At 66.0% G+C, this 115,343-nt stretch carries 85 protein-coding genes and 1 riboswitch (1 of these 86 running past the window's edge); of the genes, 57 read left to right on the top strand and 28 right to left on the bottom strand.

Annotated features, from left to right (window positions below):
* A protein-coding gene (locus U1737_RS08830; protein ID WP_332796476.1) for a glycoside hydrolase family 95 protein crosses the window boundary here: on the bottom strand, window positions 1-2,029 show its 5' portion. The gene continues 320 nt to the left of window position 1, outside the view; the window shows 2,029 of its 2,349 coding nt (coding positions 1-2,029); it begins with the start codon at window positions 2,027-2,029; its stop codon lies off the left edge, out of view.
* A gap of 447 nt (window positions 2,030-2,476) precedes the next feature.
* Between U1737_RS08830 and U1737_RS08825 the strand changes: the two genes are divergently transcribed.
* Window positions 2,477-5,047, top strand: a complete 2,571-nt coding sequence (locus U1737_RS08825) for a glycoside hydrolase family 9 protein (protein ID WP_332796475.1) — start codon at window positions 2,477-2,479, stop codon at window positions 5,045-5,047.
* 8 nt (window positions 5,048-5,055) lie between these two features.
* Window positions 5,056-6,702, top strand: a complete 1,647-nt coding sequence (locus U1737_RS08820; protein WP_332796474.1) for a glycoside hydrolase family 43 protein — start codon at window positions 5,056-5,058, stop codon at window positions 6,700-6,702.
* Window positions 6,703-6,758: 56 nt separating this feature from the next.
* Here U1737_RS08820 and U1737_RS08815 read toward each other — a convergent pair whose 3' ends face one another.
* From U1737_RS08815 to U1737_RS08790, 6 genes are all read right to left on the bottom strand, one after another.
* Window positions 6,759-7,499 (bottom strand): fatty acid desaturase, encoded by a 741-nt coding sequence (locus tag U1737_RS08815; RefSeq protein WP_332796473.1) that lies wholly within the window; start codon window positions 7,497-7,499, stop codon window positions 6,759-6,761.
* A gap of 41 nt (window positions 7,500-7,540) precedes the next feature.
* A complete protein-coding gene (locus U1737_RS08810; protein WP_332796472.1) occupies window positions 7,541-8,068 on the bottom strand; it encodes a sterol desaturase family protein in 528 nt (175 codons plus the stop codon).
* 227 nt (window positions 8,069-8,295) lie between these two features.
* A complete protein-coding gene (locus U1737_RS08805) occupies window positions 8,296-9,651 on the bottom strand; it encodes a voltage-gated chloride channel family protein (RefSeq protein ID WP_332796471.1) in 1,356 nt (451 codons plus the stop codon).
* A gap of 23 nt (window positions 9,652-9,674) precedes the next feature.
* Window positions 9,675-9,751, bottom strand: a riboswitch (Fluoride riboswitch).
* Window positions 9,752-9,836: 85 nt separating this feature from the next.
* Entirely contained in the window at window positions 9,837-11,099 is a 1,263-nt protein-coding gene (locus tag U1737_RS08800) for a DUF3526 domain-containing protein (protein ID WP_332796675.1), read from the bottom strand.
* On the bottom strand, window positions 11,099-12,535 hold the full coding sequence (locus U1737_RS08795) for an ABC transporter permease (RefSeq protein ID WP_332796470.1): 1,437 nt from the start codon (window positions 12,533-12,535) through the stop codon (window positions 11,099-11,101). The genes U1737_RS08800 and U1737_RS08795 overlap by 1 nt, the downstream gene beginning before the upstream one ends.
* On the bottom strand, window positions 12,532-13,260 hold the full coding sequence (locus tag U1737_RS08790) for an ABC transporter ATP-binding protein (protein WP_332796469.1): 729 nt from the start codon (window positions 13,258-13,260) through the stop codon (window positions 12,532-12,534). Before U1737_RS08790 ends, U1737_RS08795 begins: the two co-directional genes overlap by 4 nt.
* Before the next feature lie 172 nt (window positions 13,261-13,432).
* Here U1737_RS08790 and U1737_RS08785 point away from each other — a divergent pair, with 172 nt between their 5' ends.
* Together U1737_RS08785 and U1737_RS08780 are read left to right on the top strand one after the other, a co-directional pair.
* The gene (locus U1737_RS08785; protein WP_332796674.1) at window positions 13,433-15,592 is read left to right on the top strand and encodes a TonB-dependent siderophore receptor; all 2,160 of its coding nucleotides are present in this window, start codon (window positions 13,433-13,435) and stop codon (window positions 15,590-15,592) included.
* Window positions 15,593-15,604: 12 nt separating this feature from the next.
* Window positions 15,605-17,392, top strand: a complete 1,788-nt coding sequence (locus U1737_RS08780; RefSeq protein WP_443027104.1) for a M14 family metallopeptidase — start codon at window positions 15,605-15,607, stop codon at window positions 17,390-17,392.
* 139 nt (window positions 17,393-17,531) lie between these two features.
* Here U1737_RS08780 and U1737_RS08775 read toward each other — a convergent pair whose 3' ends face one another.
* Window positions 17,532-18,455: a 3-keto-disaccharide hydrolase gene (locus U1737_RS08775; protein ID WP_332796467.1), complete on the bottom strand. Its 924-nt coding sequence runs from the start codon at window positions 18,453-18,455 to the stop codon at window positions 17,532-17,534.
* 228 nt (window positions 18,456-18,683) lie between these two features.
* Between U1737_RS08775 and U1737_RS08770 the strand changes: the two genes are divergently transcribed.
* From U1737_RS08770 to U1737_RS08750, 5 genes are all read left to right on the top strand, one after another.
* Window positions 18,684-19,478 carry a ThuA domain-containing protein gene (locus U1737_RS08770; protein ID WP_332796466.1) on the top strand — a complete coding sequence of 265 codons (795 nt, stop codon included), beginning with the start codon at window positions 18,684-18,686 and terminating at the stop codon, window positions 19,476-19,478.
* 587 nt (window positions 19,479-20,065) lie between these two features.
* Window positions 20,066-23,221, top strand: a complete 3,156-nt coding sequence (locus U1737_RS08765) for a TonB-dependent receptor (RefSeq protein ID WP_332796673.1) — start codon at window positions 20,066-20,068, stop codon at window positions 23,219-23,221.
* A gap of 131 nt (window positions 23,222-23,352) precedes the next feature.
* On the top strand, window positions 23,353-24,108 hold the full coding sequence (locus U1737_RS08760; protein WP_332796465.1) for a SapC family protein: 756 nt from the start codon (window positions 23,353-23,355) through the stop codon (window positions 24,106-24,108).
* 5 nt (window positions 24,109-24,113) lie between these two features.
* Complete coding sequence (locus U1737_RS08755) at window positions 24,114-25,145, top strand: cupin-like domain-containing protein (protein ID WP_248520560.1); 1,032 nt, start codon at window positions 24,114-24,116, stop codon at window positions 25,143-25,145.
* Window positions 25,146-25,154: 9 nt separating this feature from the next.
* A complete protein-coding gene (locus U1737_RS08750; protein ID WP_332796464.1) occupies window positions 25,155-26,660 on the top strand; it encodes a tryptophan halogenase family protein in 1,506 nt (501 codons plus the stop codon).
* A gap of 87 nt (window positions 26,661-26,747) precedes the next feature.
* Here the strand turns inward: U1737_RS08750 and U1737_RS08745 are convergent, their stop codons facing one another.
* Complete coding sequence (locus U1737_RS08745) at window positions 26,748-27,893, bottom strand: aldo/keto reductase (RefSeq protein ID WP_332796463.1); 1,146 nt, start codon at window positions 27,891-27,893, stop codon at window positions 26,748-26,750.
* A 98-nt stretch (window positions 27,894-27,991) separates the two neighbouring features.
* Between U1737_RS08745 and U1737_RS08740 the strand changes: the two genes are divergently transcribed.
* Complete coding sequence (locus U1737_RS08740) at window positions 27,992-28,891, top strand: LysR family transcriptional regulator (protein WP_332796462.1); 900 nt, start codon at window positions 27,992-27,994, stop codon at window positions 28,889-28,891.
* A 156-nt stretch (window positions 28,892-29,047) separates the two neighbouring features.
* Here U1737_RS08740 and U1737_RS08735 read toward each other — a convergent pair whose 3' ends face one another.
* Window positions 29,048-29,602, bottom strand: coding sequence for a fasciclin domain-containing protein (locus U1737_RS08735; protein ID WP_248520556.1), 555 nt, complete (start codon window positions 29,600-29,602; stop codon window positions 29,048-29,050).
* A gap of 569 nt (window positions 29,603-30,171) precedes the next feature.
* Here U1737_RS08735 and crtI point away from each other — a divergent pair.
* A complete protein-coding gene (crtI, locus tag U1737_RS08730) occupies window positions 30,172-31,836 on the top strand; it encodes a phytoene desaturase family protein (protein WP_332796461.1) in 1,665 nt (554 codons plus the stop codon).
* A 16-nt stretch (window positions 31,837-31,852) separates the two neighbouring features.
* Here crtI and U1737_RS08725 read toward each other — a convergent pair whose 3' ends face one another.
* Window positions 31,853-32,560 carry a hypothetical protein gene (locus U1737_RS08725; protein ID WP_332796460.1) on the bottom strand — a complete coding sequence of 236 codons (708 nt, stop codon included), beginning with the start codon at window positions 32,558-32,560 and terminating at the stop codon, window positions 31,853-31,855.
* Between the two features lie 262 nt (window positions 32,561-32,822).
* On the opposite strand from U1737_RS08725, the gene U1737_RS08720 reads away from it, so the two are divergent.
* Genes U1737_RS08720 through U1737_RS08695 form a run of 6 tightly spaced genes read left to right on the top strand, consistent with a single transcriptional unit; the run spans window position 32,823 to window position 38,706 of the window.
* Window positions 32,823-35,666 (top strand): monovalent cation/H+ antiporter subunit A, encoded by a 2,844-nt coding sequence (locus U1737_RS08720; RefSeq protein ID WP_332796459.1) that lies wholly within the window; start codon window positions 32,823-32,825, stop codon window positions 35,664-35,666.
* Window positions 35,663-36,019 (top strand): Na+/H+ antiporter subunit C, encoded by a 357-nt coding sequence (locus U1737_RS08715; RefSeq protein ID WP_332796458.1) that lies wholly within the window; start codon window positions 35,663-35,665, stop codon window positions 36,017-36,019. The genes U1737_RS08720 and U1737_RS08715 overlap by 4 nt, the downstream gene beginning before the upstream one ends.
* A complete protein-coding gene (locus tag U1737_RS08710; RefSeq protein WP_332796457.1) occupies window positions 36,016-37,542 on the top strand; it encodes a monovalent cation/H+ antiporter subunit D in 1,527 nt (508 codons plus the stop codon). Before U1737_RS08715 ends, U1737_RS08710 begins: the two co-directional genes overlap by 4 nt.
* Window positions 37,539-38,030 (top strand): Na+/H+ antiporter subunit E, encoded by a 492-nt coding sequence (locus U1737_RS08705; RefSeq protein WP_332796456.1) that lies wholly within the window; start codon window positions 37,539-37,541, stop codon window positions 38,028-38,030. The genes U1737_RS08710 and U1737_RS08705 overlap by 4 nt, the downstream gene beginning before the upstream one ends.
* Complete coding sequence (locus U1737_RS08700; RefSeq protein ID WP_332796455.1) at window positions 38,027-38,296, top strand: K+/H+ antiporter subunit F; 270 nt, start codon at window positions 38,027-38,029, stop codon at window positions 38,294-38,296. The genes U1737_RS08705 and U1737_RS08700 overlap by 4 nt, the downstream gene beginning before the upstream one ends.
* Complete coding sequence (locus U1737_RS08695; RefSeq protein ID WP_332796454.1) at window positions 38,293-38,706, top strand: Na+/H+ antiporter subunit G; 414 nt, start codon at window positions 38,293-38,295, stop codon at window positions 38,704-38,706. The genes U1737_RS08700 and U1737_RS08695 overlap by 4 nt, the downstream gene beginning before the upstream one ends.
* Before the next feature lie 102 nt (window positions 38,707-38,808).
* Here the strand turns inward: U1737_RS08695 and U1737_RS08690 are convergent, their stop codons facing one another.
* Complete coding sequence (locus U1737_RS08690; protein ID WP_332796453.1) at window positions 38,809-39,105, bottom strand: GCG_CRPN prefix-to-repeats domain-containing protein; 297 nt, start codon at window positions 39,103-39,105, stop codon at window positions 38,809-38,811.
* A 138-nt stretch (window positions 39,106-39,243) separates the two neighbouring features.
* On the opposite strand from U1737_RS08690, the gene mepK reads away from it, so the two are divergent.
* Window positions 39,244-39,879 carry a peptidoglycan L,D-endopeptidase MepK gene (mepK, locus tag U1737_RS08685; protein ID WP_248520546.1) on the top strand — a complete coding sequence of 212 codons (636 nt, stop codon included), beginning with the start codon at window positions 39,244-39,246 and terminating at the stop codon, window positions 39,877-39,879.
* A 331-nt stretch (window positions 39,880-40,210) separates the two neighbouring features.
* Here the strand turns inward: mepK and U1737_RS08680 are convergent, their stop codons facing one another.
* Together U1737_RS08680 and U1737_RS08675 are read right to left on the bottom strand one after the other, a co-directional pair.
* On the bottom strand, window positions 40,211-40,696 hold the full coding sequence (locus U1737_RS08680) for a MarR family transcriptional regulator (RefSeq protein WP_332796452.1): 486 nt from the start codon (window positions 40,694-40,696) through the stop codon (window positions 40,211-40,213).
* Entirely contained in the window at window positions 40,689-41,975 is a 1,287-nt protein-coding gene (locus U1737_RS08675) for a S41 family peptidase (protein ID WP_332796451.1), read from the bottom strand. Before U1737_RS08675 ends, U1737_RS08680 begins: the two co-directional genes overlap by 8 nt.
* Before the next feature lie 295 nt (window positions 41,976-42,270).
* Here U1737_RS08675 and U1737_RS08670 point away from each other — a divergent pair, with 295 nt between their 5' ends.
* The 3 genes from U1737_RS08670 to U1737_RS08660 all read left to right on the top strand — a co-directional run bounded on the left by U1737_RS08670 (window position 42,271) and on the right by U1737_RS08660 (window position 47,192).
* Complete coding sequence (locus tag U1737_RS08670) at window positions 42,271-44,727, top strand: TonB-dependent receptor plug domain-containing protein (protein WP_332796450.1); 2,457 nt, start codon at window positions 42,271-42,273, stop codon at window positions 44,725-44,727.
* Window positions 44,727-45,995 carry an aminotransferase class V-fold PLP-dependent enzyme gene (locus U1737_RS08665; protein ID WP_248520542.1) on the top strand — a complete coding sequence of 423 codons (1,269 nt, stop codon included), beginning with the start codon at window positions 44,727-44,729 and terminating at the stop codon, window positions 45,993-45,995. The genes U1737_RS08670 and U1737_RS08665 overlap by 1 nt, the downstream gene beginning before the upstream one ends.
* Window positions 45,996-46,172: 177 nt before the next feature.
* The gene (locus U1737_RS08660) at window positions 46,173-47,192 is read left to right on the top strand and encodes a DUF6624 domain-containing protein (RefSeq protein WP_332796449.1); all 1,020 of its coding nucleotides are present in this window, start codon (window positions 46,173-46,175) and stop codon (window positions 47,190-47,192) included.
* A 141-nt stretch (window positions 47,193-47,333) separates the two neighbouring features.
* Here U1737_RS08660 and U1737_RS08655 read toward each other — a convergent pair whose 3' ends face one another.
* Both U1737_RS08655 and U1737_RS08650 read right to left on the bottom strand, forming a co-directional pair.
* A complete protein-coding gene (locus U1737_RS08655; protein WP_332796448.1) occupies window positions 47,334-48,896 on the bottom strand; it encodes a DUF4139 domain-containing protein in 1,563 nt (520 codons plus the stop codon).
* The gene (locus tag U1737_RS08650) at window positions 48,896-50,287 is read right to left on the bottom strand and encodes a DUF4139 domain-containing protein (protein WP_443027114.1); all 1,392 of its coding nucleotides are present in this window, start codon (window positions 50,285-50,287) and stop codon (window positions 48,896-48,898) included. Before U1737_RS08650 ends, U1737_RS08655 begins: the two co-directional genes overlap by 1 nt.
* A gap of 230 nt (window positions 50,288-50,517) precedes the next feature.
* On the opposite strand from U1737_RS08650, the gene U1737_RS08645 reads away from it, so the two are divergent.
* The 7 genes from U1737_RS08645 to cobA all read left to right on the top strand — a co-directional run bounded on the left by U1737_RS08645 (window position 50,518) and on the right by cobA (window position 60,461).
* Window positions 50,518-51,096, top strand: coding sequence for an ANTAR domain-containing response regulator (locus U1737_RS08645; RefSeq protein WP_332796446.1), 579 nt, complete (start codon window positions 50,518-50,520; stop codon window positions 51,094-51,096).
* Complete coding sequence (locus tag U1737_RS08640; protein WP_332796445.1) at window positions 51,096-52,310, top strand: CmpA/NrtA family ABC transporter substrate-binding protein; 1,215 nt, start codon at window positions 51,096-51,098, stop codon at window positions 52,308-52,310. Before U1737_RS08645 ends, U1737_RS08640 begins: the two co-directional genes overlap by 1 nt.
* A gap of 347 nt (window positions 52,311-52,657) precedes the next feature.
* Window positions 52,658-54,040, top strand: a complete 1,383-nt coding sequence (locus tag U1737_RS08635; protein ID WP_332796444.1) for an MFS transporter — start codon at window positions 52,658-52,660, stop codon at window positions 54,038-54,040.
* Between the two features lie 38 nt (window positions 54,041-54,078).
* Complete coding sequence (nirB, locus tag U1737_RS08630) at window positions 54,079-56,577, top strand: nitrite reductase large subunit NirB (RefSeq protein ID WP_332796443.1); 2,499 nt, start codon at window positions 54,079-54,081, stop codon at window positions 56,575-56,577.
* Window positions 56,574-56,912, top strand: coding sequence for a nitrite reductase small subunit NirD (gene nirD, locus U1737_RS08625; protein WP_175518279.1), 339 nt, complete (start codon window positions 56,574-56,576; stop codon window positions 56,910-56,912). The genes nirB and nirD overlap by 4 nt, the downstream gene beginning before the upstream one ends.
* Window positions 56,913-57,010: 98 nt before the next feature.
* Entirely contained in the window at window positions 57,011-59,653 is a 2,643-nt protein-coding gene (locus U1737_RS08620) for a molybdopterin-dependent oxidoreductase (protein ID WP_332796442.1), read from the top strand.
* Window positions 59,643-60,461, top strand: coding sequence for a uroporphyrinogen-III C-methyltransferase (gene cobA / locus U1737_RS08615; RefSeq protein WP_332796441.1), 819 nt, complete (start codon window positions 59,643-59,645; stop codon window positions 60,459-60,461). The genes U1737_RS08620 and cobA overlap by 11 nt, the downstream gene beginning before the upstream one ends.
* Window positions 60,462-60,532: 71 nt before the next feature.
* On the opposite strand, the gene U1737_RS08610 is transcribed toward cobA, so the two are convergent.
* Entirely contained in the window at window positions 60,533-61,765 is a 1,233-nt protein-coding gene (locus U1737_RS08610) for an MFS transporter (protein WP_332796440.1), read from the bottom strand.
* Window positions 61,766-62,342: 577 nt separating this feature from the next.
* Between U1737_RS08610 and U1737_RS08605 the strand changes: the two genes are divergently transcribed.
* From U1737_RS08605 to U1737_RS08580, 6 genes are all read left to right on the top strand, one after another.
* Complete coding sequence (locus tag U1737_RS08605; protein ID WP_248520530.1) at window positions 62,343-65,390, top strand: TonB-dependent receptor; 3,048 nt, start codon at window positions 62,343-62,345, stop codon at window positions 65,388-65,390.
* A gap of 224 nt (window positions 65,391-65,614) precedes the next feature.
* On the top strand, window positions 65,615-67,165 hold the full coding sequence (locus U1737_RS08600) for a tryptophan halogenase family protein (RefSeq protein WP_248520529.1): 1,551 nt from the start codon (window positions 65,615-65,617) through the stop codon (window positions 67,163-67,165).
* Complete coding sequence (locus U1737_RS08595; RefSeq protein WP_248520528.1) at window positions 67,165-67,887, top strand: SapC family protein; 723 nt, start codon at window positions 67,165-67,167, stop codon at window positions 67,885-67,887. The genes U1737_RS08600 and U1737_RS08595 overlap by 1 nt, the downstream gene beginning before the upstream one ends.
* Window positions 67,880-68,911, top strand: coding sequence for a cupin-like domain-containing protein (locus U1737_RS08590; protein ID WP_248520527.1), 1,032 nt, complete (start codon window positions 67,880-67,882; stop codon window positions 68,909-68,911). Before U1737_RS08595 ends, U1737_RS08590 begins: the two co-directional genes overlap by 8 nt.
* A complete protein-coding gene (locus U1737_RS08585) occupies window positions 68,908-70,425 on the top strand; it encodes a tryptophan halogenase family protein (RefSeq protein WP_248520526.1) in 1,518 nt (505 codons plus the stop codon). Before U1737_RS08590 ends, U1737_RS08585 begins: the two co-directional genes overlap by 4 nt.
* A gap of 10 nt (window positions 70,426-70,435) precedes the next feature.
* Window positions 70,436-71,491, top strand: coding sequence for a LacI family DNA-binding transcriptional regulator (locus tag U1737_RS08580; protein ID WP_332796439.1), 1,056 nt, complete (start codon window positions 70,436-70,438; stop codon window positions 71,489-71,491).
* A gap of 195 nt (window positions 71,492-71,686) precedes the next feature.
* Here U1737_RS08580 and phoA read toward each other — a convergent pair whose 3' ends face one another.
* Window positions 71,687-73,093, bottom strand: coding sequence for an alkaline phosphatase (phoA, locus tag U1737_RS08575; protein ID WP_332796438.1), 1,407 nt, complete (start codon window positions 73,091-73,093; stop codon window positions 71,687-71,689).
* Between the two features lie 64 nt (window positions 73,094-73,157).
* Window positions 73,158-75,908 (bottom strand): TonB-dependent receptor, encoded by a 2,751-nt coding sequence (locus U1737_RS08570; RefSeq protein WP_332796437.1) that lies wholly within the window; start codon window positions 75,906-75,908, stop codon window positions 73,158-73,160.
* Between the two features lie 682 nt (window positions 75,909-76,590).
* On the opposite strand from U1737_RS08570, the gene U1737_RS08565 reads away from it, so the two are divergent.
* A complete protein-coding gene (locus U1737_RS08565) occupies window positions 76,591-78,768 on the top strand; it encodes a penicillin acylase family protein (RefSeq protein WP_332796436.1) in 2,178 nt (725 codons plus the stop codon).
* Window positions 78,769-78,927: 159 nt separating this feature from the next.
* Here the strand turns inward: U1737_RS08565 and lysA are convergent, their stop codons facing one another.
* Genes lysA through U1737_RS08545 form a run of 4 tightly spaced genes read right to left on the bottom strand, consistent with a single transcriptional unit; the run spans window position 78,928 to window position 81,233 of the window.
* Complete coding sequence (lysA, locus tag U1737_RS08560; RefSeq protein ID WP_332796435.1) at window positions 78,928-80,160, bottom strand: diaminopimelate decarboxylase; 1,233 nt, start codon at window positions 80,158-80,160, stop codon at window positions 78,928-78,930.
* A 17-nt stretch (window positions 80,161-80,177) separates the two neighbouring features.
* Complete coding sequence (locus U1737_RS08555; protein ID WP_332796434.1) at window positions 80,178-80,444, bottom strand: hypothetical protein; 267 nt, start codon at window positions 80,442-80,444, stop codon at window positions 80,178-80,180.
* On the bottom strand, window positions 80,441-80,956 hold the full coding sequence (locus U1737_RS08550) for a class I SAM-dependent methyltransferase (RefSeq protein WP_332796433.1): 516 nt from the start codon (window positions 80,954-80,956) through the stop codon (window positions 80,441-80,443). Before U1737_RS08550 ends, U1737_RS08555 begins: the two co-directional genes overlap by 4 nt.
* 13 nt (window positions 80,957-80,969) lie before the next feature.
* Window positions 80,970-81,233 (bottom strand): hypothetical protein, encoded by a 264-nt coding sequence (locus tag U1737_RS08545; RefSeq protein WP_332796432.1) that lies wholly within the window; start codon window positions 81,231-81,233, stop codon window positions 80,970-80,972.
* A 401-nt stretch (window positions 81,234-81,634) separates the two neighbouring features.
* Here U1737_RS08545 and U1737_RS08540 point away from each other — a divergent pair, with 401 nt between their 5' ends.
* From U1737_RS08540 to U1737_RS08530, 3 genes are all read left to right on the top strand, one after another.
* Complete coding sequence (locus U1737_RS08540; RefSeq protein WP_332796431.1) at window positions 81,635-83,359, top strand: DUF885 domain-containing protein; 1,725 nt, start codon at window positions 81,635-81,637, stop codon at window positions 83,357-83,359.
* A 611-nt stretch (window positions 83,360-83,970) separates the two neighbouring features.
* A complete protein-coding gene (locus tag U1737_RS08535; protein ID WP_332796430.1) occupies window positions 83,971-84,669 on the top strand; it encodes an OmpW/AlkL family protein in 699 nt (232 codons plus the stop codon).
* A gap of 55 nt (window positions 84,670-84,724) precedes the next feature.
* Entirely contained in the window at window positions 84,725-84,940 is a 216-nt protein-coding gene (locus U1737_RS08530; RefSeq protein ID WP_443027103.1) for a hypothetical protein, read from the top strand.
* On the opposite strand, the gene U1737_RS08525 is transcribed toward U1737_RS08530, so the two are convergent.
* A complete protein-coding gene (locus tag U1737_RS08525) occupies window positions 84,927-86,576 on the bottom strand; it encodes an amino acid ABC transporter ATP-binding/permease protein (RefSeq protein WP_332796429.1) in 1,650 nt (549 codons plus the stop codon). The genes U1737_RS08530 and U1737_RS08525 overlap by 14 nt on opposite strands.
* The gene (gene cydD, locus U1737_RS08520) at window positions 86,573-88,234 is read right to left on the bottom strand and encodes a thiol reductant ABC exporter subunit CydD (RefSeq protein ID WP_332796428.1); all 1,662 of its coding nucleotides are present in this window, start codon (window positions 88,232-88,234) and stop codon (window positions 86,573-86,575) included. Before cydD ends, U1737_RS08525 begins: the two co-directional genes overlap by 4 nt.
* A 121-nt stretch (window positions 88,235-88,355) precedes the next feature.
* On the opposite strand from cydD, the gene U1737_RS08515 reads away from it, so the two are divergent.
* The 4 genes from U1737_RS08515 to U1737_RS08500 are packed head-to-tail and all read left to right on the top strand — an operon-like array spanning window position 88,356 to window position 92,011.
* A complete protein-coding gene (locus tag U1737_RS08515) occupies window positions 88,356-89,942 on the top strand; it encodes a cytochrome ubiquinol oxidase subunit I (protein ID WP_332796427.1) in 1,587 nt (528 codons plus the stop codon).
* 14 nt (window positions 89,943-89,956) lie between these two features.
* Window positions 89,957-91,096 carry a cytochrome d ubiquinol oxidase subunit II gene (cydB, locus tag U1737_RS08510; RefSeq protein ID WP_332796426.1) on the top strand — a complete coding sequence of 380 codons (1,140 nt, stop codon included), beginning with the start codon at window positions 89,957-89,959 and terminating at the stop codon, window positions 91,094-91,096.
* 26 nt (window positions 91,097-91,122) lie between these two features.
* Window positions 91,123-91,245: a cytochrome bd-I oxidase subunit CydX gene (gene cydX, locus U1737_RS08505; RefSeq protein ID WP_248520499.1), complete on the top strand. Its 123-nt coding sequence runs from the start codon at window positions 91,123-91,125 to the stop codon at window positions 91,243-91,245.
* A gap of 55 nt (window positions 91,246-91,300) precedes the next feature.
* Window positions 91,301-92,011, top strand: coding sequence for a Crp/Fnr family transcriptional regulator (locus U1737_RS08500; RefSeq protein ID WP_248520498.1), 711 nt, complete (start codon window positions 91,301-91,303; stop codon window positions 92,009-92,011).
* Here U1737_RS08500 and U1737_RS08495 read toward each other — a convergent pair.
* Window positions 92,008-92,544: a hypothetical protein gene (locus tag U1737_RS08495; RefSeq protein WP_332796425.1), complete on the bottom strand. Its 537-nt coding sequence runs from the start codon at window positions 92,542-92,544 to the stop codon at window positions 92,008-92,010. The genes U1737_RS08500 and U1737_RS08495 overlap by 4 nt on opposite strands.
* A 436-nt stretch (window positions 92,545-92,980) precedes the next feature.
* On the opposite strand from U1737_RS08495, the gene U1737_RS08490 reads away from it, so the two are divergent.
* From U1737_RS08490 to U1737_RS08470, 5 genes are all read left to right on the top strand, one after another.
* A complete protein-coding gene (locus tag U1737_RS08490) occupies window positions 92,981-94,180 on the top strand; it encodes a TetR/AcrR family transcriptional regulator (RefSeq protein WP_332796424.1) in 1,200 nt (399 codons plus the stop codon).
* Window positions 94,181-94,298: 118 nt separating this feature from the next.
* Window positions 94,299-95,594 carry an MFS transporter gene (locus tag U1737_RS08485; RefSeq protein WP_332796423.1) on the top strand — a complete coding sequence of 432 codons (1,296 nt, stop codon included), beginning with the start codon at window positions 94,299-94,301 and terminating at the stop codon, window positions 95,592-95,594.
* Window positions 95,595-95,666: 72 nt separating this feature from the next.
* Window positions 95,667-98,081 carry a TonB-dependent receptor gene (locus U1737_RS08480; RefSeq protein WP_332796422.1) on the top strand — a complete coding sequence of 805 codons (2,415 nt, stop codon included), beginning with the start codon at window positions 95,667-95,669 and terminating at the stop codon, window positions 98,079-98,081.
* Between the two features lie 25 nt (window positions 98,082-98,106).
* Entirely contained in the window at window positions 98,107-99,303 is a 1,197-nt protein-coding gene (locus U1737_RS08475; RefSeq protein ID WP_332796421.1) for a Ca2+-dependent phosphoinositide-specific phospholipase C, read from the top strand.
* 35 nt (window positions 99,304-99,338) lie between these two features.
* Entirely contained in the window at window positions 99,339-100,418 is a 1,080-nt protein-coding gene (locus U1737_RS08470) for a Ca2+-dependent phosphoinositide-specific phospholipase C (RefSeq protein WP_248520492.1), read from the top strand.
* A 328-nt stretch (window positions 100,419-100,746) separates the two neighbouring features.
* Here the strand turns inward: U1737_RS08470 and U1737_RS08465 are convergent, their stop codons facing one another.
* On the bottom strand, window positions 100,747-101,538 hold the full coding sequence (locus tag U1737_RS08465; protein ID WP_332796420.1) for a hypothetical protein: 792 nt from the start codon (window positions 101,536-101,538) through the stop codon (window positions 100,747-100,749).
* 54 nt (window positions 101,539-101,592) lie between these two features.
* Between U1737_RS08465 and U1737_RS08460 the strand changes: the two genes are divergently transcribed.
* From U1737_RS08460 to U1737_RS08450, 3 genes are all read left to right on the top strand, one after another.
* Complete coding sequence (locus U1737_RS08460) at window positions 101,593-102,477, top strand: fatty acid desaturase family protein (RefSeq protein WP_332796419.1); 885 nt, start codon at window positions 101,593-101,595, stop codon at window positions 102,475-102,477.
* A 208-nt stretch (window positions 102,478-102,685) separates the two neighbouring features.
* Window positions 102,686-103,018: a hypothetical protein gene (locus tag U1737_RS08455; protein WP_332796418.1), complete on the top strand. Its 333-nt coding sequence runs from the start codon at window positions 102,686-102,688 to the stop codon at window positions 103,016-103,018.
* Window positions 103,019-103,139: 121 nt separating this feature from the next.
* Complete coding sequence (locus tag U1737_RS08450; protein WP_332796417.1) at window positions 103,140-104,495, top strand: serine hydrolase domain-containing protein; 1,356 nt, start codon at window positions 103,140-103,142, stop codon at window positions 104,493-104,495.
* A 56-nt stretch (window positions 104,496-104,551) separates the two neighbouring features.
* Here U1737_RS08450 and U1737_RS08445 read toward each other — a convergent pair whose 3' ends face one another.
* Window positions 104,552-105,565: an acetamidase/formamidase family protein gene (locus U1737_RS08445; RefSeq protein WP_332796416.1), complete on the bottom strand. Its 1,014-nt coding sequence runs from the start codon at window positions 105,563-105,565 to the stop codon at window positions 104,552-104,554.
* Window positions 105,566-106,060: 495 nt separating this feature from the next.
* Here U1737_RS08445 and U1737_RS08440 point away from each other — a divergent pair, with 495 nt between their 5' ends.
* The 7 genes from U1737_RS08440 to U1737_RS08410 all read left to right on the top strand — a co-directional run bounded on the left by U1737_RS08440 (window position 106,061) and on the right by U1737_RS08410 (window position 115,107).
* Window positions 106,061-106,441, top strand: coding sequence for a hypothetical protein (locus tag U1737_RS08440; protein ID WP_332796415.1), 381 nt, complete (start codon window positions 106,061-106,063; stop codon window positions 106,439-106,441).
* A 544-nt stretch (window positions 106,442-106,985) separates the two neighbouring features.
* Window positions 106,986-107,267, top strand: coding sequence for a hypothetical protein (locus tag U1737_RS08435; RefSeq protein ID WP_332796414.1), 282 nt, complete (start codon window positions 106,986-106,988; stop codon window positions 107,265-107,267).
* A gap of 13 nt (window positions 107,268-107,280) precedes the next feature.
* Entirely contained in the window at window positions 107,281-108,417 is a 1,137-nt protein-coding gene (locus U1737_RS08430) for an efflux RND transporter periplasmic adaptor subunit (RefSeq protein ID WP_332796413.1), read from the top strand.
* Between the two features lies 1 nt (window position 108,418).
* On the top strand, window positions 108,419-111,538 hold the full coding sequence (locus tag U1737_RS08425; RefSeq protein WP_332796412.1) for an efflux RND transporter permease subunit: 3,120 nt from the start codon (window positions 108,419-108,421) through the stop codon (window positions 111,536-111,538).
* A complete protein-coding gene (locus U1737_RS08420) occupies window positions 111,535-112,929 on the top strand; it encodes an efflux transporter outer membrane subunit (protein ID WP_332796411.1) in 1,395 nt (464 codons plus the stop codon). The genes U1737_RS08425 and U1737_RS08420 overlap by 4 nt, the downstream gene beginning before the upstream one ends.
* 100 nt (window positions 112,930-113,029) lie before the next feature.
* Window positions 113,030-113,746 (top strand): response regulator, encoded by a 717-nt coding sequence (locus tag U1737_RS08415; RefSeq protein WP_332796672.1) that lies wholly within the window; start codon window positions 113,030-113,032, stop codon window positions 113,744-113,746.
* The gene (locus U1737_RS08410) at window positions 113,743-115,107 is read left to right on the top strand and encodes an ATP-binding protein (protein ID WP_332796410.1); all 1,365 of its coding nucleotides are present in this window, start codon (window positions 113,743-113,745) and stop codon (window positions 115,105-115,107) included. Before U1737_RS08415 ends, U1737_RS08410 begins: the two co-directional genes overlap by 4 nt.
* Window positions 115,108-115,343 lie beyond the last annotated feature (236 nt).

The following is a 115,343-nucleotide window of genomic DNA, read 5'->3' as shown; positions in this document are numbered from 1 at the left end:
CGTCGAACAAATTGGGATAGGTCCGCTCGGGCCCCAGCAGGAAGGCGAGGATACGGTGCGCGTGGTCGCCGTCGCGCAGCCGCGCCCACAGGTTCGCACGCCACGCCGTCGCCCAGCCGGTCGACTCGTCACCGCGCAGTTCGAGCGAACGCCGCGCCGCCTGAGCCATTGCGGGCGTCCGGTCGAGATCGATCTGGTCGCTCGGGAACAGCCCGTAGAGATGCGATACGTGGCGGTGGTGCGGCTCTGGCGCGGCCCCGTCCCAGTCGCGCTGCCACTCCTGAAGCTGCCCCTGCGCACCGACATGATCGGGTGCGAGGCGCGCCCGTACCGCCGCTACCTGGGCTGCAAACGGGGCATCGATCGCCAGCAAAGCCGCCGCCCGCCCCACCTGATCGAACAGATCGCGGAGGATCTGCATGTCCATCGCCGGCCCCGCGCAGATCGACGCCCCCGCCGGATGGATGTTCTCGGGCGACAGCGATGGGTTGGTCACCAGCGCACCGGTCGCAGGATCGGTCTGGAGCGTATCGAGGAAGAACAACGCCGCCCCGCGCATCAGCGGATAGACCGAGCGCAGATAGGCGAGATCGCGCCCGTAATCGTAGCGATCCCACAGATGCGTGCACAGCCACGCGCCGCCGGTCGGCCACAATCCCCACTCGGCCCCGTCGATCGGCGCGGTCGCACGCCACAGGTCGGTATTATGATGACACACCCAGCCCCGCGCGCCGTACATTTTCTGCGCGGTGCGTTCGCCGGTGATCGCCAGTTCGCGCACCATCCGGACCAGCGGCTCGGTACATTCGGCGAGCGCGGTGACCTCCGCCGGCCAGTAGTTCATCTCGGTATTGATATTGACCGTGTATTTGGACTCCCAGGGCGGCTTGATCTGGTCGTTCCAGATGCCCTGGAGATTGGCGGGCTGGCTGCCGGGCCGCGACGACGCGATCAGCAGATAGCGGCCATAGTCGAAATACAGCGCGGCGAGCGCCGGGTCGGCGGTGGCATCGTTCGCGCGGATACGCTCGTCGGTCGGGCGGTCAGCGATAGCCGTCCGCCCGAGATCCAGCGTTACGCGACGGAACAGCGTTCGATGCGCCGCGATCATCTCGGTGCGGATACGGTCGATCCCGCGAGCTTGCGCCCGATCAAGCGTGGCGAGCGTCGCAGTTTCGGGATCGCCGCTCACGTCATCGAAACGACGATAGCTCGTCGCCATCGCGATCGACACGGTAACCGATCGCGCACCGCGGACGTGCAGACGGTCGCGATCGGCGACGATCGTCCCGCCGGCGGTCGACACCCGCGCGCGGGCCGCGAACCTCAATCGCCCCGCGATACCTGCGCGCTCGCCGTTACGCCCGGTCAGCGTCAACACCGCCCCGCTCGCCGAGACGACCGCGCCGGGATGCGGCGACGTCAGGCCGATGCGGACATCGAAGGGGCGATCCGCGGTGACCTGTACGACGATCACCTGATCGCCCGGTGCGGCGAACACCTCACGGTGGAACCGCGTGCCGCCTGCGATGAAGCTGGTCGTGGCGATCGCCGTGTCGAGATCGAGGTCGCGCCGATACGCCGCGATCGCGCCGATCCCCGGCATGTCGAGCAGCAGGTCGCCGACCGGCTGATACGCCATCTGCGTTCTTGGCACGCCCATCAGCTTGGCGTTCGCCAGAGCCTGCGCCTCGGCGAACTTGCCGGCATCGATCAACCGTCGCACTTCCGGAAGCGTATCCCGCGCCGCCGGGTTGACCGGATCATAGGGCCCGCCCGTCCACAGCGTGTCTTCGTTGAGCTGCAACCGCTCGCGCGTGGTGCCGCCGAACACCATCGCCCCGAGCCGCCCATTGCCCACCGGTAACGCCTCGGTCCAGGCGACGGCCGGTTGGCGATACCACAGCCGCGCGTCCTTCCCCGCCGCCGCCTTCCCTGCTGTCGCCCATGCAGGCGCAGGCAAGACAAGGGCAGCGACGCTCGCCGCGGCACCCTCGATCAGATCGCGCCGCGACGGATCGCTAGGCACAGGTCAGCCCAGACCGAGCATGAAGACGCACGTCGCAGGACGCGCTCCAGGCGGCGGTATGGGGCCGCATGATCGCCGCGTATTCCCGGCATCGCCGTCGGGATGTGCCGATAGGCGCGCGATCGTTTGCGGGCATCATCAACCTCGCTCCGGTGGCGATCGATGCAAGCAGCGTATCACGAAGATCGCCGATCACCCGGTCATCCTCTTCTCCCAGGGACTGCGGATAGGCGGTATTCGGCCTTGCCGACAATCGGCTCCGCCGGCCGCTCTTGCGTCCTTGTCGGAGTGATAATGTGATACCGCTATCAAGTCGAGTAATTCTCCATGCCCGCCTTTTATCGAAGCATTCGATACAGTGACTGGCGCGGCTCGCTGTTAGCGCTATAGTTGGCCAAAATGTGACTCGGATTGACCGTTGCACAACGACTTGGGGAGGATCTGCCAGTGACGGTAAGACCGGCATTCTGCGTATTAGCGACCTTGCTCGCCACCGTGGCACCCGTAATCGCTCAGACAAAGCCGTCGAGCAAAGCACCGGCGCTGACGCTGAATGCGGCCGGCTATTACGAAGCGCCCGCCGCCAACGTGCTCGTCTTTTCCAACTGGTATGACGGGCTGTTCGCCGATTCGAAGATCAGCGGCGTCGAGATCATCCAGCAGGGCGAGCGCATCGCGACCAATGGCGATGTCCGCCTGTCCGCAACCCCCGGCCAGTGGGACGCGATCGGTCGTCTGGTAGACCGCAAGGTCGACGCGGCAACTGGCGCCATCACGGTGACGCTCGAATATCCCGACTATAAATGGCAGTACCGGGTGCGATCGGAAAAGCGCGGCGGGGCGGTCACCGTCTCGGTGATCCTCGACCAGCCGGTACCAGCCGCGCTTGCCGGCAAGGCCGGGTTCAACCTGGAATTCCTCCCCACCGCCTATTTCCATCACAGCTATATGGCAGACGACGCGACCGGCACCTTCCCGATCTATCCCGCCGACGCGATGGTCGCGACGCCGGACCGCAACGCCGCAAGCGGTCGTGCCGAAGGGCCCGGCGCCGAGCCGACCGCGATCGCCAAGGGCACCCGCTTCGTGCTTGCACCGGAGGATCCGGCCCGGCGTGTGACGATCCGCTCCACCGCCGAAGTGCAGCTGTTCGACGGTCGCAATCAAGCGCAGAACGGCTGGTTCGTGCTCCGATCGCTGCTGCCTGCTGGACGCACCGGCACGGTCCTCGAATGGACGATCCAGCCGAACAGCGTACCCGGTTGGCTGCGTCCTCCGGTGATCGCGCATTCGCAGCTCGGCTACACGCCGGATGCGCGGAAAGTCGCGACGATCGAACTCGACCGCAACGATCGTCGAACGCTGCCCGCGCGCCTGCTCCGCGTCGGTTCGGACGGCAGCATGACGCCGATCCGCACCGCGCCGGCCAAGCGCTGGGGCGAGTATCTGCGCTATACCTATTTGCAGCTCGATTTCAGCGCGGTCCGGCAGCCCGGCACCTATGTGCTCGAATATGGAGCGACCCGCACCGCGCCGTTCCGGATCGCCGCCGATGCCTATGCGGGCGCGTGGCATCCGACGCTCGACGTCTATTTTCCGGTCGCGATGGACCATATGTTCGTCAACGAAGGCTACCGGGTCTGGCACGGCGACGCACACCGCGACGATGCGCGCCAGGCACCGGTGAACCACGAGCATATCGATCTCTACGCGCAGGGGCCGACCACCGACACGAAGTTCAAGCCAGGCGAACACATACCGGGCCTCGCGGTCGGCGGATGGTTCGACGCGGGCGACTACGACATCCGCACACAGTCGCAATATCAGGTGATCCGCTCGCTGGCCGACAGCTGGGAACGCTGGCGCCCGACGCGCGACACCACCGCGATCGACTGGACGCGGCGCAAGACCGAGATGCACGTCCCCGACGGCACGCCCGATCTCGTCCAGCAGATCCGCCACGGCGCGCTGCAACTGATCGCCCAGTTCGACGCGGTCGGCCATGCGATCCACGGCATCGTCGAACCCGACGTCGCGCAATACACCCATCTCGGCGACGCATCCACGAAGACCGACGGGCTGGTCTACGATCCGACGCTGAAGCTCGGCGAGGAAAAGGGCGGACGCAGCGGTACGCCCGACGATCGCTGGGCCTTCACGACCAAGGCATCCGCGCTCAACTACGGCTCGATCGCGGGGCTAGCCGCGGCCTCGCGCGCGCTAGCCAACGTCGACCCTGCCCTGTCGAAAAACGCGCTCGATATCGCGACGCGGACCTGGGCCGAGGAACAGTCGCACGCGCCCGATCTGTACCAGCACGGCAACACGACCGGTGGGCCGCTGGAGGCCGAGCAATTCTCCGCCGCCGTCGAACTGCTGCGGTCCACCCGCGACCCGCGCTATGCCGCCGCCGTCCAGTCGCTATGGCCCGCAATGGAGAAGCGCTTCGCCTTCACGCTGCGGGATGCGGTCGCCGCGATCCCGTTCATGCCGCCAACCTACCGCGAAGGCATGGTCCCGGCGGTCCGCGCCTATGCAGCTACAACGGCTGCTGCGGCGAAGGCCAACCCGTTCGGTGTGCCTATCACCACCGGCGGCTGGGCGGGCAGCGGCACCGTGCTGGGAACCGCGCTCAACGTTTATGCGCTGCACACCGCGTTTCCGGAGATCATGCCCGCCGACGCTGTGTTCCGCGGTCTGGAATTCCTGGTCGGGCATCACCCCGCATCCGACATATCGTTCGTATCGGGCGTCGGCACCGTGTCGAAGGAAGTCGCGTACGGCAACAACCGCGCGGACTTCTCGTTCATCGCCGGCGGCGTCGTGCCGGGCGTGCTGATCGTCAAGCCGGACCTGCCCGAGAACCACGAGGATTGGCCGTTCTTCTGGGGCGAGAACGAATACGTCATTCCCGAGGGCGCGATGTGGATCGAACTCGCGCTCGCCGCGCAGGATCTCGCCAATCGCTCCGCCAGCGCAAAGCCGACCGCAACCGTGCGCGGGGGCGCCGTTCGATGAGGACCATCATGAAACTTCAAACGCTTGCCCTGTTGCTCTCGGGCGCTGCCCTCGCATCGCCCGCCATGGCCAGCGATGCGCCGCGGTTCAGCCGCTTCAGCTATGACGGCCACGCCCAGGAAAAGGTGACGGTCGGGCCGAACCAGTACCGCAACCCGATCCTGTCCGGCTATTACCCCGATCCTTCGGTGACGCGGGTCGGCGACGACTATTACCTCGTCCTGTCGTCGTTCGCGCATTATCCGGGCCTGCCGATCTTCCGGTCGAAGGACCTGGTGAACTGGACGCAGATCGGCAATGCGATCGACCGGCCCGAACAGCTCGACTTCACCGGCATGCGAACGTCGCAGGCGGTGTTCGCGCCCGACATCTCGTATCACGACGGGGTGTTCTACATCGTCAACACATGCGTCGAGTGCAAAGGCAATTTCGTGATCACCGCGAAGGACCCGGCGGGGCCGTGGTCCAACCCGATCTGGCTACCCTTCGAAGGCATCGACCCGTCGATCTACTGGGAGGGCGACAAGGCCTATATCGTCAACAACCGCGCGCCCGCCGAGCCGCCGCGCTATGACGGCCACCGCGCGATCTGGATCCAGGAATATGACTGGCGCGCAGGCAAGATGGTCGGCGACAGCACGCAGCTGATCAACGGCGGCGTCGACATCTCCAAGAAGCCGGTCTGGATCGAGGGCCCGCACATTTTCCGCAAGGACGGCTATTATTACCTGACCGCGGCCGAGGGCGGCACGAGCGTCAACCATTCGCAGGTCGTGCTGCGATCCAAGTCTCTACGCGGGCCGTTCGTGCCGTACGCCGACAATCCGATCCTGACCCAGCGCGATCTCGACCCTGCCCGCCCCAATCCGATCACCTCGGCGGGCCACGCCACGCTGGTGCAGACGCAGCATGGCGACTGGTATGCGACCTTCCTGGGCGTCCGTCCGTACGAGGGCGACTATTACAATATCGGCCGCGAGACGTTCCTCCTGCCGGTCACGTGGAAAGACGGATGGCCGATCATCCTGCCCAAGAGACAACCGATACCGTTCGTCGGGACGAAGCCGCGGCTGCCCGCGGGCACACCCGGCCCGCTGCCGACCAGCGGCGACTTCGGCTATGTCGACAACTTCGACGGCAGCACGCTGGCGATGCAGTGGGTCGGCGTACGAACGCCGAAGACGCCGTTCTACCGGCTCGACGGCGGCGATCTCGTGCTGGACCGCGGCGGACGGATTGGCGATCTGTCGCGTGTACCGTCATTCGTCGGACGCCGGCAGCACCATCATGTGGCGACAATGTCGACCACCGTCCGTTTCGCACCCGACACCGACGGCGATCGCGCGGGTCTGGTGGCTATGCAAAGCGATGCGAACTATCTCTTCTTCGGCATAACCCGGATCGCCGGAAAGCCCGTCGTCGCGCTCTACACCGCCGACAAGGGCAAGGAGCTGCTCGTGGCGTCCGCCCCTATTTCCGGTTCGGGCCCGATATCGCTAACGATCCGTGCGGACGGCGGTACGCTGGCGTTCGACTATACAAGTGCCGAGAGCAAACGCACGTCGATGCGCAACGTCGACGCAAAGTTCCTCAGCACCAAGACTGCGGGCGGCTTCGTCGGGACGCTAGTCGGCCCTTACGCCTGGTATCGGTAAACGATCTGGGCGATGCAGGGACCGATACGCCGTTCTGGAGATGAGGGTCGCGAGTATTACGCGCGATCCCCAACCCGCTGGCGATCGGGCGTTCGCGCGGCAACGTCACGCCGTTTCGCGGGAAGACCCCACCACGGGGTTCCCGGAAACAGATGATGCTCGTGATGATAGCCACCAAAATGAAAGCAGGTCAGTAGCGACAGTGCCGGACCGACCTTGACGCTGTGGGCGCGATGAGAATCGACGAAGGGTTCCGTCCGCTCCCGGTGCGGCAGCCAGGTACCGAACACGAACAACTGTGCGACCGCACCCAAGGCCGGCAGTGCCCAGAAGATGACGATGTTACCGAGCGGCGCGCCGAGCAACAGGGTATAGATCAGCGCCATCACGGTTATACGCGCAATCTGTCCGTGAGAATAATAGGTCCGGAAGAACTGCATGAACCAGCCCATGAGGCTGGGGTCCCCGCTGTGAAAATCAGGGTCTCCCGCCGTTCCCGTCTCTTTATGATGCAAGTGATGCTGTGGTAACAACGTCGCATAAGACAGGCATGCATACAGCGTAAGACACGTCGCGCCAATCGCTCGGTTCAGCCTTGGATGACCCGGTGCCAGCGCGCCGTGCATCGAGTCATGGGCGATGATGAACAGCCCCGTGCTCAGCCATGTCTGGGCCAGGACCATCGCGATGGCGATCGGCACCGTGCTCAAGGTCCAGTGCCAGAAAAAGATGCCGGTCACATGAATGCACAGCCACGCCACGACGATCGCGGCGGCCAGCGAGACGCTGATACGCATCTGCCGATTCATTACATCTCGCCGATCACGAGCCGCTGCGCTCACTTGCTTGCGTCTAACGGTTGGGCGTTCGCCGCCCTGTTGAGGGGTGCGGTACGCCGTTGCGGATCGGCATTCGTCCGCAACTGCGCCTTCAGCACCGCAGGCTTGCGTGCAAACAGAAAGCCATGGCTGACCGTACCATCTTTGCCTTCGACGGCGTGATGCAACCGATGAGCCTGCAGGAGACGCTTGAAATACCCCTGCTTGGGCACCCAACGAAAGCCTCCGCGCTGATGGACGAGCATATCATGAACGAAGGCGTAGATCCCGCCATAGACGGTGATGCCCAGGGCCGCCCACCACAAGGGCTCCCACCAAAGCCCAACGATGAACAGGACGATCGGCACGATCGCGAAGACGACCGCATAAAGATCGTTCTTCTCGAACCAGCCTTCATGATCCTCGTGATGCGATTTGTGCCAGCCCCATCCCCAGCCGTGCATGATGTATCGGTGGGCGGCCCATGCGAAGCATTCCATGAAGAACACCATGAAGACGACGATCGCGAGTTTTTCGAACCACGCCATCAGACTGGGCCGGCGGGATTGATGGCGAGCAGGCGGGGCGACTTCAACATGGCCCATATATAACGCCTACGACGAGTCGATGCGAGGGCGCCGGCGGACAATTTCGCTTCGGAGGCGTCCAAGGTTAACCCTGGTTGCGCATTACGGTGTTTAGGCGATGCGGGTCGACTTGGGGCGTGGTCATGGCTCCCGGCGCGTGTTCGAACGGACTCCGCTGACGATAGCGATCAAGGACGTCGGCTGCGGAGGGCACGATGCGCGCGGGCGTCGCGCAGGGTGGCGTTCGCGGCGAGACCGTTGGTCGACACCTTCGGAATGGCAACGCGCTGCGACAGGTAGATGCCGTTATGGCCGGAACACAGATAGGCGACGAAGCACGCGACCGCGATCGGCACGGCATAGGTCGCACCGAACAGCTCGATCCCCATGAAGGTGCAGGCGAGCGGCGTATTCGCCGCGCCTGCGAACACAGCGACGAAGCCGATCGCCGCGAACACGCCCGTCGGGACGCCGAATATCGGCGCGAGCGCGCTGCCGAGCGCCGCGCCGATGAAGAACAGCGGCGTCACCTCGCCGCCCTTGAAGCCGGCGCTGAGCGTCACGACGGTGAACAGAAGCTTTAGCGCCCAGCTCCAGGGATGCGTGTCCGGCCCGAAAAAGCTGGCGATGGTGATGCTGTCGGGTGATGCCGCGAGCGTGCCAAGCCCGAGATAGTCGCGCGTTCCGAAAAGATGGACGAGCAGAATGACCGCAATCCCGCCGATGACCGGGCGAAGCGGGCCATAGGATACGACCCGCTTGAGCCAACCGCCCAGGGCGTGATTGCATTCCGCAAAGACGAGGCCGACCAGCCCGAACGCCACGCCGGCGATACCCGCCTTGGCGACGAGCAGGGCATCGACCGGCACGAGCGTATCGATACGATAGACGCCGTGGTGGATACCCCAGGCAAGGCACGTCCAATGCCCGACCAGCGCGGCGAGCAGGCATGGTACCAGTCCGCGATATTCGACCCGGCCGATCGCCAACACCTCCAGCGCGAACACCGCCCCCGCGATCGGCGTACCGAACACCGCGCCAAACCCGGCCGCGATGCCGGTCATTAACAGGATGCGGATGTCGTGCGCATCGAGCTTCAGCGCGCGGCCGAAGCCGCTGGCGAGACTGCCGCCCAGCTGGACTGCGGTGCCTTCGCGCCCGGCCGACCCGCCGAACAGATGCGTCACCACCGTCCCGAGGAAGATCAGCGGTGCCATGCGCAACGGCACACCGCCGCCCGGTTCATGGATCTGCTCGACGATGAGATTGTTGCCGCCTTCCGCCGAACGGCCTGTCAGATGATAGAGCAGTCCAATCGCGAAACCGCCCAGCGGCAGCAAGTAGAGCAGCCACGGAAACGCGAAGCGCAGTCGCGTGACGGCATCCAAGCTCCACAGGAACGCGGCGCATAGCGTGCCGATGAGTGCGGCGATCGGCACGATAACCAGCACCCAGCGCAGGACCGACAAAGCGTGATCGCGACGGTCGCGGACGAATACGGCGATACGCAGTTCGCGGATGAGATTATGGAAGGTAGCGCGCACGAATCCTCCTTGCTGCCCCAGGGCGCCAAGTAGGAATCATCAGCTCTTGTCAGAGCGGTTCGGCCACATTGCCCGGCGGAAATCCATCGCCGCCGCGCCCTATGGAATGGCTGAACGCGGTCGTCAACTCTGTCGCAACGCTTGCTCCCGCCCCGATTTCATCGCGTAGGACCGCGCGCGTGCCGTCAGCCGCGATCTCGATCGTCGAAACGCGGCGCGCGGTCGAAATCGATTCTGCCGAACGGTCGGTCGCGGAAGAGATAGCCATAGTAGAAGGTGCGGAGACGATGGTGGAACGCGCGGATACGGTCCTGATAGGCGAGTTGCGCCGTCAGGTCGGTATGCGCGATCCGGGTCAGCAGCGCCTGCACGCCCACCGAAGGCAGCACCCAGCCGAGCGCTCGGCCCGCAGCATCGCGCGCTTCCAGGCCCTGGCGATAGGCGCGGACCGCGGGGGCGACGCTTTCGTCACCATTCTCGTGGAAGGCCAGATACCATTTATAGTGGAATTCGGGACCGAGCGGCGCCGAATCCGCCCATTCGGGATGGCGGGCGTAGAAGCGCCGCATGGTGGCTTCGCGGGGCACGTCCCACGCGCCGTTGACCGCTTCACGCTGCGCCATCGCGATCTCCGCGCCCTGGTTGACGGGGATCACGGCGTTGATCGCCACGTTGCACAAGGTCGGGACGATCAGCACCAGCACGAGCCATGCCGCCGCCAGCGCCGCCGCGTTGGCGACCGAACTCCAGCGCAGCCGGCCGATCAGCGCGGCGAGTGCGATCCAGAACAGCAGATAGGCGGCGACCACGGCAAGGACGATCAGGATCGATGCGACGCCGACCCCCGCGAATGCCGCGGCAATACCGAACGGTATGCCGAGCGCGCTCCACGTCAGCAAGAAGCGAAGCAGCGTCCGGCGGCGCCACAGCGCACGCCCCCCATTCGGCAACGCATCGAGCATCCGCTGCCGCCCCGCTTCGCGCTCGGCCGACCGCAGATCGTGAAACAGCGCGATCACGAACAGCGGCGCGAGGAATACCAGCACGAAGGCGAAATCGAACCGGCCGGGCAGTGCGAGTTCGGGATTGAAGGTGTCGCCGTCGTAGATCTGCGCCTCGAGCCCCAGCGCGCGAACCCGCAGGATGTACGGTGCCACATCGCGCATGCCGAGCGCGGCGAAGGCGAGCGGTGCAGGCGCATCCCAGGTCGGGTGGAAGCTGTAGTAGGCGGCACTGCCTGCGTCCTTGGTGTGGTCGACATAGTCGGCGACCGCCCCGATATCCTCGGCCTGGGCCGCTGGGATGGCGGCGATCGCGGCGCGCTGGCGAGCGACTTCGGCCATCCCCATAGCAAGCGCGGCCACCGTCAGCAGCGCGAGCAGGGCCAGCGCGCCGACCGTGAGGCGCTGGCGCAGCAACAGCCGGACTTCATAGCGGAACAGGCCCATCATCGTGCTCCCAATCGACGCGACGCGACCATCAGCAGGACCAGCGCGCCCGCCAGCCAGGCGAACACGATGGCTAGCCCGGGCAGTGCGGCGGCGGCGAGTGTGCGACCGTCGGGCGCGATGAACCTGAAGTCCGGCATGGCCTGCCAATTGCGTGCGGAAACGCGCTTGCGACGGTCCGCGCCGGCATCGGTCGCGCCGTCGTCGGCATAGCTGACGTCCTCCATCTGCATCCGGTTCAGCCGTTGGACGAGCGCGTAGCGATAGGCCTCCGCCTGTTCCAGGAACCGCTGGTGCCCGGCAAGGTCGGTGCCCGCGGCGGCCATCGACAAGGACCGCACTGCGATGGCCGGGCTCAGCAATCCCATAGCGTCGACCAGAGCATTTTGTCGCGTCTGCGCGGCGTGGTTCGCGGTCGCATAGCGGCCATAGACCGCCGAGGTCAGCCGCTCGCCCTCGATGCCGACCGCACCCTTGTAGTTGATCGGCAGATCCTCGACCTTCGCGACGCCGTAGCGCGTGAGGAGCGCCCGCTTGAACTGCGCGAAATGGGGATCGTCGGGATTGTGGCTGTCCCCCATCGTCCGCAGGTCGCGCGCGACCGCGACTTCGGTCTGCAGCCGGTTGGTCAGGGGAACCGCGGCGCTGGCGAGATCGGGTGCGACGCGGGGCAACAGCACCACCGCGACCGCCCACACCGCGACCAGCGCGAGGAGCGCATCGCGGCTGCGGCGGACCGACGCCGATACGAGCAGGATCAGCACGGTCCACAGCGCCAGATAGCCGATATAGCCTAGCGCGAGCACCAGCATCGGCCAGACCAACGCGCCGGGCTGGCCGGCGATCGCGACCAGGCCGATCATCGCCGGCAGCCCGGCGAGCAGCGCTGCCGCCCCCAACGCGAGCAGCTTGCCGCGAACGATCTGCCCGCGGGCGGCACCTTGCAGCATCAGCGCGCGCACCGTGCCGCGTTCGGTCTCCCGCGCCAGCGCGCCATAGCCGAAGAAGATCAGCAGCAGCGGCGCAACCACCTGCAACACGAAGGCGGGGGTCAGCTGGCCAAAGCGCACCAGCAGCGAGCTTTGCCGTACATCGCCGAAATTGGCGCTGTTCTGGCGATGTCCCTCCAGGAACATGCTGTTGCCCGTGAATGCATCGACGCCGGGATCGAACGCGGCCAGCGGCCCCAGCGGGCGGAAGATGAACGTGCCGTAATGGACGACACGGTGGGGGTGTCGGTCGGGCTGCGCCTTGAACGCCGTCTCTGCCGCCTCGGCCTGACGCGCGCGCAGCTCGGCGATCCCGCGCTGGTGCGCCCAGGAACTGGCGACCGCGACCAATGTCAGCAGCACGACCAGGACGAAGGCGATGATGGCGACGCGGTTGCGCGTCATCAGGCGGATTTCGTCGCGCGCGATCAGTCCGACCGCGCTCATACCGCCAACCGATCGCCGCCGAGCTGGAAACGGGCGTGCAGCGCGCGAACGTCGAACCGCTCGGGGCCGTCCGCCCGCACTTCGTGTGCGACGCGTCCCGCTTCCAGAAAGGCGATGCGGTCGGCAATGTCGGCAGCGGAGAGAAGGTCGTGCGTCACCATCAATATGGCGGTGCCCCGTTCCCGGACCTGCAAGAGCAGCTGGGAGAAGTCGGCGGTCGCGCGCGGATCGAGCCCCGATGTCGGCTCGTCGAGCAGCAGCACCGGCACGCGCCGCAGCAGCGCCACCGCGATCGCGACCTTCTGCCGCATCCCCTTGGAGAAGCCGCCGAGCCGCTGGTGCCACGCCTGATCCTGCAAACCGGCCGCAGCAAGCGCCGCGGCGATGGCATCATGCCCCTGGCGCTCCCCGGAAAGCGCGAGCAGATAATCGGCGTTCTCAACCGCCGTCAGATGCTCGTAGAGCGCGACATTCTCCGGCAGATACGCAATCCGCCGTCGCACCGCATCGGGATCGGTCGCCGGATTCATCCCGCAAACCTCGACCGTCCCCGATCGTGCCCGCGTGAATCCGAGCAATGTCGACAGCGTCGTCGACTTGCCGGCGCCATTGCCGCCCAGCAACGCGGTAATGCTGCCCGCCGGTACGCGCAGCGACAGTCCGTTGAGGACGTCATGCGTATCGTACGCGAACGTCAGATCGTCGATCAGGATCAGTTCGGTCATCGGGCGTATCAAATCCTCGGCAATGAACATCGACACTCAATGCCCGGTCCGCGGCCGTGTAACAAGATATCATTGACGATGTTACATCATAACCTTCATAGGCAGGCCAGTTCGGAGCGTCGCAGCGCTCCCGATCCGAATTGCCGAAGGGGATATTGTCTTGCGTCTGTCCATGCGTGCGGCCTCGATGGCCGGTGCCATTCCGCTTGCCATTGCCTTGTCTTACGCCCCTGCCGTTGCGCAGTCGGACGAGGAAAGCCGGTCCGAACGGGGCCGAACCGAAAGCGAACGTGAGGAAATCACGGTGACCGGCGTGCGGCAACCGTATCGCGGCAACTTCACGCTACGCGAGATCCCGCAGGCGATCGCGACGATCGACGACACGGTGATCGCCGAGAATGCCATCACGCGGTTGACCGACGCGCTCGACCTGAACGCCTCGGTGGTGCGGCAGAACACGCTCGGCGGGCTGTGGGACAGTTTTGCGGTGCGCGGCTTTGCCGGCGACGAGAATCTGCCGAGCGGCTATCTGGTCAACGGGTTCAACGCCGGACGCGGGTTCAGCGGGCAGCGCGACGTCGCGGGGATCGAGCGCGTCGAAGTGCTGAAGGGGCCGGCCGCAGCGGTGCTGGGCCGCGGCGAACCCGGCGGCTCGATCAACCTAGTCACGAAACAGGCGGAACTCGGCCGGACGTTCGGCACCGCATCGCTGCAATATCGCAGCTTCGACACCGTCCGTGCCGAGGGCGATGCCAACCTGGCGCTGACCGACACGCTGTCGGCGCGGCTGATCGGCTATGCCGAAAGCGGCGACACGTTCCGCGACACGGTGGCGCAGAAGCGCTGGGGCTTCCTCCCGTCGATCGGTCTGAAGCTGGGCGATGCAACGCGTGTCACTTATGATTTCGAATGGACGCGGGTCGAGGTGCCGTTCGACCGTGGTATCGTTGTGCTGAACAACGATTTCGACACGGTGCCGCGCTCGCGGTTCCTGGGCGAACCGAGCGACGGCGACACCGTTGCGCGCGCCACCGGCCACCAGTTACGTCTCCAGCACGACTTCAGCGACAGGTGGTCGCTGTCGGTAGGCGCCAGTCACCGCGACACGCGGCTGACGGGCGCATCGTCGGACGCGGAAACGCTGCGATCGCGCCAGAAGCTCTATATCGACGGTCGATCGCTGTCGCGGCAGCGGCGCACCCGCCAGTACACCTCCGAGCACAGCGTGCTGCGCGCCGAACTGGCGGGCGAGTTCGCCACCGGGTCGCTGCGCCACCGTGTCCTGATGGGCGGGGATTTCGACTATTTCGATACCGACCAGCTGTTCACGCGCTATCGCGGGCCGGTGGTGAGCGCGACGACGACCGATCAGGCGGGCTATGTGCTCGATCTGCAGAACCCGGTCTATGGCCGCTATCCGGTGCCCGCGACCGCGCCGATTACCAACCGGCTCGACGTGCAGCGAACGATGGGCGCCTATGTGCAGGACCAGATCAGCCTGACCGATCGGTTGCAGGTCCGTGTCGGCGGCCGCTACGACGACTTCCTGCTCCGCGTCGACAACCGCCTGACCAACATGCTGGGCCGGCGCAAGCGCAGCCGATTCAGCCCGCAGGCCGGAATCGTCTATGAACTCAGCACCCCGCTGTCGCTGTATGCGGCGTATGGCGAGGGCTACCGCGCCAATATCGGCGCGGACGCGAACGGCAACGTGTTCGAACCCGAAACCAGCAAGTCGATCGAGGCCGGGCTGAAGCTGACCGCGCTGGGTGGCCGGCTGACCGGCACGCTGGCGGCCTATCAGCTCGAGAAATCGAACGTGCTGGCCACCGATACCGCCAATCCCGGTTTCTCGATCGCGATCGGCAAGGCGCGCAGCCGCGGGATCGAGGCCGATCTCAATGGCCGTCTGCCCGGCGGAATCGAGCTGCTGCTGAGCTATGCCTATACCGATGCCGAGGCGCGGTCGCGCGTGCTCGACCCGAACTTCTCGTTCCAGATCGAGCCGGGCGATCCGCTGATCAACATCCCCAAGCACAATCTCAACCTGCAGGTGGCCAAGCGCTTCAAGACGGGGTCGCGCGAGATGCTGTTCGGGGCCGGCGTCCAGCATGTCGGCGCGCGCAACGGCGAGACCGGGACCGACTTCACGCTGCCCTCGCACACGCTGTTCCGCGTGTTCGGCCAGGCCGACCTGATCGACGGGGTGCAGCTGTTCGGCTCGATCGCCAACCTGTTCGACGACCATTGGTACGCCAACAGCTATTCGCCCGTCTGGGTGCAGCCGGGTACCCCACGCACAGCTACAATCGGCCTGCGCGCCAGCTTCTGAGTAATGATCCCCATGCGTCTTATCTCCCTCGCCATCATCGCCCTGTCCGCAGCGTCCTCGGCGCAAACGCCCACACGGCTACCGAGGCTGCCGGCCGCGATCCTGCCGCCGGTGCAGCCTTGGTCGGGCGCGAGCGAGCGCCTGATCGTCGCGGCGAACGATCCGTGGATCACTCCCGCCGAACGCGCGAACTTCGCGACGACACCACGTTATGCCGAGACACGTGCTTGGCTCGAACGGCTCGCCGCTGCGTCGCCGCTGATCCGGATCGAGACGTTCGGCCGCACCGCGCAGGGGCGCGACATGCTCATGGTCCGCGCCAGCAAGGGTGGCGCGGGGAAACCCGTCGTCCTGATCCAGGCGGGCATCCATTCGGGCGAGATCGACGGCAAGGATGCGGGCCTGATGCTGCTGCGCGACATCGCGCTCAGGGGAAAGGACACGCTGCTTGATTCGGTCAATCTGGTGTTCGTGCCGATCTACAATATTGACGGGCACGAGGCGATGAGCCGCTGGAACTTCCCCGCGCTGCGCGGACCGCTGGAAAAGGGCTATGTCGCCACCGCGCGCGGCATCAACCTGAACCGCGACTATGCCAAGGCCGACGCCCCGGAATCGCGCGCGATGATCGCGTTGCTGCGGCGGCTCGATCCGATCCTCTATGTCGATTGCCATGTCAGCGACGGCTTCGACATGCAGTACGACATCACCTTCACCTATGCCGGCTGGGGGCGCTACGCCTATCACCGCGCCACCGCCGACTGGCTGACGGCGCGGTTTGGACCGACGGTGACGACGGCACTCGAGCGCGCCGGGCATGTCCCGACGCTCTACCCGAGCCCGGTCGACACGCGCGACCCCGCCAAGGGAATCCGCCAGGCGCCCGAGGGCCCGCGCTATTCGACCGGCTATGGCGATTTCATCGGCGTGCCGACCGTGCTGGTCGAGAACCACATGCTCAAACCCTATCGGCAGCGCGTGCTCGGTACCTATGTCCTGCTCGAAGCGGCGTTGAAACTGGCCGCGACCGACAGGGACCGGATCGCCGCGGCGAAAGCGACCGACCGTGCGAGCCGGCCCGCAACGATGCTCGCGCGCTGGAAGCCGGCGGCGACGCCGATCGGCTGGATCGAGCGGTTCAAGGGGATCGGCTTCGACACCTATCGTTCCTCGGCGAGCGGACGGATGGAACAGCGCTGGACGGGCAAGCCGATCACATTCCGCATGCCGATCATCGGACAGGACCCGGTCGAGACGGTGACTCTGCCGACCGCCTGGTGGGTGCCGGCGGAGCAGACCGAGGTGCTCGACCGCCTGCGCCTGCACGGCATACGGCTCGATCCGATCACGACCCCGCGGACGCTGACGCTCGACCGCGTCCATCTGCGCGATGCGGTGGTGCAGCGCGCGCAGGACGGACGGCTGCCGCTCAAGGCATCGTTCGAGCACGTCCCCGTGACCGAGACGCTCCCCGCCGGTGCGGTCCGCGTCCCGTCCGACCAGCCGCTCGGCCTGCTCGCTGCCGCGCTGCTGGAGCCGGAGGCCCCGGACTCCCTGCTCGCCTGGGGCTTTTTCCCGGAGATGCTTGCCTCCCCGCCGGGCGCGGAAGACTTCGTCCGCGCGCGCCTCGCCGAAGCGCTGCTCGCGGAAGACGGCACGGTCCGTAGGGCATTCGCGGCGAAACTCGGGGATGACCCTGCGTTCGCAAAAGACCCGGACGCACGGCTCGACTGGCTCATGGCACGCCTGCCCGACCGCAAAACCATGCATCTGATGTACCCGATCCTGCGCGAACGATAGGTTTTCGACCTGGTAGCGACAGCGCCCCTCCTGCCCCGCAACGGCGGCCAACCGCAGCGTTTCACCCGTAGCGACAGGAAAGATCGCGCCCAGGGCGTCGGTTGGCCCCCTTCCCTGCGCGCCTTTCCAAACGGGACGTCTATTGCGCCGCCACGACGATCTTCGGGAGCGTCTTGATCGGTTCGACCGTGATCGCGCGGAACCAGGTCTCGGCGCCTTCGGATTGAAGCTGGATATGGCCGTGCGTCAGCGGGCGCCGGGTGCCGTCGGGGGCGATCGTCGCCACGTCGTGGACTTCGGCAACCGGTACGCCGTTGACGACATGCACCGCGCGGTCGCCGACGACATACAGGTCGAGCGTGTTCCATTCGCCGATCGGGCGCTCGGCGTCGGTCGCGGCCTCGACGTTCCAGGTCGGCGTGCCGTTGACGATGTCAATCTCGCGCCCCCCGGCGCGGAAGCGAAGATGAGGTTCGATCAGCGACGGATCGAAGGTCACGCTGGTGCGCCCGCGCAGCTTGCCGCCCACCGCGACGATCATGCCGGTCGATCCGGTCATGATCTCGAACTCGACCGACGGACGCCACGTGCCGAAGACTTCGCCAGCCGCACCGTGGGTATGATACAGCAGCCCGTTGTTGCGAGGCAGCGTGACGCGCGGCGCCCAGGTCTTGGCGCCCCATTTGAACTGCAACCGCAAATGATAGTCGCGCAGATCGGCCTGGTTGACCAGACTGCCCCAGGTCTTGCCGTTCACCCAGATCGCCGGCGCACCGTCCACGGAGCGCACGGCGAAATCGCCGCTGGTGTCCCGGGTGGTACCGATCGGCGTCGTGCTCGGGTTGGACTTGTACGTGATCGAAGGGTCGGCATAGCCCAGCCAGGGCGCCCAGTCCTTCAGGCTGTGCCCGTCGAACAGCGCGGTCGGCTTGCCGGTCGGCACCGGTATGTCCGTCAGCGTGAGGCGCTGCGACGTGGTCGCCGGAGCGCCGGCAATGGCGCGGGCCCGGTCCTTGGACGTCTGCGCGGTCGCGGGGGCGGACAGCACCAGAAGCGCCACCATTGCTCGATCAAACCACATAGACATTCGCCTCTCAACCATCGCTCGACCAGCGATTAGCCATAGCCTAGCGTGTTATCGATACCAGTTGAACGTCCGTCTATGCACGCTCTGGTGATTATCGCGCTCGCAGCGATCGCACGCAGCGATTTCACTCCGGCTGGCACTACCGCAGGTGCTTGCTCGCGCCGTCCCGCCATTTGGGCTAATGGTCGGGCGGGAGATTGCACGATGCACAAGATGTTAGCGCTGGTCGCACTATTGACGATGGCGCAGGCGGCGCCCAATCCGCATCTGCCGAAGGCCACTTACGACACCGTCGCCCCCGTGCTTCCCAAGGGGTTGCACGACGCGGTCCTGATCGTGTCGAAGACCAATGGCTGGCGACACATCGAGCATATTCCGCACTCGAACATCGTGCTCGCCGATATCGCGAAGGGCCTGGGCTGTGCGAGCTTCGCCACCGAGAATGCGGCGGTCTTCAACGACGAATATTTGCGGCATTTTTCCGTCGTCGTGCTGAACAGTGCCAGCGGCGATTTCCTGACGCGAGACCAACGCGCTGCATTCGCCCGCTTCGTGGCGCGGGGCGGCGGCGTGGTGGCCTTGCATGCCGCGGGCGACGATAGTCACACCGACGCCTGGTATGGCGACACGGTGATTGGCACGAAGTTCATCGGCCATCCGGGCGGGGGCGATCAGTTCCAACCAGCACGGGTCATCGTCGATCGACCGGGCCATCCGGTCATGGCCGGCGTGACGCTGCCTTGGTCGCCGGTCGATGAATGGTATTCGTTCGACGCCAATCCGGCTGCGCGCGGGATGACCGTGCTCGCGCGGATCGACGAGGGCAGCTATCGTCCCGGTGCGAAACTGGCGATGGGGGACCACCCCGTCATCTGGACCAATCCCGCAACGAAAGGCCGGGTCGTCTATGCCGCGCTGGGCCATGCGCCGGAGGCCTATGACGATCCGAACTATCGGCGCATTCTCGTCAATGCGATCCGCTGGGCCGGCAGTCGGTAGAACGGCAAATGGACGATGGCGGGGGATAACGGTCTCGAGCCGCCTATAAGGCAGCAGTCCAAAATACATCGGGGTGCCAGTCCGAGTGCAATGTCCGCAACGGCCGCGTAGCGGTACCTTGCCGAGAATCCAGTCCGGCGCCGGATGCGGCGATGCTGTAGATGTCGAGAGATTACAGGTGCTTTGCCGTTTTTCGCGTTCGATCCTGGCGAGTTTGATAGCGCTCTTTACCTCGATCAACCGCTCTTGGCTTACGATAGCGCTTATAATGTCACACATCGTAAGGATTCGCGCAGACCGTGTAACGTCCAGGCCGAAGGATTGTATAAGATCTACGACCGGATAATACCTATATCACTGATATACAACGCGTTTTTCTGATTTTTCAGCCTACTGCATACGAATGCGGGACGATCAAATACGGCCCCCGCGTTTCCACTGTTGACACCCGCACGCCAAATGGTAGCCCTATCATACACGGCAACGACCGTGTGCACTCCGGTCTGATTAGGGCGGCCGGGAATCGGGGAGGATGTATGATAAGATTTCCGCGCGCACTTGCGCATTCGGCATCGACTATCGCTGTAGTGGCAGGCTTGGCAACTTCGGGCGCCGCCGCCGCGCAGACGGGCACTGCCCCGACCGGGACTGTCCAAACGACCAGCCCGCAGCAGCCCGCTCCGCAGCAGACGGTGCCCGACGCGGCGCCCGCGACCGACGCCGTTAGTGACGGTACGGCCGGAACCACCGAGGACATCGTCGTCACCGGCATCCGCGCCAGTCTCAATCGCGCGATCGACATCAAGCGTAATTCCGCAGGCGTCGTCGACGCCATCTCGGCCGAGGATATCGGCAAGTTCCCCGACACCAACCTGGCGGAATCGCTTCAGCGGATCACCGGCGTGTCGATCACGCGTGCCAATGGCGAAGGCTCTCAGGTCGCGGTCCGCGGCTTCAGCGGCGGCTTCAACCTCGTGACGCTGAACGGGCGCCAGCTGGCATCGACGAGCATCGATACCAGCACCGGCAACGCCTTCGCGGTCGGCACCGGTCGTTCTTTCGACTTTCAGAACCTGGCATCCGAAGGCGTCGCCACGCTGGAGGTCTACAAGACCGGCCGGGCCAACATCCCGTCGGGCGGCATCGGCGCTGCCATCAACGTCGTCACCCGCCGCCCGCTCGACGCGCGCGAGGACGGCCTGTCCGGTTCGATCGGCGCCAAGGCACTTTATGACAGCTCGGTGGAGAAGGCCGAGGCCAATCTTAAAAAGGTCACTCCCGAGCTTTCGGGTCTGATCAACTGGAAGAACCCGAGCGAAACCTTCGGCGTCAACGTCTTCGGCAGCTATCAGCTGCGTGAATCGGCATCGGTCCAGTCCAATCCGAACTATTGGAACATCGTTCCGGTGGCCGATTTCCTGGCGCGCAACGGCGTTTACACCGATGCGGCGACACGGATCACGAATTCGCCGACCACGGCCTATGTGCAGATCCCCAACGACAGCCGGTACCAGTTCTCGGAAAACCGCCGCGAGCGACTGAACGGCCAGGCGAACATCCAGTTCAAGCCGACCGACCGTCTCGAGATCACGATCGACGGCCTGTATGCCCGGAACAAGCTGAGCGACGAGCGCAGCGAGCAGACCAACTGGTTCCAGCGGCCATTCACCGACGTCACGTTCGATGACAACACGCAGATGCAGACCGCAGTCATCCTGGCCGAAGCGAAACAGGCGGACAAGGGATACGAGCAGCAGCGGTTCGCGACGAAGACCGAGCTGTACTCGTTCGGTGGCAACATGAAATGGAACTTCACCGACGCGTTGTCGCTGAAGCTCGACGCCAACCATTCGAAATCGACCACCGATCCCGACAATGCGAACGGCACGTCGGCGACGACGATCTCGATCGGCGCCCCGGTCCGCGCGACCCATATGGTCGACTTTACCAACGGCTTCCCGAAGCAGTCCGAAACACTGAACGACTGCAACGCCACGAACGGCGGCCGCGGCGGCAATTGCAACAACCTGCTCGACGTCGGCGATCTCGGCACGCAGATCGCGCGCGAGATCTTCTCGCAGCAGGAGTCGAGGGTCAATCAGTTCAACGCGGAGTTGGGCTGGGATCTTGGTAACGAGAGCCGTTTCGTGTTCGGCGGCAATTATGTCGATGCGAAGACCCGCTCGGCCAGTTCCAACACGCAGCAGCTGCTGGGTGACTGGGGCATCACCGACACCGGTCTGGTCGACCAGCTCGCGGGCGATCTGGTCAGCACCTATTGCCTGACCTGCAAGTTCGACAAGTTCGATCCGGGGTCGACCGGCTCGGCGCTGGTCGCGTTCCGTGGCGATGCGGTCGACCTGTTGAACGTCTTCTCGCCCTATTATGCGGATGTCCCCGGGCGCGGACGCGTGCTGCAGGGTTCGTCGGACGATACGGTCGGCGAGAAGACCTGGGCGGTATACGGTCAGATGAAATGGGCCGCCGATATCGGCGGCCGCCGTGCGAACGCGCTGATCGGCGTCCGCTACGAGCAGACCCGGGTCAATTCGATTGCGCTCCAGTCGATCCCGTCGGCATTGGAATGGCAATCGGATAACGACTTCGCGGTCCTCGGCGGAGCGACCGGTGGCGCAGTGAACGTCAAGGCGAAGTACGACAACCTGCTGCCATCGCTCGACTTCAATATCGAAGTGCTCGACAACGTGGTTGCGCGTACGTCGTTCAGCCGGACGCTCGCGCGTGCCGACTACGGCAATTTGTTCGCCTCGGTATCCGCAAACGCACCGAACCGCCCGACCGCGCTCGGCGCGGGAGCAGCGCCCGCGTCGCGTCAGAACCCCGGGCTGTTGCCGCTGGTTTCGGACAATTTCGACGTGTCGGTCGAGTGGTACTACAAGCCCACCAGCTTCGTTTCGGTCGGCTTCTTCAACAAGAACGTGCGCAACTTCGTCGGCAACCAGGTGACGAGCGGCACCCTGTTCGGGCTGCGGGATCCGGGGTCGGGCGCGGCAGGATCGCGGTCGGGTACTGCGCTGGACTATCTCCGTACCAACGGGATCGCGCAGACCGACGAGAATCTGTTCGCCTACACCGCGCTGCTGCAGCGCAATAACGGCAATCAGGCAGCGGCGACGACGGCCTTCCAAGGCGCGCTCGACCCGGCCACGGGTAAACTCAATGGTGCGTTCTACAACCAGCTCGCGCTGGACGTTAATCTTGTCGGCGACGCCAACGATCCACTCGTCAATTTTGCGATCAGCGAACCGATCAACAACCGCGAAGCCAATATTCACGGTTTCGAAATGGCCTGGACCAACTTCTTTGGCCAGTCCGGGTTCGGTTTCGCCGTCTCGTACACCAAGGTGAGCGGCGACGTGAATGTCGATCCCTATGCCGATCCCAACGTCAACATCTTCGCGCTGACCGGCCTTGGCGACAGTGCAAACCTGACGGGCATCTACGACAAGAACGGCATTTCGGCTCGCGTATCGTATAACTGGCGCGATAAATACCTCGCCGCCACCAACCAGGGCGCCAACCGCAACCCGCTCTTCACGGCGGCGTTCGGCACCCTGGACGCGAGCGTGAGCTACGACGTGACGCAGAATGTCTCATTGTCGCTCGAAGCGGTCAATCTAACGAGCGAACCGTTCCGGCAATATGCCCGCACCGAGACCAATCTGGTCTATGTGCAGGAACTCAAGCCACGCTTCTATCTCGGTGCGCGCTACCGCTTTTGACGAATGCGGGAGTGGATCCAGGTCCACTCCCGACACCGGAGAATGGCCGCCGCAACGTCGTGCAGCGGCCTTTTCCTATTGTCGGTCGCCATCGCGCTGATAGACCTGATCCAACAACAGGACCGGAGCGGATGAACCCCGTACAGATCAACAATATCGACCACGCCGCGTTGCGCATCAGCCCGCGTGCGGGGGCCGCCTTCGGCGATGCCGCGAATCAGGCGCTGGTAATGCCCGCCGAATTCGAGGAGGTGCAGCGCGAATTCGCCCTCATATTCCGCCGTCGCAATGAGGGGTTACAGGCTTATGCCCTGCTGGGTCTGGACCGCGACGAGAATCTGTTTCTATCCGGCGACTATTGGACGAGCCGCTATGTGCCGGCCAGTCACCAGCGCGGGCCGTTCTCGATCGGGATGGTCCGGGCTGCCGGTAAGGACGCCAGTGACGGCGCCAGTGACGGCGCCGGTAACGACGTGGGCGAACCGATGCTCCATGCCGATTTCGACGACCCGCGGGTCGGCGATGCTGCCGGTTTGCCGCTGTTCCTCGAACATGGCGGCAACACGCCGTATCTCGATCATATCACCGGCGTTTTGCGCCTTCTATACGAAGGGATCGAAACCGCGCCGGCGGCCCATGCCGCGCTCGACGAGGCCGGTCTCCTCACAACCGTAACGCTGACCGTCGATGTCAGCGAGGAGCGCCGCTATACGATACCCGACGTGCTGGTCGTCGATATCGAGCAGCTGGCTGCACTGACCGGCGAGCCGCTCGAACGCCTGCATCGATCGGGTGTACTGCGCCTCGCCATCCTCGCCGCCGCGTCGCTCGGCAATATCCAGCAGTTGATCGTGCGCAAGCAAGCGCTGCTGAGCCAGGTCGGTTGAACGCGGTGCCGGACATCACGCGCCGCACGCGGGTAATCGAGGGGGCGACCGCCGACAGCGTGCCGGTGGCGGATCTGATCGCCGACGGCCGCCCGGTCATCCTGCGCGGGATCGCTCGCGACCTGCCGCTGGTCGCCGCCGGGCTGGAAGGGGCGGCGCCGGCGATCGCGTGGCTCAAGCAGTTCGACGGTGGTCGTCCGGTCACGGCGTATCTGGGCGATCCGGCGATCGGCGGCCGGTTCGGCTATTCGGACGATTGCACGGCGCTGAACTTCAAACGGGAGAGTGGTTCGCTTTCGGGCTATCTCGATCAGCTACGCGCCAGCCTCGACGATCCGGATGCGCCCGCCATCTATATCGGCTCGACCGACATCGATCTGTATCTGCCTGGCCTTCGCGCGCAGGCGGCGTTGCCATTCGGCGACGCGCAGCTCGTCGAGAACCCGCCGTTGGTCAGCATCTGGATCGGCAATCGTACCATCGCCTCGACGCATTACGACATGTCGAACAATCTGGCGTGCTGCCTCGTGGGTCGACGGCGGTTTACGCTGTTCCCGCCCGAGCAGGTCGCCAATCTCTACCCCGGACCGCTCGAGCCGACGCCGGGCGGGCAAGTGGTGAGCATGGTCAACCTCGGCGCCCCCGATCTCGACCGGTACCCGCGCTTTGCCGAGGCGCTGGCGCACGCCGAGATCGCCGAACTCGAGCCTGGCGACGTGCTGCTCTACCCGGCTTTGTGGTGGCATAATGTCGAGGCGCTGGATGCGTTCAACGTCATGATCAACTATTGGTGGAACGCGGTGCCGCGGTTCATGGATACGCCGATGAACACGTTGCTCCACGGTCTGCTGTCGCTGCGTGACCGGCCCGACCACGAGAAACAGGCGTGGCGCGCGATGTTCGACCATTATGTCTTTGGCCCCGCAGACCAGGCCGCGGCGCATCTTCCCGAACATGCGCGCGGCGAACTCGCGCCCCTGGATCCGATGTCGGCGCGTCGATTGCGCGCTAAAATCCTCCAGCGCATCAACCGATAGGAGCCGATCATGGTCGAGCAGCGCGTCAAGAAAGTCGTCATTGCCGGCGGTGGCACCGCGGGCTGGCTCGCCGCCGCCGCCCTGTCGCGGCAATTGGGCCAGCTGCTCGACATCACGCTCGTCGAGTCCGAGGAAATCGGCACCATCGGCGTCGGCGAAGCGACGATCCCGACGATGCGCGCCTTCCACACGATCCTGGGCCTGGACGAGCGCGAGTTCATGCGCGCGACGCAAGCCACGTTCAAGCTCGGCATTTCGTTCGAGAACTGGGCACGCGACGGCGATCGCTACATCCATTCGTTCGGCGACATCGGCAAATCGACCTGGATGGGCGACTTCCACCATTTCTGGCTTGCCGCCAAAGCCGCCGGCGATCCGAGCGAAATCGGCGACTATTGCCTCGAGCTTCAGGCGGCCAAGGCGGAACGGTTCGCGCTCCCCTCCGAAGGCGAGATCAATTACGCCTATCACCTCGATGCCGGGCTTTACGCCCGCTTCCTGCGCGCGCGCAGCGAGGCAAACGGGCTGAAGCGGATCGAGGGCCGGATCGCGAGCATCGATCGCGATGGCGAAACCGGTTTCATCCGCGCCCTAGTGCTCGACTCGGGCGAGCGCGTCGAAGGCGACCTGTTCATCGACTGCACCGGCTTTCGCGGGCTGCTGATCGAAGGCACTTATGCCGCCGGTTACGAGGACTGGTCGCATTGGCTCCCGACCAACAGCGCGCTGGCCGTGCAAAGCGCCGCGACGGGGCCGGCGCATCCGTACACGCGCGCGATCGCGCACGACGCGGGCTGGCGCTGGCGCATCCCGTTGCAACACCGCGTTGGCAATGGCCTGGTCTATGCAAGCGAGCACCTGTCGGACGACGAAGCGCATGCCAGGCTGCTCGGCGCGATCGGTGGCGCGCCACTGACCGAGCCGCGGCTGATCCGCTTCCGCACCGGCCGTCGGCGCCAGGTATGGATGGGGAACTGCGTCGCGCTCAGCCTATCCGGCGGGTTCGTCGAGCCGCTCGAATCCACGAGCATTCACCTGGTCATGACCGGTGTGATGCGGTTGATGCAGAGCTTCCCGTTCGGCGGCATCGCACCCTCGATGGTGACGCGGTTCAACGATCAGGCGCAGGCCGAGCTTGAACGCGTGCGCGACTTCATCATCCTCCATTACCACCTCAACGAACGTCCCGAGCCGTTCTGGGCGGCGCGCCGAGACATGCCCATCCCCGACACGCTGGTCGAGCGCATCGCGCTTTTCGCCGAGGGCGCGCAGGCGTATCAAGGCGGCGAGGACCTGTTCCGGGTCGCCAGCTGGGTGCAGGTGATGCTCGGCCAGCGCCTCGTCCCACGCGATCACCACCGCCTGGGCAGCATCATGGGAGCGCCGAAGCTCGCCAGCGTGCTGGCCAACATCCGCAGCAGCATCGCGGACGCAGTCGCAGGAATGCCGACCCACCAGCAGTTTCTGGATCGCCACCTTGCGAGACCGACCAGCGCCGTATCCGGAATCCGATAGACGGATCCGAACGCGGGGAACGATCGCTGCGAGCCGAGCTGGCGGAAGCAGGACGTGGTCGCCACGTCCCGCAATCGACGGTCGGCCTTACCGGGGTTTTGGCGCCCACATTGTTACGTCCTGACCGCCGAATATCTGTGAGCGCGGCAAGTCGAAGATGAAATAGGGGTTCAACATCGGCGGCGCGCCGATGGCGTCGAGCCGCGCCTGCTGATCGGCGCTGAACCGGATTTCAAGCGCGGCGATGTTCTCCCGCAGTTGCTCGGGCCGGCTCGCGCCGACGAGCACCGACGATACGCCCACGCGCCCGGCAACCCAGGCCAGCGCGACCTGCGCCATCGGCCGACCGATCTCGGCGGCAACCGACCGTAAGACATCGACGACGGCGAAATTCGCGGCCGTGAACAGCATGCCGCCAAACGGATTGTCGCCATTCAACCTGCCGTCGCTGGCGCCCCCTGCCCCTGCCCCTGCGCCCGCCCCTGCACTGTCCCCCGCTTCGTCGCCCGCGCGATCAGGCAGACTGCCTGCAGGCCCCGCATCAGCCAGCTTCTCGCGGCCGTATTTGCCGGTGAGCATGCCTGCTCCCAAGGGACTCCATGCCACCAGTCCCAGCCCGAGCGCCTGTCCGGCCGGAATCACGTCGAGTTCCACCCCGCGGTCGATCAGCGAATAGGCATATTGCAACCCGACTGGCTCCGGCAGGCCGTGCGCGCGGGCAAGCGTTGCGATCTGTGCGGCGTACCAGGAGGGGGCGTTGGAAAAGCCGTAATACAGGATGTCCCCACGCCGCACGGCATCGGTCAGCGCACGCAGCACTTCCTCGGCGGGAGTCGTTCGATCCCAGACATGCGTCCAGTACATATCGATGAAGTCGGTCCCCAACCGACGCAGCGACCCCTCGATTCCGTCGCGGATATTGCGTGCGGAATTACCGCCGGCAAGCGGCGTACCCGCGACGCGCGGGAAGCCCGACTTGGTTGCGATGACCATCCGTTCGCGATTGCCGTGCTCGGCGATGAACCGGCCCAGCATCTCTTCGCTTTGCCCACCCGAATAGATATCCGCCGTATCGACGAAATTGCCGCCGGCCTCGACATAGGCGTCGAAGACCGCCCGCGACCTCGCCTCATCGGTGCCCCAGCGTCCGGCGCCGAACGTCATCGTACCGAGCGCGAGCGTGCTGACCGCAAGGCCGGAGCGGCCTAACGTGCGATAGGTGGAAAGAGTCATTGCTGTAGCTCCCGGGAGAATGTGCTGCCAGGATAGACCGTGTCGACCGGGCGTATTATCCCCCATTCCCAGCAAGGGCTCATGAAGATTATGCAGCAATGAAGCGGGGCGATCTCGACGACCTGGCGGCCTTCGCAGCGGTGGCACGCGCGCGCAGCTTTACCCGTGCCGCGGCCGAACTCGGGATGTCGCCCTCTGCGCTCAGCCACGCGATGCGCAGCCTGGAACAGCGGCTGGGCGTGCGCCTGCTCGCGCGCACGACGCGGAGCGTCGCCCCGACCGCGGCTGGCGATCGCCTGTTGCGGTCGCTCGATCCGGCGCTGGCCGAGTTGGCGCGTGGCCTGTCGGCACTCGCCGACTGGCGCGGCGTGCCATCGGGCGCGATCCGGCTCACCACCTTCGGATCTGCGGCGCGGACGGTTTTGGCGCCGACTTTGCCGGGCTTCCTGCGCGCGCATCCCGAAATTTCGGTCGAAGTCATCGTCGAGGACCGGCTGGTCGATATCGTGGCGGGGGGATTCGATGCCGGCATCCGGCTTGGCGAAACGGTCGACCTCGACATGGTCGCGGTGCCAGTCGGCCCGCAACTGCGTACGCTGGTGGTCGGCACGCCCGAGTATTTCTCGACACGCCCCCTGCCTGCCGTTCCGGCCGACCTGGAGAGCCACACTTGCATCAACTACCGACTGCTGGGCGGTGGCGGGCTATTGCCGTGGGAGTTCGAGCGCGATGGCCGCGACATCAGGGTCCGGCCGCGCGGGCAGCTTATCGTGAACGACGAGGTGCTGACGGCCGCGGCGGTCCGCGCCGGTGCAGGCCTCGGCTATATGCTGGAACACGACGTGGCCGCCGAAATCGTCGACGGTCGGCTGATCCAGGTGCTCGACGCCTGGTGTCCGCGCTTTCCCGGCTGTTACCTTTATTATCCGAACCGGCAGGTCACACCTGCGCTGCGCGTCCTGATCGACACCCTGCGGTGGGCACCCGAGACATTGTAGGGGGCCGATCGATAAACCCCGATCGGCATGACGGCGCCAGCATCTACCGCCCGTGACCTGGTCGACGATCCGTGGCGCCGGACAAGCCGACGCCACGCAACGCTTCACGGCATCAGTTCAGGGCATCAGTTCACGGCATCAGTTCACGGCATCAGTTCACGGCATCAATACGGTGTCGACCACATGGACCACGCCGTTAGACTGCATCACGTCTGCCGTCGTTACGGTCGACGTTCCACCCTTGGCGTCGGTCAGCACGATCTTGCCGTTCGTCACACGCGCGGTCAGCGCCTCACCCTGGACGGTGGTGAGCGACGCCTTGCCGCCCCCGGCCTTGATTGCCGCAAGCGCTGCCTTCGCCGTGATGGTACCCGACACGACGTGATAGGTGAGAATGCTTGCGAGCTGCGCCTTGTTCTCCGGCTTCAACAGCGTCGCCACCGTCCCGGCCGGCAACTTGGAAAAGGCCGCGTTCGTGGGCGCGAACACCGTGAACGGGCCGGGACCGGACAGGGTCTCGACCAGATCTGCCGCCTTCACCGCGGCGACCAGCGTGCTCAGGTTGCTGGCAGCGGAGGCGTTCTGAACGATCGTCTTGTTGGCGTACATGGCGGCACCGCCAACCTTCGGGTTAGCGGCAACCGCAATAACCGGCACCGCTGCCGAGAGCGCGAGGCAAACGCCCAATGTGCGTGCAATCCGTGATGTCATCGTGATTCTCCTAGCATCCTACATTCCCGTTTGCCCGCCACCGACACGCGGTCGGGACCTCGAAACGACAGCCTGGAGCGCAGTCACAGCGCCTTCTTACAGGGCGCGAGATCACCCACCGCCAGCCTGTCAGTGATCTCGCTACTGGGGGTTCCGCAGGCAATACGGACTAAAGGACCGGTTCGATCGATCGAGGGTGCGACGGCGGACCTCGATCCGACCGGCGAGCGAAGACTTGCGCTGGTCGAGCGACTGCAGTGCCCAACGACATGGTCCAAAGTCCGTATCGTGACCCGATCGATAGGGGCTTAGCGGCACGCAGTGGATTACCGGGGTTTCACAAGCAGCAGTGCCGAATGTGCGCGCCTTGCGTCGCGGACTGCGGCGGTCGGTGGCCTTGATCCGGTTCGCTGCAATCGTCTCGACGGTCATGCCCCCGCCGGCGCCGCTCAGACGTTACAGTCACTCGATACCGCCGTGGTGCCCCATCTGCGGCTATCGCGCCGGATCGGGCGACCACTAGCGCAACGATACAGACCTTCTCCCGAATCCCAAGAAAGACGACCGTCATGACCCGCCAGCGCGCTATCGTAATCGGATCGGGGATCGGCGGCATCGCCTGCGCGATCCGCCTGCAGAGCCTCGGCTTCGATACGCAGGTCGTCGAGCAGCTCGGTGATGTCGGCGGCCGCGCCTATGTCCGCCGCGTCGACGGCTTCGTCTTCGACATGGGGCCGACCGTGCTCACCGTCCCGCATTTCATCGAGGAGCTGTTCTCGCTGGAACGCGACGCGGCGATGCTCAACGAACCGGACTTTCCGCCATCGGTGCTCGCCGAAGGGAGTCGCATCGTCTCGGGCGCAAGCGGTGGTCCCAACACGCAGCGCTATGTCGACATCGTGCCGATCCTGCCATTCTACCGGATCTATTTCGACGACGGCACCTTCTTCGATTACGACGCCGACCCGGTCAACGTACGGGCGCAGATCGCGCGGTTGGCCCCTGAGGACCTCGACGGCTACGAACGCTTCCACGAGGCCGCACGGGCGATCTTCGAACGCGGCTTCCTCGAGCTCGGCTATACCTATTTCGGCTCGCTCGGCTCGATGGTCGGCGTCCTTCCCGACCTGTTGAAGCTCGGCGCGATCCAGCCGCTGTTCTCGCTGATCTCGAAATATTTCAAGAGCGACAAGATGCGGCAGGTGTTCAGCTTCGAGCCGCTCCTGATCGGCGGCAATCCGCTGAAGGTGCCCGCAATCTATGCGATGATCCATTTCGTCGAAAAGACCTGGGGCGTGCATTTTGCGGTCGGCGGTACCGGTGCGTTGGTCAAGGCGATGGTCCGCAAGTTCGAGGAACTCGGCGGAACGGTGCGGCTGAATGCCAAGGTCGACCGGATCGACGTCGAAAAGCGCGGTCGCAAGCGCGTCGCGACCGGCATGACGCTGGCGAACGGCGAAACGCTGGCGGCCGATCTGGTCGTCTCGAACGCCGACTATGCGACGACCTACCTGAAGCTCGTCGACAAGGCGCATCGGCGGATCAATCGCGATACGCTGGTCAAGTTCCGCAAGCAGAGCATGTCACTGATGGTGATCTATTTCGGCTATCGGATGCAGGACGGCGACCCCGATCTGCGCCACCACAACATCATCCTCGGCCCGCGCTACGAGGAGCTCCTGACCGATATCTTCGAGCGCAAGATCCTCGCCGACGATTTCTCGCAATATCTCCACATCCCGACGATCACCGACCCCAGCCTCGCGCCGGCCGGGCACCACGCCGCCTACACGCTGATCCCGGTCCCCAACAACCAAAGCGACATCGACTGGGATGCGGTCGGCGAAGGCTTTGCCGACACCGTGCTGAAATTCCTCGACGAGCGCGGGTACATCCCCGGCCTGCGCGAGCGGATCGTCCATCGCAGCTTCGTGACGCCGGATTATTTCGAAGAGGTGCTGGGATCGCATCTCGGCAACGGCTTCGGGGTCGAGCCACGGATGACGCAGACCGCGTTCTTCCGCCCGCACAACCGCAGCGAGGATGTCGCGAACCTTTATCTGGTCGGCCAGGGCACGCAGCCCGGCGGCGGCACGCCATCGGTGATGATGTCCGCCAAGATGACCGCCCGAGAGATCGCGCGCGATTTCGCGATCGATCCGCAGATCGTCGGCGGCGTACCGCGCGCGCGCGTCGACGATCGACCACTGGCGATGGGACTGGAAGAAGTCTGAACAGCCGCGGCTGGCTTCATTTACGGGCGTCTGACGGATCGCTGGACTGCTGTTCGTCCGTCGGGTTCGTAGCGGAGCCGCCGCCCGTTCCCATTCCGCCGCCCCCGCCGCTACCGCCGCCTCCCCTCGCCGGCTCCGCCTTGCCTTGCTCGCCTTTCCCTCGGCCGCTCGAGCCCGAGGGTCGCGTCGGACCTTGTGCGGGCAACGCCAGGTCGCGGGGGATGGGATCGAGATCCAGCGCTTCGCGGATGAAATCGCGCATCGACACGACCAGCGCGTGCGTCGGCACGGGGCGTCCGGCCACGAGTTCGTGCGCGGCCTGTGCGGCAAGCCGGACCTGCTCCTCGGTGCCGAGGAGAATGATGTCGGACAGCGCGGCCTCGACGGCATCGCGGATCCGGCGCGTACGGTCGGATCCGGTGCCAGCCGCGCCGAGATCAAGCGCCTCCGCGTCCTCCCCCGCCGCGACCCCACTGCGCTGGTGCAGGTCGCGGCGATGCGCCGGGTCGACCGTGAGCGTCCCCGTGAACGATCCGCCCAGTGTCTTGTAGGCGGCGATCAGCGTCCGCAGGCGTTCGTTGATCTGGCGGTTGGTGCGCTCGCGGCGTTGCTGGATCGTGACCATGGTCAACAGGCGGATACCAACGCCGATCAGCGTGACGAGGGCCAACCCGAACATGGTGGCGAGCAGTCTCTGCCAGGAACTGAAATCGATGGTACGCAACGGCGGGTTCTCCGGGGTCGTCAGGTCAAGGGTAGACGCACCGTCGCATTCGGGCCCCGCTCCGGCAAGTTCGTCAGCATGATCGTACCGCCGCTATGCCGCGCGAGGATGCTGGCGATCATCGAATCCACGTCGAGCAACGGAGGCGGCCCGGTGAAAAACTCAGGGTGAGGCGATCCTCTGCGCGCGCGTCGATGCAGACGTCGACCTGAGCGGCGCGCCGTGTCATGGCTGCGCGTTCTAATCTCCGGGGGAATGTCGAATGGTCCTGGTGGCCCTGCTGTCTTTGCCGTTCGCGGCTGCGGTGATGCTGGCGCTGAACGCCGGCGCGTCGCGTCGCGCGCATATGGCGATCGCTGCCGGGGCCAGTGCGGCTGGGCTCGCATTGCTGCTGGGCGCTGCACCCGGCGTGCTCGCCGGTACGCCGATGACCGCACGGGTCGGCTGGATACCGGCGCTGGGGCTCGATTTCAGCCTGTGGCTCGATCCGCTGGCACTGCTGTTCGCAGGGCTGATCCTGGGCATCGGCCTGCTCGTGGTGATCTATGCGCAGGGGTATCTCGCGAAGACCGAGCCGACCGGGCGCTTCCTGTCGTTCCTGATGCTGTTCCAGGGCGCGATGGTCGGCATCTCGCTGTCGAGCAACATCCTGCTGATGCTAGTGTTCTGGGAGCTGACCAGCCTCTCGTCCTTCCTGCTGATCGGGTTCTGGCGCGATCGGGCCGACGCGCGGCAGGGCGCGGGCATGGCGCTTGCGGTCACCGGCGGGGGTGGTCTCGCGCTCATCGCCGGGATGCTGTTGCTCGGGCAGGCAGCGGGCTCGTACGATCTGGCGACGATCCTCGATCGCGGCGATATGGTCCAGGCCTCGCCGCTCTATCCCGGCATCCTGATCCTCGTTCTCCTCGGTGCGTTCACCAAATCGGCGCAGTTCCCCTTCCACTTCTGGCTGCCGCACGCGATGGCGGCGCCGACTCCAGTCAGCGCCTATCTCCATTCGGCCACCATGGTGAAGGCCGGCGTGTTCCTGCTCGCGCGGCTGTGGCCGGTGCTGGCCGGGACCGAGATGTGGTTCTACCTCGTCGCCTCGACCGGCCTCGTCACGATGCTGTTCGGGGCGGGCGTCGCGCTGTTCCGCAACGACCTGAAGGCGATCCTGGCCTATTCCACGATCAGCCAGCTCGGCCTGATGGTCATGCTGCTGGGCTTCGGCACGCCCGCTGCGGCGTCGGCGGCGATCTTCCACATCCTCAACCACGCCGCGTTCAAGGCGGCGTTGTTCATGAACGCCGGTATCGTCGATCACGAGACCGGCACGCGCGACATCCGCCGGCTCGGCGGCCTTGCCGCGCTGATGCCGATCACCGCGACACTGGGGACGCTCGCGGTCGCGGCAATGGCGGGCCTGCCGCCGCTCGGCGGGTTCATTTCCAAGGAGATGATGCTCGAGCAAAGCGTGCATACCGTGTTTGCGGGGCAGGCGCTGCTCGTGCCGCTATTGGCGACGATCGCGGCGACGCTGTCGGTGGCCTATTCGCTGCGCTACGCGACCGCGCAGTTCTTCGGGCCGCGTCGCACGGGCGATGTCCCGGCACCGCACGATCCGGGAGCGGCGATGCTGGCCCCGCCCGCCTTGCTGGTCCTGATCGCGATCGCGCTCGGATTGCTGCCGATGACGATCGCCGGCCCGCTCGTCGCCGCAGCCACGGCCGCGGTCGTCGGCGGTCCGGCCCCCGACCTGCATCTGGCGCTGTGGCACGGCATCAACCCTGCGCTGGCGATGAGCGTCGCCGCGGTCGCGATCGGCGCGCTTCTGCTGTGGCAACGTGCACCGATCGCGGCATGGCTCGACCAAAAACCGGCGATCGATGCGAAATCGCTGTTCGATCGCGCGATGGCCGCGGTCGTCGGCACCACCCGCCGGGTGACGCTCGCGCTCCACGTCGCCTCGCTCCAGCGCTATCTGTTCGCGCTGTTCGCGGTGGCGACAATGCTGGCCGTCGATGCGGCGCGGACTCCGGGCGGGCTTGCCGCAGGGATGCGCCCGACGCTCCCGGCCTCGCCGGTCGCGATCGTCGCGTGGGTCGCGCTGGTCCTCGCCACGCTGCTCGTGGTCGTCCGCCAGCGACAGCGGTTCCTGGCGCTGGTGTTCATCAGCGTCATCGGCCTCGTCATCGCGCTCGCCTTCGTCCACCTCTCCGCCCCGGATCTCGCCTTGACGCAGGTCGCGGTGGAGGTCGTCACGATCCTGCTGCTGCTGCTGGCGCTCAACCTGCTGCCGAAGACCCCGCCAAGCCTGTCGAGCACGCCCCGCAAGATGCGCGACGCCGTGCTCGGGATCGTCGCGGGCCTCGGGACCGGCTGGGCGGCCTGGGCGATCATGACGCGGGAGACGCGCGACACGGTGTCGTCCTATCACTGGGCGAACAGCTATTCGGGCGGAGGCGGTACGAATGTGGTGAACGTGACGCTCGTCGATTTCCGTGCCTTCGATACACTGGGCGAGATCATCGTGCTGGGAATTGCCGGGCTCGCGATCTTCGCGCTGCTCGAACCCGCAGCGCGCGGCATTGCCGGCCGGCGGCTGCGGGAATGGCGCGCGGACATGCCGCATTCGCCGGAGCGTCATCCGATGATGTTCGTGATGGCGACCCGGCTGCTGATGCCGCTCGCGTTGCTGGTCGGCCTCTACATCTTCCTGCGCGGTCACAATCAGCCCGGCGGCGGGTTCATCGCCGCGCTGGTCTTCTCGATCGCGATCCTGCTCCAGTACCTCGCCTCGGGCTTCGACTGGACCGACGAGCGCCGCCGGATCGGCGAGCATCCGCTGATCGCGTTCGGCGTGCTGATCGCCACCGCGACTGGGCTCGGCTCACTCGCCTTCGACGCGCCGTTCCTGTCGAGCAGCTTCGGCTATTTCCACGTCCCGCTGGTCGGCGAGGTCGAGCTGGCGACCGCGACGCTGTTCGATACCGGCGTCGCCTGCGTCGTCGTGGGCGCGGTGATGATGGCACTGGCGCAGCTCAGCCACGTCGCCCAGCGCGCCGCGCGCTATGCCGAGGTCAATGACGAAACCGACATGACCGACCGGGAGGCGGTGCGATGAGCCTTGAGTTCCTGATCGCCAGCGCAATCGCGGTGCTGGTCGCGGGCGGCGTCTATCTGTCGTTGCGCGGCCGGACCTTCCAGGTCGTCCTGGGGCTGACCCTGCTGTCCTATGCGGTGAACCTGTTCCTGTTCGCGATAGGCGGGCTGGTCGTCGATCGTCCGCCGCTGTTCGCCAAGGGGGTGACCGAGCATGCAGATCCGCTGCCGCAGGCGTTGGTGCTGACCGCGATCGTCATCACCTTCGGCATGACCGCGCTCGTCGTCATCCTGTCGCTCCGCAGTTTCCTCGAGAGCGGTTCGGATCAGGTCGACGGTCTTGCCGACCCCGCGAAAGACGAGAGCCCGTCATGATGGCGATCGACCAGCTGGTGATCGCGCCGGTCGTCATTCCCGCGATCGTCGCGCCGCTCGCGCTGCTGGCGATGCGCCGGCGTCGCCGCGTCGGCGTGGCGCTGTCGCTCGCCGGGTGCGTCGCGATGCTGATCGCGGCCCTCATGCTGTTCGGCATCGCGCAGGACGATGCGATCCGCGCTTATCCCCTCGGCGGCTGGCCGGCGCCGTTCGGGATCGTGCTGGTGCTCGACCGGCTGTCCGCGATGATGCTCGTGCTGGCGTCGGTACTTGCCCTGGTGGTGATGATCCATGCGATCGTCACCGCCGTCGATCGCAAGGGCTGGCATTTCCATCCGATGTTCCATTTCCAGCTGCTCGGTCTCAACGGCGCGTTCCTGACCGGTGACCTGTTCAACCTGTTCGTGTTCTTCGAGGTCCTGCTGATCGCCTCCTACGGGCTGATGCTGCACGGGCAGGGATCCGCGCGGCTGAAGGCCGGGGTTGCCTATGTCATCGTCAACATCGTCGGGTCGGCGCTGTTCCTGATCGCGCTCGGGCTGCTCTATGGCCTGACCGGCACGCTCAACATGGCCGATCTGTCGCGCCGGATCGCGTTGCTCGGTGCACAGGACCAGGGCATGATCCGCCTTGCCGGCCTGCTGCTGCTGACCGTGTTCGCGCTGAAGGCCGCGGTCGTGCCGCTCCATCTGTGGCTGCCGCGCACCTATGCGGCGACGACGCCGGTGGTCGCGGCGCTGTTTGCGATCATGACGAAGGTTGGGGTCTACGCGATGATCCGCACGGTGCCGCTGATCTTCGGCGAGTCCGCAGGCGCCGCGGCGTGGGTGCCGGCGCCCTGGCTGCTACCCGCCGCGGTCCTGACGGCGGTGATCGGATTTGCCGGCGTGCTCGCCGCGCGGGCGATGCGCGAGCAGGCGGCCTTCGCGATCCTCGGGTCGACCGGCACGCTGTTGCTCGCCGTATCGTGCTGGACGCAGGCCACCACCGCGGCGGCACTCTTCTACCTGGTCCACGCGACGCTGGCCGGGGCGGCCTTGTTCCTGGTCGCCGATGCGACGCTGCGGCGGCGCGGCCAATATGGCGACGCGACCGCACCCAGCCCGCGTTTCGCCGATCAGCAGGCCACGGGGCTGCTGTTCCTCGCGGCGACCATCGCTGCCGTCGGCCTGCCGCCGCTGTCGGGCTTCGTCGCCAAGCTGTTCATCCTCCAGACGACGTTTACGGCACCCGCGTGGGTGGCGATCTGGGCGACGGTGCTGGGCACGACGCTGGTCGGCGTCATCGGCTTCGCCCGCAGCGGCAGCGCGATCTTCTGGAAGGCGGCCGCGTCCGACGCCGATCCGATCGCCGGCGCAGACCGGTCGCGAGCCGAACTGGTCGCGCCCGCCGCGCTGATCGCGCTGCTCGCGCTCCTGACGCTGGGCGCCGGCTGGGCGACGGAGCAGACCGAGCAGACCGCCGCGCAGATCTTCGCCCCCGACCGGTACAGTGCCGCGGTGCTGGGGGGAGGGCCACGATGATGAAGCGCCTCCTGCCGCATCCCGCTTTGTCGATCATGCTGCTGATCGTCTGGCTCCTGATGGCCAACACCGTCACGGTCGGCGGCATCCTGCTCGGCGCCGTGTTCGGGCTTGTCCTGCCCAAGTTTACCGAGCCGTTCTGGCCGGATCGCCCGCGCGTCCGGTTCGGCCGCGCGCTGCTCGGCTATTGCGTCATCGTCCTGTTCGACATCGTCGTCGCCAATTTCCAGGTCGCGCGGCTGATCCTGTTCCGGCGCAACCGCGATCTGCGCTCGCGCTGGCTGGTCGTCCCGATCGCGCTGAGGACGCCCGAGGCGGTGACCGTGCTCGCCGCCACCATCAGCCTGACGCCGGGGACGGTCTCCTCCGACGTGTCCGCCGACGGCCGATCGCTGCTGGTCCATGCGCTGGACGTCGGTGACGAGGCGGCCGAGATCGCGCGGATCAAGACCCGTTACGAGGCGCGGCTGCAAAGGATATTCGCATGATCGGCATCGCGCTTGGGATCGCGTTCGGGTGCGTCGCGCTCGCGCTGCTCTTCAATGGGTGGCGATTGCTCAAGGGGCCGGCGCTCGGCGACCGGATCGTCGCGCTCGACACGATGGTCATCAATGCGATCGCGCTGATCGTGCTGGTCGGCATGGCCGGCGGCAGCGACACCTATTTCGAGGCGGCGTTGCTGCTGGCGATGGTCGGCTTCGTCAGCACCATCGCCTATTGCAAGTTCATCCTGCGCGGGGATATCGTCGAATGAGCATGCTGGTCGATATCATCGTTGTCGCGCTGGTCCTGCTCGGCGCGACCTTCGTCCTGATCGGCAGCTGGGGGCTTGTCCGCCTGCCCTCGACGATGGAGCGGCTGCACGGCCCGACCAAGGCGACGACGCTCGGGCTCGGCTCGCTGCTGCTCGCGTCGGTGATCTATTTCCAGGGACGGCTCAGCATCTGGACGGCCCACGAACTGTTGATCGCGCTGTTCCTGTTCATCACCGCCCCGATCTCCGCCAACATGATCGCGAAGGTCCATCTTCATCGTCGGCGGATTGGTGCGATCGAGGAGCCCGACGGCATCGCCGGCCCCCCGCCGCGCCCAGCCGGCGAAGGCGACTGGGCGACCTTCGAAGCACCGGAAAAGGACACGCAGGCTTCGACCGCCAATAGCTGATCGCCCAGCCGCGCTAGGACCCATCCCGCCTGATTAAAGGGGGTATACGGATCGCGATCGAGCAAGCCTGGTCTTTCGCGCCGCCATGATGTCCATCGTCGATTAACGATACCGCCAGCCGCCATGCCAGCGATAGCGATGCCCCCAATAGCGGTTGGCATGCCGATAGCCGCGACCGGGGTAGTAGACGCCGACCCGCGGCGCAGGCACGACCACGACGCGCCCTACGCGATTGGGAATACAGCGACCATAAGCGCCGCGGTGAAACCGGGGGCCACAGCCCTGCCGCGCTTCGGCGGGCATTGCCGTCGGGATGGCGGTTCCGACCGCCAGTGCGGCCAGCACGAGCTTTTCATGACTTACCTCCTGACGTGATCGACGCCGGTTGCGCGGCGTCATGCCTGGTTCAACGACCCCGGACGCCGTTTCCGTCGCGCCTTCGGAGAAAAGGTGTGTTTTTCATAAGCCAGCCAGCGAACGACGTGACTTTGTCGAGAAGCCCCCCGCTCAGCAGCCGACAATCAGGCGAACGGTGGAATGGATGCGACGAACGCGCACACCATTAAGGAACACGCGCACTGTCATGCCCTAAGGTTGGAGCCACTCTTTGACCGGAACCGACATTTGTCCAACGCCTTGTTTTCCCGCCGCGATCTGATCAACGGCGGTGTCGCCGCGCTCGTTACGGCCGCCTTGTCGGAACGGGTTTCCGCGCGCGCGCCCGAGCGCCGGCTCGTACTGGTCAATCCGCACAACGGCGAGCGCTACGACGCCTGTTTCTTCGCCAATGGCCGCTATCGCGCGGACGGCCTTGCCGAACTCAATCACGCCATGCGCGATTGGCGTACCGGAGCGACGCGGAAAATGGACCCCGGGCTCCTCGATCTGTTGGTGCGGGTCCGCGATCGGCTCGACGTGCCGCCGCGCAAGGCGCTGAAGCTGGTCTCGGGGTATCGGAGCCCGAAGACCAACCGCGCGCTCCATGCTCGGTCGCACGGCGTCGCCAGCAAAAGCCAGCACATGCTCGGCAAAGCGACAGATATCGCGATTCCCGGGGTGCCGCTCAGTCATCTCCGAAGCGCCGCCTTGTCGCTGCGCGGTGGGGGCGTGGGCTATTACCCGAACGACGGTTTCGTGCACATGGATACAGGGGCACTGCGTCACTGGAGCTGAATCGAGCACCTCGCAACAAGCATCGGGCTTTGACGGGCACGGATCACAGGCTTCGAGGTTTAGATCGAGCGGATAACCGATCTGCGTCACGCCGCCGATCGAACGCGTGATCTGCTCCGCCGCGTCCCTGCCCGGCGACAACGAACACATCGCGCGCGGCGATCAGACTCTCATGCGCGGTCCGCACCTGACGCTACAGATCCTGAATTGAAGATCGCGACGTCAGAGGGGCTGCGTCCGGCGTTTCTTTCACGACCGAATCATGCGGATTGGTACATTTTCGACATCGCTTGGGACGGCCAGCCTGTTTTGACTGATTGTCAGCCGCACCCTAGTCGCCCGGATCCACACGATCGCGCAGCGGGGTGTCGTCGAGCGCAGCAGTCGTTCGCTCGACAAGATTTTTCACGTCACCCACGTCGGCGAACAACCGCGCATAGGCGGTGCGGAGCAGCACCGTGCATTGTTCGAATTTCGCGAACTGCTCGACGCCCTTGTCGGTCAACTGGAACAGGCGTCGGCGCGCGTCGTCGTCATCGGTGCGATCCCGGATCAACCCGAGACTGACGAGCTTGGGTATCTTTTGCATCACGAGCTGATGCGAGTGACCGAGCTCTCTCGCCAGATCCGACGCCGACGCCGCGCCCAGTTTCGCAAGCACGGTCACAAGCGAACATGAGCGCACCGGGATGACGATCCCCCGATCGTCGAACACCGCTTTCGATTGTTCGGCGATCAGTACGCTAAGTCGTTCGACCGTACGGCCGAGAAATGCGACATCGTCGATCGCCGGCGGGTTGGTCCTCCGCTCAGCCAAGGCGTTTGTACGTCTGCATGCTACCGTCCTTGTTCACGCGCTCCAGCGCAGTCGCCCTGCCGCGGTCGAGCTTCAGCCGATAGCGGAAATCCGACACCCCCTCCACTGCGAACAGGTCCGCGCCAAGCGGCTGCAGCGCAACGCGAAGCCGCGTCCGCCAGATGTAGAAGAGCGTACCGTTCTCCAGAACGATCTCGCGCCCCTCATATTTCCCGACCGCTCTTCGCATCTGGGCGGGATCGACATCGGGCTGGTGGACGCTCGCCGTCAGGGCGGGAAGGAGCCAGGCATAATCCCGTCCTTTTACCGTGTCGGCCTTCGCCAGATTTTCGAACGCGAGCTTATGCGCCAAAGGCAATGCGTCGATCGACGGGCTTTCGATATCGGGCTGCACCCCGGTCCCCTCGAAATCGCCATGATCCACCGGGTCGCGAATCTGACCGATCGGCACCTGCACGAACAGGTCGTCGTCGACCGGTTTACGCGCCACCGGATGCGCGCCGCCCGCGGTCCGTGCGCCGATCAAGGTCGCCCGGCCGAGCTTCTTCATCGCGTAGGACAACCACTCTGCCGACGAGAAGGATGTCGAACCGGTCAGGATATAGAGCGGCGTGTCGACCATGCGCTTGCCGGGCAACCCTGGCAGCACCCATTGCCCGCGCGCGATCCGCTTGCCGTCTTCGTTGTAATCATAATCGAAGAGCAGCTGATCCTTGTCGCCGGGGAAGAAATAGCTCGCGAGAAACTGCGCCATCTCCAGATACCCGCCATTATTGTATCGCAGGTCGAGGATCACCGCATCGCTGTTCTGGACGAAGCGCATCGCCGCCGCGGCAGTATCATAGGCAAGCACCGGGTCGGCGAAATAGCTGAAACGGATATAGCCGATATTGCCGCTCAGGCGGCTGACCTGGTCGAAGCCGAAATTGCTTTCCTCGAGTTTCGCAAGTTCGGCTCTGCCGATCTCGGCCTTGCGCGCCGGCACGTCCTTTGTCCGAAAGTCGGCAACCCATTTCGGATCGACGCCGACGAAGAAGTGCAGGTCGCCGCTGATCTTCAGGAGATCGTCGGTCAGGCGGTGGGCCAGATCGTCCTTGGTCGTGATCGCGTCGTAATCGCCCTTTGCCAGATGATCGCGAAGCACCGGGCCGATTTTCCGGGTCATGTTCGGGAACGCGTAATTTGCCTCCAGCGCGCTGTTCAGCGACGCAACGATCGCAGCCTTTTCGGTCGCGGATATGGCGGGTGGATCGGCAAAGGCGGTCGTCGGACAGAGCAACGACAGAGCCGAGAGTATTGCAAGCGAGGACGGTCGATAGCGCATTTCGATTTGGACCCCTTTGACTAGAAAACGGTATACAACATATTGCGCAATATGTTGCAATACACTTCTTTCGACCTTGGAAGGCGTCTCCGTCGTGTCGCGGATTCGGAGACCCACGGCCGATCGTGCTGAGTGTAGGCGGCTATCATTGCGTCATCGAAATGCCGCCGGCCCGTCATCACGATGAAATGCGCCCGGCCTAGCTGCCCCTTCAGGCCGGCATACCAAGTCGACAACCGTTAGGGGCATCATGAAACACACCACCAGCAGCGCGCTGATTGCGCTGCTCGCCGGCACGCCTGCGCTTGCGCAGACGGCGCGGGACGTTACCCCGTCGTTGCCCACAGATCGGGGCCCAGATCGTACCGCAGATCGCACCGCGGCCGGGACCGCAGATGGCACCGCAGCCGGGACCGCAGATGGCGCGGATACCGAGAACCAGATCGTCGTCACCGGCACGCGTGATCGATCGCGCACCCAGTTCGATACGCTCGCGCCCGTCGACGTCCTGTCCGGCGACGCGGTGCGATCGAGCGTGTCGGGCGACCTGTCCGACACGCTGGCGCAGTTGTTGCCCTCGTTCAACGTCCAGCGCCTTCCTGCAGCGGACGGTCAGGCGTTCGTGCGCCCGGCGAGCCTGCGCGGCCTGTCCGCCGATCAGACGCTCGTGCTGGTGAACGGCAAGCGCTATCACCGTTCCGCACTGCTCGGCACACGCGGCGCGCAGGCGCCCGATCTTGCTGGCATCCCGTCACTCGCGATCAAACGGATCGAAGTGCTGCGCGACGGCGCGTCCGCGCAATATGGCTCGGACGCGATTGCCGGCGTCGTCAACATCATCCTCGACGACACCGTCGGGATGGATGCGTTCGGCCAATATTCCCAATATTACAAAGGCGACGGCAAGGAATATCAGACCGGTGCACGGGGCGGCATCGCGCTCGGCGATCGCGGCACGCTGGCCGTCACCGGCGAATATGATCATAGCGAGGCGACATCGCGTACGCGCCAGCGCCCCGACGCCATCGCCTTCCAGGCGGCCAACCCCACTCTGTCCGTGCGTAACCCGGTTCAGCGCTGGGGCCAGCCCGACGAAGAGCGTATCCGCGGTGCACTCGACGCCAATTATGCGTTCAGCAACGCCGCCAAGCTGTACGTCTTCGGCACGGCGCAAAGCGGCGAAGGCGTCACCGATTTCAACTGGCGCAATCCGGCCGGCACCAGCAGCGTGTACGGCGCGAGCAGCGCGTTTCCGGGCTTTTCGTTCAACAGCGTCTATCCGGTCGGCTTCTCGCCGCGCTTCGGTACGACGTACAGCGACTATCAGGGCGATACCGGTTTGCGCGGCGATCTGAGCGACCGGTTCAGCTACGATCTGAGCGCCGCGTTCGGACGGAGCCGGATCGATTATACGCTGAACGAAAGCCTCAACGCCTCGCTCGGTCCGGCAAGCCCGACCAGCTTCTATCTCGGCCGCCTCGAGCAGCGCGAATTCAACCTGAACGCCGATTTCGTCTATCGCCTTCCGGTCGGCACGGCAGAGCCGGTCAACGTCGCGTTCGGTGCCGAGCGTCGCCGCGAAACCTATCAGGTGTCGGCCGGTGATCCCGCATCCTACGCGATCGGTGCGGGCGCGGCGACCGGTCTCGCGCCCAATTCCAACGGCTTTCCAGGCTTCAGCCCCGCGCTTGCCGGTACCTTCGACCAGACCAGCTATGCCGGCTACGTCGATCTCGAATGGCAGCCGATCGAGAGCGTCACGCTGGGGGCCGCCGGCCGCTACGAGGACTTCTCTGCATTCGGCGACACGTTCAACTACAAGCTGTCGGCACGGTTCGAACCGGTGAAGGGCATCGCTGCGCGCGGCACCTATTCCACCGGCTTCCGCGCACCGACGCCGGCGCAGCTCAACACGTCGCAGACCACGCAGGGGCTAGACACCACCACGTTGCAGGTCTTCAATCAGGGCCGCCTGTCGCCCAGCGATCCGCTGGCGATCGCGCTGGGCGCCACGCCGCTGACCCCGGAAACGTCGAAGACCGCGACCACCGGCCTGACCTTCCAGAGCCGTTTCGGCCTGACGGCAAGCGTCGACCTCTACCAGATCGACGTCGACAACCGCTTCAGCCAGTCCCGCACCTTCGCGGTGCCGGCCAATTTTGCGAACCCGCAGCGCTTCACGGCGGTCAGTTATTTCACCAACGACTTCGACACCCGAACGCGCGGCATCGACGCGGTGGTCGGCTATGGCCACCGCGTCGGACCGGGCCGCGCCAATCTGAGCCTCGCCTACAACTACAACCAGACCAATGTGCGCAGCGGTACCAGCGCCGCGATCCCCAACGACACGCAAAGGCGGATCTTCGAAGAGCGCCTGCCCAAGCATAACGGCACCGCGACGTTGGGCTACGACATCGGCGCGCTGTCGCTCCTTGCGCGGGCGCGGTATTACGGCGCCTGGACCGACGTCACCGGCAACGCGACCGGCGAACTGTTCCAGCGCTTCGGTTCGATCGCGCTGTTCGACGTGTCGGCTGCGTACAAGTTCGACGATCATTTCACGCTGCGGGTCGGCGCGGAGAACGTCGCCAACACCTATCCGGACGAGGCGACGAACCAGGCGGTGCGCGGCCTGATCTATTCACGCAATGCGCCTTACGATACCGATGGCGGCCAATATTACGTGCGGATGGGGATGAGCTTCTGATGTCCGGTATCGTCGCGACTGTCATGGACCGCCGCCTGTTCCTGACCGGAGCCGCCGCCGTTGCGGCAGTTCCGGCGAGCGCCTTTCCACATTCGTCGGCGACCGAGGACGACGCGTTCTGGAAGGGCGTGGCGGCACACTATGATGTCACGCGCGAGGTGATCCAGCTCGAGAACGGCAATTGGGGCATGATGGCCCGCCCCGTGCTCCAGGCGTATGAACGCAATCTCGAGCGGGTGAACCGCGACACCAGCTATTATACCCGACGTGGCATGATGAAGGACTGGATGGCCGCGCGCGACGCGCTGGCCGCCACGGTGCGGGTGCCCGCAGAGGAAATCGCCTTCACCCGCAACGCGACCGAGGCCTTGAAGGCGCTGATCCTCGGCTATAACGCACTGACACCCGGCGACGCGGTGCTCTACGCCGACCTCGACTATGACAGCATGCAGGCGTGCATGGATAGCCTGAGGGCGCGGCGCGGCGTGACGGTCGTGAGGATCGCCCTGCCCCAGCCCGCCACGCGCCAATCGCTCATCGACGCCTATGCAGCCGCGATGGAGGCGAATCCGCGCCTGAAACTGATCCTGCTCACCCATCTCAGCCATCGCACCGGCCTCGTCCTGCCAGTGCGCGAGATCGCCGCGATGGCGCGCGCTCGCGGCATCGCGACGATCGTGGATGCGGCGCATAGCTGGTGCCAGCTCGACATGACGCTCGCCGATCTCGATTGCGATTATGTCGGCATAAACTGCCACAAATGGCTCGGCGCGCCGTTGGGCGTCGGCGCGATCCATATCCGGCAGCGCGCGCTGTCGGCGATCGACCGCGACCCTGCCAATCCCGCATCCGACCGCGACACCATCAACGCGCGCATCCACACCGGCACGGTCGATTTCGCCGCGCCCCTGACGATCCCCGCAGCGCTGGCATTTCAGGACACGATCGGCAGCAAGCGCCGCGCCGATCGCCTCGCCGCACTTCGCAATCGATGGGTCGAACAAGTGCGGCCACTGACCGGCATCGAAATCCTGACCCCGGACGACGCCACGCTCCACGGCGGGATCACGTCCTTCCGTCTCAAAGGACAGACCAGCACTGCAGACAATATCGCGGTGTCGAAACGATTGCTCGAGGAATTTCGGATCTTCACCGTCTATCGCGATGGCCCCGCAGGAGGCGCGTGCGTCCGGGTGACCCCCGCGCTGTTCAATACGATGGCGGATATGGATGCCCTGGCCGGCGCATTGAAGAAACTGTGCCAGTAAGTACGCACGCTGCGGAAGATCGACGTGAAGCGGATCCGCTGTCCGAATGGCGACAAGGGGGTGCGCCGCCACGTCGCTTTCCGATACGACGTCGAAGCCGCCATCGAACGTCGTTGGCGCAGTTGCGTTTTCCCTTGGCCCGCCGCATCGAAGCGTTGACGCTGGCGGAGAATATATGTGCGAGCATTCCAGATCGGTCTGAGCGCCCTACTCATCGGATCGGCTCCGGCAGGTGCAGCGATTCAGCCGTCGAGTGTTCCACCTGCCCTCTCCTCTTTCCTGCATAACGGCGTCGTCGAGGACGGCGACTATCGATGGTTGCGCGGGCGGTTTGCCGACGCGACCGATGGCGACAAACAGGCGTTCGTTACCGCTTTGAAGTGGAACGAAGGGTGTGAAAACCAGTCGCGTGCCGCGATGAAGGACCGGCTGGCGGCGATGGGCCAGACCTTCGACCCAGGTCCGGACGTCTATGCTCGGCCTGCACCGTGCCGTCAGTTCGTCCGCCTGCCGATACCGGCGGACGTGACATGGCCGGCCTTTTCCTCTGCGCTCGATCGCGTCCGGCCCTATGCCCTGGGTATTATCCGTGCGACCGCGCTCGTGGAGCGGCAGGTGATCGATCACGGCGCGTATGCCGAGCAGTTGCGCACCCGACCGATGGGGGAGCAGGCATTGCGGTTCGCATGGGTCGAAAGCCAGCGCCACGAGGGGCAAACCGCGACCTATTCGTCGCTCGAACGGATCGCGTACGAAGGCATTCTTCTGCGTGCCCTGGACGATCGCGATCAAGCGAATACGGCATGGCTATCCGCCAAGGTCGCGCATCAAGGCTGGCCGACGCGTTCGACGGTAGGGGGCGAGGCATCCAGCGCCGCTTGGCTGCTTGTCCAGCATGCGGACGCCAATCCTGCCTTCCAGCTGACGGCGTTGCGCCTCATGACGCCGCTAGCGGCCAAAGACGAGATCGATCCGCGCAACTTTGCGATGTTGACGGACCGCGTCCAGCTCAAGCTGTCTGGTCGGCAGCGATACGGGACGCAATGGACCTGCAAGAGCGGCAAACGCGTGCCACTGCCGCTGGCGACCACTGATGCGGTCACCGACGCGTTGCGCGCGACGGCGAAGCTCGGCTCGCTCAAGGCAAACGCCGCCCAGATCGATACCTTGTACGGGCCATGTCCCCCAGAGGCTTAGGCCCGCGCCATACGACCGACGACCGGACGTTCGCGGTCACCATGTCAATTTCCACGTTCGGTGTTCAGATCGACGACCATAGCGAGATTACGCGAGAGGGTCGGCCGTGAAGGAAACTGGCCCGCGCTCGAAGTTCGACCGTCAGTAGCGGTAGCGCAACTCGGCCTTGCCACCCGGCGGCAGCAGCGGCGACCAGGTGGCGATCCCATCGGTACGGCCGACCTCCTGCCCGTCGGCTTCGATCGCCTGCCCCGCTGCGCCGATCGGCACGTCGAGCAGCACCGGGAACGCGGTGCTGTTGGTTGCGGTTATCGCCGCCTCGTGCGAACCCCCGGCTCCCGGCGCGGTCGCTGCCGGCGCGCGAAGCGGCACTACCGCCTGGGTAAGCGTCACCTGGGTGCTCACGCCGGCTGCAAGGCGAACCGTCTCGCCGATGGTGCGGTCGCCGATCGCTCCCAAACCGAGAAGCAGTCGTGCGCCTGCCCGCTCCGCGTAGAGCGCGGTGCTGCCGGCGGGCAGCGGCACGCCCAAGCCGCCCTGCTTATCGTTTTTCAGCACCAGCACGATCGAGGTTGGCACACCGTCGAGTTGCTGGCCGGGATACACGGCCCGCCGGTAGCGGCGTTCGACCGGCACCGTCTTCTGGACCAATAGAGCAACCTGCTTCTGCCCCCGGGCCGCAACGGTCGTCGGCGTCGGCACGCGATACAGCTTCAGATCGCCGAGATCCTCGGGCGGCGGTGGTGGGGGCGGCGGTGGCGGCGCAGGTGGTGCCGGCGGCGCCGATAGCGCGAACGACATCACTCGCGACGCGGTTACCACGATCTCCTCGGCCGGCTCGAATTGCGTTTCGCGTAGGTCCGAGGTCGTCGTGCCGAGCGGGTAGCAGACCAGCCGCAGGGCGCCAGCCGCCGCGGGGATCGCCGGAACCGCGACGCGGTTGAGCCGGCCTGCAACGGCCTGAACGTCTGCGTTCGAGAATACCTCTGGATTGCCGTTGGCGAGCGTCAGCCAGGCGAACAGGTCGACCGTTCGCCGGTCGGTGGCCAGCGATGCGACATAGCTCGCGCGCCAGTCGAACCCCGAAGAAAGATAGGACAGCCGGACCGTCACCGTGCGCGCGCTTGGGCTGGTCGTCGTCACGCTCAGCACCGGCTTGCTCGACAGGCTCGCGGGCACGCGGCCGAAATTCAGCCGCTCCGCCAGACCCGAGCAGCGCAACGCCTCGATCCCGGCAGTCGTGCGCAGGATGACACCCGGTGTCGGGCCTGCGACGATCGTCGCGGGTTCATCCACCAGCCGTCCGGTCGCCTTGTCGGTGCGGGTCAGCGTCACTTCGCGACCAAGCGTGCCATCGACCAGCGAGGCCGGTGACAGCAGGCGGGCGTCGCGGTTCTTCTCGATCGTGCCGCCGGGCAGGCCGTCGACGATGGCGCTGACCGGCACGATCCCCTCCGCCACGCCCTCGAAGCGGAGCACCGCGGGTCCGCGTGGCAATCGCACCCGGCGCGTTTCGGTCACCAGCGCAAAGCCGCCGAGATACTGCAGGTTGATCGCCCCCCTGCCATAGGGCGAACGGTACACCGTCAGCGCAACGCGATCGGGCGCCGACGAGGTGACAATCGTCTGCGCCTCAGCCTCGCCCGCCAGCAGCATGCCTGACAGCAGCAGGACCTCCAGCAGAAGCAGCGGCAGACGCCGCATCAGTAGCGGGTATCGAAGGTCGCGGTCACCGTCGCGCTGCCGTTCGCCGGCACCATGACCTGCCACGCCAGCGTGCCGGCGTCCCGGCGCTCTCCCTTGGCGCTGTCCGCGACGACGCGCACGTCGCCCCAGTCGAGCCCGCCCTGCACGAGTTCCACCGTCACCGGCCGCGCGCGCGCGTTGGTCAGCTTGTACCGCATCGCCGTGCGCCAGCGGCTGTCTCCCTGTCGCGTACGCGAGACGGTGGTGGGCTGCACCTTCACGTCGAACGCATCGCTGGTGGGAAGTGCGATGGTCGATCCCTGCGGGGTATGCTCGATACGGTTCTCGCCCGTGAACTGCGGCTGGCCACGCGCATCGCGGACGTATACCCGCACCACCCCCGCCGGCAGCGCGTCGCCGAGGCTTGCCGCTCCCGAGTTGCTGAAGCGCAGCACCGACTGCGCGCTGCGCGGCTCATCCGAACTGCCGAGCCAGCCATTCTCGAACCGGTAGCCAGCGCTTGCGGCCACGCCCTTCGCGTCGAGAAAGCTGACCTGCTTGGTCTGTTTGTCGGCGATCGTGGTCGGCTCGGCCAAGGGGTATAGATAAAAGTCACCGAGTTGCTCGCGCGCGCTGCTTTCGGTCCCGGGCCGGGTCGTCGTCATGCGGCGGCGGCGTGGCGCGTAACTGCCGTTCCCGTCATCGTCGGCGCTGCCGACCTCGCCGGCGACCAGCAACGTCCTGGCGTTGCCGAACGTCGTCCCGCTGGTGTTCTTCAGCGTCACCCAGCCCTGGACGTCCACCTTCCCGCTCTTATCATCGAACAGCGCCACATAGTCGGCGCTCCAGCCCAGCCCACGGCTCAGGTAGGAGAGTGTCGCCGGCCGCGATCCCGCGCGCGTACTGGCGAGCGTCACCGACAGCGTCGGGCGGGCTCGCAGCGCGTCGGGCACCCGGTCGAAGATCGCACGCACCGGCAGTCCGTCGTCGCGAAGCACCTCGACATGACCTCCGACCTCGATGACGACACCGCCATTGACCGCCAGCACCTTCGCACGGTCGCGAGTCTCCGCACCGGTAGCGGCATTGGTACGCACCAGCGTGATCGTCTCGCCGACCGCTTTCTCCATCAGGCTCGACGGGCTCAGCAGATCATAGTCGAAGTTCTGCTCGACGATGGCGGCATCGGGCACCGTCAGCGATACCGTCTCCGGCCGGATCGATGCACTCACGTCGGGGAAGCTCTGCCGTACCCGCCCGTTCGGCAGAGACAGCGACCGTATGTCCTGCACCAGCGCAACGTCGTTATTGTAGATCGTGACCGACACGTCCCCCTGCGCGGTACCAGCAAGGGGGTCATCGGCAGGGGCCGGCTGCTGCTGCGCGGTGGCCGCCGATCCGAGCAGCACCGCGAGCCCATACGCTCGCCAGATGTTCTTGCGCACGCGATTCTCCCCTGATTGCACCGACAATGACGCGGTCGGATCAGAAGGGCAACGCGGCAGTGCCGCCACCACCGGATCGCGGGAACGACAGAGGCTCTTTATAGTCCGATGGGCAGTCGCTTCGGACGAGCCCATGCTGCCAAAATCGCCGACACGGCCTCGCCAATCGTGACGGCGCGTAATAAGCCTCGGCGATGCGCATCGCGATCATCGACACGAGTACCACGCGTGCTGCGATCATTTCCGACGGCCTGCGTGAGGCGGGGCTCGACGATCTCGTGGTGATCGATGGAACGATCGGGATGGTCGCCGCGCTGGAGAAAGCCGCGCCGGAAGTGGTGCTGATCAACCTCGAAAATCCGAGCCGTGACGTACTCGAGGAGTTCTTCGCGGTGTCGCGCGCGCTGGCGCGGCCGATCGCGATGTTTGTTGACCAAAGCGATGCGGAGTCCACGAACGCCGCGGTCGATGCGGGCGTGTCGGCGTATATCGTCGATGGGCTCGCCAAGCAGCGGATCAAGCCCGTCATCGACCTCGCGATCCGGCGGTTCCAGGCGTTCGCGCGGTTGCAGGCGGAGTTACACGAAGCGCGCAGCGCGCTGGCCGATCGCACTACGGTCGACCGCGCCAAGGCGATCGTCATGAAGCGCCGCGGGATCGACGAACCGACCGCGTACGGCCTGCTGCGCGCGCAGGCGATGCGATCCAACCGCCGGATCGTCGAGATCGCCGACGCGATCATCACCAGCGATGCGCTCATGGGAGATTTGTGATGGCGCTCGACCGGGTTCGCATCGGTTTCCTGCCGTTGGTCGATGCGGCGCTGCCGATCCTCGCGCGCGAACGCGGGTTCGCCGAGGCGGAGGGGCTGGAGATCGAACTGGTCCGCGACATGACCTGGGCGACGGTGCGTGATCGGCTGCTGTACGGGCATACCGACGCTGCGCACATGGTCGCGCCGCTGGCGATCGCGACGGCGCTCGGGCGCGGACGGCCGGCGGTAGCGATGTCGGTGCCGTTCGTGCTGGGGCTGAACGGCAATGCGATCACGTTGTCGTTGCCGCTCGCCGCGCAGGTGCTGGACGGGGATGCGTTGGGCGATCCCGTTTTGCTCGGCGCGCGGTTGAAGGCGGTGGCGGTCGTGCGCGCCGCGACCGGGCGGCGGCTGCGGTTCGGCGTGGTGCATCGCTATTCGAGCCATAATTACATGCTGCGCTACTGGCTCGCTGCGGTCGGCATCCGCCCGGATACCGACGTCGAGATCGTCACGACCAGCCCGACCTTCGCCGCCGATGCGCTGGCGGCGGGCGAGGTCGACGGTATCTGCGTCGGCGAACCGTGGAACGGGGTGGCAGTCGATCGCGGGGTCGGGCGGATCGCGCTGGTGACGGCGCAGGTCTGGCGGCGTGGGGTCGAGAAGGTGCTGGCGATGCGCGAGGCCACACTGGTCGAGCGCGGCGACGTGGTCCACCGGCTGATCCGCGCGCTCCACGCTGCGGCTGCGCAGTTCGTCGATCCGGATACGCTTGAGACGAATGCCGCGATCCTGTCTCGCGCGGACTATCTCGATGCGCCGGTCAATGCGGTGGCGCGCGCGATCGGCGACCGGGTGCGGCTGGTGAAGGATGCGGTGCCGATCCACGTTCCCGACTTCATGTTCCAGTACCGCGAGGCGGCGAACTTCCCGTGGCGCAGTCAGGCGGCCTGGCTGTATTCGCAGATGGTGCGGTGGGACGGTACGCCGTTCTCGGCGGAGGAGGCGGACATCGCGCAAGGGGTGTTCCGACCGGACATTTACCGCGCCGCGCTGGCCGGGTCGGGCGCGCCGTTGCCCAATGCGAGTTCGAAACTGGAGGGAGCGATCGGCGCGGACAGCATCGGTGCGGGGTCGACTCAGGGGCGGTTGATCCTTGGGCGCGATGCGTTCTTCGACCGGCGCGCGTTTGATCCAGATGATATCGAGGGATATCTGGCCGGGTTGCCCTGACGGCAAGCGGCCCTGCACCTCCTTGTTCTCCCGCGAAGGCGGGAGCCCAGTCTGGGTCCCCGCCTTCGCGGGGAAACACGGTAGGGGAAGGCGATAATTCAGGCGCCAAACCCAAATCTGCTGCACCTGCGAAATGACGCTTGCGCGATGGGGCCACTTCGGTCATCTTCGCATCGTTCGGCAAGGGAGTCGGACACGAAATCATCGCGAGACCGGTTCCAACGATGGGACCTGACCGCGTAGGGCGATCCACCGATCGTCCATAGGCAACGAAGCCGCTCCGATGCGTCCGCAAGGTCGCCGTCGGGGCGGCTTTTTCTTTGTCGATAGCAGATGGGGGACCGACCATGTTGTTCGCATCACCGGGAATCGACACCACCGCACCGAAGGCCACGCGGATCGACCTGTTCAGCTCCGCCACGCCGCAGATGCGCGCGTTCCATGTCACGTGGCTCGCGTTCTTCGTGTGCTTCTTCGCGTGGTTCGCCGCCGCGCCGTTGATGCCGCTGATCAAGGCCGAGTTCGGCCTCAGCAAGGATCAGATCGCCAACATCAACATCGCCGCGGTCGCGGTGACGATCCTGGTGCGGCTGGTGGTCGGACCGCTCTGCGACCGGTTCGGGCCGCGTCGTACTTATACGTGGCTGCTGCTGCTCGGTGCGACCCCCGTATTTGGGCTGGCGTTCGCGCAGACCTATGAGACGTTCCTGTTCTTCCGCCTCGCGATTGGGGCGATCGGCGCGTCGTTCGTCATCACGCAATATCATACGAGCGTGATGTTCGCGCCGAACGTCGTCGGCACCGCCAACGCGACCGTCGGAGGCTGGGGCAATGCCGGCGGCGGCGCGGCGCAGAGCCTGATGCCACTGGTCGTCGCGGCGCTGATCGGGCTCGGCGTCGAGCACGCATTCGGCTGGCGCGCGGCGATGTTCGTGCCGGGGGTGGCTATGGTCGCGATGGCGTTCGTCTATGCGCGCTACACGCAGGACACGCCGCAGGGCGATATCGTCGATCTCCGCGCGGCGGGCATCGAACTCGACGGTGGCAAGGCGACGGGCATGGCGATCTTCCTGCGCGCCGCAGCCAACTACCGCACCTGGATGCTCGCCGCGACGTACGGCGCGTGCTTCGGCGTCGAGATCTTCATCCACAATATCGCCGCCAGCTATTATGTCGACCAGTTCGGGCTTTCATTGACCAACGCGGGACTGGCAGCAGGGATCTTCGGTGGCCTCGCACTGTTCGCCCGTGCGCTCGGCGGGATCGCGAGCGACCGGATCGCGCTCGTGAAGGGCCTCGATGGCCGTGCGCTGCTGCTGTTCGCGCTGATGCTCGGCGAAGGCGTCGGACTGGTGCTGTTCGGTCATGCAGGCAGCGTCACGCTCGCGATCCTGGCGATGACGATGTTCGGGCTGTTCACGCACATGGCGTGCGGCGCGACCTATGCGCTGGTGCCGTTCATCGACCGCAAGGCGCTGGGCGGGGTCGCCGGGCTGATCGGCGCAGGCGGCAACATCGGTGCGGTCGCGGCGGGGTTCCTCAACAAGGCCTCGGCCACCCCGCAGCAATGCCTCATCGTGCTCGGCTACATCGTTGCGGGCACGGCGGTCTGCGCTCTGGCTGTCCGCTTTTCCGCGACGCACAAATCGGACGAGCGCGCGCTGCTCGACGCGGCGCTCGACGCGCGGCGCAACAGCGACCGCTCCGTGAACGGGGCGCTCCCCGCGTGACCCTCCCTTCCCCGGCTCCAACCCGACTGGACGATCTGATGGACCACCAAACCCCCTCCCCCGACACCCGCGAACACTTGGTCGTAATCGGCAACGGCATGGCCGGCTGTCGCGCGGTCGAGGAACTGATCGCGCGCGATCCGACCCGCTACCGCGTCACGATCTTCGGTGCCGAGCCGCATGTGAACTACAACCGGATCATGCTGTCGCCGGTGCTGGCGGGCGAGAAGACGTTCGAGCAGATCGTCATCAACGACCACGCCTGGTACGCGACCAACACGATCGAACTGGTGACGAGCGATCCGGTCCAGGCGATCGACCGCATCGCGAAGACCGTCACCGCGCGTTCGGGGCTGACCGTGTCGTACGACCGGCTGCTGATCGCGACCGGCTCCGATCCGTTCATCATCCCCGTCCCCGGCAAGGACCTGCCCGGCGTCATCTCGTTCCGCGACATGGGCGATGTCGATCACATGCTGGAGGCGGCCGGAAAGGGTGGCGCTGCGGTCGTCATCGGCGGCGGCCTGCTCGGACTGGAGGCAGCGCACGGCCTCACGCTGCGGGGAATGAAGGTCACGGTGATCCACCTCATGCCGACGCTGATGGAACGCCAGCTCGACGAGGCGGCGGGCTGGCTGCTGAAATCGGCGCTGGAGGCGCGCGGCCAGGTCATCCTGACCGAAGCGAACACCGCCGAGATCGTCGGCGACACCCATGTCGAAGGCGTGCGGCTCAAGGACGGCACGCTGATCCCCGCGAGCCTGGTCGTCATGGCCGTCGGCATCCGCCCCTCCGTCGCCCTCGCGCGCGACGCCGGACTGGAGATTGGCCGCGGGATCAAGGTCGACGACCATATGGTCACCAGCGACCCGTCGATCCTCGCGGTCGGCGAATGCGTCGAGCATGACGGCAACGTCTACGGCCTCGTCGCGCCGCTCTGGGACATGTGCCGCGCGCTCGCCGATGGATTGACCGACAGTCACAGCGGCTATCGCGGCTCGGTGACGTCGACCAAGCTGAAAGTCGCCGGGCTCGACGTGTTCTCGGCGGGCGATTTCTCGGGCGGCGGGGCGTGCGAGGACATCGTCCTGCGCGATGCGTCGCGCGGCATCTACAAGCGCGTCGTGGTCAAGGACGACCGGATCGTCGGCGCGGTGCTGTACGGCGATACGACGGACGGCGGCTGGTATTTCGACCTGCTCAAGCGGGCGGAAGACATCGCGCCGATCCGCGACATGCTGATCTTCGGCCAGTCGTTCGCCTCGGGAGGAGGCGCGGCGGACCCTAAGGCGGCCGTTGCGGCGCTCTCCGACGATGCGGAGATATGCGGCTGCAACGGCGTCAGCAAGGCCAAGGTCGTGGCATGCATCGGCGCCGGCAACGCGACGCTCGACGCGGTCCGTGCGACCTGCAAGGCGTCGGCGTCGTGCGGATCGTGTACCGGGCTGGTCGAGACGCTGCTCGCGGTCACGCTGGGCGATGAATATTCTGGCGAGCGTGACGTCAAGACGATGTGCAAATGCACCAGCTTCGGGCACGACGACGTCCGCCGCGAGATCGTCGCGCAGGGCATGCGATCGATCCCCGAGGTCATGCAGAAGATGAGCTGGTCGACGCCTGACGGGTGCTCGTCGTGCCGGCCCGCGCTCAATTACTACCTGCTCTGCGCGCTGCCGGGCGACTATAAGGACGATCAGCAGAGCCGGTTCGTCAACGAACGGCTGCATGCCAACATCCAGAAGGACGGCACCTATTCGGTGGTGCCGCGGATGTGGGGTGGGCTGACCAACCCGCGCGAGTTGCGCGCGATCGCCGATGTCGTCGAGAAATACGACGCGCCGATGGTCAAGGTGACGGGCGGCCAGCGGCTCGACATTTTCGGGATCAAGAAGGAGGATCTGCCCGCGGTGTGGGCGGATCTCAACGCCGCCGGGATGGTCAGCGGGCATGCGTACGGCAAGTCGCTGCGGACCGTGAAGACGTGCGTCGGGTCGGACTGGTGCCGGTTCGGGACGCAGGATTCGACCGGGCTCGGCGTCAAGGTCGAGCGGATGACCTGGGGCTCGTGGATGCCGCACAAGTTCAAGATCGCGGTCAGCGGCTGTCCGCGCAACTGCGCCGAGGCGACGATCAAGGACTTCGGCGTGGTCTGCGTCGACAGCGGCTATGAGTTGTCGGTCGGCGGAAACGGCGGGATGAAGGTCCGCGCGACCGACTTCCTGTGCAAGGTCGCGACCGAGGAAGAGGCGATGCAGTATTGCGCCGCGTTCATCCAATTATACCGCGAGGAGGCGCGCTATCTCGAACGCACCGCGCCGTGGATCGAGCGGATCGGCGTGGAATATATTCGCGAACGGATCGCCGACGATCCGGAGGGCCGCGATGCGCTGGCGGCACGGTTCCTGTTCTCGCAGCAGTTCACGCAGGACGATCCCTGGGCGGCGCGGGCGGCGGGTGAGCACCGTGAGCAGCATGCACCGATGGCGCGGTTCACGCCCATCGACACGCCCGTTGTTCTCGGGAGGGAAATGGCATGATCGGCGAATGGCTCGATATCGGCTGGGTCGACGAGATCCCGGTCCGCGGCAGCCGCACGGTGCAGGTTACCGGCGGCGACGACATCGCGGTGTTCCGCACCGGCGACGGCAAGGTCTTCGCGCTGGCCGACCGCTGCCCGCACAAGGGCGGACGACTGTCGCAGGGGATCGTCCACGGCGGCGCGGTGGCGTGCCCGCTGCACAATTGGCGGATCGCGCTGGATACGGGCGAGGCGCTGGGCGAGGACAAGGGGTGTACGCCGGTGATCCCGGTGAAGGTGTCGGGTGGACGGGTGCTGCTGTGCCGCACCTCGACGATGAAGGCGGCGGCGTGATCCTCCCCGGCACGGGGAGGGGGACCGCCGCAGGCGGTGGAGGGGGGCCTCCGCGAAGCGAGACGCCTGCGGGAGGGACTCCACGAAGGGGGACGCCTGTGGAAGCCCCCCTCCACCATCCTTCGGATGGTCCCCCTCCCCGTGCCGGGGAGGATATCCGCACGACCTGCGCGTATTGCGGTGTCGGGTGCGGCATCATCGCGACTCCTACCGGAGAGCGGTCCGTCACGATCAAGGGTGACCCCGATCACCCCGCCAATTCCGGCAAGCTCTGCTCGAAGGGCACGCATCTCGGCGAGACGGTCGGGCTCGAAGGCCGTCTGCTCACCCCGATGATCGGCCAGCGTCGCGCATCCTGGGACAAGGCGCTCGACCTCGTCGCGAAACGCTTTCGCGACACGATCGCGCAGCACGGCCCCAACAGCGTCGCCTTCTACGTCTCCGGGCAATTGCTGACCGAGGATTATTACGTCGCCAACAAGCTGATGAAGGGCTTCATCGGCTCGGCGAACATCGACACCAATTCACGGCTCTGCATGGCGAGCGCGGTCGCCGGGCACATGCGCGCGTTCGGCGAGGACGTCGTCCCCGCCAGCTACGACGATCTCGACGTCGCAGACCTGATCGTGCTGGTCGGATCGAACACCGCCTGGTGCCATCCAATCGTCTATCAACGCATCCGCGCGCGCTGCGACGCTGGCGCGAAGCTGGTGGTGATCGACCCGCGCCGGACCGAAACCGCGGACGAGGCCGACCTGCACCTCGCGATCCGGCCCGGCACCGACGTCGCGCTGATGAACGGCCTGCTCGCCTGGTGCCGCGACGCGGGGGTAGTGGATTACGACTATCTCGCCGCGCATGTCGCAACGCCGGACGCATTCTGGGACCAGCTCGGCGAGGGCAGCGACCTGTGGTCGGTAGCGCGCACCTGCGATGTTCCGCCGCAGGACCTCAGGCGCTTCTTCGAACTGTTCGCCGCGACGCCGAAGACCGTGACGCTGTTCAGCCAGGGCGTGAACCAGTCGCTGTCTGGGACCGATCAGGTCAACGCGATCACCAACCTCCACCTCGCCACCGGCCGGATCGGCAAGCCGGGTTCTGCCCCCTTCTCGATCACCGGCCAGCCCAACGCGATGGGCGGGCGCGAAGTCGGCGGGCTGGCGTCCGCCCTCGCCGCGCACATGGATTTCGCGCCCGAGAACGTCGCCCGCGTCGGCCGGTTCTGGGCCGCGCCCAACATGGCGACCAAGCCGGGGCTGAAGGCGGTCGACCTGTTCCGCGAGCTCGGCAACGGCCGGATCAAGGCGCTGTGGGTGATGGCGACCAACCCTGCGGTGTCGATGCCCGACGCCGGCCGAGTCCGCGAGGCGTTGGCGGATTGCCCGTTCGTCGTCGTGTCCGACGTGATCGAGACGACCGACACCTCGGTCCATGCGCATGTCCGCCTGCCCGCCGCGGCGTGGGGGGAGAAGGACGGCACCGTCACCAATTCCGACCGCACGATCAGCCGCCAGCGCGCCTTCATGGCCGCGCCGGGGGAGGCGAAACCCGATTGGTGGATCATCACGCAAGTCGCGCGGCGGATGGGGTGGAAGACGGCGTTCCCCTATGATCGCCCCGCCGAAATCTGGCGCGAGCATTGCCGGCTCTCGGCATACGAGAATGACGGCGCGCGACTGTTCACGCTCCCCGGCCATGCCGCCAAGGGCAATGCCGAGTATGACGCGATGCCGCCGTTCCGCTGGGGTGGCACGCCATTTGCGGACGGCCGTTTCTCGACGCCCGACGGACGCGCGCGGCTGGTGCCGGTCGTGCAGAAGCCCGTCGCCGCACCGCTCGCGCAATGGCCGATGACCCTCAACACCGGGCGCTACCGCGACCAGTGGCACACGATGACCCGCACCGGCCTGTCGCCCAAGCTGGCGCGGCACCGTGAGGAGCCGCTGGTCGAGATCCACCCCGATGATGCATCCCGGTTAGGGATCGTCGACGGTGGCTTGGCCCGTGTGTCGACGCCGCAGGGCAACAGCGTCTTCCGCACGAGCGTCGCCGCGACGCAGCGGGTCGGCGAGCTGTTCGTGCCGATCCATTGGACCGATCGCACCGCGACCGGCGGTCGTGCTGGGCTGCTCCCTCGCCCGCTTGCCGATCCGATCTCGGGCCAGCCGGGGTTCAAGTCGACTCCCGTGCGGATCGAGCCGGTCGCGACCGAATGGCGCGGGTTCGTCGTGGTCCGCGGCGAACTGGCGACGCCCCCCGATTGCCTGTGGGCAACGCGCGTTGCGGTGCCGTGCGGAACGGCATGGGACATGGCGGGGAATGGCGACGCCGCCACGCTCGATGCGCTGCTGCCAAAGGGCCAGCGGACTGAGGCTGTCGATGCAGCACGCAGGAGCCGCCGGATCGCAGTCCTTGATGGTGGCAGGCTCGCCGGCGTCCTGTTCGTGACGCGTGACGGCACACTCCCGCCCCGCGACTGGCTCGTGGCACAACTGAGTGAGGCGGTTGCCGCGCCCACCCTGCTCGCAGGCCGAGCACCCGGCATGCAGGTCGACCGCGGGCCGATCGTCTGCGCCTGTTTCGATGTCGGGCTGAAGACCATCCTCACCGCGATCGCCGAGCAGCATCTCGCCAATGTCCCCGCGATCGGTGCGGCGCTGAAGGCCGGCACCAATTGCGGATCGTGCCGCCCTGCCCTCGCCAAACTCCTCGTCACGCAAGGATCAGCCCATGTCGCATGAATTCCCGCCCGGTTCGGTTTGGCTAGTCGGTGCCGGCCCCGGCGATCCCGACCTGCTGACGCGCAAGGCCGAACGGCTGATCGCGGCCGCAGACATCGTGTTCTACGACGCATTGGTCGGCGCGGGCGTCCTCGCGCTGATCCCCGAGGCAACCGAAACGGTGAGCGTCGGCAAGCGATCGGGGCGGCATTCCAAGGACCAGGTGTCGATCAACGTGCTGATCGACATCGCCGCGTTCACCGGCAAGCGCGTCGTCCGTCTCAAGGGCGGCGACCCGTCGATCTTCGGCCGCTCGACCGAAGAGATGGATCATCTCGCCGCCAAGGGCATAGCGGTGAAGATATGCCCCGGCATCACCGCCGCGAGCGCCGCCGCGGCCTCGGGTGGCGCCTCGCTGACACTGCGTGGCCTAGCGCGGAAGCTCACCTTCGTCACCGCGCACGCCCGCGTGGGCGAAGCGCTCGATCTCGACTGGACCGCACTCGCCGCACCCGATGCGACGCTCGCCGTCTACATGGGCCGCGCCGCCGCCGGCGAGATCGCGCGCAACCTGATCGCAGCCGGTCGCGCACCCGACACCGCGGTGATGGTCGCGGTCAACGTCTCGCTCCCCGACGAACGCATTATCCGAGGCCGGCTGTCCGCGCTTGCCTTCCTGGTCGAGACGATCAGCGACCACGATCCGTCGCTGCTGCTGATCGGCGAAGCAGTCGCAACGCCATACGACGAACGCACGGGATTTTCCGGCCCGCTATCGACGGTGGTAGCTCGTGCGAAACAGACCCTGCCCGAGGGCAAGGCGCACTAGGGTCATTACCGCATCGATCATGGCCGGAAGACGACGGTGGCTGCGAGAGTGACGGCGGCGACCGGCGCCGATTACCCGGTCCGCTCACGCCGCCGACGCGTCGCAAGAATGGTCAGCCCGCCGCACAGCGTCAGCGCTGCGAGCACCAGCATCACCGTGTCATAGTCGGTTGGCGTGGCTAGCGCCCAAGTCAGCGTCGGCCCGAGCAGTGCCGGCAGCGTATTGGTCAGGTTGAGCAACCCCAGGTCTCGACCGCGGTGGCGCGGGTCGGGCAGCAATTGCATCGCGAACCCGGCGTGCAGTGCGAGGAAGACGGATTCGCCGGTAGCGTAGACGCAGAACGCCGCCGCACCGCTTGTAAATCCATCCGCGAGCGCCATCCCGACCAGCCCGGCGGCGGCGACCAGCGCCGCGGCGAACAGGAACGGCTTGATGCGTCCCGACCGATCCGCGAGCCGGCCGACCAGGACCGCGATCGGCAAAGGCAGGGTGTAGGCGAGGATCATGACGGTCCCCATCCGTGCCGCGATCGTCGCCGGTGGCATCCCCGGCGCGACGCTTTCGAGATAATAGAGAAGATAGATGAACAGCGCGCTGCCCGCGACCTGGACGAACAGTCGCGCGACCCAGGCCAGCAACAGGTCGTGACGCGACATCGCCCGCCCCTCCGGTCTCGGGCCCGGATCGGCGATCGGGCGTACCCGCGTCAGCAACAGCGGAACCGTGCAACCCGCCACCACCGCCAGCACGATCGCAAGCCGCATCGCGTCCCCGAGCGACGCGGCCCCAACGAGGATCGCCGCGACCGTCGAGGCTACCGGATTCGCCATCGCCAGCAGGCCTCCCGCGACGCCCTTCTGCGCATCGGGCACCTCGTCCGCCATCATCGCCAGCATCGGCGCGAGCACCGCGTTTACCGCGACCTGGAACCCGATGACGGACAGGATCAGCGCGGTGGGTGTCGCAGCGACGGCGATCGCGCCATATGCCACCGCCGTCGCGACGACCCCGCCGGCGAGCCAGCCGCGCCGCCCGCCGCCCCGCGCGCGGGATCGGTCGCTGAGATAACCGAACAGCACATTGGACAGGCTGGCCGCCACCGCGCCGGCAATCGCGATCGCGGTCAGAACATCCAATCGCCGCAATCCCGCGACGGCCTGCACCTTGATCGGCAGCAACAAGGTCAGCAACGGGAGATAGGCGATGACTCCGCCGACATAGGCCAGCGCGAAGATCAGCAGGAAACCGGTCGAGCGACGGTCCGCCATGACGACGGTGTCGGGGGAAGCGAGAGGGCGCGCCATCGCCTTCCCCCCTAAGCCGCCCGAGGCTTGGCAGGCAACCGCGCTCGCCTTCGTTCCGGCATGTCCCGCCGAGTATGAAGCCGGCAACCATCGCCACCGCGCCTTCATCTCCCGCGAAGGCGGGAGCCCAGTCTGGATTCTCTTCGCGGGGAACCAAGTCTCGTTCGCGTCTGGAAAATGCCGTCCGCGGATCGCTCCCGCCGGACCGGCAGGACTGTCACAACCGCGCGGGCCTTATGGCTTCATCGTTGCGGGCTCGAGCGTCGCCATCTGCTCCAACGTCCGATCCTGCGTATCGTGCGCCAACGCGACGCGGCGCGTTTTACCCGTTTTCAGCGGGATGCGCGCAACAGCGTGGCGCGAGACCCCTTAGACATCTTCGGTTCCTCCCAGGGTTTGGCGGGGTTCTAGGGCGACAGTCCGTGACGGCATGTTGCCCCATTACCACTACTGACGACATAATTTGAGAACGTTCACAACGATAGCGCTACCGTGCTTGACTCGGAAACGCGGGCGGAGAATGTGAACGTTCACGGGAAGGCGCAGCTCATAGCGCCGTCTACAGGGGAGGAATACCATGCGTGGCTTCGCAGCTCGCTCGCTTTCGCGTTTTGTCATCGGCACTTCGGCACTGGCGCTCGTCGGTCTGCCGGGTATCGCTTTGGCGCAGGACGCTGCCGCCACGGTCGGCAATCCCGGACCATCGGACATCGCCCCGCAGGCTGCCCCCGCCGATCCCAACGAGACCACCGACGACATCGTCGTGACCGGCATCCGCGCGTCGCTGCGCGAGGCGATCGATATCAAGCGCAACGGCCAGGGCGTGGTCGACGCGATTTCGTCCGAGGATATCGGCAAGTTCCCCGATACCAACCTCGCCGAGTCGCTCCAGCGCATCACCGGCGTGTCGATCGACCGCTCGAACGGCGAAGGCTCGACCGTCACGGTCCGCGGCTTCGGTCCCGAATACAACCTCGTCACGCTCAACGGTCGCCAGATGCCGACCTCGACGCTTGGCGACGGCGCCAGTGCGCCCGCATCGCGCTCGTTCGACTTCGCCAACCTGGCGTCCGAAGGCGTCGCCGCGGTCGAGGTCTACAAGACCGGCCGTGCCGCAGTGCCCTCGGGCGGGATCGGCTCGTCGATCAACATCCGTACCCCGCGTCCGCTCGACAAGCCGGGTACGCGCGGCAGCATCGCCGCCAAGGGCGTGCTCGACAGCTCGCGCAACGGCAAGGACCCGATCACGCCCGAAGTGTCGGGGATCCTGTCCACCACCTTCGCCGACGACCGGATCGGCGTTCTGTTCAGTGGCTCGTACCAGCGGCGCAAGGCGAGCAACAACTCGTCGGGCGTCGGCTTTCGCGACGGCTTCCTCGGCGCCGAGAACAACTGGGGTACACTGGCACAGCCGGGTACGCCGGGGGCTGCGAACATCACCAATCGCCCCGGCCCGACCGATGTCTACGAGATCCCGCAAAGCGCCAACTACAACGTCGTCGACATCGATCGCGAGCGCATCAACGGCCAGCTCGTGTTGCAGGCCAAGCCGACCGACACGCTGACCGCGACGCTGGACTTCACCTATTCGAGCAACAAGGTCGAGGTGCGCGACAGCAGCGTCGGCATCTGGTTCAACTTCGGCGACACGCGCAGCGCGTGGACCGACGGCCCCTCGGCGGGCCCGATCTTCTATTCCGAGAATTTCGCGCCCGGCAAGGATCTGTCGTACAGCAGTTCGCTGAGCGCCAACAAGTCCGAGAACAAGTCGCTCGGCGGCAACCTGACCTGGGAAGCGCCCGGCAACGTCACGATGTCGCTCGACGCGCATCACTCGACCGCGGTTTCGAAGCCGACCAACGATTACGGCAGCAGCACGTCGATCGGCGGCGCGATCTTCGGCGTCCAGTCGCAGAGCGTCAATTTCGAGAAGGATCTGCCGATCATCTCGTACCAGATGTATCCGGGGATCGACCCGCTCAACGCGTCGCTCATCACGCCGACCGGCAACGCGTTCCGCAACGCGTATTTCAAGGACGAGATCAACCAGCTCCAGCTGAAGGGGCATTACGATCACGACGGCGATTTCCTGAGCAGCATCGACTGGGGCTTCTCCTATGTCGATAACAAGGTTCGATCGGCATACGGCTTCATCCAGAACGAGACCTGGGGCGGCATCGACCCGCGCGGCGCATCGTTCGGCGCAGCCGCGGTGCCCGACGATTTCTTCAACCTCACCAGCCTGCCCGACAAGTTCAAGGGCGTCGCCGGATCGAACGATCCCGCGCTGCCGTCGTCGATCTACACCTTCAACTTCGAGCAGATGGCCGAGTTGCTCCGCGCGCAGTATAATATCTGCAGCGCCCCGCAGACGGGTGTCGCGGCGCCCGGCACCTGCCTCGCCAATTACACCAACGATCGCCGCATCCGCGAGCGGACGATCTCGCCCTTCATCCAGTTCAACACCAAATTCTCGGTGTTCGACATGCCGGCACACATCATCGGCGGCATTCGGTACGACGAAACGCAGGTCGACTCGTCGGCGCTGGTGCCGATCCCGAATGGTACGCGCTGGACGGGCGCGAACGAATTCGCGCTTACCTACGGGGCCAATTCGTTCACTTCGCTGAAGGGCAAGTACAACAACTGGTTGCCCGCGGTCGATTTCGACATCGAACCGCTCCGCAACGTCAAGTTGCGCGCCTCGTACAGCCACACCATCACGCGCGCGGACTATGGCAGCCTGCAGGGTGGCCTGAACATCGACTCCAACCCGCGCATCGGCGGCGGCACCGGTAGCCAGGGCAACCCGAACCTGCTTCCCTTCAAGTCGAAGAACATCGATCTGTCGGCGGAATGGTATTACGGACCCGAAAGCTATATTTCGGTCGGGTACTTCAACAAGGACGTGAAGAACTTCATCGGCACGAACCAGTTGAACACGCCTGCGTTCGACCTGCGCAACCCGGGCTCCGGCCCCCGTTATCGTCAGGCAGTGGCGGCGCTGGGAACGACGGACAACCTCCAGGTTCGCGATTACATCCTGCGCAACTTCCCCGCCTCGTCGCAGGTCACCGGCACCAGCGATTCCGGGTTGTTGAACGGCAACATCTTCGGCCTGCCCGAAGACGATCTGTTCAACTTCCAGTTGAGCCAGCCGTTCAACAGCGACCAGACCGCCAACATCAACGGCTGGGAATTCGCGATCCAGCACCGGTTGTGGGAAACCGGGTTCGGCGTCATCCTGAACTACACCATCGTCAACGGCGACGCGAAATACGACAACACGCTCGACCCCAATGTCGGCCAGTTCGCGCTGACCGGGCTCAGCGACAGCGCCAACGCGGTCGCCTATTACGACAAGAACGGCATCCAGGCGCGTGTCGCCTATAACTGGCGCGGCGAGTTCTACGCCGGCGGTGCGTTCGACCCGACCTATGTCGAGGCGTACGGCCAGATCGACGCGAGCGCATCTGCCGAAGTGAAGAAGGGGCTGGCGGTGTTCGTGGAGGCCATCAACCTCACCGGCCAGGGTCGCCGCGGGCATCGCCGCTCGGACAATTTCGTCACCTTCGCGCAGCCCGGCTTTGCGCGATACTCGGCGGGGATGCGCTTCACCTTCTGAGGAGGCTGATCCTCCCCCGCAAGGGGGAGGTGGCAGGCGTAGCCTGACGGAGGGGGCGGTAGAGGACACATCCGTTGCGTGTCCTCCCCCTCCGTCACCTTCGGCGACACCTCCCCCTGGCGGGGAAGCATTGCTAGGGTATCGTGAGGCGATCGAAACCCTCGTCAGGATGACGGGTTAGGACAGGCTTCGGACGCGCATACTAAGGAGTAGACGGACAGACGATGGACGGGTCGATCGCCAACATCGTGATCGTGGGCGGCGGTACCGCCGGCTGGCTGGCCGCCTGCCTGATCGCCGCGCGGGCCGATTCCGGCGCCGCCCGGCCGATACGCGTGACTCTGGTTGAATCTCCCGACGTCGCGACGATCGGCGTCGGCGAAGGCACCTGGCCGACGATGCGCCGGACGCTCGAGCGGATCGGCATCACCGAGTCCGACTTCCTCTTGGCATGCGATGCCGCGTTCAAGCAGGGATCGCGGTTCGATGGCTGGCGCACCGGCGCACCCGACGACAGCTATTTCCACCCCTTCACCGCGCCGGTCGAGGGCGATCCGCGCGATATCGTCGCGGCCTGGGCAGAGCGCGGCGACCGGTTCGCCGACGCCGTCGGCGCGCAGGCCGAACTCTGCCGCCAGAACCTCGCACCGCGCCAACGGGTAATGCCCGATTATGCCGGCACGCAGAATTACGCGTACCATCTCGACGCCGGCAAGCTTGCCGCGCTGCTCATGCGCCATGCGACCGAGCGGCTAGGCGTGCGCCATGTCCGCGATCACGTCGTCGGGATCGATGCGACCGACGACGGCGACATCGCCGCGGTGCGGACGCGCGCGTCGGGCGCGATCGCCGGCGACCTGTTCCTCGATTGCACCGGCCACGCCGCGCTGCTGATCGAGGGGCATTACGGCGTCGCGTCCACCGATCGGGGCGGCGAACTGTTCAACGATCGCGCGCTCGCGGTGCAGCTGCCGGTCGCGCCCGACAGCGCGATCGCCTCGCAGACCAACGCCACCGCGCACGCGGCGGGCTGGATCTGGGACATCGGCCTGCCGACCCGGCGCGGCATCGGCTGCGTCTATTCGTCCGCGCATCTGAGCGACGATGCGGCGGCGGACACGCTGACCCGCTACCTGCGCGCCACCGCCCCCGACGCGCCGCCGCCGTCGTTTCGCCAGCTTCGGTTCCGATCGCGCCACCGCGACCGCTTCTGGCACCGCAACTGCCTCGCGGTCGGGCTGTCGGCCGGCTTTCTCGAACCGCTTGAGGCGTCGGCGATCGTGCTGATCGAATTGTCGCTCGATGCGCTGCTCGACAACTTCCCTACCACGCGCGGCACGATGGCCATCCACGCCGACCGCTTCAACGCGCTGTTCCGCTATCGCTGGGACCGGATCGTCGAGTTCCTGAAGCTGCATTACGTCCTCAGCGCGCGCGACGAACCCTATTGGCGCGACCACCGCGATCCGGCGTCGATCCCGCCACGGCTCGTCGAACTGCTCCAGCTCTGGCATTACCAGCCGCCGTCGCGCGCAGATTTTCCGATGATCGACGAGATCTTCCCCGCCGCCAGCTATCAGTATGTCCTGTACGGCATGGGCTTCCCCACACCGTCGCGCGGGCCGATCGCCACGGCGGACCGATCGCGCACGAACGGCTTGCTGGGCCAGGTCGATCAGCGCAGGCGGATGCTGACCGCTGGCCTGCCGACCAATCGCGCCTATCTTGATGCCCTGCGGCATGCGACCCTGCCCGCCATGGAACCGATCTGCTGATGCCCGACCACGCCATCCTCACTGCCGATGCCCACCGCGACCTGCGGATCCGCACCGAACGCGCGCCCGAACTGGGCGACGGACTCATGGCGTGCATCACCGTCCCGAGCGAGTTTCGCCGCGTCCAGACCGATTATCCGATCCTGTTCCAGCGCGACCAGGTACAGGGCAATGTCACCGCGGTTGCGCTGTTCGGGTTCGAGGAGGGCGAGAATCTGTTCCTCGTCGACGGCCGCTGGGACGCGCGCTATCGCCCGCTCGCGATCGACAGCCAGCCCTTCCTCGTCGGCCGCGGTGCCGATGGCTCGGACGTGCGTCAGGTCCATATCGACATGGCCAGCCCGCGCATTGCCGGGGACAGCGGCGAAGGCATGCGCGTGTTCGACGACACCGGGCGCCCGACGCCGTTTCTGGAACGGATCGCCGACCAGCTCCGCGCGCTCGACACCGACTTCGTCGCCTCGGCCGACTTCTTCGCGGCGGTGCAGCGCTACGACCTGCTCGAACCGCTGACGCTCGACGTCACGCTCGACGATGCCGCGAAGAACCGGCTGGTCGGGTTCCACGTCATCGACGAGGATCGGCTGGTCGCGCTCGACGACGCCGCGGTCGCCGACCTGCACGCCCGCGGCCACCTGATGCCGATCTTCATGGCGCTCGCCTCGCTCGGCAATATCGGCGCGCTGATCGCGCGCAAGAACCGCCGGATCGCGCATGGCTGAGGCGAGGTCCGGCATCTTCGCTGAGATGGCAGAGGTTCGCAAGATCGCGGTCGACAGTCCCGCCGACCTCGACCTGCGTCTGCGCGAGGCAACGACGCCGTTCATCGTGCGCGGGCTGATCGCCGACTGGCCGATGGTGCAGGCCGGTCGCCGATCGTCACGCGCGGCGCGCGACTATATCCAGCGTCACGCGCGCGACCTGCCGTTCGCGGTCTCGGTCGGGACGCCCGACAGCCGGGGGCGGCTGTTCTACGACGATACGCACGGGATGAACTTCCAGATGCTGCGCGCGAAACTGCCCGAGATCTTCGCGCGGATCGACGCCAACGAAGGCACCGCCGACGCGCACGCGATCTATCTCGCGTCGATCGACCTGCAGCAGTTCTTCGCCGGGCTGCACGAGGCGAACCATGTCGATCTCGGCGCGCGGACGCCGCTCGCCAGCATCTGGATGGGCACCCGCACGCGGATCGCGGCGCATAACGATGTCCCCGACAACCTCGCCTGCGTCGCGGTCGGCCGGCGGCGCTTCACGGTCTTCCCGCGCGACCAGTTCCGCAACCTCTACCTTGGCCCGGTCGACAACACGCCGGCGGGCCGCGCGGTCAGCATGGTCGATTTCCACGATCCCGATTACGCCGCGCATCCCAGGTTTCGCGAGGCGCTGGCGCATGCGCAGGTCGCCGAGCTCGAGGCGGGCGACGCGCTCTATATCCCGGCGATGTGGTGGCACCATGTCGAGGGACTATCCGACTTCAACGTGCTGGTGAATTACTGGTGGCGCGAAAGCCCGCGCTGGCTCGGCCAGCCGCAGGATGCGCTGAACCACGCGATGCTGGCGATCCGCGATCTGCCCGCCGACGAGAAGCAGCACTGGCGCGAGATGTTCGACCATTACGTCTTCACCAACGGGCCCGACGTCATGGACCATATCCCCGAACCGGCGCGCGGCGTGCTCGCGCCGCTTACCCCCGACACCGCTGGTCGCCTCCGTGCCTTCCTCCTGAGAGCGCTCAGCCGATGACCGAACACCCAATGCGCCGCATCGTGATTGCCGGCGGCGGCACCGCCGGCTGGATGGCCGCCGCCGCGATCGCCCGCACGATGGGCAGCACGATCGAACTCACCCTTGTGGAGTCCGACGCGATCGGCACCGTCGGCGTCGGCGAATCGACGATCCCGCCGATGATCACCTTCAACCGCCTGCTCGGGATCAACGAGGCCGAGTTCATGCGCGAGACGCAGGCGACGTTCAAACTCGGCATCCTGTTCGACGACTGGAAGGTCCGCGGCGAAAGCTATTTCCACTCGTTCGGGATCACCGGCAAGGATCACTGGTCCGCGGGCTTCCAGCATTTCTGGCTGCACGGCCTGACCAAGGGGCATGACCAGCCCTATGACGATTATTGCCTCGAACTGCGCGCGGCGTTGCAGGGCAAGTTCGCGCATCTCCCCGACGACCGCATGAACTACGCGTATCAGCTCGATTCGACGCGCTACGCGAAATATCTGCGGGGAATGGCCGAAGCGGACGGCACGCGCCGCCTCGAAGGCAAGATCGCGCAGGTCGAGCTGAACGGCGAGAGTGGCGACATCGCCGCGCTGGTGCTCGAGTCCGGTGCGCGGATCGAGGGCGACCTGTTCCTCGACTGCACCGGCTTTCGCGCGCTGCTGATCGAGGGTGCGCTGCATGCCGGGTTCGACGACTGGACGCATTATCTGCCGTGCGATTCCGCGATTGCGATCCAGACCGAGAGCGTCCGCCCGGCCCTCCCCTATACGCGGGCGATGGCGCACGACGCGGGCTGGCAATGGCGCATCCCGCTCCAGCATCGCACCGGCAACGGCTTGGTCTATTGCAGCCGCTATCTCGACCGCGATGCCGCGCTCGACCGGCTGCTCGGCAATATCGAGGGCAAGACGCTCACCGAGCCGAACATGATCCGCTTCGTCACCGGCGCTCGGCGCCAGCAATGGCATCGCAACTGCATCGCGATCGGGCTGTCGGGCGGGTTCATGGAGCCGCTCGAATCGACCAGCATCCACCTGATCCAGCGCGCGGTGTTGCGGCTGTTGCGTCTGTTCCCGTCGGGCGCGGTCAGTCCGCGCGACGTCGCCGAGTTCAACGACCAGCAGCATACCGACATGCTGCAGATCCGCGATTTCCTGATCCTGCACTACAAGGCGACCGAGCGCCGCGACAGCGCGTTCTGGCGGCACTGCGCGGCAATGCCGATCCCGGAGTCGCTGGAACAGAAGATCGAGCTGTTCCGCGAAACCGGCCGCGTGTTCCGCAAGAACGAAGAGCTGTTCGCGGAGAATAGCTGGGTGCAGGTGATGCTCGGCCAGGGAATCGTGCCGCAAAGCTATCACCCGATCGCGACCAAGCTGCGCGACGAGGAACTGGCGCGGCTGCTCGGCGGCCTGCGCGACGGCACCAACGCGACGGTCGCGGGGCTGCCCGAGCACGCCGCCTATGTCGCGCGCTACTGCGGCACTGCGCCCGCCCCTGCCCCCTCGCCCGTCCTTGCAGCCTGAGTTCAGACGCATGGCAAGGCGACGTCAGGCGGTAACGATCAAGCATGTCGCGGCGGATGCGGGCGTTTCGCTGCAAACCGTCAGCCGCGTGGTGAACAAGGACTCGGGCGTCCGCCCCGAGATGATGCAACGCGTGCAGGCGTCGATCGACAAGCTCGGCTACGTCCCGTCGATCGCTGCGCAGCGCATGGGCGGCTCGCGCTCGTATTTGATCCTGGCGCTCAACGACCGCGAGCGGACGATCGCCGACTGGCGCGCGCGGCAGGGCACCGACTGGTTCGACCAGATGATGCTGGGCGGGATGCTGACCTGCGCCGAACACGGCTATCGGCTGATCGTCGAGCTGGTCGACACGCACAGCGACCATATCGAGCGCGAGCTGATGGCGGCGATCGCGGCGCTGCAACCCGACGGCGTGATCCTGACGCCGCCGCATTCGGGCAACCCGCTGATCATCAACCTGCTCGAGGCGCAGGGCATCAGCTTCGCGCGGATAGGCTCGCTGACCGAAGGGCCCGGGATCCGGCTTATCATGGACGACACGCGAGCGGCGCGAACCGCGACCGAGCATTTGCTCGAACTGGGTCACACACGGATCGGTTTTATCGCCGGACCCGCCGAATATGAACTGAGCGCGTGGCGGGTCGATGGCTGGCGCGCGGCGATGGCGGCGGCGGGGCTAGCGACCGACGACCTGCTCGCGGTCGGCGACTTCAGCCACGCGTCGGGACGCACGGCTACGGCACAGTTGCTGGCGCTGGCCAAACCGCCGACCGCGATCATCGCGAGCAACGATCAGATGACACTCGCAACGCTCGAACTGGCGCGCGAACGTGGCCTCGCGGTGCCCGACGACCTGTCGCTGGTCAGCTTCGACGACACTCCGATCATCCGCCTGGCGCATCCGCCCCTGACCGCCATCGTCCAGCCGATCGCCGAAGTCACCGCACAGGCCGTCAACCTCATCATCGCCGATCATGCCAACGGACCGACGCTCGTTATGCCGCTGACGGTACCCGCGTCGATGACGATACGCTCTTCCACGTCCGCGCGCAGGCGGCGGTAGGTCAGGGATGAGCGCAGTCGGCGACTAACGTAAGCGCCGCGTCCGTCGTGCTAAATCTCGCATCGCGACTGGGGCGCGAGGGCCATGCGATCAGCTATACGGCCGTCATCGCTGGCTCCCAGCGTACCACGCTATGCACAGGCCCGCGGCGTGCAACTGAGGGTCGTGTCATGCAGCCTTGGGATTTTATCTCGCTCAATCCAGACCGAGTGCATGCCGGATGATGTAGTGAAGATCCGTCTGGTCTAGCAGTCCCGACACGTTGACCGCATGCGGACCATAGGCCGCGATGCGCAGCTGTGTGCCGGTATGTTCCTGTGAGCCCTCCTCGGCCGTGCCGTAACTGACCGTCATGACGCCGCCCTCGCGCGTGTTGATCGCGGCGGTGAGGCCCGGCGCGCGGGCGCCGTTGCCGATGATCTGGCTGGTATGTGCGTGATCGGCGGTGACGATCACCAGGGTGTGCCCGTCGGCCTTGGCGAATTCCAGCGCAACCTGCACCGATTCGTCGAGATCGACCGTCTCGCCGATCTGGCCGCATGGATTGGCGGCATGATCCTGCTTGTCGATCGACGCGCCTTCGACCTGCAGGAAGAAACCCTTGGGTCGGTTCTTGAGCAAGGCGATCGCCTTGCGGGTCATCGCCGCCAGATTGGGGGCCGTAGCCAGGCGTTGCGGGTTGGGCTGGCAGGTGATGGCGGGCTTGTCGATGTTGCCGTGGTGGCTGGCGCGCGGACCGGTCCAGCGCACCGGCATGTTGCCGTCGGCGAACAGCCCGATCAGCGGCCGCGTGTCGTCGGCGCGGGAGACGGCGTCGAGCTCGGCGGCATTGCGCACGATGCGATAGCCCCTCGCCTGCGCCTGCTGGAAGAGTGTCTTGCCCTTGTACCGCCCTGCCGTTGCCGTCTCGGCGAAGCTTGCCGCGCCGCCGCCCAGCACCAGGTCGGCACGGGTATCGAGCAGCTGTTCGGTGATCGAACCGGCGCCGCCATTCTCCAGCGCGTTTTGCGGGCAGAGCGTGCTGGTCGCGGCCGGCGCGTAGCATTTGCGCTGCGCGACATGGCCGATCTGCGCGCCCGGCGTGGCGTCCTGGATTTCCGAGGTCGATACATCGCCGGTGGCGAGCCCGGCCGACTTGGCCCGCTCAAGCAGCGTCTTGTGCGGCTTGCCATAGATATCGACGCCGATCGCGCCGTTATAGCTCTTGACCCCCGATGCCCATGCGGTCGCCGAGGCTGCGCTGTCGGTCACGTAATTGGGCTTGCCGGTTTCCCGGTCGAGCGAATAATGGGTGTACTGGCCGGTGAAGGGCAGCGCATCGATGCCCTTGAAATAGCCGCCGGCGCCCTCGGCATAGTTGCGCGCGATGGTGATCTCGGAATCCCCCATGCCATCGCCGATCAGCAGGATGACGTTGCGCAATTCGCTCGTGTCGGCGAGCGCACGATAGGTTTCGCGCATGTCGCCGGGAAGACGCCGAGCGCCGCCGGGCGCCCGCACATCGCCGCGCGCCGCGCGCGACAGATCGGGTGCTGCCCGCTGGGCGACCGCGGGCTCGACGGACGCGGCGAGCAGCGCAGCAAGGGCGATATGCGAGATCATGGGGATGCTCCGGAACTGGATATTGCGTGGCAGGCCCCGCCTCCGCGGCGGAGCCTGCGGAGGATCAGAACTGCCCGCGGACGCCCAGGCTGATGCGGCTGCCCGAGGCTTCGTAGGTCGTCGGGAAGGACGGATCCATCGTGTAGCCGGTGGTCTTCGCGTTCCCGACGTTGATGCCCTGCAGCTCGACGCGGAAGTTGCGCGTCACCTGATAGGTGGCGGCGACGTCGAACTGACCGTACGCATCGCGGTACACCGGATACATGTTACGCTCGATCCGCTCCACATAGGCGCCCTTGCGGTTGTACGAGACGCGCAGCGACAGCGGCCCCCTGTCGTAGAAGACCGTGGCATTGTACGTCTTGTCAGCAAGACCGATCGGCGAGGTATCGATGCCGAGGTCGGATTCGCCGGTGAGCGAGCTGTCGAGGAAGGTGGCGTTGGCGTTGATGCCGAAGCCGTCCGCCCAGTCCGCAAACATGCCGAACGGGATCACCGCGTTCACCTCGACGCCGCTGACCTTGTAAGACCCCTCGGCGTTGACTGGCTGGTAGACGTCGAACTCGTAGACGCCGTTGACCGAGCCGTTGGCGTTGTAGACCGTCACGCCGGGCACCACACCGGTCAGCTGGCTCTGCACCACGCCCTTGATCTTCTTCCAGAAATAGGACGCTGCCAGAATGCCGCCGCGGGGCAGATATTTCTCGACGCCGACTTCCCACTGATCGGCCAAAGTGGGCTCCAGCCCCGGATTGCCATCGGTGTAGCGAAAATTGCCGATGCTCGCGATCCGTTTGTAGGCAAGATCGGTCAATGCCGGACGGATCAGCGTTTGCGACGCCGCGGCGCGCAGGAACAGGCTGTCGGTCAGCTCGGCATGCGCGTTGAACGACGGCAGGAACTTTTCATATCTGCCGTCGCTGGACACCGGCGCAGGCGTCAGCCCGATCGAGCCGTTCGGGTTCTGGACCTGCTGGAAGCCTTCCGAATGGATGCTGGTGCGCAGATAGCGGCCGCCGACATTGACGAACACCGGCACGGCCACGGTGAATTCGAGGTCGACCATCGCATAACCGGCGATCGTCTCTTCCTGGACCTTGTAATAATTGGCGTCGTTGAACGGCGTGACGAACCCGTCCGGCCGGAAGAAGTCGCGCGCATAGGCATTGGAAACCTGCGCCCAGCTAAGGTCGCGTGCCTGATAGCTCTTGCCGCCTGTGATGTCGGTCACGTTCTCGAGCGGGCTGTCGCCCAGCTTACGGACATTGACATAGGCCGTGCTGCCACGCGTCGGGCCCTGGATCTTCTCCTCGCCATATTCGCGCTCGTTGCTTTTGTTGGTGTAGCGGCCGCCGAAGTTGAAGCGCTTGAGCAAGGACGTTTCGAAATTATAGCTCAGATCGATCTGCGCGGCGTATTTGTCGTCCTTGATCTGCTCGCGAAAGGTTTCATACGCCTCGAACAGATAGGCGTTCGGCGCATTGTACATGTCGATCGTGCGCGGATTGGCGCTCGGGATCGTCTCGCCGCCATTCTCGGTATAGCGGGTGCGCGACGGCGCATAGGCGACGTGCTTGAGGTTCGAGGTATCGAGTGTTTTCTTCGCGCCGGAATAGCCGCCCAGCGCATTGATCTTCCAGTTGCCCGTCGACCAGTTCATTTCGCTGCCGAACTGGCGATATTCGGTCTCGTTGATATATTCCTTGCTCAGGAATTCATGCTGCGTTTTGGTGTACGAGACATCGCGCAGCACGACGATGCCGCTGTCGGCCAGCGTCGTGGCGTCGAAATCGTGGATCGTCTCGAGCGTCGAGTTGCTCGACGCCGCATAGCCGGCCGCATCATATTCGTCCTCGGTCGTATCGTACGAGCCGAGAAACGCGTCGAAGGCGATATTGAAATTGTCGCTCGGCTTATATTGCACCGAACCCGACAGGCCGAGGCGATCCTGATCGTTCTGGTAGACGCGGTCGCCGACCTTATCGAGAAACACGATCTTGTTCTTGTCGGCATTGGCAAACGTGATGCCGGCGTCGCGCTGCAGCACGGCGATCGCCTGGTTGCGGTAGACGGTGCCGGTACGATCGGTCCAGCGCGCGATCGGCCGGAAGTTGATGCCCGAATTCGAGTCGGTGCGGTTGCTGCGCTGCTGCTTGGCGACCGAGACCAGCACGCCGAAGTCGCCAAAGGTCTTGCTGCCGAGGAACGAGAAGTTGGGGTCGATCTTCTCGGAGATCGAATTGTACGCGCCGTCGGCGCTGCCCACCAGGCGCCGCCCGGGATTATCGAAAGGCCGCGCGGTACGGATCAGCACCGAGCCGGCGATGCCGCCTTCCTCGTCTGCCGCCACCGGCGACTTCTGCACCGTGACGGACTGGATCAGTTCGGAGGCGAAGATGTCGAATTCCACGTCGCGCCCGCCCGAGCCCGAGGCGGTCGCCAGCTTGTTGATCGACACGAATGTGAATTCGCTCGGCAAGCCGCGGACGTTGACGCGCGTGCCGAGGCCCCTTTCGCGCTCGATCGTCACGCCGGGCACGCGCTGCAGCGCTTCGGAGAGGTTCTGCTCGGGGAAATCGGCGATATCGGTGGCGATGATCGAGTCCGAAAAGCCGATCGTGTTGCGCTTCATGTCGATGGCTTCTTCGAGGCTGCGGCGGTACCCGGAGACGACGATCTCCTCCCCCGTCTCGGTCTCCTGGTCGACTAAAGCCGGTACGGTCTGCGCGAAGGCTGGGGCAACGGATAGTGCTACGATCGCGGTTCCCAGCAGAAGGGGCGTTATGCGATCGACATGCTTAAAACTACGAATCATTTTCTGCTTCCCCCGGTACTTATATGCCCGTGGCACGCCGGCGCTGAGCGCCAAACGTGCGACATCGCGCGCCCGAACTCGATGAGTTCGAGATATTGATAGATTTTGATTGAACGGCATTTCACTTGCGGAGATGCGCGATCTCTAGATAACGCGAGAACCGCTGATCGAGCAGATCAGATACCGATCGCCGCCGCCGTATTGCAGTGGCAAGCACGGTGCGTGCAACGTATCGTCGGCCCGCTCTGCCCGTTGTCTTAAAAACGTCGACAACTAGACAATATTAAAACCCATCATATCCCCAATCACCCCGAACGTCCTTGAGGTTTAATGCGTGAAGCTTGTGACGCGCATGTTACGATTTGGCATTAACTTTGCTTTTTGTGGCGAGTGTCGGACACAGCGCGAACCGCTTGGTCGCCATGCCTGCGCAGATTGCGGCCGTGCCGCTATAGCCGTGCTCGATGGTATCGACCCCGCGGCGATCGCACGACGCATACCTTCGGTGGTCGCAGCATGGACAGCGACTGGCCGGCCCGCGTCGCACGCCGTTGCCATAACCGCCATGATCTCGACGCGGCTGAGCGTCGCACGGCGCACCGCCGCCAGCATCCGGTCGATAGCGGATAGCTCCGTCAGCCACCGCATGGTCTTTCGCCAATTCTCGCCTTACGCTGCGCACATGGATAAGCTTCTTCGGCACGCGCGCAATCCGGTGATCCTGCTGGCCCTCCTGACGACGGCGCCAGCGCCGGGTTCCCCACCGATCGAGATGGCACGGTGGCAGGAGCAGGCCGCACGGGTCACGATCGCGCGCGACGACTGGGGCATCCCGCATATTCGTGGAAAATCGGACGCGGATGCGGTGTTCGGGCTGATCTACGCGCAGGCGGAGGACGATTTCGCGCGGATCGAGGCGAATTACCTGACCGCACTCGGGCGTAGCGCCGAAGCGGACGGCGAAGACGCGGTCTGGGCGGACCTTCGCCAGCGGCTGTTCGTCGATCCCGCGGACCTGAAGCGCCAATATGCCGCCAGCCCGGCCTGGTTGCGGACGTTGATGCACGCCTGGGCAGATGGGCTGAACTATTATCTGGCGACGCATCCACAGACCAAACCGAAAGTCCTCGATCGATTCGAGCCCTGGATGGCGCTCAGCTTCACCGAAGGAAGCATCGGCGGGGATATCGAACGCATCTCGCTCAGTGAGTTGAAGACCTTCTACGGCATGCCAACCCCGCCCTCCCCGGAGGAACGCGGCATGGTCCCGCGCGAGCCATCGGGGTCTAACGGCATCGCGATCGCGCCCCGCCTGACCGCGAACGGTCGCGCGCTGCTGCTGATCAATCCGCACACCAGCTTCTATTTCCGCTCCGAGGCACAGATGACGAGCGACGAAGGCCTTAACGCGTATGGCGCCAGCACCTGGGGTCAGTTCTTCGTGTATCAGGGCTTCAACGCCAAGGCCGGCTGGATGCACACCTCCGCGACGGTCGACAATATCGACGAGTTCGCCGAGCGGATCGCGCGGACCGGTGATCGCTATACCTATCGCTACGGCGGCGAAGTCCGCCCGGTCACGACCCGCGCCGTCACGATACGCTATCGCCGAGCCGACGGCACGATGGGTGAACGCGGCTTCATCACCTACGCCACGCATCACGGGCCGATCGTCGCGATCAAGGCCGGGCGCTGGATCGCGACTGCGCTGATGTGGAAACCCGTGCCCGCGCTCGAACAAAGCTATCTGCGGACCAAGGCGACCGATCTCGCAAGCTATATCGCGGTCGCCGAGCGGAAGGCGAATTCGTCGAACGACACGCTGTTCGCCGACGACAAGGGCGAGATCGCATTCCTGATGCCGCAGTTCAGCGACCGGTTCGACTACACCCGTCCCGTCGACGGCAGCGATCCCGCGACCGACTGGCACGGGCTCCACACGCTCGCCAGCCTGCCGAGCGTCGCCAACCCACGCACCGGCTGGGCGCACAACACCAACGACTGGCCCTGGAGCGCGGCGGGGCCGGACAGCCCCAAGGCGGCGGACTATCCGCGGTACATGGACCAGGTCGGCGGCAATGCGAGAGGCGTCCATGCCGACCTGCTGTTGACCGGCAAACGCGGCTGGACTCCGGACACGCTCCGCGCCGCCGCGTTCGATTCCTATCTGCCCGCCTTCGCCCGATTGCTGCCCGGACTGGTCGAGGCCTGGGACGCGCTACCCGCTCGCGATCCTCGGCGGGCGTCGCTCGCAGCGCCAATCGCGGTGCTGAAGCAATGGGATCACCGCTGGAGCTACGACTCGGTCGCGACCAGCCTGGCGGTGTTCTGGGGCGACCAGTTGTGGCGTGAGGTCGGCAGCTTCGCACAGGCCGAGCGGTTGAACGTGCCCGACTACATCGCCGCGCGCGTGTCGCCCGACGCCAAGCTTACCGCGCTGTCCGCCGCGGTCGCCCGCCTGACGCGCGACTTCGGCGACTGGCGCACGCCGTGGCAGCAGATCAACCGCTTCCAACGCCTCGACGACGCGATCCAGCCGCATTTCGACGACGCGCGTGCGTCGATCTCGGTGCCGTTCACCTCGGCACAATGGGGCAGCCTGGCGTCGTTCGGCGCGAAGCCCTGGCCCGGCACGAAGCGCTATTACGGCACCAGCGGCAACAGCTTCGTCGCGGTCGTCGAGTTCGGCCCGCGGGTGAAGGCGATGGCGGTGATGGCCGGCGGCCAGAGCGGCGACCCGGCGTCACCGCACTTCGCCGATCAGACCCAGCGTTATGCCGAGGGTAAGCTGCGCCCGGTCTATTTCCATCCCGAAGACCTCAAGGGACACGTCGAGCGCAGCTACCGCCCAGGCGGGTGACGTCGCGGTCACGCGGGGTGCTCGTCAGCCCGGCCCATGGGCACCCGGTATCCACTCTCGCAGAGCGTCGCCGATCAAGAACGATCCTCGTGGCGCTTTCTGTTCACGACAGTGAACGACCGGGTCCACATATGCCTGACGTGATCCCCGCCGCCGCGTCTATGCGGCGAATTCCTCGGGCAGATAGCGATCGGCGACGATCTCGAACCGGTCGCCATCGACCAGCACCTGCGGGCTGAGCGCGCGGCAATTATAGGTCGAGGCCATCGCCGCGCCATAGGCGCCGGTGGCGTGCAGCACGGCGAGGTCGCCGCGACGGACCCGGTCGATGTCGCGCGCGACCGCGAACACGTCGCCGCTTTCACAGACCGGGCCGGCGATCGGCGCGACCATCCGCTCCCCGTCCGGCATGACCGCTTCGAACCGGTGAAAGGCGTCGTACAGCGCCGGCCGCGCCAGGTCGTTCATCGCGGCATCGACGATCACGAACGGATGGTCGGCACCCGGCTTCACCCAGATCACCCGCGTCAGCAGCACGCCGGCGAGCCCTGCGACCACCCGCCCCGGCTCGAACGTGAGTTCGACATCCCAGTCGCGCGTGACCCGCTCGACCATCGCGGCATAGGCGTCGACCGTCGGAACGATGTCGTCGGCGCGGTAGGGGATGCCGAGGCCACCGCCGAGATCGACGCGGCTGACGACATGGCCGCGCGCGCGCAAGTCCGCCACCAGCCGACCGATCCGATCATAGGCCTCCTCCAGCGGCGCGAGATCGCGAAGCTGGCTGCCGATGTGCAACGCGACCCCGACCAGGTCGAGACCTTCGAGGCGCGACAGGCGATCGTACATCGCGGGCACGTCGGCGATCGCCACGCCGAACTTGTTGCCGCGCCGCCCCGTCGAGATTTTGGCGTGCGTGCCGCCATCGACGTCGGGATTGACGCGGAGCACCGCGGTCGCGCGCCTGCCCCGCGCCTGGGCCAGCGCGGCGAGCACCTGCCCCTCCTCCTCCAGTTCGAGGTTGAACTGGCCGACGCCGGCAGCAAGGGCATCCGCGAGTTCGCGGTCGGTCTTGCCGACGCCCGAAAAGACGATGTCCGACGCCGCGATCCCCGCGTCGAGCGCGCGCCGCATCTCGCCGCCCGAGACGATGTCGGCGCCGAAGCCGCACCCGGCCAGCAGGTGCAGCACCGCGCGGTTCGGGTTCGCCTTGACGGCAAACGCGACGCGCACGCGTGGCAGGATCGACAGCGCCGACCTGAACCGCTGCGCCGCATCGCGCAGCGCGGCGGCGGAGTAGACATGGACGGGCGTTCCCACCGCCTCGGCGATGACGGGCAGCGGCACGCCCTCGGCGCACAGGACGCCGTCCCGCGGGCTGAAATAGGTCATGAGTGGTCGGTGTCCGGTTATCGGGAATGCGGTGGGTGGGCGCGCCGGCGGGTGCGACGGAGGCGCACGGCGTGGATCGCTTCGGCGGTATGCCCATGGCCGTGACGTTCGGCCCGCAGCACCACCGCCACGCGCTTGCCGTTGACCATCAGCGTCAGGCCGAGCAGCGCGAACGGAAACACCAGCATCGCCAGCGCCGACCCGTTCATTGCCGTCGCGACCCAACAGGCCCCGGCCGCCATGACCAACCCGACCGTACGCCACGCAATATCGCGCCTGGTCATGCCGCGATGTCCCGATCGTGCGATCCAGCCCGATCGTCGATGACGATCCGCCCGGCCTTGGGCAGCATAAGCCTCGCATCAGGCTGTCGCTCCCGCGGAAGCTCGTGGCAGATCACGATATCGGCGGGCAGGTCCTGCTCGTCGCGCAAGGCCGTGACCATGTCCGCGACCACGAAGTCCACACCGATCGCCGGGTCGACGACGCGGTGCGCGGCGGACCGCGCGCGGCCGATCAACGGCGGCGACCGGTCGATGCCGCGTCCCTCGATCGCCGTAAAGCCGAGCCGCCGCGCCTCCGCCAAGGCCTGCAACAGCAGCGTCCCGACACCACATTGGCCATCGACGATCCGCACCGCGTGTCGGCCATTCGTACGCAATGCCGACAGGGCGGCCGCTATCCAGGGCCAGCGCGGGTCTTGCACGGCGGCCTTTGACGGGTGCCGCGACGGACACGTCGACGGGACCCCGCCGACCGCCGTCCGCAACCCGACGGGAAGAGCATGGACGTTCATCGCAATCTCCCGATCAAGCCGCACGCGGCAGCGCGTGCTCGTCGCGCCCGACCGGCGCAAAGGACACCAGCGGGGTGAGCGGCGCATCGACGATCTCGACGCTCGCCTGGTAGATATCCCGCTCGGCCTGCGCATAGGCCATCGCGGCGCCATAGGAGATGAAGCGGCCTTCGAGGTTTCGCCTGCTGTCCTGGACCAGCCAATGGCCTGCGCGATCCTGGCCGACATAGATGACGAGCCCGGTAGAATCGGGCTCCGATATGGAGTCAGACGACATTTCGCCTCAGTGCCTTTCGTATCACGAGCGTCCTGCCCGCCCCCCGATGTACGAGGTACGGCATAGCGCTTCGAGATCGATCCCGGCCGATCGCATAGCGCGCGCATAGCGTTGCACTCGGTTCACCGCGTTCCCGCCACGCAATTCGCTCGTATCTTACGATCGGTTAGCGTTCACAGACCACAATGTTCGACCAGTTCGATGAACGGAACGGCCCAGTTGCAGACGCTCAGCCTGATCTAAGCGCTTCCTAATTTGCGCCGTTCGTTCATCCATAGCTGACGGGAAGCGGCAACGAGGACACCATACCGTCGAATTTCAAGCGGCCGACCAAAGTGAAGCCGGCGCGCTTTCCCTTGCCGACCGGGGCAGATACGACTGCAGCAACCAAAGGGGACACGATGAGGTTTGAATATGTCGCGGCGACGGTGCTTCTCGCACTTGCTCCAGCAACGGCGTGGGCCCAGCCGAGCGCGGCCGATGCGCAGCTCAAGGCGATCTACGACGCCGAATGGGGATGGCGACAGGAGGAGTTCGCGCAGATTACGGACGGCTTGCGCAGCAAGTCCGACGATCATTTCCCCGCCGTCGCCCCCGCTGACTGGGCGCGCCGGCGCACCTACTGGAGCACAGTTCTCGATCGCATCGCGCGTATTCCCGCGACGCAACTTTCGCCCGAAGAGCGATTGAACGCCGCCGTCCTCGAGGAATCGCTCCGCGGCGAAGTCGCGAACATCGACTTCCGCACCTACGAGGCGCCGCTCAACAGCGATTCCTACTTCTGGGGCCAAGTGAAGCCCTATGCCCCGCTCGAGACCGCCGACGACTATCGCCGCTACATCGGCCGGCTCAAGGACGTGCCGCGCTGGTTCGACCAGAACATCGCCAACATGCGCGCCGGACTGAAGCGCGGCTTCACGCCACCGCGCGTGTCGCTCTCCGGGCGCGATGCGACCATTGCCGCCTTCACCAAGCCGGGCGCCGACAACCCGCTCGCCGAACCGTTCAAGACGATGCCCGATTCGATCCCGGCGAGCCAGCAGGCGACGCTGCGCGCCGAGGGACTGGCTGCGGTCGATGCCGCCGCGGCCCCCGCCTATGCGAAGCTCCTCGTCTTCTACCGCGGCACCTACCTGCCCGGCACGCGCACGACGGTCAGCGCCGCTGCACTGCCCGACGGCGAATCGTTCTACAAAAGCCAGATCCGCGAATACACGACCCTCGATCTCACACCGGAGGCGATCCATCAGATCGGCCTCAAGGAAGTTTCGCGCATCGACGCCGACATGAAGGCGACGATCGCGACCACCGGCTTCAAGGGCAGCTTCGCCGACTTCCTCGCATTCCTGCGCAGCGACCCGCAATTCTACGCCCGAACCCCCGACGAGTTGCTCGGCTTCTCGGCCTATGTGGCGAAGCGGATGGACGGTCGGCTGAAAGACGTCTTCACCACCCTTCCCCGTTACCGCTTCACCATCCAGCCGGTGCCCGACGCGATCGCGCCGGTCTACACCTCGGGTCGCGGTGGGCTCGGCGCATGCCTCATGAATACCTACGACCTGAAGTCACGCCCGCTCTACAACATCGTTGCGCTGACGCTGCACGAATGCGTCCCCGGTCACAGCCATCAAGCCGCAATGGCCTTGGAAGCCCCCAGCCGCCCCGCCTTCCGCCGCCAGACGTACTTCTCGGGCTATGGCGAAGGTTGGGGGCTCTATTCGGAATGGCTCGGCACCAAGCTCGGCATGTACCGCACGCCGTATGAGGAATTCGGTCGCGAGACTTTCGAGATGTGGCGCGCCGCGCGCCTCGTCATCGACACCGGCATCCATTCGATGGGATGGAGCCGGCAGCGGGCGATCGACTACCTCGCCGGACACACCGCGCTCGCGAAGCTCGACGTCGAGATCGAAGTCGACCGATACATCAGCTGGCCGGGCCAGGCGCTCGCCTACAAGCTCGGCGAGATGAAGATGCGCGCGCTGCGCGCAAAAGCGGAGGCGGAATTGGGCGACCGCTTCGACCAGCGCCGCTTTCACGACGCCCTGCTCAACATGGGCTCAGTCCCCCTGCCCGCGATGGAGGCCGAGATGATGACGTGGATCGCGACAGAGAAATCGCGCTGACACGATCCGCTTCGTCCCGGGCGCTCGCCGCGCAAAGTCGCGCGCTATTGCGTTTCGCCCGGGCAGGCGTGCAGCTACAAGATCGGCCATGCCGCCCGGTGGGCGTCCATCCAAGCCGTGCCTGCGACCAAATACTCGATGCGATCATATCGAGTGCAGCAACGGGTGACATCCAGCCGCAGTAATGCTGGATGTCATCGTCTTCGACCGAGCGGCCCCGCAGTCCGGTACCTTTACCGATCGGCTCGGCGACGGTGCGCGCATCGACGCCCTCTTCTGCCGAAGCGTGGTAGAGCGAACACTGCGAGCCAACCGCGGCCTCGATCGTCGGATCGAGCGTCTCCACGCCCACCCTCATGCGCGAGACGTGGACGCCGCCGGGTATTGCGGCCCATTCTGCGGTGAACCCACGCGGGTCGATCTCGACCGAAAGCACGGGATCGTCGCACCGGACGCTGGACGTGATACACTCCACCAGTCTGGCGAACCGCGACGCGGGCGGCCGCCGGCGCGACGACTTTGACCGCGGTCAACTCGATCCTTGTCCGCGGTCAACGCCCGCGCGGCGACGTGCGCCTAGCCCGACGGCATCGGATTACAGGAGCCGCACCATGACATCGTCGATCAAGAGCCTCGCCATCGGTGCGGCATGTGCCGTCATGACAGCGGCGGCGCCAGCAGTCGCCCAGACCGACGCGATACCGCGCCAGGGCATCGCCGCCGGCGACGTGCTGCTGCGCGTCCGGACGATCCTGGTCGCGCCCAACGAGAAATCGGGCAGCATCCTGCCCGCCTTTCCCGGCGAGCATGTCCGCGTCGACGACAGCTTCATGCCCGAGGTCGACATCACCTATATGGCGACCGATCACATCGGCTTCGAGCTGATCGCATCCACCACCAAGCATCACGCCGATGGCCGCACCGGCACGACAGGTTCGATCGGCAAGCTCGCCTCGACCTGGGTATTGCCGCCGACGCTGACCGCGCAATATCACCTGAACCCGACAGGCAAGATCCGGCCCTATGTCGGTGCCGGCGTGAACTACACGATCTTCTGGAACGAGAAGGCGTCCGACGGGCTCGTCGCAGCGGTTGGATCGACCGACGTCCACATGAAGGACAGCTTCGGCTGGGCTGCGCAGGCGGGCGTCGACATCGACATCACGCCGAGAATGTTCCTCAATCTCGACGTCAAATACATCGACATCGACACGACCGCGCGGCTGCGAACGACGGCGGCCGGCACGCAGCGCGTCGCTATCAGCCTCGATCCCCTGGTGTTCGGCGTCGGGCTGGGCATTCGATTGTGAGCGCTCTTCCGGTGGCACGCGAGCGCCCGTTCTGGCGACGCTCGCTGCTGTACACGTGCTTCTACGCGTTCTTCCACGCATCCAGCACCTTCCCTACAAGCCGCGGGTCACCTGGCTGGCGGTGATGAACACGCGCCACATGGACCATCATTTCCATGACGAGACGGGCAATTTCGGGATCACGGACTTCGCCTGGGAACGCGTGTTCAGGACGCTCTATCGCCGCGTCGAACGGCCGGCGAAGAGCCCGACAGTCTTCAATCTCGGCTAGACCGACGCCGTTGCGGCACGGTATCCGTGGGTAGCGCGACGATCACAACAGGATCAGGCGCGACCACGATGTGGCGGTCGCAGAGCGCAACCATCGAAGGTCGATGACTGACCATCACCAGCCCCTGCCCTGTCCTTGCTAGCCGGGCGCACAGCCGTTCGCCGACACAGTGCTCGGTGTCGGCGTCGAGCCCTTCGGTCGGTTCGTCGATCACCAGCCATGGCGCGCGGACGAGATAGGCCCGCGCCAGCGCCAGCCGCCGTCGTTCACCGCCCGACAGGCGGACGCCGTGCTCGCCGATCCAGCTGTCGAGGCCCTTCGACAGCGCGGCGATCACGTCGCCCAGCGCGACGTCGGCAAGTGCCGCCCACATCGCCGCATCGTCGGCCAGCGGGTCGCCGAGCGCGAGGTTGTCGCGGATCGTGCCCGCCAACAGCGCGGCGTCCTGCGGTGCCCAGCCGAACGTCGCGCGGCGGACCGCGAGCGGGATGCCCGCGATATCCCTGCCGTCGATGGCCGCCGTCCCCGGTTTCCCCGCACGCAGGCCGAGAAGCTGTTCGACAAGCGTGGTCTTGCCCGTCCCCGATGCGCCGATCAGCGCGACGCGTGCGCCGGCGGGCACATGCGCGCCGAGCAGGTCGATCGACGGCGCTGCGTCGATCGCGACCGCATCGTCCTCAGCGACGGCGCCGGGCAACAGGTCGTCGAGCCGCGCGGTGGCTTCGCGCATCGCGCTGCGCTGGCCCAGGCTGCGCAACACCGGTCCCGCACCGTCGATCGTCATGACGGCCGCCAGCGCGCACAACGCCGCGATCGGCGCGCCCGCGGGGGCCGCGAGCAGCAGCGTCGCGATTCCCGCCACGCCGAGCATCACCGCCTGGATGAACTCGAACCAGCCCGCGACACCGGCCTGCGCGCGTTGTGCCTTTGCGAGACGCCGGCTGCACGCCTCGACCGCCGCCATCGCTTGCGCCTCGACGCCGTAGCAGCGCAGGTCCGCGGCGGCACCGGCCACCCCGGCAAAGGCGTCCTTCAACGCACCGCCCGCGCGCTGTACCTCGCGCCCCGGTGCTTCGAGGCGTCGGGCGAGCACGGTCGCGAGCGTGAGCAGGCCAGCCAAACACAGCAGGAGCGCGACTGCCGGCCGCAACCCTCCCAGGGCACATAGGAGCATGCCGCTCGCGGACGCAGCGATCATGCTGGGCACCGCGGAAAGCCGGACGAACTGCGCCTCGACGACGTTCACGTCCTGGACGATCCGCGCGGTCGCCTCGCCCTGCGTCAGCGCCAGCGCGTGCTCCACCGGACCACGTGCGAGACCGAGGAACAGCGCCGGGCGGATGCGCGCCAGCGCGCCGAACGCCGCGTCGTGGCTGGCGAGCCGCTCGCCGTAACGCCCGGCGGTGCGGAGGATCGCGAGCAGGCGGATTCCAGCGCTCGGCAGCATGTAGTTGAAACCCTGCGCGGCGATCGTCCCGGCAAGTCCGGCGACCGCGGCGGCGGTGATGAACCAGCCCGACAGCCCGAGCAGCATGACCGAGGCGATCGCGACGATCGCCGCATAACCGCTTGCGCGCCACAGGCCGCGGCGTTGCCGGCGACGCTCATCAGCGATCAGCGTGTCGAACGCGGTCACGCCCGCGCTCCAAGGTCGATGACCACGTCGGCGATCGCAGCCAGCCTCGCGCTGTGCGTGGCAATGATCGTGGTGCGTCCGGTACAGGCGCGCGCAATCGCCGCGATCAAATGCGCTTCGGACGGGGCGTCGAGATGCGCAGTCGGCTCGTCCAGCAATACCACGGGGGCCGGCTTCAGCAGGACACGCGCCAGTGCGACCCGACGCCGTTCCCCGCCGGACAACCCGCTCCCACGGGCGTCGATCACCGCGCCCAACCCGCCGCGTGCGAGCAGCATCGGTGACAGCCCTGCGATCCGCGCCACCTCGGCGATCCGCTCGATCGACGCGCTGGGGTCGGCGAGCGCGATGTTCGAGCCGATCGTTCCGGGCAGGATCAGCGGCGACTGTCCCATCCAAGCGGCGATCGGCGCAAGGCTGCCCATCTCGGCGAGGTCATGGTCGCCGATCGATACCCGTCCCCCGGACAAGGGCGCGAGGCCCAGCAGAAGGTGCAGCAGACTGCTCTTGCCGCTGCCCGACGGGCCGACCAGCGCGACAATCGTGCCGGCCCGGACCTCAAGCGAGACGTCAGACACCGCGGCGCGGTCCTGCCCGTCATAGCGGATCGAGACGGACTCGAAGCGGATCGCCGGCGCGGTACTCGACCAGACGGGTGCGACCGGGAGCGGCGCGGCTCTGGCCTTCTCCACCGCTGCCAATCGCTCCGCCGCGGTCTCCGCGGCCTGTCGGTCGTGGTACGCCGCCGCCAGCCGCCGCATCGGTGCGTAGAATTCGGGGGCGAGCGCGAGCACGAAGAACGCGCGGCCGAGGTCGAGCTTTTCCGGCACCGGAAACGGGAGCAAGCCCAGCAAATTGAACCCGGCATAGACGGCAACCAGCGCGACCGACAGCGCGGCGAAGAACTCCAGCGCGCCGGACGACAGGAACGCGACGCGCAACACGCGCATCGTCCGCCGCGCCAGATCCTCCGCAGCATCGCCGAGCGCAGCCGCCTCGCGCTCCTCTGCACGAAAGGCGAGCACGACCGGCAGCGCGCCGATCCGGTCCGCGAACAGACCCGACAGCCGAGCGAGCGCGAGGAACTGGCGGCGGGACTCGTCCGCCGCAGCCCCGCCCGCGAGGATCATTGCCGCGAGGAAGGGAAAGACCGTCGCCACCAGGATCGCCGCCGCGATCGGGCTGGCGATCGCGGTGGCGGCGAGCACGATCAGGGGTGCGATCGACGCCGCCATTCGCGCGGGCAGGAAGCGCGACACATAGCCGTCCATCGCATCGACCTCGTCCACCGCCGCGCTCATCAGCGTGCCCGTCGTCGCGTCCGATCCGGGCGCGCGGTGGAGTGCCGCATCGACGATCCGCTGCCGCAACTGCGTCTTCGCCCGGTACGCGCCGCTCGCGCCAACACGCGCCGCCAGCATCGCGCACGCACCGCGTCCGACTGCCGATGCGCCCGCCAGCAGGGCCCAGGGCAGCATGGCGTCGACGCCCTGAGGAACCGCAACCACGCCGCCGGCCAGGCCGGCCGCAAAGCCGATCGCTGCGACGGTGTCGAGCAGAAGCAGGCTGGTGGAAAGCCGCACCCCGCCGCCGTCCGCGACGACCCCCTTCAGATAGGCGCGCGATGCCAGTGTCCGGTCTTTGGCGATGCTGTTCATGCCGATCGCATGCAGGGCCGAAACCGTGCGCGTCTTTGACCGCGGTCAATGTTCGCGCCGCCGCCCGCAGCTAGCCCGGCACCCAGACAGGGCCGTCGACGGCACTGTGGGGAGCTTAATCATGGACCTTGGGGTCATCGATCTGTCGCGGCTGCAATTCGCGCTGACCGCCCTGTACCATTTCCTGTTCGTACCGCTGACGCTCGGGCTGTCGATGATGCTGGTCATCATGGAGGCCGTGTACGTGATGACGAACCGGCCGATCTGGCGCGTGATCACGCGGTTCTGGGGGCGGATCTTCGCGATCAATTTCGTGCTGGGCGTCGCCACCGGGCTGACGATGGAGTTCCAGTTCGGCACGAACTGGTCGTATTTCTCGCATTATGTCGGCGACATCTTCGGTGCGCCGCTCGCGATCGAGGGGCTGATGGCGTTTTTCCTCGAGGCGACGTTCGTCGGGCTGATGTTCTTCGGCTGGGACCGCCTGTCGAAGCTCGGCCACCTGATCGTCACCTTCATGGTCGCGCTCGGCACCAATTTGTCGGCACTGTGGATTCTGGTCGCGAACGGCTGGATGCAGAACCCGACCGGCGCCGAGTTCAACACCGACACGATGCGGATGGAGGTCAGCGACTTCGGCGCGGTGCTGTTCAACCCGATCGCGCAGGCCAAGTTCGTCCACACCGTCAGCGCCGGTTATGTCTGCGCCGCGGTGGTGGTGCTCGGCATCTCCGCCTTCTGGCTGCTGAAGGGGCGCTACACCGCGGTCGCGCGCCGTTCGATGACGGTCGCCGCGGCGTTCGGGCTCGCCGGGTCGCTGTCGGTCGTCGTGCTCGGCGACGAGAGCGGGTACGCGCTGACCGACAACCAGAAGATGAAGCTCGCGGCAATCGAGGCTGCGTGGCACACCGCGCCTGCCCCCGCCGGGCTGACTCTGTTCGGCCTGCCCGACGTGGCCGCGCGCGAGACGCGGTATGAGGTACGGATCCCCTGGGTGCTCGGCCTGATCGCGACGCGCAGCCTCGACAAGGAGGTGACGGGGATGTCCGAACTGGTGCTGAAGGCGCAGGAGCGGATTACGTCAGGCGTCATCGCCTATGACGCGGTCGAGCATCTCAAGGTCGACCGCACCGACGTCGCGCAACGCGCGCGGTTCGAGGCGCACAAGCGCGACCTGGGTTACGCGCTGCTGCTGAAACGCCACGTCGCCGATCCGCGGATGGCCAGCCCGCAACTGATCGCCGCAACCGCTTGGGACGTGGTCCCCAACGTGCCGCTGATGTTCTGGAGCTTCCGGATCATGGCGCTCATCGGCTTCTTGATGATCGCGCTGTTCGCCGCCGCATTCGTGCTGACCTCGCTCAGGCTGCACACCCAGACGCGCTGGTTCCTCAGGCTCGCCGTCATCGCGATCCCGCTGCCATGGATCGCGATCGAGCTCGGCTGGATGCTCGCCGAGATCGGTCGCCAGCCCTGGGCGATCGAGGGCGTCCTCCCGACGTTCCTGGCCGCCTCGTCGCTGACCCGCGGCGTGCTGTGGACGACGATCATCGGCTTCACCGCGATCTACGGCACGCTGGCGGTGATCGAGGTGCGGCTGATCCTCGCGACGATCCGAAAAGGGCCGTTCGAGCATGACGAGGATCCACAGCCGGTTGCGGGCCCGATCCTCGAAACACCGACCCCACCCCTTCCCTTGGCTGCCTGACAGGAGACACGACGATGTTCGAGTATGAAACGCTGCGTCTGATCTGGTGGGCGCTGATGGGGATCCTGCTGATCGGGTTCGCGCTGACCGACGGCTTCGATCTAGGCGTCGCGGCGCTGCTCCCGTTCGTGGGGCGCACCGATGCCGAACGGCGCATGGTGATCAATGCGATCGGCCCGACCTGGGAGGGCAACCAAGTGTGGTTCATCCTCGCAGGCGGCGCGATCTTCGCGGCGTGGCCGTTCGTCTACGCGATCAGCTTCTCGGGCTTCTACCTCGCGATGTTCCTCGTCCTCGCGGCGCTGATCCTGCGGCCGGTGGGGTTCAAATACCGCTCGAAGCGGCCGGACCCCGCCTGGCGCTCGCGCTGGGACTGGGCGCTGTTCGTCGGCGGGTTCGTGCCGGCGCTCGTGTTCGGCGTGGCGGTCGGCAACGTCCTGTCGGGCGCGCCGTTCCGTCTCGACAGCGATCTGCGCGCATTCTTCGACGGCGGTTTTCTCGGGCTGTTCACGCCGTTCACGTTGCTGTGCGGCCTGTTGTCGGTCGCGATGCTCGTGCTCCACGGCAGCGCGTGGCTGGCGATCAAGATCGAGCACGGCCCGGTCCACGACCGCGCGCGCAAGTTCGGCACGGTCGCTGGACTCGCCTCGCTCGCGCTGTTCGCGATCGGCTGGGGGTTCGTCGCGTATGGCGACATCGGCTACCGGATCGTCGGCGCGATCGATCCCTCGGGCCCGTCCAATCCGTTGCGCACCACCAGCGAACTCGCCCGCGGCGGCTGGCTCGCCAATTACACCCTGTATCCGTGGATGATGATCGCTCCCGCACTGGGGTTCGGCGGCGCGGCGCTCGCGCTGTTCGGGATCCGGCGCGGATCGGAAGGCGCGGCGTTCGCGGGGTCGTCGGCGTCGGCGATCGGGATCATCGCGACCGTCGGACTGTCGATGTTCCCCTTCATCCTGCCGTCCAGCATCGACTCGCATTCCAGCCTGACCGTCTGGAACGCGTCGTCGAGCGCCAAGACGCTCGGCATCATGCTGTTCGTCACCGTGGTGCTGCTGCCGATCGTGCTCGCCTACACCGCCTGGGCGTACAAGGTGATGTTCGGCCGCGTGACGACGCGGGAGGTCGCGACCAACCCCGATTTCTACTGATCCCCGATCACTAAGGACATCTGATCATGTGGTATTTCACCTGGGTACTCGGCCTCGGCCTCGCGGTCGGCTTCGGCATCCTCAACGGCATCTGGCACGAGTTCCATTTGCCGATCGAAGACGACGCCGACGCGCAAGCAAACTCATAACGGTCTCGTAAATAATTCGCGCGGATATCGTGCGCCTTCATACTATACTCGATCAATGGCTCACCACGACATCTGTGCGGATTGCGCGGTCCGCGACAAGGCGCTGTGCAGCAGCCTCAGCGATGTCGAGCTGGGCGCGCTGAATACACTTGGCCGTCGCCGCAAGATCGCGCGCGGCCAGACGCTGATCTGGGCGGGCGACGAGAGCATCATCTGCGCGAACCTGTTGTCGGGCGTGCTCAAGCTGGTGGCGGCGACGCCCGACGGCCGCGAACAGATCGTCGGGTTGCTGTATCCCGCCGATTTCGTCGGCCAGCCCTATGCCGGCCACGCCGATTTCACGATCACCGCATTGACCGAGTCCGAACTGTGCATCTTCCCGCGCGACGCGTTCGAACGCGTACTGGACGATCACGCGCGGATGGAGCGGTTGTTGTTGCAGCGGACGCTGGCCGCGCTCGGCGTCGCCCGGACGCGGATTCTGTCGCTCGCACGACAGTCCGCGCAGGAGAAGATCGCCGGCTTCCTGCTCGACATGGCCACGCGCGCCACCGCGACCGGATGTCGCGCGACGCCGAATGGGCCGATGACGTTCGACCTGCCCCTCACGCGCGGACAGATCGCCGACGTGCTCGGGCTGACGATCGAGACGGTCAGCCGCCAGATGACCCGGCTCAAGACGGCAGGCGTGATCGCACTGCCCGGCGGTCGCGCGATCACGATCTCCGACCCGGATGCGCTGCAGGGGCGCGCCGAGGCGGCCTAAACCACGCCGCGCTCGCAAAGTCTGCTAACGAGCATTTCGCGCGCGCCACGCGTAAGCCGCCCCGCGCCAAGCGTCAGGATCGCGAGCTGGGTAAAGTCCATCGCCTGCCGGGCCCCGTCGAATAAACTCCGCAACATATAGCCGAACGCTTCCGCGCACGGCGTCGCGACGCCGGAAAAGGCGGCAAGTATATCGTCCGCCTGAAACGCATTACTCACATGACGCGCGCGAATCCGCCCCACCACCGCGGCGGTGAGCGGATCGCCAAGCCCCTGCGAGAACAGTGCATCGATCACCGCATTTTCATCGCGCGGATGCCTGACGACGACGGCACGCAAGTCATGACAGACCGCGTCGACCTCGGGATCGGGCAACCAACCCGGCAACGCATCGGCGCATACCTCCAGCCGATCGCACACGTCGCGAAGCCGTGCATGGGCGGCGATCAACCGCGCCAGATCGAGTTCGTGGATGACATGCCAGCGCCCGGCAAACGGCACGACGCGCGCGGCAAACTCGTCATGCTCGATCATCGCGGCTCCCCATGAGCCTAGGTCGCATGCGCTTTGGCGCGCGACATTGACCGCGGTCAATCAGGCGACGCGATCTACTTCTCCCTCGCGCGGGCCCGGTCGCGGAGCTTCGCCAATCATCAGCGATACCCTGCGGCTCCACTGACAAGGATTCTTGCTCTCGAAAGCCAAGTGACCAGGTCTGTCGAGAAGTCCTCTTCATACGCTGACCGGATAGCCCGAACGGCGGTACCAGTAGCGGACGTTGGCGACTGGCATTGCGCATCCCGCAACCAGCCGTTCGTTCATGTGTCTAATGCATCATAATTTTCGGTTGAACGGTCGGTGTCCTCGACACACCTCGCCGTAAGCGAACCGGATTGGTGGCAGCCCGCAAAAAGCGCAGCGATCGGTCGTGACGTTGTGCGCGCCGTACGCTAGCTCCAGCCGCGTGGACGTGCACGACTCTGTCAGCCGGGAAGGCATCTGTCAGGACGCGATCGTCGATGCCGCCATCGACATCATCGTTCGCACCGGTTTTGCCGGATTGACGCTGCGCCCACTCGCGACGAGCCTCGGGGTCAGCGTCGCTGCGATCTCGGCGCGGATGGGCACCAAAGACCAATTGATCGACCGTATCGTCGATGATGCCGCGCAACGCGACCAGCTTTTCTTCGACCGATGGTCGGACCTGGCTGCACAGATAACGCCGGGCGACAATGCCGTGCGCGCCGCACTCGCGGATCTGGCGTTCCGGGACTGGATGACCGCAGGGCGGCAGCAGGCGATCTTCCTGATCGAGCTCGTCCATCATCGCGCGTTGCAGCAGGCCCCGTCGCGCATGCTCGATCGGTGGCTCGCGCGAGCCGGCACGTTCTGGTCGACCCTGGTGTTCGGCTCCCCGACGCTCGCCGACCTCGCACTGGGCTATGTCCTCGACGAGGCAGGGTTTGCGCTCGGCGCAGGCGAAGACCCCGCCTACGTGTCGTTACGCGTGCTGTGCCTGCAACGGTTCGCCGACGGGCTCCGGCCGCGCGGCGGCGCGCGCGGCTCCGCCATCGAACGGCTGATCGCGCTGCTCGAACCGGACGATCTTCCCATCGCGATGCCCGACGATCCGAAACGCCAGCGCATCGCCGACAGCGCCGCGCGGATCATCGTCTCGCGCGGCATGGACGCGGTCACCCACCGCTCGGTGGCACTGGCAGCGGCGGTGCCGGCATCGACCGTGGTCTATCATTTCGGGGGCCGAGCGGCGTTGGTCGTGGCGGGGCTCCATGCGGTGATCGCTCGTTTCCACGGCACACGCGACCGCGCACGTGCCGACAGGACCGCGCCGGGGGACGATGCGGAGGCGCGCGATCTCGTCAAGGCGACGTCGATGATCGCGCTGGCCAGTGTGCGTGAGCCGAGCCTGCGGCCCTATGCGCTCGACATGCGCCGACGGCGCGGCGAGAATATCCGCGCCGCCGATCTGGTAACGCTGGGGTTCGGTTTGCGCGCGGATGCGGGGTTTGATCGCGCGACCGCACAGGTCATCTCGATCGCGCTGTTCGGCATGCGAATGGTCGCGATGAGCCGCAACCTCCCGGAAGATACGTGTTATCGTAGCGCGTTCGCGGCGCTCGATGCCTGGAACGACGAACGCGCCGACTGAGCGCCGTGCTCTCGCGCCGCTGTCATCGAACGGGAACATTTTCCGCCTAAACGGCGGCGTGGACCGCGGCATAACCAAACGGAGTGCGCCATCAGCCGGCCAGATGTTGGCGCTATCGATGCCTACCTGGGTTTTCGCTGGCTATGACCTCGCGCGACGCACCTTCCTCGCGGCCTATCTCTCCTATGATCTGGGTTTGCCGATCGCGGTGGTCGGCTGGCTCGTGATCCTCGCAGGTCTCGCCGCAATCCCGGCGGAGATGATCGCCGGCGCGCTGTGCGATCGCGGACCGGGGCGGTTCGGGCCGCGCGTATCGTGGATGCTGTGCGGCACCGCGTTGCTCGTCGCCGGCGGTGTGACGATGCTGTGTCTCGATCGAGCGAGCAGCCTTCCGCTTGTCGCTCTCGCCTTGGTCGCGCTGGTCGTCGGCTGGGCGATCTGCAACGTGACGCACGGCGCGTGGGCGCTGGAGGCGACCCGGGACGGTGCCGGCCGCGCCCGCGTGTTCGGCCTGCGGTCGCTTGCAGGAATTCTCGGCACGGTGGCGTTTTCCTTGATCGGCGCGCTACACATCGGCCACTGGTCCCCGTTCGCGGCGATCCTGCTGGTGGTGTCTGTCGGCGCCCCGCTGGCCCATGCCGGCCTGATCCTGTTCGTCCCCGACCGCGCGCCGCTGGCAAGGGCGCGGCACCGCGGCACGCTGTTGGAACCGGTACGCCTGCTGTTCGCCGATCGCGAGAATAGCCGGCTCGCTGCGCTGTTCGCGCTCAACGGCGCGCATACCGCCGTCACCGGCACGGCCTATCTCTACCTCGTCGGCACCGCGCTTGCGCTCCCGGGTTGGGGACCGACCGGCGTCCTGGTCCAGTCGGCCTGTGCCGCGATCGGCATCGCCGCGGCGATCGCCTGTGGAACACGCGTGCCGCCGGCGCGGACACTGCAAGCCGTATTCTGGGTCAACCTGCTGCTCGCCCTCGCGCTGATCGCGCTTCCCGCCGGACGGCCGGCGGCGCTGATGCTCTGGACGGCATCGTTCGGGCTGGTATCCGCCGTCGACTTCATGGCGTTGCGGCTCTTGCTCGGCGAGCGGCTCGATCTCGCGGCGCGCTCCGGCGATATGAACGCGCGCGCCGCAGCGCATTATGCCGGCTTCCACCTGCCCTTCAATCTATGCGGCGCACTTGCGACGGGATTGTTGTTCGCAGGCTATCGGCTGTTCGGATTCGATCCGGCGACGTCACAAGGCGCTGAACACCCGTATTTAGCGGCGCAGCTCATGCCGGCCCTGTGTGCGGTGCTGCTGATGGTGGCCTCGATCCGGATAGTCCGTACCCGCAGCACAACGACGCCAAATACCCCCTCGGGCAAATCGCCACCAACTGGATCGAAATTGATAGCCGCTGAACAACTGTAATTCTCCTGTCACGGACTGCTCCTACAGAACCGCCATGCCTGCCGTTGGATCGACGGCAATTGGGGAACTGCAGTGAACATCCAGAAACTCGTACATCTGATGACGGGAACGGCCTTGCTGCTTGGCGGCCTGGTAGCTGAACACGCGTATGCGCAGGTTGCTCCCCAATCGGGCGAGCCCATCGCGCAGGCGCCAGACGTGGCCAAGGACAGCGAGGGCCTGACCGACATCGTCGTCACCGCGCAGCGCCGTCTGGAAAAGGCGCAGTCGGTGCCGATCTCGATCACCTCGGTCAGCGGCGAGCAATTCGCCAAGACCGGCTATATCGGCCTCACCGACCTGCAATATGTCGTCCCCGGCGTGCAGTATAACCCGACCCAGGGCGCCGCCTTCCAGATTCGCGGCGTCGGCAGCTCGTCGTTCGATCTTTCCAACGCCAAGTCGGTCAACGTCGTCGTCGATGACGTGGTCATGGACAACCAGCGCGACAATGGACTGATCGGGCTGGTCGACGTGGCGCGCGTCGACGTACTGATGGGGCCGCAGGGTACGCTGTTCGGCAAGAACTCGACCTCGGGCGTGATCTCGCTGACCACCAACAATCCGGTGATCGGCCAGACCTCGGGCAATTTCTACGGCAGCTATGGCGAGCGCAACGACCGCATCGTCAACGGGACGGTCAACGTGCCGATCAGCGATACCGCCGCGCTGCGCGTATCGGCGTTCGAGCAGGGCCAGGACGGCGTCGGTCGCTATGTGACGCTCAACCGCAATCTCAACCGCGTCGACGAATACGGCGTCCGCGCAAAGCTGCTCTACCGGCCGCTCGACAACCTCGAATTCGTCCTCGCGGGCGAATATACCCGCCATTACGACACGTCGGTCCGCACGCCCGTCGGCGGCCCCGCCGGATCGGTCTTCGCGCCCTCCGCCGAGATCACCGCGCAGATGGCCGCGCTCGGCGTGGTGGCGAGCGAGAAGAATACCGACTCGCTCGACAGCTATCTCGGCTCGATCGGTATGACCAACAAGGGTGGCTCGCTCCACGCCAATTACGATCTCGGCGCCGTCACACTGACCTCGATCACCGCCTACCGTGAGACGGTGTACGACAACGACACCCCCGCCGATCTGCTGCCGGTCGACGTCAACGCGTATCTGCCGTTCAACATGGGACGGTTGCGCTCGAACAAGTTCAGCGAGGAGGTCCATGTCGCCTCGTCGACCGGACATTTCTTCGAGTATCTGGTCGGCGCGTTCTACAACAGGCTCAACGCCACGCAGACGCAGCTGCAATGGGGCCCGCTCGGCGCGCCGGTTTACGATGCGAACGGCGTCGGCCGCCCCACCCTGTCCGCAAACACCGGCGCGAACGATCCGGTGACCGGCAAGCTGCTCGGCAACACCGCGCGGTTCAAATCGTACAACGAGACCGCCGCGGTGTTCGGCCAGACCAAGTTCACCTTCAGCCCGCAGCTCAGCCTGACGCTCGGCGGGCGCTATAATTACGACTGGAACGGTCAGTCGATCGGCTATTTCGACACCGATCCGGTACCGATCACCGGCTATTCTCCAACCTTCACCGCGGCCAGCGCGGCGCCGACCGAAGACTTTCGCAATGGCTCGAAGAATGGCGGCAAGTTCACCTATCGGATCGCGCCGCAGTTCACGATCAGCCCCGACGTGATGCTGTATGCGACCTATTCGACCGGCTACAAGCCGGGCGGCATCGCCTTCGTCGGCAACAAGTACAACCCGTACAACTCGGAGACGGTGAAAAGCTGGGAGGCGGGCATCAAGTCCGAATTCCTCAACCGTCGCGTGCGGCTCAACTTCGACGTCTACTCGTCGAACTACACCGATTTCCAGGCGACGATCCTGACCCCGGTGACCACCGGTATCGGCGGCTTCATCCTCGCCTCGGCGATCGGCAACGCCCCCGGCCTTCGCTCGCGCGGGTTCGAGGCTTCGCTGGCGGTGAAGCCGGTGCGCGACTTCTCGATCGGCGGCGCGGTGACCTTCAACGACTCCAAGTTCACCGATTACGTCGCCAGCCCGACCGCTAACTACACCGGCACGCGTCTCACCAACGCGCCACGCTGGTCGTTCACGATCAACGGCGACTATGGCACCGAGATTTCGTCCGATCTCAAGGTGAAGGCGCATATCGACTATGCGTATCGCAGCAGCACGCAGACCGTCACCGGCGCGCTGCTCGGCGACTGGCTCGCCGCACCGGTCAAGAACGCCGACGGCACCACCACGCCGAACGCGAGCTACTCGTTCATCCCCGCCTACGGCTTGGTCAACACGCGCCTGAGCGTCGCCAAGATCAACGACTCGGTCGAAGTCGGCGTCTACGCGCGCAACCTGTTCAACACGTATTTCTCGACCGGCTACCAGATCTACGGGACGCTCGGCCTGCTCCATTACAGCACCCCGGCCGCGTATCGGACGCTCGGTGGTTACGTGAAATTCGGTTTCTGACGATACCGATCAGAGGGATATCCGCATGAAGACACTCGCAATCGCCTTGGCTACGACCGGCGCGCTCTCCGCGCTGGCCACCGCCAAGGACCGCGCGCCCGAACTCCTGCTCAACGAGATTCAGGTCGTCGGCACGCACAACAGCTATTCGCAGGGCATCGACCCGCGCCTGATGGCGATGGCGGAAGCCATCGTCGGCCCCAAGTTGATGGCGCGCAACGCCTCGCTCACCGGCGCCGCCAAAGCCGCCGGGCTCGAATATCATCCCAATCCCGGCAGCCTCAGTCAGGGCCTGAACTATCGCTACACATCGCTCGCGTCCCAGCTCGACGCCGGGATGCGTAGCCTCGAGATCGACATCAACAACGATCCCGACGGCGGCCGTTACGCGCACCCGGCCGGCTATGCGGCGCTGAAGGCGAAGGGCATCGTCGACCCGCTGCCGCTCGACAAGACCGACATGGACAAGCCAGGGCTCAAGGTCTTCCACATCGCCGATTTCGACGTGCGGTCGAGCTGCAACCTGTTCCGCACCTGCCTCGGCCAGTTGCGCACCTGGTCCGACGCGCATCCGAACCACGAACCGATCTTCATCCTGGTCGAGGCCAAGAGCGATCCGCTGCCGATCTTCCCCGGCTCGACCAAGCCGCTTCCGTTCGACGCCAAGGCGTTCGCGGAGATGGATGCGTCGATCTACGACTTGATCGGGCGCGATCACCTCGTGACGCCGGACGCCGTCCGCGGCGGCTATGCGACGCTCGAAGCCGGTGTTCGCGCGCATCACTGGCCGACGCTGCAGGCGGCGCGGGGCAAGTTCGTCTTCCTGCTGCTGACCGCACTCGATCCGATCGCGCTGGCGGCGTATCACGAGGGCCACCCCAATCTCGAGGGTCGTGCCGCGTTCCTGCGCGCCAGTCCGGGCGACAGCTATGCCGCGTTCCTGCTAATGGACAACGCGACGATGCGGGCCAAGGAGATCCCGGCGCTCGTCGAGCAGGGCTATCTGGTCCGCGCGCGTGCCGACATCGAGACGTTCGAAGCGCGGATCAACGACCCCGCGCGCGCGACGCAGGCGTTCCGCAGCGGTGCGCAGATCGTCTCGACCGACTTCTACAGGCCCGGCAACGGCTATGGCACGTCCTATGTGGTACGGCTGCCCGGCGGCGGTGCCGCGCGGTGCAACCCGGTCAACGCGCCCGCCGGCTGCGCGCTGCCGCGGTGAACCATGTCGTCGCTCGCAATCGGACAGGAAGACGCATGACACGATCGTTCGCAATAGGACCGGCCCTCGCGCTGATGGCGGCCACCGCGATGGCCAAAGACCCGGCCCCCACGCGTGCGCTGCGGATAAACGACGTTGCGGTCATCGGCACGCACAACAGCTACAAGCAGCCGATGCCCGCCGCGACGATGGCGAAAATCCGCGCGACCGATCCTGCGATGGCCGACGCGCTCGATTACGCGCACCGCAGCCTCGTCGCGCAACTCGATGCCGGTGCTCGACAACTCGAGATCGACGTCAATTATGATCCGCACGGCGGCCATTACGCGCGGGGCTCGAACGATCCGACGCTATTGAGACCCGGCTTCAAGGTGCTGCACATTCCCGGCATCGACAATGCGTCGAGCTGCGTGCTGCTGACCGAGTGCCTGACGATCGTCCGCGACTGGTCGGCCAAGCATCCGCGCCACGTGCCGATCATGCTGATGTTCAACACCAAGGACGAGCAGAACGCGGCGCGCGGTGGGATCGACGCGCTGCCGTTCGACGCAGCGGCCTACGACGCGCTCGATGCGGAGATCCGCTCGATCCTGCCGCCCGGCAAGCTGATCGTCCCCGACGACGTGCAGGGCCATTATGCAACACTGCGCGAGGCCGTGCTCGCCGACAACTGGCCCTTGCTGGAGGCGTCGCGCGGCAAATTCCTGTTCGCGATGGACGAGCCGCCGGCGAAGGTCGCGGTGTACCGCGGCACGCGGCGCTCGCTCGAGGGCCGCGTGTTCTTCATCAACACCGACGAGGACTCGCCCGCTGCCGCCTATCTGACGCTCAACGACCCGGTCCACGATGCCGAGCGTATCCGCCGCGACGTCGCCGCGGGCTTCATCGTCCGCACCCGCGCCGACGCGAACACCCGTGAGGCTCGCGCCAACGATACCGTCCCGCGCGACACCGCGTTGGCCGGCGGCGCGCAATATGCCTCGACCGACTATCTCTGGACCGACCCCCGCTTGGTCGGCGGCTATCATGTGGCCTTGCCCGGCGGGCAGGTCGCACGTTGCAATCCCGTACGCGTGCGTCAGCCTTGCGGCGACCTCGAAGGGCAGCCGAGATGAACCGCACCCTGGCTTTCTTGACTGCCCTCGAACCTTCGACATAGCGGATGACGCAGGGTCGTGATGTCACGCAGTCCAGTCGAACCTTTGGCATATGGTTAGACGGATTTGCTGACCCATATTTGGACGCTCGCGCGGGCGTTCCGAGGCTCCGACTTCGGTCGTGCGTTCATATTGGTCGGCGACGATCCGCACCCACCGGCCGCGAGGATATCGACGGCCAGTGCGATCAGGTCTTGACGATGCGCTGAATTCTCGTCGAGCCGGGGGGGACGGAAGTGCTCGTCATGACGTAAGCTTGAATCACCGCGCACCTGTCGCGTCCGCCTCAGCTAACCTTGCTCCAGTGGTGCAGGGCCATGGCGTTGTAGCGGACCATCGCGTTCACGAGCGTGCCGCGCAGCTCCGTATCGACGAGATCGGCGGGAAGCAGCGGGTCCGAGTTGATCGCGCGGATGACGGATTGCCCGAGCAGGAAGGTTTCGCGCGCCGCCTCCGAGACCGGCATCCGCGCGGTCCTGGCCTGGCTGGCTTCCAGCTCGCCGATCCAGGAGCGATAGCCGTCCTCGAGCAGGTCGGGTGACCACAAGGCGCGGAACCGTGCATCGTCCGCCGACTGCGCGACGCATCCAGCGAGGATGGTCGCCTGCGCGTCGAGCCCCAGCCCCGCGAGTTCGCCGGCCAGCGACGCCGTATCGCGACGCAGATTGTCCGGCCGCACCCAGGCGCCGGTATCCGCCTCGACAAAGCCGGTAAGCCGCAACGCCCGCTCGCCCGCCTGGAGCCGCGGCCGGTTGATGCGGCCCAGATGGTGCGTCAGCACGACGATCCACGCTCCGTCCCACGGGCGCACGCCATCCTCGACGCGCGACCACTGGCGCGCCTTTGCATGCAGCGCGGCCGCGTTCGGGCCCAGCGAATAGACCCCTCTCTCGGCCTGGTCGGCGAGGCCCTCCCGCACCAGCCGTCCCAACGCGACGCGCACCGCAGCGGGTTCGATGTCGAAGATGCGGGCACGATCGATCAGCGTCCCGGCGCGCAGCGGCGCGGGCGCGGCGGTCGACAGGAACCACAAAGCCAGCGACTTCGGCGTCACCGGCGCGCGCCAATCATGTAACATCTTTTGACTCATACTGCGTTATCGTGTTACTCAAGCTGCGGAAGGATGGCCAGCATGAAGGTAACCGATTTTCTTGCAAGGGACGAACTGGCCGCATTGACGCGCCGGTCTAATCTGCGGGCGTGGTGGGCGTTCGCGGTGAACTGGGGGTTGATCGCCGGCGCGTTCGCCGTCGCGATCATCTGGCCCAACCCGCTGACGATCCTCGCCGCGATCCCGGTCATCGCCGCGCGCCAGCTCGGGCTCGGCATCCTCGTGCACGATTGCGCGCACAACGCGCTGTTCACCGACCGGCGCACCAACGAGGTCGTCGGGCAATGGCTCGCGGGGACGCCGATCAACCTCTCGCTCCAGGACTATCGCACCTACCATCTGGCGCATCATCGCCATGCCGGAACCCCCGATGATCCCGATCTCGGCTTCGTCGCCAGTTATCCGATCACCGCCCAGGCGCTGCGTCGCAAGCTGATGCGCGACGTGACCGGCCGCACCGGCTGGCGCGATCTCGTCCAGTCGCTCGCGCGCTTCACGATCGCCAAGCAATGGCCCTGGGTCGCCTTTCACATCGGTCTGTTCGCCGTGCTTGCGCTGGCGGGCGGCTGGTGGGCGTACGGGCTGTGGTGGGTCGCGCAGATCTTCGCCTACCCCGTGATCGCGCGCCTCCGCCAGATCGGCGAACATGGTGTCGTGCCCGATCGCGGCGATGCAGATCCGCGCATGAACACCGCGACCACGATGGTATCCTGGTGGGAGCGGCTGCTGGTCGCCCCGAACCACGTCAGTTATCATGTCGAGCATCACGTGGCGGCGGGTGTCCCGCCCTACCGGCTCGCGCGGATGCACCGCCTGCTGAAAGCGCGCGGCTTCTATGACGGGTTCGATTCGCTCTCGCACGGCTATCGCGACGTGGTGCGCCGCGCGACCCGCCGGGCCGCCTGAGGATTTGACCGATCACGCGGAGTCAGGACCCGGCGTGCGGCACTCGCTTGGTCCGATACCCAATCGAGAGGTCCGGCCCGAATGATACGAGCGGCATGACATCCTCGTGTTGCGTAATGCGCCTGCAAGTACGCGACATCGGGATTGCCGAAGAAGCGTTCGGTTAGTGCCATATTGCGCCACACGACAAACCGGGTAGGCTTGCGCTATGGAAAACACTGAATCGCTCGACCTTTTCACCCTCCTTGAGATCGCCCTGGAGGAGCGCAACGAAGCAGCCGACGCCTTCGACGTGTTCAAGCAGGATGCCGTGATGGCCCATGCACCCGCGCCAGGCGACGAGCCCGCCATCACCAGCGACGACGCCGCAGCGGCGGCGGCGGAGGAAGTCGACGAGTTCACCGCAGACGTCCGAGAGCTGTTGAACACTGCATCGGACGCCGATCTGTCGAGCGCCTATGACCAGTCGGGCGGTGAAGTTGGCCACCCGGTGGCCGAAGCGCTACTCGGCGAGATCAAGCGTCGCGGTCTCGGGATCTGATCGATATGTAACCGCGCCCGGCCCGACCTGGGATCGATGATACGCCTGCCCGGGAGGCTCCGATTGCTCCAGATCAGAGAAACGAATTGCCGATCGCGTGGTGCAATGGAAAGATGCGGTCATGCAGATACTAAAAGCGGCCGGCCTCGTCCTCCTCGCGTCAGCGCCCGGCAATGCCCAAATTGTCGCACAGCCCTCGGCAGGACCTTACCAACGCGCGGTAGCAGCCGGTTACAAGGCGGCGCTCTACTGCTCCGGCATCTTCAACGCCGGTCGCACGCCTGAGCAGATCGATGCGGATGAACTGGCTGGCATCTACCCCGAATATGATAAGATCGTGCGCACTCTGACGGCGAACGTCGACCGTGGTCTTCAGTCCGTTTCCGTAGCATTCGATCCCCAGCTACCGCCAAGACGCGCAGCTTGGACCAGCGGACGGGGGTGCGTGACGCTGCCGATCGGCGACACGGCACCGACTGGCCGCAAGTCGACAGCGGCACCGTCGATTACGGCGGCGGATCCTCGTCGCTGGCCGCAGGGTGACAGTGGCATCGCACCGCGCCCGTCGGCCACACTGAGCGGCGCCGTCGGCAAGGCATTCGGGATCACATATGGCGCCGGCACCAAAACGGTCGGCGTGATCGTCGTGAAGGACGGCCAGGTTCTTGCCGAGCAATATGGCCGCGGTTTCGGGCCGTTCGTGTCCAATCGGACCTGGTCGGTCGGCAAGTCGATCGCCGGCACGCTTATAGGTCTCGCCAATCCAGGCGCGTTGAAGGCGCCCGCCGCCGTGCCGCAATGGAAGACGGGCGATCCACGTCAGGCGATCACGCTCGACAATCTCCTACGCATGGCATCCGGGCTGCATAGCGAAACCGCCGGCAATCGCACCGATGCCATCTATTTCGGCGGCACCACCGTCGACGAACAGGCGGTGTCATGGCCTCTGGAAGCCTTGCCCGGCACACGCTTTCGCTACGCCAACACCGATATTCTGCTCGCGGCCTACGCCACGCGACAGGCAATCGGCGAGCCCCGGTACCGCGCATTGCCGGGTAGCCTGTTCGGCCCGCTCGGCATGTCGCACACCGTTGCCGAAACGGACTGGCACGGCAATTACATCCTCTCCAGTCAGGTCTGGTCGACCGCCCGCGACTTGGCGAGGCTGGGGTTGTTCTGGTCGCAGGACGGCGTCTGGCAGGGCAAGCGCCTGTTGCCGGCGGGCTGGATGCGTACCATGATAACGCCCAGCGGACCGCAGCCCGCGAGCGGACCCGGCTATGGCGCGACGATGTGGCTGTTCGGCCCCAAGCAGGGCGTGCCCGAGGGCAGCTTTGCCGCGCAAGGCAACCGGGGTCAGTATGTGATGGTGATCCCGTCCCGGCACCTGGTGGTGGTCAGGCGTGGCGAGGATCCCGGCTCCGCCCGGTTCAACGTCGCTCAGTTCGTGGCGGACATTGCCGCCGCTTTGCCATAGGCCTCTTACCCGAACGGCATACACGGCGACGGAGGAACAGGCGTAAGCCGTTGGCGCTAGCGCTTCGTGAACAACGCCTTCGGCAAGACGACGTGGACGCCCTTGTTGCGGTCGACGAGCTCGGTGATCTCGACATCGCCTGCGACGCTGATCAGCATGTAGGCGTCGTCGCGCGTCATGCCTTTTTCCGCGACGAGAAAATCGATCATGTTGCGCAGCGCCTTGCGGGTCGCGTGGCTGAGATCGTCGTCGAAGCCCATTGCGATATAGGCCTTGGGCGTCTCGGCGCGCGGATAGGTGATCGCAGCCTTCTTGTGCAGCACGAACTCGAACGTGCCGGTCAACGACGTTTCCAGCGCCGTGATATCGACCTCGCCATTGCCCTGCGCGGCATGACCGTCGCCGACCTGGAAAAGTGCATCGGGGACGTAGACGGGAAGGAACAGAGTCGTCCCGGCGACGAGTGCCTTGTCGTCCATGTTGCCGCCGTTGATCGTCGGCGGCGCGCTGTCGTAGCGGCCGAACGCCAGCGGCGGCGCGACCCCCATGCTGCCGAAGAACGGCGCAAGCGGCACTTCGATGCCGGGTGCGAACAGGCCGACCATGCGCTTGGCATCCAGCGGGACGATCTTCATGCGCGCATAGGGGAAATCGTCGGTCAGGAAGCCCGCCCCGTACCGAAACGCGTTATAGGCATAGGGTATCGCGAGATCGACCTTGCGGATGCGCACCTCCAGCATGTCGCCGGGCTCCGCGCCTGCGATCGCGATCGGCCCGGTCAGGATATGGCCGCCCGGGCCGTGCGCGCTGGCAGGGACGCCGTCATAGACGGCACGCAGCGCCGGTTCGATTTGCACGGGCGCGACTCCCGCCTTTTCGAGACCTGCCGGACTGTTGGTCAGCAGCGTATGGATCACCACCGTGTCGCCCGACCGAATCGTCAGCACCGGCTTGTCCGTGGCATCGTAATGCCCCCAGGCGACCGTCTGTGGCGTCGCCTTCAATTCATATGTCGCAGCGCACGCGGGAGTCGCCACGGCAGCCAGAGCGGCAAGGATCAGGTAGCGCATCGTCATCCCTTCAACACTCCAGAGCGCAGCCGTTGGCGCGTATCTCGCTCGCCGCGGCATGGGCCTGATTTGACCCGTCTGCCGACATGCACCGCGGCCTTGCGAATTGCCAACTCTGGACAGGCGTTCATTTTGACGGCCGGGCCATACGGACACCGAGAACGGTCAAGTCGGCAGCGGTGCGCGATCGTCATCCCGACCTAAACCGACGGCTTGGTTTGTCTGGTGGCCGAAGAAATGTTGATCGCGCCATCGTCGATCGTCACTTCAGGCCGCCAGATCTCGAACAGGAGAACGACGCTTGTGCTGACCGCGACCCACCTCAGGCGAAGAGTCGAAGTAGTGAGCGGTTGGCAACTTTATCTGACAATCGCAAGCGCTCGATATCCAGCATTATCTTGGCTTTAGATACTGATCCGGGTCAGTACGATCACGAGGACATTTCCGCCGCGGCATCGCGTTGACGATAGCCATCACGGCATGCGGAGAGAATAAATGGCCGTTAAATTTGCAGGAACGATGAACGCGATCAATCGTGGGCTCGACGCGACGAAGCCCTCCAAGGGTACCGACATGGTCGAGGATTGGGAAGCCGCGTTGGCCGAGATCGACACCCCTGGTGCCAAGGGCATTCTTCGCGACTTGGGTTCGCTTCGCAAACAACTGGAGCGGTCCGAGCCTGACGCCGATCGCGTCCACGCCCTGCTCCACCGTCTCGGCACTGCGACGACCAAAATCGCCGAAAAGGCCGATACGTCGCAGGAGAAACTGAGGATGCTCGGCGATGCGCTGACCGAAGCCGGCGAAGATACGCCGGACGAGGATGAAGACGTTGCCGCCGCCGCGAGCCCAAAGCGCGCGCGAAAGAAGGTCTAAACCAAAAACGGGCCGGCGATTCTGATCACCGGCCCGTCATTTATAGCGTCGAAATGATGCAAGCGGTAACCGCCTCGGTCGTCGGATCGACCTTCGATGTCGCCAGTGCGGTGGGTTTATCATCGGTTGCGTATTCCTCGTCCAGCGTCTCCTTCAGGATCGCCGCAATCTCGCTGTGGCCGCGTTGTTGGCACGAGCAATAAGCGTACCTTAGCGGGTGATCTCGTAGCGCGTGATCTCGTAGCGACCGACCGCCTGTGCCGACGCGATGAATACCGCATCGGGCGTCTTCGGACGTTAACTTGGACGTCCGATTATCGTCGGGTTGCCGGACGTAACGTTGCCTAGTCGCTGACCTGTATCGATCAACGACCTGGCGGATCGTAGCGCGATCGTGCTCTTCCCTTTTCGTCGCCTGGATCGGAATGCTTTTTCGTGGGGATCGGGACGACCGTTACGAACGCTTACCTTTGCTTACCCACTGAGCATGTTTGGCGTGGGGCATAGGGACTAGTTCGGGAGGACCATAGAAAAGGTCCTTATCATGATCGCACTCGAACTGGCCGCCGCCCTGCTGGGTATGGCAGCAGCGCCACAATACATAAAACCCGACCGCCAATCGGCAACCGTTCGGCCGGCTACCCGCGCCACCACCCGCCCCGCCGCCACCCGCCCCATTGCTCGCGGCGTATCCGCCAAGACGGACCAGCGCCAGACCCGCAACCACGCGCAGACGGCGGCCTGCGGCAAGACCCACAAGGGCTATGACGCAAGGACCGACACATTTCGCGACGCCCGCGGCAAGCGCCAGAATTGCCCTCGCTAAGCAGGCCCTGACCATGATCTCATCGACCTCGCGCGGGACTGTTACGCTCCTGCTGACCGTGGCGCTCGCCGGCTGCGGCGCGTCCAAGGACGCCATGCCCAAAATGCCGCCCGCCGAGGTCGGCATCGTCACGTTGAAGACGGAGCCGGTAACGACCACGACCGAACTGACCGGTCGAACGGCGGCCACGGCGATATCGGAGGTACGTCCCCAGGTCGACGGGATCATCAAGGCCCGATTGTTCACCGAGGGCACGCTGGTCCGCGCCGGCCAGCCCTTGTACCAGATCGATTCCCGCCTGTACCGGGCCACCCGGGACCAGGTCGCCGCACAATTGGCGAGCGTCCAGGCCTCGGCCGTCACCGCACAGGCCAAGGTGCAGCGGTATAACCGCCTGCAAAGCGCGGATGCGGTCGCGCGGCAGGACGTCGACGATGCCGTCGCGACGTCCAGGCAGGCGAGCGCGAGCATTGCGCAATATCGCGCAAACCTGCGCACCGCGAACGTCAATCTGGGCTTCACGCGGGTCTATGCGCCGATTTCAGGGCGGATCGGTCGATCGACCTATACCCAGGGTGCGCTCGTCACGGCGGCGCAGACCACGGCGCTGGCGACGATCTCCCAGCTCGATCCGATCTTCGTCGATATCCAGCAATCGAGCAGTGCGCTGTACGATCTGCGACAAAGCCTTGCCACCGGCGAAGCGCTGCCGGCGAGCACCACCGTCCGCCTGTCGCTGGAAAACGGTCGCGCCTATCCGCAGACCGGAACGATCCAGTTCGGCGAGGCCGTCGTCGATACGACCACCGGGACGGTGACGCTGCGCGCCCGGTTCGCGAACCCCAAGGACCTGTTGCTGCCCGGGATGTTCGTGCGTCTGACGGTGCCGCAGACCGTGATCCGCAACGCGGTCCTCGCACCACAGCAGGGCATCACGCGCGACGCCAAGGGCAACGCCACCGCGATGGTCGTCGGCACCGACAACAAGGTCGCGCTCCGCCAGGTCACGACCGCGCAGGCGGTCGGCGACACATGGATCGTCACCGCCGGACTGAAGGCCGGTGATCGGCTGATCGTCCAGGGGGTCGACAAGGCACAGGCCGGCGCGACCGTGAAGCCGGTCGCCGTCAAGCTCGGGACCACCAACTGACATGGGTATCAGCCGCTTCTTCGTCGAACGCCCGATCTTCGCGTGGGTGATCACGATCGTCATCATGCTCGGCGGGGTCGCGGGACTGCGCTCGCTGCCGATCGCGCAATATCCCGACGTTGCCCCCCCCACGATATCGATCAGCGCCACCTATCCAGGTGCCTCCGCCGAAACGCTGGAAACCAGCGTGACGCAGGTGATCGAACAGCAGCTGACCGGGATCGACGGCCTGCAGTATTTCCAGTCGAGTTCGGACTCGTCGGGATCGGCATCGATCACCGTCACCTTCGTCAAGGGCACCGATGCGGATACCGCGCAGGTCCAGGTCCAGAACAAGGTCCAGCAGGCGGAGGCGCGCCTGCCGAGCGCGGTAACGTCGCAGGGCGTCACCGTGTCGAAGTCGAACAGCGACTTCCTGATGATCGTCGCGCTGTACGACAAGACCGACAAGGCCACTGCGAACGACATCGCCGATTACCTGGTCAGCAATTTCCAGGACGATCTCGCCCGCGTCGACGGCGTCGGCCAGACCCAGGTGTTCGGCGCGCAATATGCAATGCGCGTATGGCTCGATCCGACCAAGCTCGCAGCGGTGCAGCTGATGCCGTCCGACGTGCAGAGCGCGATCCAGGCGCAGAACGTCGACGTCTCGGCCGGACAGGTAGGCGCATTGCCCGCGGTGAAGGGGCAGATGCTGAACGCCACCGTCCGTGCCAAATCGCGCCTGACGACCCCCGACCAGTTTCGTGCGATCGTGCTGAAGACCAAGACCGACGGATCGATCGTTCGCCTGTCCGACGTCGCCCGCGTCGAACTGGGACAGGACAGCTATAATTCCTCGGCGGAACTCGATGGCCATCCGGCGTCGGGGATGGCGATCCAGCTGGCGACCGGGGCCGATGCCCTGGAGACCGCGACCGCGGTGAAGGCGCGGATGGCCGAACTGTCGACCAACCTGCCCGCCGGCTATGCCATCGCCTATCCGCGCGACACCACCACGTTCGTCAAACTGTCGGTCGAGGAAGTCGTCGAGACGCTGGTGATCGCGATCATTCTGGTGATCGTCGTGATGTTCGTCTTCCTCCAGAACTGGCGGGCGACACTGATCCCGGCGATCGCGGTTCCGGTCGTGCTGCTCGGCACGTTCGGGGTGCTGGCGGTGTGCGGTTATTCGATCAACACGCTCACCCTGTTTGCGATGGTGCTCGCCATCGGGTTGCTGGTCGACGACGCGATCGTTGTGGTCGAGAATGTCGAGCGGGTAATGGCGGAGGAAGGGCTCAGCCCGCGCGACGCGACGGTCCGGTCGATGAGCGAGATCGGATCGGCCCTGGTCGGCATCGCGCTCGTCCTGTCGGCGGTGTTCCTGCCGATGGCGTTCTTCGGTGGATCGACCGGCGTGATCTATCGCCAGTTCTCGGTCACGATCGTCTCGGCGATGCTGTTGTCGGTGCTGGTCGCGCTCGTCCTCACCCCCGCCCTGACCGCGACGTTGCTCAAGCCGACGCATGGCGATCCGCTGGAGCGCCGCGGCGTGTTCGGCAAGTTCAACCGGTGGTTCGATCGCTCGACGCATCGGTATGTCGGAGCGACGCGCGCGGTGATCGGCCGGCGCGGGCTGCACATGGCGGTGGTCGGCGTCATCACGATCGTCCTCGCCGTGCTGTTCCTCCGGTTGCCGACCAGCTTCCTGCCGACCGAGGACCAGGGCCAGGTGATGGTGATGTACACGCTGCCCGCCGGTGCCACCAACGAGCGGACCGAGGCCGTGCGCGACCGCGTCCAGAGCTATTTCACCGATCACGAGAATGGGACGGTCGCCAACGCCTTCAGCATCACCGGATTCGGGTTCAGCGGATCGGGTCAGAATGCAGGCATGGCCTTTGCCAGCCTCGCGCCGTTCGACGAGCGCAAGGATGCGAGCCAGAGCGCATCGACGATCAATGCCCGCGCGATGAAGAGCTTCAGCCAGATCCGCGATGCGACCGTCATTCCGCTCACCCCGCCCGCCATCTCAGGCCTGGGCCAGTCCAACGGCTTCACGTTCGAGCTGACCAACACGAGCGGGCTCAGCCGGGACGCCTTCGTCGCGCTGCGCGACAAGCTGATCGCGGCGGCCAACAAGGATTCCAAGCTCGCGCAGGTCCGCGCCTCCACGCTGCCCGACACGCCACAGCTTCGCGTGACGCTCGACGATGCCAAGCTCGCGGTGTTCGGGCTCACCGAGAACGACGTGACCAACGTGCTGTCGAGCGCGTGGGGCGGCGTGTACGTCAACGACTTCGTCGATCGGGGCCGGGTGAAGCGCGTCTACATGCAGGCCGATGCGCCGTTCCGGATGCTGCCGAACGACCTGGACGGCTGGTTCGTCCGCACCTCCAGCGGCACGATGGTCCCGTTCTCGGCGATCGCGACGATGTCGTGGGAGAAGGGGCCGAACAGCGTCGCCCGCTTCAACGGTCGCTCGTCCTACGAAATCCAGGGCGAGCCGGCGGCGGGCGGCAGTTCGGGTGCGGCGATGAAGGAGATGATCAAGCTGCAGAAGGAACTGGCACCCGGCACCGGCTATGCCTGGGCGGGCCTGTCGTTCCAGGAGAACCAGGCCAGCGGACAGGCGCCGATGCTGTACGGGCTGTCGGTGCTGATCGTCTTCCTGTGCCTCGCAGCGCTGTATGAAAGCTGGTCGGTGCCGATCGCGGTGCTGCTGGTGCTGCCGCTCGGGATCATCGGTGCGGTGATCGCGGTCACGATGCGCGGGCTCGACAACGACATCTACTTCCAGGTCGGGCTGATCACCACGATCGGGCTTGCCGCCAAGAACGCGATCCTGATCGTCGAGTTCGCGGAAGAGGCGCGACGCGACGGCAAGGACGTGGTCGAGGCCGCACTGGAGGCGGCGCGGACCCGGCTTCGCCCGATCCTGATGACCAGCCTCGCGTTCATCTTCGGCGTGTTCCCGCTCGCGGTCGCGACCGGCGCGGGGGCCAACAGCCGGATCGCGATCGGCACCGCGGTGGTCGGTGGGATGCTGACCGCGACCGTGCTGGCGATCTTCTACGTGCCGATGTTCTTCGTCATCGTCGCCCGACTGTTCCACGGCAAAAAGGAGAAAGCGGCATGATCCGCGTGCGTATCGCGGCGGCGCTGATCGCGGCCACCGCGCTCGGCGGTTGCAACCTCGCACCGCATTATGTCCGTTCGGTCGCCGACTTCGTGCCGCCGGCGTGGCCGACCGGCGCGTCTTACGCACCCCATGCGGCGGGCCAGGCCGGGATGCCATGGCGCACGCTGGTGATCGACGCGAAGCTGCGGACGGTCATCGAGCGCGCGCTGGCCAACAACCAGGATCTCGCCCAGGCGGTCGCCAACGTCGCTTCGGCCCGCGCCTTGTACAAGGTCCAGAAGTCGAGCCAGTTGCCGACCTTGTCCGCCGATGCAGGCGCGACGATCAACCGTGCGGTGACCGGCGGCGGCACCGCCTCGGCCGGGTCGAGCACGCTGTTTTCGGGCAGCGTCGGGATCAGCGGCTTCGAGCTCGACCTGTTCGGGCGCCAGAAGAACCTGTCGCAAGCCGCGTTCGAGACCTATCTCGGCACAGAGAGCGGCGCGCGCAATACGCGCTTCACCGTCGTTGCCGAGACCGCCACGGCGTATCTCACGCTGCTCTCCGACCGCGACCTGCTCGCCGTTGCCAACGCACAGGTCGCCAGCAGCGCGCGCACGGTCAGGCTCAACGACGAACTGCACGATGTCGGGCTGGTGAGCGGCTCCGACCCCGCGGATGCGCGGACCTTGCTGGCGCAGGCGCGGGCGGACGTAGCGCAATACACCACGCAGGTGGCGCAGGACCGCAACGCGCTGGAGTTGCTGGTCGGTGCGCCGGTCGAGGACGCACTGCTGCCCGCCAGCCTCGGCGCGCTCGATACGGGTATCGCTACCGTGCCCGCCGGGCTCTCCTCGACCGTGCTGCTCGATCGCCCCGACGTGGTCGAGGCCGAGCACCAGCTGAAATCGGCCAACGCCAATGTCGGTGCGGCGCGCGCGGCGTTCTTTCCGACGATCTCGCTGACCAGCGCGCTCGGCGTCGCCAGTTCCGCGCTGACCAGCCTATTCTCGGGCTCGACCTGGTCCGCGACGCCGTCCGCCAGCGTGCCGATCCTCGGCGGAACCAATCGCGGCAACCTCGATTACGCGCGGGCGCAGGTCGATTATTACCTCGCCGCCTATCGCAAGGCCGCGCAGACCGCGTATCGCGACGTCGCCGACGGCCTGGCCCGACGCGGCACGATCAGCCGCCAGCGTGCGGCGCAAGCCGATCTCGTCGCGGCCGCGCAGAAGAGCTACACGATCAGCGAGGCACGATACCGCGAGGGCACCGACAGTTTCCTGACCGCGCTCGTCGCACAGCGCACGCTGTATTCCGCCCGCCAGACCGCGATCACGACCGTGCTCACCGATCTCCAGAACCGGGTGACGCTCTACCAGGCGATCGGGTCGGACGACACGTTGTGATTAGGGTGACCGGGGTGCGGCTGGGCATGCCTGGCCGGGCGGGCTATGCCTGCGCGACGGCCTTGACATGACGCCGCCCGATCGGATGGATGACGACATGATGCCCGGCACGGCGGCGGACCGCCCTCACCTCCTGATCGCGGACGACGACGCCGATATTCGCGACCTGGTGACCGCACAGCTGGCGCGCGAGGGCTATGCGCTGACCGCTGCCGGCGACGTTGCGGGGATCCGCGCGGCGCTGGCGGCGCACAGTATCGACCTCATCGTCCTCGATCTCGGGCTGCCCGACGGCGACGGGCTGACGCTGTGCCGCGAACTGCGCGGCGAGGGCTATCCGGGCGCGATCATCATGGTCACCGCGCGCGACAGTGCGATTGACCGGGTGCTCGGCCTGGAACTGGGCGCCGACGACTATCTCACCAAGCCGTTCGAGCCGCGCGAACTGACCGCGCGCGTCCGCAACCTGCTCCGCCGCGGTGCGCGCGACGTCGGCGCGGCGGCACCCGCGCGGATCGCGACCTTCGGCCGGTGGCGGCTCGATCTCGTAAAGCGCCGCCTGCTCGCCCCCGGCGACAATGTCGTCATGCTATCCGCCGCCGAGTTCGACATGCTCTCCCGCCTGGTCCACGCCGCGGGGCATCCGCTGTCGCGCGAGGCGCTGGTTCCCGCCCGCGCCGCGACTGCGTCGTACGACCGGACGATCGACAACCAGATCAGCCGTCTGCGCCAGAAGCTCAGGCCCGACGGCGAGAACCTGATTCTCACTGTGCGCGGCCAAGGCTATATGCTCGCCGCGACCGTCACGTTCGGATGAAGCCCGTCATCGCCCGGATGGTGCGCTTCGCCGGCTCGCTGACCGGCCGGATCGCGCTGATCCTCGCCGTCGGCATCCTGATCGCCTCGGTCGGCGCGCTGCTGATCGCCGAGCAGGGGCGGCGCAGCGAGTTCATGCGGATTCGCGACGAGCGCGTTATCGCCAGCGCGCTTGACGTCCTCGCCCGCCTGCATCGCGATCCCCAGGGCACGCTGCGCAACCTCAGCGACGGCCGGCTCGTCGGTGCGCATCTCGTCGATGGCCGGACACGGCCGTTGATCGACCCGAACAGCATGCTGAGCGAGATGCTCGCCGCGCGACGCGCACCGGGCGCGGCCGTCGCGATATCGCCTGCGCCCGCCACCGCATGCCACGCCAAGGACCCCTTGCAGGAGCGCCCGCGTACGGCCGGGATCCAGCCCCTGGTGCTCGACTGCTGGCTGATGGCGACGGTATTGGATGGTAGCTCGCTCGTCGTCGCGCTCAACCTTCCGCAACTGCCCGCACCGCCGAGCTGGACCACCGACCGGCTGTTCCTGCTGCTCGTCATCGCCGCGGCGTTGGCCCTCTCGCTGATCGTCGCGCGCCTGGCAACCGCGCCGCTGCTCCGATTGTCCGCCGCCGCCGACGCCTTCGCGCGGTCGATCGACGCCGAGCCGGTGCTGGAAACCGGTCCGACCGACGTGCGCGCCGCACTTGCCACCTTCAACCTGATGCAGGAGCGGGTCCGCGCGGGCCTGCGTGAGCGCACCCGCATCCTGGCGGCGATCAGCCACGACCTGCAGACGCCGCTGACCCGGCTGCGCCTTCGCCTCGAACAGGTCGAGGACGAGCCGCTGCGCGAACGGCTGGTCGCGGACCTGTCGGCGACGCTCGCGATGATGAAGCGCGGATTGGACCTCGCCCGCAGCGGCGAAAGCGGCGAAGACTGGTCGACGGTCGATCTCGACTCCGTGCTGTCGAGCATCGCCGACGACGCCGCGGAGTTCGGCCATGCCGTCCGCTTCACGCAGCCCTGCGGCGAAATTGTCCGCGTACGCCCCGACGCGCTCACCCGGTGCCTGTCGAACCTGGTCGACAACGCGATCAAGCATGGCGGCGACGCCCATATCGCGGCGAGGCGGGCCGGCAAGACAGTGATCGTCACCGTCCGCGATCACGGGCCCGGGATGAGCGAAGACATGCTGGCGCACGCGTTCGACCCGTTCGTGCGCGCCGACACGTCACGGTCGAGCGGCGACGGAACCGGGATCGGCCTCACCATCGCGCGCGCGCAGGCTGCCGCGATCGGCGGGCATATCAGCCTTGCCAATCATCCCGGCGGCGGATTGGAAGCAACGCTGGCGCTCGGCAACGGCTGAGCGTCATCCGCCGATATACGCGCTCCATAATTTGATAAAATAGCTCGGAGAACCGATGTCCGGTTTCATCCGCTAGCGACTGCGCGCGCTGTTGGACACTCGCGGAGACTGATCAAGATTGACGTGACCCCCGCCTTTCATCCAGCTGCGACCAGAGACCGACCGTTGTTGTCGCGCAGGAGCGCGGGTGAAGCAACGGTCAGGTTTAAACCCGACCGTTGCTTTTCGAGTTCTGC

It is taken from the genome of Sphingomonas fucosidasi (assembly GCF_036663855.1).
Lineage (GTDB): Bacteria > Pseudomonadota > Alphaproteobacteria > Sphingomonadales > Sphingomonadaceae > Sphingomonas > Sphingomonas faeni_B.
Note: the sequence above shows the minus strand (reverse complement) of the source record. Positions and strands in the feature narration are given on the sequence as shown.

Coding starts and splice junctions, on each gene's coding strand:
- U1737_RS08820 (WP_332796474.1), top strand. CDS start 5,056: ATGAAACTTCAAACGCTTGCCCTGTTGCTCTCGGGCGCTGCCCTCGCA.
- U1737_RS08815 (WP_332796473.1), bottom strand. CDS start 7,499: ATGCGTATCAGCGTCTCGCTGGCCGCCGCGATCGTCGTGGCGTGGCTG.
- U1737_RS08810 (WP_332796472.1), bottom strand. CDS start 8,068: ATGGCGTGGTTCGAAAAACTCGCGATCGTCGTCTTCATGGTGTTCTTC.
- U1737_RS08800 (WP_332796675.1), bottom strand. CDS start 11,099: ATGGGCCTGTTCCGCTATGAAGTCCGGCTGTTGCTGCGCCAGCGCCTC.
- U1737_RS08795 (WP_332796470.1), bottom strand. CDS start 12,535: ATGAGCGCGGTCGGACTGATCGCGCGCGACGAAATCCGCCTGATGACG.
- U1737_RS08790 (WP_332796469.1), bottom strand. CDS start 13,260: ATGACCGAACTGATCCTGATCGACGATCTGACGTTCGCGTACGATACG.
- U1737_RS08785 (WP_332796674.1), top strand. CDS start 13,433: ATGCGTGCGGCCTCGATGGCCGGTGCCATTCCGCTTGCCATTGCCTTG.
- U1737_RS08780 (WP_443027104.1), top strand. CDS start 15,605: ATGCGTCTTATCTCCCTCGCCATCATCGCCCTGTCCGCAGCGTCCTCG.
- U1737_RS08775 (WP_332796467.1), bottom strand. CDS start 18,455: ATGGTGGCGCTTCTGGTGCTGTCCGCCCCCGCGACCGCGCAGACGTCC.
- U1737_RS08770 (WP_332796466.1), top strand. CDS start 18,684: ATGCACAAGATGTTAGCGCTGGTCGCACTATTGACGATGGCGCAGGCG.
- U1737_RS08760 (WP_332796465.1), top strand. CDS start 23,353: ATGAACCCCGTACAGATCAACAATATCGACCACGCCGCGTTGCGCATC.
- U1737_RS08750 (WP_332796464.1), top strand. CDS start 25,155: ATGGTCGAGCAGCGCGTCAAGAAAGTCGTCATTGCCGGCGGTGGCACC.
- U1737_RS08745 (WP_332796463.1), bottom strand. CDS start 27,893: ATGACTCTTTCCACCTATCGCACGTTAGGCCGCTCCGGCCTTGCGGTC.
- U1737_RS08740 (WP_332796462.1), top strand. CDS start 27,992: ATGAAGCGGGGCGATCTCGACGACCTGGCGGCCTTCGCAGCGGTGGCA.
- U1737_RS08735 (WP_248520556.1), bottom strand. CDS start 29,602: ATGACATCACGGATTGCACGCACATTGGGCGTTTGCCTCGCGCTCTCG.
- crtI (WP_332796461.1), top strand. CDS start 30,172: ATGACCCGCCAGCGCGCTATCGTAATCGGATCGGGGATCGGCGGCATC.
- U1737_RS08720 (WP_332796459.1), top strand. CDS start 32,823: ATGGTCCTGGTGGCCCTGCTGTCTTTGCCGTTCGCGGCTGCGGTGATG.
- U1737_RS08715 (WP_332796458.1), top strand. CDS start 35,663: ATGAGCCTTGAGTTCCTGATCGCCAGCGCAATCGCGGTGCTGGTCGCG.
- U1737_RS08710 (WP_332796457.1), top strand. CDS start 36,016: ATGATGGCGATCGACCAGCTGGTGATCGCGCCGGTCGTCATTCCCGCG.
- U1737_RS08705 (WP_332796456.1), top strand. CDS start 37,539: ATGATGAAGCGCCTCCTGCCGCATCCCGCTTTGTCGATCATGCTGCTG.
- U1737_RS08700 (WP_332796455.1), top strand. CDS start 38,027: ATGATCGGCATCGCGCTTGGGATCGCGTTCGGGTGCGTCGCGCTCGCG.
- U1737_RS08695 (WP_332796454.1), top strand. CDS start 38,293: ATGAGCATGCTGGTCGATATCATCGTTGTCGCGCTGGTCCTGCTCGGC.
- U1737_RS08690 (WP_332796453.1), bottom strand. CDS start 39,105: ATGACGCCGCGCAACCGGCGTCGATCACGTCAGGAGGTAAGTCATGAA.
- mepK (WP_248520546.1), top strand. CDS start 39,244: ATGGATGCGACGAACGCGCACACCATTAAGGAACACGCGCACTGTCAT.
- U1737_RS08670 (WP_332796450.1), top strand. CDS start 42,271: ATGAAACACACCACCAGCAGCGCGCTGATTGCGCTGCTCGCCGGCACG.
- U1737_RS08665 (WP_248520542.1), top strand. CDS start 44,727: ATGTCCGGTATCGTCGCGACTGTCATGGACCGCCGCCTGTTCCTGACC.
- U1737_RS08655 (WP_332796448.1), bottom strand. CDS start 48,896: ATGCGGCGTCTGCCGCTGCTTCTGCTGGAGGTCCTGCTGCTGTCAGGC.
- U1737_RS08645 (WP_332796446.1), top strand. CDS start 50,518: ATGCGCATCGCGATCATCGACACGAGTACCACGCGTGCTGCGATCATT.
- U1737_RS08640 (WP_332796445.1), top strand. CDS start 51,096: ATGGCGCTCGACCGGGTTCGCATCGGTTTCCTGCCGTTGGTCGATGCG.
- U1737_RS08635 (WP_332796444.1), top strand. CDS start 52,658: ATGTTGTTCGCATCACCGGGAATCGACACCACCGCACCGAAGGCCACG.
- nirB (WP_332796443.1), top strand. CDS start 54,079: ATGGACCACCAAACCCCCTCCCCCGACACCCGCGAACACTTGGTCGTA.
- nirD (WP_175518279.1), top strand. CDS start 56,574: ATGATCGGCGAATGGCTCGATATCGGCTGGGTCGACGAGATCCCGGTC.
- cobA (WP_332796441.1), top strand. CDS start 59,643: ATGTCGCATGAATTCCCGCCCGGTTCGGTTTGGCTAGTCGGTGCCGGC.
- U1737_RS08610 (WP_332796440.1), bottom strand. CDS start 61,765: ATGGCGCGCCCTCTCGCTTCCCCCGACACCGTCGTCATGGCGGACCGT.
- U1737_RS08605 (WP_248520530.1), top strand. CDS start 62,343: ATGCGTGGCTTCGCAGCTCGCTCGCTTTCGCGTTTTGTCATCGGCACT.
- U1737_RS08600 (WP_248520529.1), top strand. CDS start 65,615: ATGGACGGGTCGATCGCCAACATCGTGATCGTGGGCGGCGGTACCGCC.
- U1737_RS08595 (WP_248520528.1), top strand. CDS start 67,165: ATGCCCGACCACGCCATCCTCACTGCCGATGCCCACCGCGACCTGCGG.
- U1737_RS08590 (WP_248520527.1), top strand. CDS start 67,880: ATGGCTGAGGCGAGGTCCGGCATCTTCGCTGAGATGGCAGAGGTTCGC.
- U1737_RS08585 (WP_248520526.1), top strand. CDS start 68,908: ATGACCGAACACCCAATGCGCCGCATCGTGATTGCCGGCGGCGGCACC.
- U1737_RS08580 (WP_332796439.1), top strand. CDS start 70,436: ATGGCAAGGCGACGTCAGGCGGTAACGATCAAGCATGTCGCGGCGGAT.
- phoA (WP_332796438.1), bottom strand. CDS start 73,093: ATGATCTCGCATATCGCCCTTGCTGCGCTGCTCGCCGCGTCCGTCGAG.
- U1737_RS08570 (WP_332796437.1), bottom strand. CDS start 75,908: ATGATTCGTAGTTTTAAGCATGTCGATCGCATAACGCCCCTTCTGCTG.
- U1737_RS08565 (WP_332796436.1), top strand. CDS start 76,591: ATGGATAAGCTTCTTCGGCACGCGCGCAATCCGGTGATCCTGCTGGCC.
- lysA (WP_332796435.1), bottom strand. CDS start 80,160: ATGACCTATTTCAGCCCGCGGGACGGCGTCCTGTGCGCCGAGGGCGTG.
- U1737_RS08555 (WP_332796434.1), bottom strand. CDS start 80,444: ATGACCAGGCGCGATATTGCGTGGCGTACGGTCGGGTTGGTCATGGCG.
- U1737_RS08550 (WP_332796433.1), bottom strand. CDS start 80,956: ATGAACGTCCATGCTCTTCCCGTCGGGTTGCGGACGGCGGTCGGCGGG.
- U1737_RS08545 (WP_332796432.1), bottom strand. CDS start 81,233: ATGTCGTCTGACTCCATATCGGAGCCCGATTCTACCGGGCTCGTCATC.
- U1737_RS08540 (WP_332796431.1), top strand. CDS start 81,635: ATGAGGTTTGAATATGTCGCGGCGACGGTGCTTCTCGCACTTGCTCCA.
- U1737_RS08535 (WP_332796430.1), top strand. CDS start 83,971: ATGACATCGTCGATCAAGAGCCTCGCCATCGGTGCGGCATGTGCCGTC.
- cydD (WP_332796428.1), bottom strand. CDS start 88,234: ATGAACAGCATCGCCAAAGACCGGACACTGGCATCGCGCGCCTATCTG.
- U1737_RS08515 (WP_332796427.1), top strand. CDS start 88,356: ATGGACCTTGGGGTCATCGATCTGTCGCGGCTGCAATTCGCGCTGACC.
- cydB (WP_332796426.1), top strand. CDS start 89,957: ATGTTCGAGTATGAAACGCTGCGTCTGATCTGGTGGGCGCTGATGGGG.
- cydX (WP_248520499.1), top strand. CDS start 91,123: ATGTGGTATTTCACCTGGGTACTCGGCCTCGGCCTCGCGGTCGGCTTC.
- U1737_RS08500 (WP_248520498.1), top strand. CDS start 91,301: ATGGCTCACCACGACATCTGTGCGGATTGCGCGGTCCGCGACAAGGCG.
- U1737_RS08495 (WP_332796425.1), bottom strand. CDS start 92,544: ATGATCGAGCATGACGAGTTTGCCGCGCGCGTCGTGCCGTTTGCCGGG.
- U1737_RS08485 (WP_332796423.1), top strand. CDS start 94,299: ATGCCTACCTGGGTTTTCGCTGGCTATGACCTCGCGCGACGCACCTTC.
- U1737_RS08475 (WP_332796421.1), top strand. CDS start 98,107: ATGAAGACACTCGCAATCGCCTTGGCTACGACCGGCGCGCTCTCCGCG.
- U1737_RS08470 (WP_248520492.1), top strand. CDS start 99,339: ATGACACGATCGTTCGCAATAGGACCGGCCCTCGCGCTGATGGCGGCC.
- U1737_RS08465 (WP_332796420.1), bottom strand. CDS start 101,538: ATGTTACATGATTGGCGCGCGCCGGTGACGCCGAAGTCGCTGGCTTTG.
- U1737_RS08460 (WP_332796419.1), top strand. CDS start 101,593: ATGAAGGTAACCGATTTTCTTGCAAGGGACGAACTGGCCGCATTGACG.
- U1737_RS08455 (WP_332796418.1), top strand. CDS start 102,686: ATGGAAAACACTGAATCGCTCGACCTTTTCACCCTCCTTGAGATCGCC.
- U1737_RS08450 (WP_332796417.1), top strand. CDS start 103,140: ATGCAGATACTAAAAGCGGCCGGCCTCGTCCTCCTCGCGTCAGCGCCC.
- U1737_RS08445 (WP_332796416.1), bottom strand. CDS start 105,565: ATGCGCTACCTGATCCTTGCCGCTCTGGCTGCCGTGGCGACTCCCGCG.
- U1737_RS08440 (WP_332796415.1), top strand. CDS start 106,061: ATGGCCGTTAAATTTGCAGGAACGATGAACGCGATCAATCGTGGGCTC.
- U1737_RS08435 (WP_332796414.1), top strand. CDS start 106,986: ATGATCGCACTCGAACTGGCCGCCGCCCTGCTGGGTATGGCAGCAGCG.
- U1737_RS08430 (WP_332796413.1), top strand. CDS start 107,281: ATGATCTCATCGACCTCGCGCGGGACTGTTACGCTCCTGCTGACCGTG.
- U1737_RS08425 (WP_332796412.1), top strand. CDS start 108,419: ATGGGTATCAGCCGCTTCTTCGTCGAACGCCCGATCTTCGCGTGGGTG.
- U1737_RS08420 (WP_332796411.1), top strand. CDS start 111,535: ATGATCCGCGTGCGTATCGCGGCGGCGCTGATCGCGGCCACCGCGCTC.
- U1737_RS08415 (WP_332796672.1), top strand. CDS start 113,030: ATGCCCGGCACGGCGGCGGACCGCCCTCACCTCCTGATCGCGGACGAC.
- U1737_RS08410 (WP_332796410.1), top strand. CDS start 113,743: ATGAAGCCCGTCATCGCCCGGATGGTGCGCTTCGCCGGCTCGCTGACC.